Source organism: Streptomyces parvus, assembly GCF_014648875.1.
Lineage (GTDB): Bacteria > Actinomycetota > Actinomycetes > Streptomycetales > Streptomycetaceae > Streptomyces > Streptomyces parvus.
Window position 1 is genome coordinate 1 of the sequence record NZ_BMRY01000002.1, and the last position, 115,343, is coordinate 115,343.

Annotated in this window: 90 protein-coding genes and 4 tRNA genes (1 of these 94 running past the window's edge); 73 read left to right on the forward strand and 21 right to left on the reverse strand. The window is 71.2% G+C overall.

Going from position 1 to position 115,343, the window contains the following annotated elements; genetic code table 11:
- Positions 1 to 317: 317 nt before the first annotated feature.
- Both tkt and IE140_RS06195 read left to right on the forward strand, forming a co-directional pair.
- Positions 318 to 2,552 carry a transketolase gene (tkt, locus tag IE140_RS06190; protein WP_189460173.1) on the forward strand — a complete coding sequence of 745 codons (2,235 nt, stop codon included), beginning with the start codon at positions 318 to 320 and terminating at the stop codon, positions 2,550 to 2,552.
- A 71-nt stretch (positions 2,553 to 2,623) separates the two neighbouring features.
- Positions 2,624 to 3,310 carry a Dps family protein gene (locus IE140_RS06195; protein ID WP_030721185.1) on the forward strand — a complete coding sequence of 229 codons (687 nt, stop codon included), beginning with the start codon at positions 2,624 to 2,626 and terminating at the stop codon, positions 3,308 to 3,310.
- Between the two features lie 62 nt (positions 3,311 to 3,372).
- Here IE140_RS06195 and IE140_RS06200 read toward each other — a convergent pair whose 3' ends face one another.
- The 3 genes from IE140_RS06200 to IE140_RS06210 all read right to left on the reverse strand — a co-directional run bounded on the left by IE140_RS06200 (position 3,373) and on the right by IE140_RS06210 (position 7,805).
- Positions 3,373 to 4,443 (reverse strand): glycerophosphodiester phosphodiesterase family protein, encoded by a 1,071-nt coding sequence (locus tag IE140_RS06200; protein WP_150198368.1) that lies wholly within the window; start codon positions 4,441 to 4,443, stop codon positions 3,373 to 3,375.
- 235 nt (positions 4,444 to 4,678) lie between these two features.
- Positions 4,679 to 6,196 (reverse strand): amino acid permease, encoded by a 1,518-nt coding sequence (locus IE140_RS06205; RefSeq protein WP_167533597.1) that lies wholly within the window; start codon positions 6,194 to 6,196, stop codon positions 4,679 to 4,681.
- A 121-nt stretch (positions 6,197 to 6,317) separates the two neighbouring features.
- Complete coding sequence (locus IE140_RS06210; protein WP_189460175.1) at positions 6,318 to 7,805, reverse strand: amino acid permease; 1,488 nt, start codon at positions 7,803 to 7,805, stop codon at positions 6,318 to 6,320.
- 288 nt (positions 7,806 to 8,093) lie between these two features.
- On the opposite strand from IE140_RS06210, the gene IE140_RS06215 reads away from it, so the two are divergent.
- Entirely contained in the window at positions 8,094 to 8,687 is a 594-nt protein-coding gene (locus IE140_RS06215) for a biotin transporter BioY (RefSeq protein WP_150194946.1), read from the forward strand.
- Between the two features lie 6 nt (positions 8,688 to 8,693).
- On the opposite strand, the gene IE140_RS06220 is transcribed toward IE140_RS06215, so the two are convergent.
- Both IE140_RS06220 and IE140_RS06225 read right to left on the reverse strand, forming a co-directional pair.
- Entirely contained in the window at positions 8,694 to 9,989 is a 1,296-nt protein-coding gene (locus tag IE140_RS06220) for an FAD-binding oxidoreductase (RefSeq protein ID WP_150194948.1), read from the reverse strand.
- Positions 9,990 to 10,074: 85 nt separating this feature from the next.
- Entirely contained in the window at positions 10,075 to 11,508 is a 1,434-nt protein-coding gene (locus tag IE140_RS06225; RefSeq protein WP_093438055.1) for an amino acid permease, read from the reverse strand.
- A 273-nt stretch (positions 11,509 to 11,781) separates the two neighbouring features.
- On the opposite strand from IE140_RS06225, the gene IE140_RS06230 reads away from it, so the two are divergent.
- The 3 genes from IE140_RS06230 (at position 11,782) to IE140_RS06240 (ending at position 14,496) form a co-directional block, all read left to right on the forward strand.
- The gene (locus IE140_RS06230) at positions 11,782 to 12,270 is read left to right on the forward strand and encodes a ribose-5-phosphate isomerase (RefSeq protein ID WP_010062974.1); all 489 of its coding nucleotides are present in this window, start codon (positions 11,782 to 11,784) and stop codon (positions 12,268 to 12,270) included.
- A gap of 138 nt (positions 12,271 to 12,408) precedes the next feature.
- Entirely contained in the window at positions 12,409 to 13,242 is an 834-nt protein-coding gene (locus IE140_RS06235) for an Fpg/Nei family DNA glycosylase (RefSeq protein WP_150194950.1), read from the forward strand.
- A 159-nt stretch (positions 13,243 to 13,401) separates the two neighbouring features.
- Entirely contained in the window at positions 13,402 to 14,496 is a 1,095-nt protein-coding gene (locus tag IE140_RS06240; RefSeq protein ID WP_202468201.1) for a PP2C family protein-serine/threonine phosphatase, read from the forward strand.
- Positions 14,497 to 14,604: 108 nt separating this feature from the next.
- Here the strand turns inward: IE140_RS06240 and IE140_RS06245 are convergent, their stop codons facing one another.
- Positions 14,605 to 15,789, reverse strand: a complete 1,185-nt coding sequence (locus tag IE140_RS06245) for a cation:proton antiporter (protein ID WP_150194952.1) — start codon at positions 15,787 to 15,789, stop codon at positions 14,605 to 14,607.
- 249 nt (positions 15,790 to 16,038) lie between these two features.
- On the opposite strand from IE140_RS06245, the gene IE140_RS06250 reads away from it, so the two are divergent.
- Positions 16,039 to 16,539: an HD domain-containing protein gene (locus IE140_RS06250; protein ID WP_150194954.1), complete on the forward strand. Its 501-nt coding sequence runs from the start codon at positions 16,039 to 16,041 to the stop codon at positions 16,537 to 16,539.
- 78 nt (positions 16,540 to 16,617) lie between these two features.
- On the opposite strand, the gene IE140_RS06255 is transcribed toward IE140_RS06250, so the two are convergent.
- Entirely contained in the window at positions 16,618 to 17,784 is a 1,167-nt protein-coding gene (locus IE140_RS06255) for an acyltransferase family protein (protein ID WP_093438044.1), read from the reverse strand.
- A gap of 518 nt (positions 17,785 to 18,302) precedes the next feature.
- On the opposite strand from IE140_RS06255, the gene IE140_RS06260 reads away from it, so the two are divergent.
- Positions 18,303 to 18,479, forward strand: coding sequence for a hypothetical protein (locus IE140_RS06260; RefSeq protein WP_010070684.1), 177 nt, complete (start codon positions 18,303 to 18,305; stop codon positions 18,477 to 18,479).
- Between the two features lie 75 nt (positions 18,480 to 18,554).
- Here the strand turns inward: IE140_RS06260 and IE140_RS06265 are convergent.
- A tRNA-Gly gene (locus IE140_RS06265) sits at positions 18,555 to 18,628 on the reverse strand.
- A 178-nt stretch (positions 18,629 to 18,806) separates the two neighbouring features.
- Between IE140_RS06265 and IE140_RS06270 the strand changes: the two genes are divergently transcribed.
- The 5 genes from IE140_RS06270 to clpX all read left to right on the forward strand — a co-directional run bounded on the left by IE140_RS06270 (position 18,807) and on the right by clpX (position 23,559).
- A tRNA-Pro gene (locus tag IE140_RS06270) sits at positions 18,807 to 18,883 on the forward strand.
- Positions 18,884 to 19,033: 150 nt separating this feature from the next.
- A complete protein-coding gene (gene tig / locus IE140_RS06275; protein WP_075266466.1) occupies positions 19,034 to 20,434 on the forward strand; it encodes a trigger factor in 1,401 nt (466 codons plus the stop codon).
- 297 nt (positions 20,435 to 20,731) lie between these two features.
- The gene (locus IE140_RS06280) at positions 20,732 to 21,337 is read left to right on the forward strand and encodes an ATP-dependent Clp protease proteolytic subunit (protein WP_030708378.1); all 606 of its coding nucleotides are present in this window, start codon (positions 20,732 to 20,734) and stop codon (positions 21,335 to 21,337) included.
- An 82-nt stretch (positions 21,338 to 21,419) separates the two neighbouring features.
- On the forward strand, positions 21,420 to 22,103 hold the full coding sequence (locus IE140_RS06285) for an ATP-dependent Clp protease proteolytic subunit (RefSeq protein ID WP_006124415.1): 684 nt from the start codon (positions 21,420 to 21,422) through the stop codon (positions 22,101 to 22,103).
- A 157-nt stretch (positions 22,104 to 22,260) separates the two neighbouring features.
- A complete protein-coding gene (gene clpX, locus IE140_RS06290) occupies positions 22,261 to 23,559 on the forward strand; it encodes an ATP-dependent Clp protease ATP-binding subunit ClpX (protein ID WP_006124414.1) in 1,299 nt (432 codons plus the stop codon).
- 74 nt (positions 23,560 to 23,633) lie between these two features.
- On the opposite strand, the gene IE140_RS06295 is transcribed toward clpX, so the two are convergent.
- Positions 23,634 to 24,623: a hypothetical protein gene (locus IE140_RS06295; RefSeq protein WP_109178512.1), complete on the reverse strand. Its 990-nt coding sequence runs from the start codon at positions 24,621 to 24,623 to the stop codon at positions 23,634 to 23,636.
- Positions 24,624 to 24,921: 298 nt separating this feature from the next.
- Here IE140_RS06295 and IE140_RS06300 point away from each other — a divergent pair, with 298 nt between their 5' ends.
- The 19 genes from IE140_RS06300 to IE140_RS06390 all read left to right on the forward strand — a co-directional run bounded on the left by IE140_RS06300 (position 24,922) and on the right by IE140_RS06390 (position 54,012).
- On the forward strand, positions 24,922 to 27,543 hold the full coding sequence (locus tag IE140_RS06300; RefSeq protein WP_150194956.1) for a valine--tRNA ligase: 2,622 nt from the start codon (positions 24,922 to 24,924) through the stop codon (positions 27,541 to 27,543).
- 132 nt (positions 27,544 to 27,675) lie between these two features.
- Positions 27,676 to 29,196 (forward strand): bifunctional tetrahydrofolate synthase/dihydrofolate synthase, encoded by a 1,521-nt coding sequence (gene folC, locus IE140_RS06305; RefSeq protein WP_150194959.1) that lies wholly within the window; start codon positions 27,676 to 27,678, stop codon positions 29,194 to 29,196.
- Positions 29,197 to 29,203: 7 nt separating this feature from the next.
- Positions 29,204 to 29,557 (forward strand): DUF4233 domain-containing protein, encoded by a 354-nt coding sequence (locus tag IE140_RS06310; RefSeq protein ID WP_006124410.1) that lies wholly within the window; start codon positions 29,204 to 29,206, stop codon positions 29,555 to 29,557.
- A gap of 159 nt (positions 29,558 to 29,716) precedes the next feature.
- On the forward strand, positions 29,717 to 30,130 hold the full coding sequence (gene ndk, locus IE140_RS06315; RefSeq protein ID WP_006124409.1) for a nucleoside-diphosphate kinase: 414 nt from the start codon (positions 29,717 to 29,719) through the stop codon (positions 30,128 to 30,130).
- 288 nt (positions 30,131 to 30,418) lie between these two features.
- A complete protein-coding gene (locus IE140_RS06320; RefSeq protein WP_006124407.1) occupies positions 30,419 to 31,438 on the forward strand; it encodes a rod shape-determining protein in 1,020 nt (339 codons plus the stop codon).
- Positions 31,439 to 31,620: 182 nt separating this feature from the next.
- Positions 31,621 to 32,670 carry a rod shape-determining protein MreC gene (gene mreC / locus IE140_RS06325; protein ID WP_093438036.1) on the forward strand — a complete coding sequence of 350 codons (1,050 nt, stop codon included), beginning with the start codon at positions 31,621 to 31,623 and terminating at the stop codon, positions 32,668 to 32,670.
- Between the two features lie 5 nt (positions 32,671 to 32,675).
- Positions 32,676 to 33,341: a rod shape-determining protein MreD gene (gene mreD, locus IE140_RS06330; RefSeq protein WP_032779141.1), complete on the forward strand. Its 666-nt coding sequence runs from the start codon at positions 32,676 to 32,678 to the stop codon at positions 33,339 to 33,341.
- A gap of 99 nt (positions 33,342 to 33,440) precedes the next feature.
- Positions 33,441 to 35,663 carry a penicillin-binding protein 2 gene (mrdA, locus tag IE140_RS06335; protein ID WP_150194961.1) on the forward strand — a complete coding sequence of 741 codons (2,223 nt, stop codon included), beginning with the start codon at positions 33,441 to 33,443 and terminating at the stop codon, positions 35,661 to 35,663.
- Positions 35,663 to 36,856, forward strand: coding sequence for a rod shape-determining protein RodA (gene rodA, locus IE140_RS06340; protein ID WP_150194963.1), 1,194 nt, complete (start codon positions 35,663 to 35,665; stop codon positions 36,854 to 36,856). The genes mrdA and rodA overlap by 1 nt, the downstream gene beginning before the upstream one ends.
- 30 nt (positions 36,857 to 36,886) lie before the next feature.
- Positions 36,887 to 38,413 (forward strand): CYTH and CHAD domain-containing protein, encoded by a 1,527-nt coding sequence (locus tag IE140_RS06345; protein ID WP_150194965.1) that lies wholly within the window; start codon positions 36,887 to 36,889, stop codon positions 38,411 to 38,413.
- Positions 38,414 to 38,465: 52 nt separating this feature from the next.
- Positions 38,466 to 40,394, forward strand: coding sequence for a TIGR03960 family B12-binding radical SAM protein (locus tag IE140_RS06350; RefSeq protein WP_032762087.1), 1,929 nt, complete (start codon positions 38,466 to 38,468; stop codon positions 40,392 to 40,394).
- A 68-nt stretch (positions 40,395 to 40,462) separates the two neighbouring features.
- On the forward strand, positions 40,463 to 41,698 hold the full coding sequence (locus IE140_RS06355; RefSeq protein ID WP_150194967.1) for a hypothetical protein: 1,236 nt from the start codon (positions 40,463 to 40,465) through the stop codon (positions 41,696 to 41,698).
- Positions 41,699 to 41,822: 124 nt separating this feature from the next.
- The gene (locus IE140_RS06360; protein WP_006124399.1) at positions 41,823 to 42,605 is read left to right on the forward strand and encodes a TIGR03936 family radical SAM-associated protein; all 783 of its coding nucleotides are present in this window, start codon (positions 41,823 to 41,825) and stop codon (positions 42,603 to 42,605) included.
- Positions 42,606 to 42,833: 228 nt separating this feature from the next.
- The gene (locus IE140_RS06365) at positions 42,834 to 47,069 is read left to right on the forward strand and encodes an Rne/Rng family ribonuclease (RefSeq protein WP_189460178.1); all 4,236 of its coding nucleotides are present in this window, start codon (positions 42,834 to 42,836) and stop codon (positions 47,067 to 47,069) included.
- 334 nt (positions 47,070 to 47,403) lie between these two features.
- Positions 47,404 to 48,522, forward strand: coding sequence for a DegT/DnrJ/EryC1/StrS family aminotransferase (locus IE140_RS06370; protein ID WP_189460180.1), 1,119 nt, complete (start codon positions 47,404 to 47,406; stop codon positions 48,520 to 48,522).
- Positions 48,519 to 49,538: a Gfo/Idh/MocA family protein gene (locus tag IE140_RS06375; protein ID WP_093441647.1), complete on the forward strand. Its 1,020-nt coding sequence runs from the start codon at positions 48,519 to 48,521 to the stop codon at positions 49,536 to 49,538. The genes IE140_RS06370 and IE140_RS06375 overlap by 4 nt, the downstream gene beginning before the upstream one ends.
- Before the next feature lie 46 nt (positions 49,539 to 49,584).
- Entirely contained in the window at positions 49,585 to 51,108 is a 1,524-nt protein-coding gene (locus IE140_RS06380; RefSeq protein WP_229826713.1) for a glycosyltransferase family 4 protein, read from the forward strand.
- Positions 51,105 to 52,724 carry a glycosyltransferase family 2 protein gene (locus tag IE140_RS06385; protein ID WP_150196542.1) on the forward strand — a complete coding sequence of 540 codons (1,620 nt, stop codon included), beginning with the start codon at positions 51,105 to 51,107 and terminating at the stop codon, positions 52,722 to 52,724. The genes IE140_RS06380 and IE140_RS06385 overlap by 4 nt, the downstream gene beginning before the upstream one ends.
- Positions 52,725 to 52,728: 4 nt before the next feature.
- Positions 52,729 to 54,012 (forward strand): nucleotide sugar dehydrogenase, encoded by a 1,284-nt coding sequence (locus tag IE140_RS06390; protein WP_150196543.1) that lies wholly within the window; start codon positions 52,729 to 52,731, stop codon positions 54,010 to 54,012.
- A gap of 84 nt (positions 54,013 to 54,096) precedes the next feature.
- On the opposite strand, the gene IE140_RS06395 is transcribed toward IE140_RS06390, so the two are convergent.
- A complete protein-coding gene (locus IE140_RS06395) occupies positions 54,097 to 54,693 on the reverse strand; it encodes an acyltransferase (RefSeq protein ID WP_093441656.1) in 597 nt (198 codons plus the stop codon).
- A gap of 301 nt (positions 54,694 to 54,994) precedes the next feature.
- On the opposite strand from IE140_RS06395, the gene rplU reads away from it, so the two are divergent.
- From rplU to IE140_RS06455, 12 genes are all read left to right on the forward strand, one after another.
- Positions 54,995 to 55,315: a 50S ribosomal protein L21 gene (gene rplU, locus IE140_RS06400; RefSeq protein WP_006124389.1), complete on the forward strand. Its 321-nt coding sequence runs from the start codon at positions 54,995 to 54,997 to the stop codon at positions 55,313 to 55,315.
- Between the two features lie 14 nt (positions 55,316 to 55,329).
- On the forward strand, positions 55,330 to 55,587 hold the full coding sequence (gene rpmA, locus IE140_RS06405) for a 50S ribosomal protein L27 (RefSeq protein ID WP_006124388.1): 258 nt from the start codon (positions 55,330 to 55,332) through the stop codon (positions 55,585 to 55,587).
- Positions 55,588 to 55,743: 156 nt separating this feature from the next.
- Positions 55,744 to 57,180 carry a GTPase ObgE gene (gene obgE, locus IE140_RS06410; protein WP_032762077.1) on the forward strand — a complete coding sequence of 479 codons (1,437 nt, stop codon included), beginning with the start codon at positions 55,744 to 55,746 and terminating at the stop codon, positions 57,178 to 57,180.
- Between the two features lie 295 nt (positions 57,181 to 57,475).
- Complete coding sequence (locus IE140_RS06415; protein WP_093441659.1) at positions 57,476 to 58,975, forward strand: bifunctional cytidylyltransferase/SDR family oxidoreductase; 1,500 nt, start codon at positions 57,476 to 57,478, stop codon at positions 58,973 to 58,975.
- A gap of 225 nt (positions 58,976 to 59,200) precedes the next feature.
- A complete protein-coding gene (locus tag IE140_RS06420; protein WP_229826714.1) occupies positions 59,201 to 61,312 on the forward strand; it encodes a hypothetical protein in 2,112 nt (703 codons plus the stop codon).
- 185 nt (positions 61,313 to 61,497) lie between these two features.
- Positions 61,498 to 62,736 (forward strand): glycosyltransferase family 2 protein, encoded by a 1,239-nt coding sequence (locus IE140_RS06425; RefSeq protein ID WP_150196545.1) that lies wholly within the window; start codon positions 61,498 to 61,500, stop codon positions 62,734 to 62,736.
- A gap of 217 nt (positions 62,737 to 62,953) precedes the next feature.
- Positions 62,954 to 65,722, forward strand: coding sequence for a CDP-glycerol glycerophosphotransferase family protein (locus tag IE140_RS06430; protein ID WP_150196546.1), 2,769 nt, complete (start codon positions 62,954 to 62,956; stop codon positions 65,720 to 65,722).
- Between the two features lie 195 nt (positions 65,723 to 65,917).
- Entirely contained in the window at positions 65,918 to 67,072 is a 1,155-nt protein-coding gene (gene proB, locus IE140_RS06435) for a glutamate 5-kinase (RefSeq protein WP_006124382.1), read from the forward strand.
- 128 nt (positions 67,073 to 67,200) lie between these two features.
- Positions 67,201 to 67,692, forward strand: a complete 492-nt coding sequence (locus tag IE140_RS06440; RefSeq protein WP_100560595.1) for a DUF8830 family protein — start codon at positions 67,201 to 67,203, stop codon at positions 67,690 to 67,692.
- 103 nt (positions 67,693 to 67,795) lie between these two features.
- A complete protein-coding gene (locus tag IE140_RS06445) occupies positions 67,796 to 69,079 on the forward strand; it encodes a glutamate-5-semialdehyde dehydrogenase (RefSeq protein WP_150198523.1) in 1,284 nt (427 codons plus the stop codon).
- A gap of 99 nt (positions 69,080 to 69,178) precedes the next feature.
- Entirely contained in the window at positions 69,179 to 69,766 is a 588-nt protein-coding gene (locus tag IE140_RS06450) for an SCO2584 family spore wall biosynthesis protein (RefSeq protein WP_093441674.1), read from the forward strand.
- 249 nt (positions 69,767 to 70,015) lie between these two features.
- On the forward strand, positions 70,016 to 71,152 hold the full coding sequence (locus IE140_RS06455) for an SCO2583 family membrane protein (protein WP_150198531.1): 1,137 nt from the start codon (positions 70,016 to 70,018) through the stop codon (positions 71,150 to 71,152).
- Here IE140_RS06455 and IE140_RS06460 read toward each other — a convergent pair.
- Complete coding sequence (locus tag IE140_RS06460; RefSeq protein WP_150198529.1) at positions 71,079 to 72,191, reverse strand: M48 family metallopeptidase; 1,113 nt, start codon at positions 72,189 to 72,191, stop codon at positions 71,079 to 71,081. The genes IE140_RS06455 and IE140_RS06460 overlap by 74 nt on opposite strands.
- 111 nt (positions 72,192 to 72,302) lie before the next feature.
- Between IE140_RS06460 and IE140_RS06465 the strand changes: the two genes are divergently transcribed.
- From IE140_RS06465 to IE140_RS06505, 10 genes are all read left to right on the forward strand, one after another.
- Entirely contained in the window at positions 72,303 to 72,455 is a 153-nt protein-coding gene (locus IE140_RS06465) for a hypothetical protein (protein WP_006124376.1), read from the forward strand.
- Between the two features lie 84 nt (positions 72,456 to 72,539).
- On the forward strand, positions 72,540 to 72,701 hold the full coding sequence (locus IE140_RS06470) for a hypothetical protein (RefSeq protein ID WP_006124375.1): 162 nt from the start codon (positions 72,540 to 72,542) through the stop codon (positions 72,699 to 72,701).
- Positions 72,702 to 72,739: 38 nt separating this feature from the next.
- Positions 72,740 to 73,357 (forward strand): nicotinate-nucleotide adenylyltransferase, encoded by a 618-nt coding sequence (nadD, locus tag IE140_RS06475; protein ID WP_010070672.1) that lies wholly within the window; start codon positions 72,740 to 72,742, stop codon positions 73,355 to 73,357.
- Positions 73,358 to 73,376: 19 nt separating this feature from the next.
- Positions 73,377 to 75,164 (forward strand): LCP family protein, encoded by a 1,788-nt coding sequence (locus tag IE140_RS06480; RefSeq protein WP_189460181.1) that lies wholly within the window; start codon positions 73,377 to 73,379, stop codon positions 75,162 to 75,164.
- Positions 75,165 to 75,293: 129 nt separating this feature from the next.
- Positions 75,294 to 75,725 (forward strand): ribosome silencing factor, encoded by a 432-nt coding sequence (gene rsfS, locus IE140_RS06485; RefSeq protein WP_006124372.1) that lies wholly within the window; start codon positions 75,294 to 75,296, stop codon positions 75,723 to 75,725.
- Positions 75,722 to 76,375 (forward strand): histidine phosphatase family protein, encoded by a 654-nt coding sequence (locus IE140_RS06490; RefSeq protein WP_006124371.1) that lies wholly within the window; start codon positions 75,722 to 75,724, stop codon positions 76,373 to 76,375. The genes rsfS and IE140_RS06490 overlap by 4 nt, the downstream gene beginning before the upstream one ends.
- Positions 76,376 to 76,524: 149 nt before the next feature.
- Positions 76,525 to 76,597, forward strand: a tRNA-Ala gene (locus tag IE140_RS06495).
- A gap of 142 nt (positions 76,598 to 76,739) precedes the next feature.
- Positions 76,740 to 76,928 carry a hypothetical protein gene (locus IE140_RS35875; RefSeq protein WP_078566424.1) on the forward strand — a complete coding sequence of 63 codons (189 nt, stop codon included), beginning with the start codon at positions 76,740 to 76,742 and terminating at the stop codon, positions 76,926 to 76,928.
- A 3-nt stretch (positions 76,929 to 76,931) separates the two neighbouring features.
- A complete protein-coding gene (locus IE140_RS06500) occupies positions 76,932 to 77,165 on the forward strand; it encodes a hypothetical protein (RefSeq protein WP_003969224.1) in 234 nt (77 codons plus the stop codon).
- Positions 77,166 to 77,312: 147 nt separating this feature from the next.
- Positions 77,313 to 77,385, forward strand: a tRNA-Ala gene (locus tag IE140_RS06505).
- A 74-nt stretch (positions 77,386 to 77,459) separates the two neighbouring features.
- On the opposite strand, the gene IE140_RS06510 is transcribed toward IE140_RS06505, so the two are convergent.
- Together IE140_RS06510 and IE140_RS06515 are read right to left on the reverse strand one after the other, a co-directional pair.
- Entirely contained in the window at positions 77,460 to 79,037 is a 1,578-nt protein-coding gene (locus tag IE140_RS06510) for an NADH-quinone oxidoreductase subunit NuoF family protein (protein WP_150198354.1), read from the reverse strand.
- Positions 79,034 to 80,551 (reverse strand): ferric reductase-like transmembrane domain-containing protein, encoded by a 1,518-nt coding sequence (locus tag IE140_RS06515; RefSeq protein WP_189460184.1) that lies wholly within the window; start codon positions 80,549 to 80,551, stop codon positions 79,034 to 79,036. Before IE140_RS06515 ends, IE140_RS06510 begins: the two co-directional genes overlap by 4 nt.
- A gap of 531 nt (positions 80,552 to 81,082) precedes the next feature.
- On the opposite strand from IE140_RS06515, the gene leuS reads away from it, so the two are divergent.
- From leuS to IE140_RS06540, 5 genes are all read left to right on the forward strand, one after another.
- Complete coding sequence (gene leuS, locus IE140_RS06520) at positions 81,083 to 83,950, forward strand: leucine--tRNA ligase (protein WP_150197691.1); 2,868 nt, start codon at positions 81,083 to 81,085, stop codon at positions 83,948 to 83,950.
- A 136-nt stretch (positions 83,951 to 84,086) separates the two neighbouring features.
- Complete coding sequence (locus IE140_RS06525) at positions 84,087 to 84,875, forward strand: hypothetical protein (RefSeq protein WP_150197692.1); 789 nt, start codon at positions 84,087 to 84,089, stop codon at positions 84,873 to 84,875.
- A gap of 111 nt (positions 84,876 to 84,986) precedes the next feature.
- A complete protein-coding gene (locus tag IE140_RS06530; RefSeq protein ID WP_150197693.1) occupies positions 84,987 to 85,832 on the forward strand; it encodes a DegV family protein in 846 nt (281 codons plus the stop codon).
- Positions 85,833 to 86,442: 610 nt separating this feature from the next.
- On the forward strand, positions 86,443 to 87,141 hold the full coding sequence (locus IE140_RS36580; RefSeq protein WP_150197694.1) for a ComEA family DNA-binding protein: 699 nt from the start codon (positions 86,443 to 86,445) through the stop codon (positions 87,139 to 87,141).
- The gene (locus IE140_RS06540; protein WP_229826716.1) at positions 87,138 to 89,753 is read left to right on the forward strand and encodes a ComEC/Rec2 family competence protein; all 2,616 of its coding nucleotides are present in this window, start codon (positions 87,138 to 87,140) and stop codon (positions 89,751 to 89,753) included. The genes IE140_RS36580 and IE140_RS06540 overlap by 4 nt, the downstream gene beginning before the upstream one ends.
- Positions 89,754 to 89,875: 122 nt before the next feature.
- Here the strand turns inward: IE140_RS06540 and IE140_RS06545 are convergent, their stop codons facing one another.
- Positions 89,876 to 90,337: a pyridoxamine 5'-phosphate oxidase family protein gene (locus IE140_RS06545; protein WP_150198776.1), complete on the reverse strand. Its 462-nt coding sequence runs from the start codon at positions 90,335 to 90,337 to the stop codon at positions 89,876 to 89,878.
- A 244-nt stretch (positions 90,338 to 90,581) separates the two neighbouring features.
- Here IE140_RS06545 and IE140_RS06550 point away from each other — a divergent pair, with 244 nt between their 5' ends.
- On the forward strand, positions 90,582 to 91,463 hold the full coding sequence (locus IE140_RS06550; protein WP_032762058.1) for a YceI family protein: 882 nt from the start codon (positions 90,582 to 90,584) through the stop codon (positions 91,461 to 91,463).
- Between the two features lie 28 nt (positions 91,464 to 91,491).
- Here the strand turns inward: IE140_RS06550 and IE140_RS06555 are convergent, their stop codons facing one another.
- Complete coding sequence (locus IE140_RS06555) at positions 91,492 to 91,737, reverse strand: hypothetical protein (protein WP_189460186.1); 246 nt, start codon at positions 91,735 to 91,737, stop codon at positions 91,492 to 91,494.
- 110 nt (positions 91,738 to 91,847) lie between these two features.
- Here IE140_RS06555 and holA point away from each other — a divergent pair, with 110 nt between their 5' ends.
- Entirely contained in the window at positions 91,848 to 92,834 is a 987-nt protein-coding gene (holA, locus tag IE140_RS06560) for a DNA polymerase III subunit delta (RefSeq protein ID WP_032762057.1), read from the forward strand.
- 431 nt (positions 92,835 to 93,265) lie between these two features.
- Here the strand turns inward: holA and rpsT are convergent, their stop codons facing one another.
- On the reverse strand, positions 93,266 to 93,532 hold the full coding sequence (gene rpsT / locus IE140_RS06565; protein WP_006124350.1) for a 30S ribosomal protein S20: 267 nt from the start codon (positions 93,530 to 93,532) through the stop codon (positions 93,266 to 93,268).
- Positions 93,533 to 93,760: 228 nt separating this feature from the next.
- Between rpsT and lepA the strand changes: the two genes are divergently transcribed.
- Together lepA and IE140_RS06575 are read left to right on the forward strand one after the other, a co-directional pair.
- Positions 93,761 to 95,635, forward strand: a complete 1,875-nt coding sequence (gene lepA, locus IE140_RS06570; RefSeq protein ID WP_078654600.1) for a translation elongation factor 4 — start codon at positions 93,761 to 93,763, stop codon at positions 95,633 to 95,635.
- A 291-nt stretch (positions 95,636 to 95,926) separates the two neighbouring features.
- Positions 95,927 to 97,816, forward strand: a complete 1,890-nt coding sequence (locus IE140_RS06575) for an AMP-dependent synthetase/ligase (RefSeq protein WP_100560584.1) — start codon at positions 95,927 to 95,929, stop codon at positions 97,814 to 97,816.
- A 263-nt stretch (positions 97,817 to 98,079) separates the two neighbouring features.
- On the opposite strand, the gene IE140_RS06580 is transcribed toward IE140_RS06575, so the two are convergent.
- Complete coding sequence (locus tag IE140_RS06580; protein WP_150196756.1) at positions 98,080 to 99,312, reverse strand: MFS transporter; 1,233 nt, start codon at positions 99,310 to 99,312, stop codon at positions 98,080 to 98,082.
- 238 nt (positions 99,313 to 99,550) lie between these two features.
- Between IE140_RS06580 and IE140_RS06585 the strand changes: the two genes are divergently transcribed.
- From IE140_RS06585 to hemW, 3 genes are all read left to right on the forward strand, one after another.
- Entirely contained in the window at positions 99,551 to 100,081 is a 531-nt protein-coding gene (locus IE140_RS06585) for a DedA family protein (protein WP_109178481.1), read from the forward strand.
- Between the two features lie 114 nt (positions 100,082 to 100,195).
- Positions 100,196 to 102,172: an ATP-binding SpoIIE family protein phosphatase gene (locus IE140_RS06590; RefSeq protein ID WP_150196757.1), complete on the forward strand. Its 1,977-nt coding sequence runs from the start codon at positions 100,196 to 100,198 to the stop codon at positions 102,170 to 102,172.
- 66 nt (positions 102,173 to 102,238) lie between these two features.
- Positions 102,239 to 103,480: a radical SAM family heme chaperone HemW gene (gene hemW / locus IE140_RS06595; protein ID WP_093441722.1), complete on the forward strand. Its 1,242-nt coding sequence runs from the start codon at positions 102,239 to 102,241 to the stop codon at positions 103,478 to 103,480.
- A gap of 21 nt (positions 103,481 to 103,501) precedes the next feature.
- Here hemW and IE140_RS06600 read toward each other — a convergent pair whose 3' ends face one another.
- From IE140_RS06600 to IE140_RS06610, 3 genes are all read right to left on the reverse strand, one after another.
- A complete protein-coding gene (locus IE140_RS06600; RefSeq protein ID WP_150196758.1) occupies positions 103,502 to 106,393 on the reverse strand; it encodes an ABC transporter substrate-binding protein in 2,892 nt (963 codons plus the stop codon).
- A gap of 142 nt (positions 106,394 to 106,535) precedes the next feature.
- Complete coding sequence (locus IE140_RS06605; protein ID WP_150196759.1) at positions 106,536 to 107,354, reverse strand: DUF3097 domain-containing protein; 819 nt, start codon at positions 107,352 to 107,354, stop codon at positions 106,536 to 106,538.
- Between the two features lie 138 nt (positions 107,355 to 107,492).
- Positions 107,493 to 108,224, reverse strand: a complete 732-nt coding sequence (locus tag IE140_RS06610; RefSeq protein WP_109178473.1) for an MBL fold metallo-hydrolase — start codon at positions 108,222 to 108,224, stop codon at positions 107,493 to 107,495.
- Between the two features lie 164 nt (positions 108,225 to 108,388).
- On the opposite strand from IE140_RS06610, the gene hrcA reads away from it, so the two are divergent.
- The 7 genes from hrcA to IE140_RS06645 all read left to right on the forward strand — a co-directional run bounded on the left by hrcA (position 108,389) and on the right by IE140_RS06645 (position 114,964).
- On the forward strand, positions 108,389 to 109,405 hold the full coding sequence (hrcA, locus tag IE140_RS06615; RefSeq protein WP_010064157.1) for a heat-inducible transcriptional repressor HrcA: 1,017 nt from the start codon (positions 108,389 to 108,391) through the stop codon (positions 109,403 to 109,405).
- Complete coding sequence (gene dnaJ / locus IE140_RS06620) at positions 109,406 to 110,545, forward strand: molecular chaperone DnaJ (RefSeq protein WP_032775890.1); 1,140 nt, start codon at positions 109,406 to 109,408, stop codon at positions 110,543 to 110,545.
- Between the two features lie 132 nt (positions 110,546 to 110,677).
- Positions 110,678 to 111,751 (forward strand): nitronate monooxygenase, encoded by a 1,074-nt coding sequence (locus IE140_RS06625; RefSeq protein WP_150196760.1) that lies wholly within the window; start codon positions 110,678 to 110,680, stop codon positions 111,749 to 111,751.
- Positions 111,748 to 112,494: a 16S rRNA (uracil(1498)-N(3))-methyltransferase gene (locus IE140_RS06630; protein ID WP_150196761.1), complete on the forward strand. Its 747-nt coding sequence runs from the start codon at positions 111,748 to 111,750 to the stop codon at positions 112,492 to 112,494. Before IE140_RS06625 ends, IE140_RS06630 begins: the two co-directional genes overlap by 4 nt.
- Positions 112,495 to 112,599: 105 nt before the next feature.
- Complete coding sequence (locus tag IE140_RS06635) at positions 112,600 to 112,959, forward strand: histidine triad nucleotide-binding protein (RefSeq protein ID WP_006124336.1); 360 nt, start codon at positions 112,600 to 112,602, stop codon at positions 112,957 to 112,959.
- A gap of 47 nt (positions 112,960 to 113,006) precedes the next feature.
- The gene (locus IE140_RS06640) at positions 113,007 to 113,921 is read left to right on the forward strand and encodes a ribonuclease Z (RefSeq protein WP_032775897.1); all 915 of its coding nucleotides are present in this window, start codon (positions 113,007 to 113,009) and stop codon (positions 113,919 to 113,921) included.
- Between the two features lie 50 nt (positions 113,922 to 113,971).
- The gene (locus IE140_RS06645) at positions 113,972 to 114,964 is read left to right on the forward strand and encodes an adenosine deaminase (protein WP_150198702.1); all 993 of its coding nucleotides are present in this window, start codon (positions 113,972 to 113,974) and stop codon (positions 114,962 to 114,964) included.
- Here the strand turns inward: IE140_RS06645 and IE140_RS06650 are convergent.
- Positions 114,928 to 115,343, reverse strand: partial view of an MFS transporter gene (locus IE140_RS06650; protein ID WP_032762039.1) — the end only. It continues 940 nt past the right edge of the window; only the last 416 of its 1,356 coding nucleotides appear in the window; its start codon lies beyond the right edge, outside the window; its stop codon occupies positions 114,928 to 114,930. The genes IE140_RS06645 and IE140_RS06650 overlap by 37 nt on opposite strands.

The following is a 115,343-nucleotide window of genomic DNA, read 5'->3' on the forward strand; positions in this document are numbered from 1 at the left end:
ACGGCGCGAACACCTCCCCGGCAAACTCCTCCAACCGGCCCCTGCACGAAACGAGTTCATCCACCCTCATACCAGCAGGAAACCACCAGAGCGACTACTTGCCCAGAGACGTAACAAAGCCCTACTAGGACCAGCGACCCCGCCCTTCCGCCGTTTTGTCGCGTAAAGGTGATTTGCTCCTTCTTCAGTGCTGCGTGCGCCGTCGCGCGTTTGGTCCCGTCGTTCCGGGGGACCCGGCCCAGCAGCCGGGCGGCCGGTCCCGGGACCGCGTGCGCGCCGCCCGCAGAGACGCCCACCCCGCTGACCAGGAGGACCCGATGGCACCCCCCAACGCCCCCGAAGCGACGGACGGCCCGGACCGTGGCCGCGATCCACGACTGGCCCCGCCCCTGGCCGAGGCGGCGGGCTGGGGGCCGCTCGACGTCCGCGCCGTCGACACCGTGCGGGCGCTGGCCGCCGACGCCGTGCAGAAGGCGGGCCACGGCCACCCGGGCACCGCGATGAGCCTGGCCCCGCTGGCGTACCTGCTCTTCCAGCAGGTGATGCGGCACGACCCGGCCGACGACCAGTGGATCGGCCGCGACCGCTTCGTGCTCTCCTGCGGCCACTCCAGCCTCACCCTCTACATCCAGCTCTACCTGAGCGGGTACGGGATGGAGCTGGACGACCTGAAGGCGCTGCGCACCTGGGGGTCGATCACCCCCGGCCACCCCGAGTACGGCCACACCCGGGGCGTCGAGATCACCACCGGGCCGCTCGGGCAGGGGCTGGCCTCCGCCGTCGGCATGGCCATGGCGGGCCGCCGGGAGCGCGGGCTCCTCGACCCCGACGCGCCCGCCGGCACGAGCCCCTTCGACCACCACGTGTACGTCGTCGCCTCCGACGGCGACCTGATGGAAGGCGTGACGTCCGAGGCCAGTTCGCTCGCCGGACACCAGGAGCTCGGCAACCTGATCGTCTTCTACGACTCCAACCACATCTCCATCGAGGACGACACGGACATCTCCTTCAGCGAGGACGTCACCGCCCGCTACGCCGCGTACGGCTGGCACGTGCAGACGGTCGACTTCACCCGGACCGGTGATTACGTCGAGGACGTCGACGCCCTGCTCGCCGCCGTCGAGGCGGCGAAGAGCGAGAGCGGCCGGCCCTCCCTGATCCTGCTGCGCACGATCATCGGCTGGCCCGCGCCCACCAAGCAGAACACCGGCAAGGCCCACGGCTCCGCGCTCGGCGACGACGAGGTCGCCGCCACGAAGAGGCTGCTCGGCTTCGACCCGGACGCCGACTTCACCGTCGAGGACGACGTACTGGAGCACGCCCGCGCGGTCGTCGAACGCGGGGCATCCGCCCACCGCGCCTGGGAGCCCCGCTACCAGGTGTGGCGCGCCGCCCACCCCGAGCGCGCCGCACTCCTCGACCGGCTGCGGGAACAGAAACTGCCCGAGGGCTGGACCGACAGCCTGCCCGTCTTCGACGCCGACCCCAAGGGCATCGCCACCCGCAAGGCCTCCGGCGACGTTCTCACCGCGCTGGCGCCCGTACTGCCCGAACTGTGGGGCGGTTCGGCCGACCTCGCCGGGAGCAACAACACCACCATGGAGGGCGAGCCGTCCTTCGTACCGGAGGGGAAACAGACGGGCGAGTTCCCGGGCAACCCGTACGGCCGCACGCTCCACTTCGGCATCCGCGAGCACGCCATGGGCGCGACCCTCAACGGCATCGCGCTCCAGAGCCTCACCCGCCCCTACGGCGGTACGTTCCTGATCTTCAGCGACTACATGCGCCCCGCCGTCCGGCTCGCCGCCCTGATGAAGCTGCCGGTCACCTACGTCTGGACCCATGACTCCATCGGCCTCGGCGAGGACGGCCCCACCCACCAGCCCGTCGAGCAACTGGCCGCGCTCCGCGCGATCCCCGGCCTCGACGTCGTACGCCCCGCCGACGCGAACGAGACCTCCGTCTGCTGGCGCACGGTCCTGGAGCACCACGACCGGCCCGCCGGACTCGCCCTGACCCGGCAGCCGCTGCCGGTCCTGGAGCGGGGCGCCGGCGACGGCGCGTACGCCTCCGCCGAGGGGGCGGCGCGCGGCGGCTACGTCCTCGCCGACAGCCGCGGCGACACCCCGGACGTCATCCTGGTCGGCACCGGCTCCGAGGTCCACATCGCTCTGGAGGCAAGGGAGTTGCTGGCCGCCGACGGGGTTGACGCGCGGGTGGTCTCGATGCCCTGCCGCGAGTGGTTCGCCGACCAGCCGTACGCCTACCAGGACGAGGTGCTGCCGCCGGAGGTCCGGGCCCGGGTGAGCGTCGAGGCGGCCGTCGCCCAGGGCTGGCGGGACGTGGTGGGCGACGCGGGCCGCATGGTCAGCCTGGAGCACTTCGGCGCGTCCGCCGCCTACCAGCGCCTGTACGAGGAGTTCGGCATCACGGCGGACGCGGTCGCCGAGGCCGCCCGGGACAGCATCCGCGCGGCAGCCGGGCCCGTCCGGCCCGGCGGGGAGCGGCCCGGCGCGACCCCGACCGAAGGCGGCACCGGGGACGCCGGTTAGGCCCCGGCCCCGCCCGGCCCGCACCGAAAGACCCATCCCGATCGATCGACGTACACAGGAACAGGAGCCCCATGTCCCCCGCACGTACCCCCCGCTACACCGTGCCCGGCCTCGGCGTCGACGAGGGCCGTCAGGTCATCGACCTCCTGACGCTGCGCCTGCACGCGCTCAACGACCTCGCGCTCACCCTCAAGCACATCCACTGGAACGTGGTCGGACCGCACTTCATCGCCGTCCACGAGATGCTCGACCCGCAGACCGCCGCCGTACGGGACATGGCGGACGCCGCCGCCGAGCGCATCTCCGCCCTCGGCGGCGAGCCGAACGGCACGCCGGGCGCCCTGGTCAGGGAGCGCACCTGGGACGACTACAGCGTCGGCCGCGCCGACGCCATCGCCCACCTCGGCGCCCTGGACCTCGTCTACACCGGGATCATCGAGGACCATCGCGAGGCGGTCGAGAAGGCCGGCGAGATCGACCCCGTCACGGAGGACCTGCTCATCGAGCACCTGCGCGGCCTGGAGCAGTTCCAGTGGTTCGTCCGGGCCCACCTGGAGTCCAGCTCCGGCACCCTGTCGAACGCCGGAGCCGACACCGAGGAGGCGGCGGCCGAAGCCGCGTCCCCGAAGCGGGCCGCCGCCAAGCGCACCCCTGCCAAGAAGACGGCGCTGCCCGCCCCGGCGAAGAAGACCGCGGCGAAGAAGACCGCCAAGAAGGCGGTGAAGAAGACGACGGCGAGCCGGCGCACCACCCGCTGACACCTGCTACGAAGGGGCGGTCGGCCCCGACGCTTCGCCCGAGCTCCGTCGTCGGCCGCCCCCTACCCCCGCAGATCCTCCCTGGCCTGCACCGCGATGTCCGGGAAGTCCGTCACCACCGCGTCCACGCCCCGCCCGTAGTGGAAGGCGTACTCCGCGAACGCGTCGCCGAACGCGTTGGGGTCGGTGCCCCGGCGGTACGCGGCCGGGAGGTACTGGTTCTCCGCCCGGAAGGTGTACGCGCCGACCTTCAGGCCCGCCGCGTGGGCGTCCGCCAGCAGGGTGTTCGGCGGGACCAGCGAGGACTTGTCCGGGCCGATCCAGTCGGCGTACGAGGCGATCTCGCGCAGCCCGGCCGGGGTCATCATGTCCCGGTAGGTGATCCCGTGTCCGTACGGGCCGCCGCTTGTGCCCAGCGCCTGCCACAGCGGGAGGCCCAGGCGGGCGGCGGCCACCCGGCGCAGGCTGCCGGGCTCGAAGGACTGGACGACGCAGTCCCGGGCGGTCAGCCGGTTGCGGCGGATCACCCGGATCAGCTCCTCCTCCAGCGGCAGCCCGATCGAGCGGAAGTACGTCGGGTGCTTCGTCTCCGGGAACACCGCGATCCGCCGGCCCGACTCCCGTGACAGCCGCCGGGCCAGGTCCACGACCTCCTGGAACGTCAGCACCCGGCCCCGCCCGTCGAAGACCGTGTTGCGGTTCCGGACCAGCGGCAGCCGCTCCACCGTGCGCAGCGTCCGCAGCTCGCGCAGCGTGAAGTCCTCGGTGAACCAGCCGGTCACCGCCTTGCCGTCGACCGTCTTCGTGGTGCGGCGGTCCGCGAACTCCGGGCGCTCCGCGACATCCGTCGTTCCGCCGATCTCGTTCTCGTGCCGCACGACCAGGACATGGTCCTTCGTCGGTACGAGGTCCGGCTCGATCCAGTCGGCCCCGGCCCGTACGGCATAGGTGTACGCGTCGGCGGTGTGCTCGGGCCGCCAGCCCGCCGCCCCGCGATGCCCGATGACCAGGGGGCCCGACGGGCGGTGGGGGTGACGGTCGCCGACGGGGGCGGCGAGCGCCGGGGCGGTGGCCGCGGCGGTGACGGCCGCGGTGGCCAGGAGGATCGAACGGCGCCTGGGGGCAACGGACATGACGTCTCCTCGGGTGGGGTGAGCCATCACCGAAGCGAGAACGGGTGACGGCCCGGGGTACGGCGCCCGGCCCTGCGATGTCCTGTCGGCCACGGGTGCGCGCCGCGCCGGGGTCCGGCGCCGGAGCGCGAGAGGCCGGAACGCCGAAACGCCGGGTCCGCCCCGATCGTACGAGGAGGAGCCCGGCGTTCGTAGAGGCCTCGCGCGAGCCGAGCGTGCGGCAGCCTTGCCGTAACTACCGGCGCTGCGCCGGGATTTCAGCCGCGGTGCCGATGTCGGTGCCGGTGCCGGTGCCGGTGTCTGTGTCTGTGTCTGCCCCCGTGCCCGTGCCGTCGTCGGTTCCCTCGTCGCCCCGCCGCCGCTGACGCAGCAGGCCGAGTCCGATCAGTGCCAGCGTCAGCGCCCCCGTGGCCAGCAACTGGTCACGGGTGTCCGGCTGGCGCAGCATCAGCAGGAAGATGCCCGCCATGGCCGCCAGCGCGACGATCGTGCCGACCGGGAAGAACCACATGCGGACGACCAGTGTCTGAGGAGCCTCCCGCTCGGTGCGCCGGCGCAGGATCAGCTGCGAGACCGCGATGAAGATCCACACCACCAGGATCACCGCGCCGATCATGTTCAGCAGCCAGGGGAAGACGTCGTCCGGCCGCCAGTAGCTGAGCAGCACGCACAGGAACCCGAATACCGAGGAGAACATCACCGCGTTGCGCGGTACCCCGGAGGAGATCCTGCCGAGCACCGACGGGCCCTGGCCGCGGGCGACCAGCGAACGGGCCATCCGGGACGCGCCGTAGATGTTGGCGTTCATCGCGGAGAGCAGCGCGATGAGGATGACCACGTTCATGATCTGCGCCGCGCTGCCGACGCCCAGGTGGTCGAGCATCGCGTAGAACGGGCCGACCTCGGCGACCTTCGGGTCGTCCCAGGGGACCAGCGTGACGATGACCGCCATCGAGCCGATGTAGAAGACCGCGATGCGCCACATCGCCGTACGGACCGCCTTCGCGACGCCCTGCACGGGGTTCTCGGACTCGGCCGCCGCGATGGTGACGGTCTCCAGACCGCCGTACGCGAAGACGGAGGCGAGGAGTCCGATGATGAAGCCGTCCATGCCCTTCGGCAGGAAGCCGCCGTCACCCGTGAGGTTGCTGAGGCCGGGCGCGTCCGTGTCCGGCAGGACGCCGAAGATCGCCAGCAGACCGAGCACCAGGAACAGCGTGATCGCGATGACCTTGAGCGCGGCGAACCAGAACTCGAACTCGCCGAAGTTCTTCACCGCGGCCAGGTTGGTCCCGAGGAAGATCACCATGAACAGGGCGACCCAGGCCCACTCCGGGGTCCCCGGCAGCCAGCCGCTGACGATCTGCGCGGCACCGATGCCCTCCAGGCCCACGGCGACGCAGAGCAGGAACCAGAAGGACCAGCCCGCGGTGAACCCGGCCCACGGGCCGATCGCCCGCTCGGCGTGCACGGAGAAGGAGCCGGACGCCGGGTTGGCGGCCGACATCTCGCCGAGCATGCGCATCACCATCATGACGAGCAGCCCGGATATGGCGTACGCGATGATGATCGAGGGTCCGGCGGCGGCGATCCCCGCGCCCGAGCCGACGAAGAGCCCGGCGCCGATCACCCCGCCGAGGGCGATCATCGAGAGGTGGCGCTGCTTGAGGCCGTGAGTGAGCGCGGAGTCCGCCGAGGGCCCTGCGGGGGCCGCGGAGTCTGCGGTGGGGGGAGACGCGGAGGTCCGAGGCATGGACGAGCTCTGTTCGTTAGCTGAGACAAGGGGACGAACCCACAGTCTGAGCATCCGTACCGCTCACACGGAATCACTGTCCGCTATACGGTCACCAGGCTCACACAAGGTGCACACCTGCCTACCGATCGGTCAACGCCGAGGACTCTCGACTGGCTCTGCGGTCCCGCCACTCACGCCCCACCGCCACCAGCAGCACCAGCGCCGTCGCCCCCGCCGACCACAGGACCTGCGGCCGGGCCGCGTCGTCGGTCAGCATCAGCAGCAGCACGCCCAGCAGCCCGGCCAGCGTCACCCAGGTCAGATACGGGAACCACCACATCCGCAGCGCGAGCGCGTCGGGAGCCTCCTGTTCCAGGCGGGCGCGCAGCCGAAGCTGGGAGGCGGCGATCAGCGCCCAGACGAACAGCAGCACCGCGCCGACCGAGTTGAGCATGTAGAGGAACACGGTGTCGGGCCACAGCAGATTGAGCAGGACGGAGACGAAACCGAAGGCCACCGACGCCAGCACCGCCCGCCTCGGCACACCTCCCGTCTGACCGGAGGAGCCTTCGGCGCCACCACCCTCCGCCCCGGCCTTCCGGGACACCTTCAGCAGCCCGCGCGGCGCCTCCCCGCGCTCCGCCAGCGAGAAGATCATGCGGGAGGAGCCGTACAGATTGGCGTTGAGCGCGGAGAGCAGCGCCACGAACACCACGATGTTCATGATCTGCCCGGCCGACGGCACCCCGATCGCGTCCAGCACCTTCACATACGGGCTCAGCCCGGCCTGCTGCGCGGTCCACGGCAGCACGGTCACGATCACCAGCATCGAGCCGACGTAGAAGAAGAGGATCCGCACCACCGCGCTGCGCACCGCCCGCCCCACCGCACGCGCCGGGTCGTCCGTCTCGGCGGCGGCGATGGTGACAACCTCCAGCCCGCCGAAGGCGAACACCACGGTCAGCACCCCGGAGACGACCCCGCTCCAGCCGTTCGGCAGGAAGCCCCCCTGCCCGGTCAGGTTGGTCGTCCCGACCGGGTCGGTGTCCGGGAGCAGGCCGAAGACCGCCAGCCCGCCGAGGACCAGGAAGACCAGGATCGCGCCGACCTTCAAGGAGGCGAACCAGAACTCGAACTCGCCGAAGTTCTTCACCGCCGTCAGGTTCGCCACGGTGAACACCACCATGAACAGCAGCACCCACGCCCAGGGTTCGACGCCCGGCACCCAGCCGTGGGCGATCTGCGCCGCCGCCGTCGCCTCCACGGCGAGGACCACCACCAGCAGGAACCAGTACAGCCAGCCGACGCTGAACCCGGCCCACCGCCCGAGCGCCCGCTCCGCGTGCACGGAGAACGAACCGGAGGCGGGCATCGCGGCCGACATCTCGCCCAGCATCCGCATCACCAGCATCGCGAGCGCCCCCGCGATCAGATACGAGACGACGATCGCGGGCCCCGCCACCGCGATCCCGGCGCCCGAGCCCACGAACAGCCCCGCCCCGATCACCCCGCCGAGCCCCAGCATCGTCAGATGGCGCTGCTTGAGCCCGTGCGACAGCGGCTCGGCGGGGGCGGCGGGCGAGGTGGCGGCAGGGCCGGGGGGAGGGGTGGGGGGAGCCTCGTGCATGGGGTGCGGTTCACTCTCGGATGATTTATGGGGAACCTACAGTCTGAGGCCGTGGTCGCTCTCCCGCCAAAACGGACCCTCACCCGCCCGACCTCCGTGACGAGCGTCACGCGGGAACGTGATTGCGCCGCTGGCTTTGTGTGAATCCCACCAATCCGTCAACCGCCGCTTTGTGGGCGGCTGATGGTGAACGAGCGTTGACCTGTGGACTAACGTCGGCGGGAGCCCGACCCCACCCCGAACGCCGGGGGCCGCCCCGGCCCACCTGCCCTCACCCGCGGAGTCCCGATGAGCACTGCTGCCGCCCCCGTCCGCTCCGGAGCGGTCCTCGCCGACCTGCTGCCCGCAGCCCGGCACCGTTACGCCGTGGACGCGGCCCTCGTCCTCGGCGGCGCGGCCCTGACCGGCATAGCGGCCCAGATCGCCGTCCCGGTCCCCGGCTCCCCGGTCCCGGTCACCGGCCAGACCTTCGCCGCGCTCCTCATCGGCACCGCGCTCGGCGCCCGCCGCGGCTTCCTCTCCCTCGCGCTGTACGCCCTCGTCGGCATGGCCGGCATGCCGTGGTTCGCGGAGGCCGGCTCGGGCTGGAGCATGCCGTCCCTCGGCTATGTCTTCGGCATGCTCCTGGCCGCCACCGTCGTCGGCGCCCTCGCCCGCCGCGGCGGCGACCGCTCGGTGTTGCGCACCGCGGGCACGATGGTCCTCGGTTCCGCCATCATCTACGCCATCGGCGTGCCCTACCTGGCGCTCTCCACCGGGATGTCGATGAGCGCCGCCGTCGCGGCCGGCCTCACTCCGTTCCTGATCGGCGACGCCCTCAAGGCGGCGCTGGCCATGGGCGTCCTGCCGGCCACCTGGAAGCTGCTCGGCCACCGCGGCTGACCGGCCTCAGCCCTCGTAAGACCCCCCGAAGAGGCCCGCCGGATCGTACTGGGAGACCAGTCCGGCGAGCCTCTTCGCCGTTTCCGGCTCATGGAAACCGGCCGTACGGTCCCCGCCGCCGAAGCAGAAGTTCAGCGACCGTCCGAGCACGCGCGGCCCCAGGACCCCGGACACCTCCCCGTACAGCGCGCGCACCGACGCCACGTCCGTACCGTCCAGCGGCGACAGCAGCCGCAGCAGGAAACCCGCGTCCCCGTAGGGCACCGCGCTCGCCGGCTCCGGCCGCCCGGCCAAAGCCCCGCCCAAGTGGTTGAGCTGCACCACGTTCATCATCGGCGCCCCCGGCCCGGTCAGCTCCAGCACCCGCGCGGCCCGCGCCGCGTCCAGCTCCCGGAGCATCAGCCCCTCCCCGTAGTACGCGTGCGGGAACGGCGGGTCGTTGTGGATCGTCGGGCTCTCCGTGTACGGCATCTCCCGGAACGTGTCCTCCAGGGCCGGCCCGATCGCACGCAGCGGGGCCACCAGCCGCTCGCCCTCGGCCGCGTCCCCCGTGAACGCGACCCGCACCGAGACCACGTACCGCCCGCGCACCTCCTCCGGCACCTGCGGCAGGTCCGGGTAGGGCAGCGCGGACAGGGACGACGTCAGGGTCTCCGGAACGGTCCGGGTCCACTCCAAGTAGTGGGCCATCACCTCGGCCGCCCGTTCCCCGTCGAAGGCGATCGCACCCCCGTACAGCCGCTCCACCGTGACGAGGCCGATCTCCAGCGAGGTCACCACTCCCAGCCGGCGCCCGCCGCCGCGCAGCCCCCAGAACAGCTCCGGCTCGCGCTCCGGTGTGACCCGGCGCAGGGCCCCGTCGGCGGTCACCACCTCCAGCGCCCGGACCTGGTCGGCGGCGTACCCGAACTGCCGGGCCAGGATGCCCAGTCCGCCGCCCAGGGTGTACGAGACCGCGCCCACCGAGGGCGAGGAGCCGTTGAGCGGGGCGAGACCGTGCGGGGCCGCCGCAGCGGTCACCGCGCCCCAGGTCGCGCCCGCGCCGATCGTGGCGGTGCGGGCGACCGGGTCGACGGTGACGGAGTCCAGGCCGCTGGTGACCACCAGGACGCCGCCCTCGACCGCCCCGGGCAGCCCGTGCCCGGTGGCGTGCGCGGTCAGACGGAGCCCGCGCCCGGCGGCGTACGCCACGGCCTCCCGTACGTCGTCGGGGGTACGGGCCTCGACCAGCCGGTCGGGGCGGATCGGGAAACCGGTCTGGAAGGTGGCGGGGGTGACGGAGTCCGATGATGCGGAAACCATGAGGGGAGGCTCTCCTTCGCTCGCGTTCTGCGCGGTACGAAGAAGAGCCTCCCCGGGAAACCTGACAACCTCCGTCAGGTATCGATCACTTCTCGACGGCCTTGCGGTCGCGCATCTCCCGGACCAGCGAGATGCCCACCACCAGGGCCGCGACCAGCAGCGACAGCACGACCTGCTCGCGGGCGGTGTCGTCGGTCAGCATGTAGACGAGGATGAAGGAGATCGCCGCGATCGTCGCCCAGGTGAGGTACGGGAAGAGCCACATCCGTACGACCAGCCTGCCCGGGGTCTCGCGGAGGATGATCCCGCGCATCCGCAGCTGGGTGAAGCAGATGACCAGCCACACGAAGAGCGCCACCGCGCCGGAGGAGTTCAGCAGGAACTGGAACACCGTGTCCGGCCACTGGTAGTTGAAGAACACCGCCACGAAGCCGAAGACGACCGAGGACAGGATCGCCGCCTGCGGCACCCCGCGCCGGTTGACCTTCGCGAAGGACTTCGGCGCGTCGCCCCGCTCACCGAGCGAGAACGCCATCCGGGAGGCCGTGTACAGGCCGGAGTTGAGGCAGGACAGCACGGCCGTCAGCACGATGAAGTCCATGACGTTGCCGGCCTGCGGGATCCCGATCGAGTCGAGGGCGGCGACATAGCTGCCCTTCTCCTGGATCGACGGGTCGTTCCACGGCAGCAGCGTCAGCACCACGAAGATCGAGCCGAGGTAGAAGACGGCGATACGCCAGATCACGCTGTTGGTGGCCTTCGACACCGCGCGCTGCGGGTCGGAGGACTCGCCCGCGGCCAGCGTCACGATCTCACTGCCCATGAACGAGAACACGACCATCAGCACACCGGTCAGGATCGCGCCGGGACCCTCGGGGAAGAACCCGCCGTTGTCCGTCAGATGGGCCAGCCCCGACCCCGGGTTGTCCGAACCGGGCAGCAGCCCGAAGACGGCGAGGAAGCCGACGACCACGAACGCGGCGATCGCCACGACCTTGATCCCGGCGAACCAGAACTCGAACTCCCCGTAACTGCCCACCGAGACCAGGTTGGTGGCGGTCAGCACGACCATCACGATCAGCGCCCAGGCCCACTGGGGCACGCCCGGGATCCAGTTCTCCAGGATCGCCGCGCCCGCCGTGGCCTCGACGGCGAGCACCACGACCCAGAAGAACCAGTACAGCCAGCCGATGGAGAAACCGGCCCAACGGCCCAGCGCCTGGTCGGCGTAGGCGGAGAACGAGCCGGAGCTCGGCCGGGCGGCGGCCATCTCGCCGAGCATCCGCATCACGAGGACGACCATCAGGCCGACCATCGCGTACGAGATCAGGATCGCCGGACCGGCGGCCGCGATGCCCGCGCTCGATCCCACGAAGAGCCCGGCGCCGATCACGCCGCCGATCGCGATCATCGAGAGGTGGCGGTTCTTCAGGCCTGCCTGAAGCCCGCCCGACGAGTCCGGCCGGTCCGGCTCACCGGGCTCCTGGCCCGGCTTCGCCAGCGTCGTCTGCGACGTCATGGGGGGATTCCTTACCTTTTCGAGCATGAGGGTGTGCCCTGCTCCGCCGTGGGGTGATGCCGTGGGGTGTGCGAAGACAAGGCCACGCATTCAAGCTCGATCCAAGGCGGAAGGGGAACCCCCTCTTTCGGATCGTTTGCCAATTCATTGCCCGAGTGGTGTTCACCACATGAAATCGGGTCCGGGCCTGCGAATCATCGAATCGGGGCCCGGGCCCGGCCGGTGACCGCCCCGTGACGGTTGCCCCGCCGAGTTCGTGCCACACTTCGCACCATGCGCGTGTATCTCGGATCCGACCATGCCGGCTACGAACTCAAGAACCACCTCGTCGAGTGGCTCGGCGCTCACGGCCACGAGGCCGTCGACTGCGGCCCCCACATCTACGACGCCCAGGACGACTATCCGCCGTTCTGCCTGCGGGCCGCCGAGAAGACGGCCGCCGACCCGGACAGCCTCGGCATCGTGATCGGCGGCTCCGGCAACGGCGAGCAGATCGCCGCCAACAAGGTCAAGGGCGTCCGCGCCGCACTGGCCTGGAGCGAGCAGACCGCCGCGCTGGGCCGCGAGCACAACAACGCCAACGTCGTCGCGATCGGCGGCCGGATGCACACGGTCGAGGAGTCCACGAAGTTCGTCGAGATCTTCCTCTCCACGCCGTACTCGAACGAGGAGCGCCACACGCGCCGCATCGAGATGCTCTCGGCGTACGAGAACACCGGCGAGCTCCCCCCGATCCCGGCCCACCACCCGCAGCAGGGCTGACCCCGCTCCCGCCCCTTCCCGTGCCGCCGGGTCCCGGACCCGGCGGCACGGTCATGTCACCGCCGCCGCCACCGCCGCCGCCACCGGCCACCCGTCGCCGGCACCGTCACCCGCTGTCGCACATCGCAGGAGCCCGCCGTGCCCGAGGGACACACCATCCGCCGCCTCGCCGACGACCACACAGAGCGGTTCGCCGGCGCACCGGTCCGGGTGAGCAGTCCGCAGGGCAAGTTCTCCGACAGCGCGGCCCTCCTCGACGGGCACACCCTCACCGCCACCGACGCCCACGGCAAGCACCTCTTCCTCGGCTTCGGGGACATCGGCTGGGTCCACATCCACCTCGGCCTCTTCGGCAAGCTCGGCTTCGGCGCCGCCCCGCCCCCGCCGCCCACCGACACCGTCCGCCTCCGCCTGGTCAACGCCGGCCACCACGCGGATCTGCGCGGCCCCACCACCTGCGCCCTGATCACCGGGCCCGAGAAGCGCGCGATACACGAGCGCCTGGGGCCGGACCCGCTGCGCGGCGACGAGGACGGGGAGCGGGCCTGGCAGCGGATCTCCCGCAGCCGGACCACCATCGCCGCCCTGCTGATGGACCAGAAGGTGATCGCCGGCGTCGGCAACGTCTACCGCGCCGAGGTCCTCTTCCGCCACGGCATCGACCCGTACCGCACGGGCCGCGACCTCACCCGCGCCGAGTGGGACACGGTCTGGGCGGACCTGGTGGAGCTGATGCGCGTAGGCGTCCGCAACAACCGCATCGACACCGTCCGGCCCGAACACCTCCCCGAGGCCATGGGCCGCCCGCCCCGCAAGGACGACCACGGCGGCGAGGTCTACGTCTACCGGCGCGCCAACCTGCCCTGCCACATCTGCGGTACGGAGATCCGCACCGCGGACCTGGTCTCCCGCAACCTCTTCTGGTGCCCCCGGTGCCAGCCCACCGGCCCCTCCGACGGCGTAAAAGGCTGAAAACCGCCCGAAGAAGACCGGCGGGAACGCGCGGACGACCCCATTTCGAGCGCATTGTCACCGGGGTCCCCCTGCACCGGAGGCGTTCGGGTGGATAGGGTCCCGGAAGTGGCCCGTAGCGGAGGAACAGACGACTTCTGGGCCCGGTGGCGAAGAAAGATGCACCGGGCCCGTATCGGGCTGCGCAAATCCGGGGTCGACTACTTCCGCGGCGACGGCTCCGACTGGATCGCCCTGGCCGGTCTGCTGCTGACGATCCCGGCCATCACCTTCGCCACCGTCGTCAGCCCGGTCTGGATCGACCCGGCCGCCCTCGCCCTGCCCATCGTGGCGGGCGGCCTCCTGCTGCGCCCCTCCAGCCTGCTGGGCCTGTACGCCGCGGCCGCCGGAGCGCTGATCGTCGAGGCGCTCACCCTCGGCCCGTATCTGGACGGCCCCGCCCGGGTCACCCCGGGCACCGTGCTCGTGGTCGCCGCCTGCGGATTCTTCGGGCTGATCCTCGCCCAGTTCCGGGCCCGGGTCGGCGTGCCCTGGCGGCGCGGCGGCACGATGCTCTTCGACCTGCGCGAACGCATCCGGGTCCAGAGCTCCCTGCCCCGGCTGCCCCAGGGCTGGCACCGCGAGATGGCTCTGCGCCCGGCCGGCGGCCAGTCGTTCTCCGGGGACTTCGTCGTCGCGGCCCGCACCCACGGGGGCCGCACCCTGGAAGCCGTCCTCACCGACGTCTCCGGCAAGGGCATGGACGCGGGCTCCCGGGCCCTGCTGCTGTCCGGCGCCTTCGGCGGGCTCCTCGGCTCGCTGCCCCCGCACGCCTTCCTGCCCGCCGCCAACGGCTATCTGCTGCGCCAGGACTGGGACGAGGGGTTCGCCACCTCCATCCACCTGGTGCTGGACCTGGAGTCGGGCGACTACGAGATCTACTCGGCGGGCCATCCGCCCGCCCTCCAACTGCACGCGGGCAGCGGTCAGTGGGAGGAGAAATCGGGGGAGGGGCCGTTGCTCGGCGTCTACGACGGGGCCGAGTTCGACGCGGTGAAGGGCTCGCTCGCGCCCGGCGACGTCCTGATGCTCTTCACCGACGGTCTGGTGGAGGCCTCCGACCGGGACATCGCCGAAGGCATCGACCGGCTGACGGGCGAGGCCGACCGCTATGTCTCCACCGGTTTCGAGGGCGCGGCCTGGCATCTGATCGAGGCCTGCGCCAAGGACGTCAACGACGACCGGGCACTTCTGCTGCTCTCCCGCCGGGCCTGAGCCTCCCAGGGGCCGGACGGACCCCGGACGGCGGAGAGGCGCCCGTCACCCGGTGGGCCGGGTATCGGGGCGCCTCTCCGCCGTTCCGTGGTGCTCAGCAGGTACCGGTCAGACCGACACCGGGACCTGGTCCTGATCCTGGTGGTCGTCCTTCCTGCGGCCGCCCGGCAGGATGCGGGCCAGCCAGTGCGAGCGTCCGGCGGCCAGCGGGGCGAGGACGGCGAGGAGGAGGACGTAGCCGGCGATGAACGGCGAGAGCCGCTCGTCCAGTCCGGCGGCCGCCGCCATCGTGGCCAGGATGAGCGCGAACTCACCGCGGGCGACCAGCGTGGTCGCGATGTTGGACGTGGCCTGCGCGCCGAAGGAGTACACCTTGGCCGCCGCGAGGCCGGCCGCGATGTTCATGGCGAGCGTCAGCACCACGGCCGCCACCACGGGCCACAGCACGCTCGGCAGGTCACCCGGGTCGATGGAGAGGCCGAAGGCGAAGAAGAAGATGGCGCCGAAGGCGTCCCGCAGCGGGTGGACCAGCTTGAGGATGCGGTCGCCCGACGAGGTGGAGCCGAGCATCAGGCCGACCATGAACGCGCCGATCGCGTCGGCGACGCCGAACATCTCGGAGACCCCGGCGACGAAGACGGCCACACCCAGGAACGAGATGACGAGGAGCTCGTCGTCCTTGGTGTTCATGAGCTTGCCGATGAGCTTCGTACCGAACCGGGCCGCCAGCGCGAGCAGCAGCAGGAAGCCGAAGGCCTTGCCGCCGTCGACCAGCGCGGCCGAGAGGCTGTCCGCACCGGACAGGATCGGCTGGAGCGCGGCGAGGTACAGGGCGAGGAAGATGTCCTCGACGACGATGATGCCGAGGATCGGGCGGGTCTCCGGATTACCGATGCGCCCCAGGTCCACCAGGATCTTGGTGACGATCGCGGACGAGGAGATACCGAGGACACCGGCGAGGACCAGCGCCTCCGAGGTGCCCCAGCCCAGCGCGAAGCCGAATATGAGACCGGCGCCGACGTTCAGGACGAGATACGTCCCGCCCGCGATGGCCATCTTCCGGCCACCCGTCCTGAGGTCGTCCATGTGGAACTCGAGCCCCAGGTAGAAGAGCAGGAGGACGAGTCCCAGCGCGGAGAGCATCTCCAGGTCGTGCGGGTTGGAGAGGAGCGTGTACCCGGGGGTGTGCGGGCCGAGGAGGATCCCGGCCAGGATGAACAGGGGGATCGTCGGCAGCCCGATACGGCCGCCGAGGCGGGCGAGGACGGCAGCGGCCAGGAAGGCGCCGCCCATGGCGAGAAGGGTGTCTGCGTGTCCGATGAGCCTGGTCCTTCAGGGTCGGTCAAGAGCTGGTCAAGGGGGCATCAAGAATCCATCAGTAATTAGTTTACCGAACGATTGAGGCTGCAACTATAGATCCGTCGGATTGTCAATATTCGTCTGCTTGGTCCCATCCGGGGATCCCATCCAGGGGTCCCGTCAACACCGTTGTGTGAGCGGCGAGTTCGGATCCGGCCCTGGACACGGCCGTAGAGACGGCCCATGACTGGACGGCATCTGAGCGTCTCCGAGGTGGAGGCCATCGCCCGCGAGGCCCATGCGCGGCAGACCGACAAGGCGGGCCGCCCGTACGTGGAACATCTCGCGGCGGTGGCCGAAGGTGTACGGGTACGCGGTGGCGACGAGGGGCAGATCGCGGCGGCCTGGCTGCACGACGCGGTCGAGGACGACGCGCTCTCCGCCGAGTGGCTGGCGGCCGCCGCCCTGCCGCAGGAGGTGAAGGACATGGTCCTGGCGGTGACCAAGCGGCCGGGGGAGGAGCTGTCCTCGTACACCGCGCGGATCCTGGCCACCCCGGGCGCACTGCTCGTCAAAGAGGCAGATCTCGCCCACAATGCGGATCCCGCCCGCCTGGCGGTCCTGGACGAGCCGACCCGTACCCGGCTGACGGCGAAGTATGCGCAGGTGCGAGGGCTGCTGGGGCTGGTCGGCGGCGAATCACCCTCGGACCGAAAGAATTCGGCCAACCCGGAAACGCACTGATCCACCCGCGACGGGGCCGGCAGGTGGATCAGTGGAGAGCTGCGTGAGGGCCGGCGGAAGCGCCGGCCGTCCAGGGGCTCAGCGCCGCGCGGAGAACTTCCGGAACGCCCAGTTCATGTCCGGCTCGGTGGCCCATTTCAGCGCGCGGCCCACCAGCGGGGTGCACATGAGCGTCACGGCGACCGCCGCCACGAGCGAGACGACGACCAGTCCGACCGGGTCGGAGAGCCAGGTGTAGTGGTCGAACAGGCCCGCGTACTCGGCCCCCTTGATCAGGAAGCCGTGCAGCAGATAGCCGCAGATCGTGCCGGCTCCGAGCACCGTGAACCACCGCGCCCGGCCGGGCACCCAGGCCAGGAAGCCGACCGTCAGCACCAGGGCGCAGCCGAACATCGCGAGCGTCATCACCGCCCCCGACCACCAGGGGGCACCCATCTCCTGGGCGCTGTTGGCGCGGTAGAACCAGCCGAGCTGCATGCGCGGGGCTGCCCAGTAGGCGAAGAGCAGCGCACCGGCGAACAGTGGCACCGACAGCAGCCGCACCTCGCGCCGCCTGACCAGCTGGAAGTGCTCGGGCTTCACCAGCAGGCCGAGCACGAAGAACGGCAGGAACTGCAGCACCCGCTGGAGGTCGAGGTCGTCGCCGATGTCGGGGGAGACGGAGGCGAGCATGGCGATGGCGAGGGCCACCGGCAGCGGATGGCGGATCGCCTGCCAGATCGGTGTGGTCACCCGCCAGATGAACAGGGCGATCAGGAACCAGGTCAGGAAGAACGGGTCCACCAGACTGATCGCCATGTCGGGCGAATCGTCCGCGTACCGTTTGAAGAGCGAATAGGCCGTCTCGAACACCAGGTACGGCACCGCGACCGAGGTGATCAGCCGCTTCACCTTGGGGGCCGTCATGTCGAACGACCGGGAGAAATAGCCGGAGATGATGATGAACGCCGGCATGTGGAACATGTACACGATCATGTACAGCGCCCGGGTGGCCCGGCTGCCGTCCATCACGGGTTCCCAGGCGTGTGCCACCGCGACGAGGACGATGGCCAGATACTTCACGTTGTCGAAGTAGGGATCGCGCTTCTTCGCCGCCGCGGGCGCCGGAGCGGCGGCACCCGGAGCGCTGGTCCCGGGGGCGGGCCGGGGCGCTGTGGCGGTGAGCGTCTGCGCGTGTCTGGGCTCCGACTCCCGGGTCGCCGGGGGGAGCGGGGCCCTCTGAAATACGCTCGGAGCTTGGAACATCTAAGGCACCTTAGACCGGTCGATTGCCTCGCGTAAAACTGCGGGGAGATATCGCGTGTTCCCCTCCGTTCGAATGCGAAACCACCGAACGCAGCCCGTTATGACACCTTTGATCCCCCTTAAACAGGGCATATCGGCAGGGTGTTGACCGGAGTGAATTACGTCGCATCCACGCCGTCAATTGGCTGTGAATGAAGTGTGGGGATGCGGAAACGATCGAGGTTGCGGATATTCGGCCACCGGGTTTTCACAGCCGACGCACAGGGAGTGGCGGGCGGTACGAGGCCGGTGTCCCTTCCGGGCGCGGCACGACCGCGGCCCCGCGCCCGAGCCGGCCGTCCGCGACGCCACCGGCCGGGAAGGATGGCGGGATCCAGTCACTCCGTTCCGTCACCCGGCAGCAACCACGGGGGAGTTGGTGGCACGATGGAGGTGACGGGGCGCGCGGTGGTGCACGCTTCCGGGCCGGCAAGGCGGACCGACCGAGGGTGTGATCAGACGTGGCTATATCACTGTCTATGGTGCTGCTTTTCGCGGTCATCCTGGTGGTAATGATCCGGAGCGGCTCCATCAAGCCCGGACCCGCGATCGTCGCCGTGCTCTTCGGCTTCTTCCTGGCATCGACCGGCATGGCCCCGTCGATCAACAGGTTCATGAACTCGCTGGCCGACACCATCAACCAGATCAGCTTCTGAGGCACGGAGCCGTCTGTCGCGCACAGCGCGAGGGCCGGGCCGGAGGATCATCCTCCGGCCCGGCCCTCGACTGCGTGGAGCGGGCGACGGGAATCGAACCCGCGTAGCTAGTTTGGAAGACTAGGGCTCTACCATTGAGCTACGCCCGCAAGCGTCGCACCGCAGGTCTGTCGACCGCGGCACGAAGAGCATCGTAGCGGGTCGGCGGCGGTGCCCGCACACCCGTTGTGCCGACCGCCGGACCGGACTCGGATCCGACCCCTGACGCCGCTCCGTAAAGCGGCGGATCCCACGGTCGCCGTGCATGTACCCTACGTGTCGCACCGACGGGGTGTGGCGCAGCTTGGTAGCGCGTCCGCTTTGGGAGCGGAAGGTCGTCGGTTCGAATCCGGCCACCCCGACCACCAGCAAGATCGCATTGTGGGAGTCCTCCCCCTTGCCGTTACTATGCAAAATGCGTGCCCGTGTGTCTGATGTACCGGGCTCGGTCCGCGAAGCCGCCACTCGGCGGCCCAGCAGAACCCCAAGAAGTCAGCCACCAAGGAGACCGAACCGTGAAGAGCGCCGTGGAGACCCTGAACCCGACTCGGGTTCGGCTCAGCATCGAGGTGCCCTTCGAGGAGCTCAAGGACAGCCTCGACGCGGCGTACAAGAAGATCAACCAGCAGGTCACGGTGAAGGGCTTCCGCAAGGGCAAGATCCCCGCCCGGGTCATCGACCAGCGGTTCGGCCGCGGTGCGGTGCTGGAGGAGGCCGTCAACGACGCCCTCCCGAAGTTCTACACCGAGGCGGTCAACGAGGGTGAGCTGAACGTCCTCGGCCAGCCCGAGGTCGACATCACCGAGCTGAAGGACGGCGAGCTGCTGGCCTTCACCGCCGAGGTTGACGTACGCCCCGAGATCGAGATCCCGGACTACTCCGGCATCGAGGTCACCGTCGACGCCCTCGAGGTCACCGACGAAGAGGTCGAGAAGGCCGTGGAGCAGCTCCGCGAGCGCTTCGCCTCCACCAACCCGGTCGAGCGCGCCGCCGCCGACGGCGACGTCGTCACGATCGACCTGCAGGCCAAGGTCGACGGCGAGGTCCTCGAGGACGGCGTGGCCGACGGTGTCTCGTACACCATCGGTTCCGGCGAGCTCCTCGACGGCATCGACGAGGCCGTGACCGGTCTGGAGGCCGGCGGCGAGGCCACCTTCACCTCGCAGCTGAAGGGCGGCTCCGCCGAGGGCAAGGACGCGGAGGTCACCGTCAAGGTCACCGCCGTCGCCGCCCGTGAGCTCCCCGAGCTGGACGACGACTTCGCCCAGATGGCCAGCGAGTTCGACACGCTGGAGGAGCTGAAGGCCGACAGCCGCAAGCGCCTGGAGACCACCAAGCAGTACGACCAGGCCACCCAGGCCCAGGAGCGCGTCCTGGAGGAGCTGCTGAAGCTCGCCGAGGTCCCGATCCCGGAGAAGCTGCTCGCGGACGAGGTCCAGACCCGCAAGCACAACCTGGAGCACCACCAGCTCGGTCAGATGGGCCTCGACCTCGAGAAGTACCTCGAGATCCAGGGCAAGACCCTGGAGGAGTTCGAGAACGAGACCTCCGAGCAGGCGATCAAGGGCATCAAGACCCAGTTCATCCTTGACGAGCTCGTCAACAAGGAGAAGCTGAACGTCAACCAGGAGGAGCTCACCGAGCACCTCATGCGGCGTGCCGCCTCCTCCGGCATGAGCCCCGACCAGTTCGCCCAGGCCGTCGTCGAGGGTGGCCAGGTGCCGATGCTCGTCGGCGAGGTCGCCCGCGGCAAGGCGCTCGCCGTCGTCGTCGAGGCCGCCAAGGTCGTCGACACCAACGGTGAGATCGTCGACCTGGAGGACGACGAGGACGAGGCCGCCGAGGCCACGGAGACGGCCGAGGCCGCCACCGAGGACAAGGCGGACGACAAGGCCGAGGAGAAGAACGAGGCCTGAGCCTCGCTCCGCTCCGCGACAGCCTCGCGCTGATCGTCACGACGGGCCCCGAACGCATCGCGTGTTCGGGGCCCGTCGGCGTAGCGCGCCGGACCGCCGCGCGCCCCCGGAACCCTTGTGCCCACTGCGGAGCTTGCGCTCCCAGCGAACAGTTGCGGAAGCGGGATGGCGTTGTCCCACCTGCGCGTTAGGGTCCATGAAGAGGAAGGGTGGAGCAGTGGCTCCACCCGCCCGGTACGAAGACGCTGAGACGGCCGGAGCCGTCAGAGACGAGCAGGTGGATACGTGACGAATCTGATGCCCTACGCCGCCGGTGAGCCGTCCCTCGGTGGTGGCCTCGGTGACCAGGTCTACAGCCGACTGCTCGGCGAGCGCATCATCTTCCTCGGCCAGCAGGTCGACGATGACATCGCCAACAAGATCACCGCACAGCTTCTCCTCCTTGCCGCCGACCCGGACAAGGACATCTACCTCTACATCAACAGCCCCGGTGGTTCGGTGACGGCCGGCATGGCGGTCTACGACACCATGCAGTACATCCCCAACGACGTCGTCACCATCGGCATGGGCATGGCCGCCTCCATGGGCCAGTTCCTGCTCACCGGCGGCGCCTCGGGCAAGCGCTTCGCGCTCCCGAACACCGACATCCTCATGCACCAGGGTTCGGCCGGTATCGGCGGCACGGCCTCGGACATCAAGATCCAGGCCGAGTACCTGCTCCGCACCAAGACGCGGATGGCGGAGATCACCGCCCACCACTCCGGCCAGACCGTCGAGACGATCATCCGCGACGGCGACCGCGACCGCTGGTACACGGCGGAGGAGGCCAAGGACTACGGCCTCATCGACGAGATCATCACGTTCGCGTCGGGCATCCCGGGCGGCGGCGGCACCGGTGCCTGATCCGGTCCCCACCGGACCGTCGGCACCACTCCCGCACCCTCATCTCGTACGCCGAGACCTCCAGCCCCAGAACGCCACCAGGATGGTGAACACCCACATGAACAACTTCTCCGGCGCCTCCGCGAGCGGCCTCTACACCGGCCCGCAGGTGGACAACCGCTACGTCGTCCCGCGCTTCGTGGAGCGCACCTCGCAGGGTGTGCGCGAGTACGACCCGTACGCGAAGCTCTTCGAGGAGCGCGTGATCTTCCTCGGCGTCCAGATCGACGACGCCTCGGCCAACGACGTCATGGCGCAGCTGCTGTGCCTGGAGTCGATGGACCCCGACCGCGACATCTCGATCTACATCAACAGCCCCGGCGGCTCGTTCACCGCGCTCACCGCGATCTACGACACGATGCAGTTCGTGAAGCCGGACATCCAGACGGTCTGCATGGGCCAGGCGGCCTCCGCCGCCGCCGTCCTGCTCGCCGCCGGCACCCCGGGCAAGCGCATGGCGCTCCCGCACGCCCGGGTCCTCATCCACCAGCCGTCCTCGCAGACCGGCCGCGAGCAGCTCTCCGACCTGGAGATCGCGGCCAACGAGATCCTCCGTATGCGTACGCAGCTGGAGGAGATGCTGGCCCGCCACTCGACGACCCCGCTGGAGAAGATCAGCGAGGACATCGAGCGCGACAAGATCCTCACGGCCGAGGACGCCCTGGCCTACGGTCTGGTCGACCAGATCGTTTCCACCCGCAAGACCACCGCGGGCGCATCGCTCTGACGTCGGTCTTTCCCCTTGGCACATTCCGTTTGCACGACCACGGCCGTGTGAACCGTGCCAAGGGGGGCCCGAACGGGGGCCCAGGCAAGGTACCGTCGGATAGAGGCACCAGGAGCCGCTGAACCAGGCGGCGTCCCAGGCGAAGGGGAAGCACCTCGTGGCACGCATCGGTGATGGCGGCGACCTGCTCAAGTGCTCGTTCTGCGGAAAGAGCCAGAAGCAGGTGAAGAAGCTCATCGCGGGACCCGGTGTGTACATCTGCGACGAGTGCATCGATCTCTGCAACGAGATCATCGAGGAGGAGCTCGCGGAGACGAGCGAGGTGCGCTGGGAAGAGCTTCCCAAGCCCCGCGAGATCTACGAGTTCCTGGAGGGGTACGTCGTCGGGCAGGAGCCCGCGAAGAAGGCCCTCTCGGTCGCGGTGTACAACCACTACAAGCGGGTCCAGGCCGGGGAGAACGGCGGCGGCGCCGGTCGCGAGGACGCGATCGAGCTCGCCAAGTCGAACATCCTCCTGCTGGGCCCCACGGGTTCCGGCAAGACGCTTCTCGCCCAGACGCTGGCCCGCATGCTCAACGTCCCGTTCGCGATCGCGGACGCGACGGCGCTGACGGAGGCCGGATATGTCGGCGAGGACGTCGAGAACATCCTGCTCAAGCTGATCCAGGCGGCCGACTACGACGTCAAGAAGGCCGAGACCGGGATCATCTACATCGACGAGATCGACAAGGTCGCCCGCAAGAGCGAGAACCCCTCGATCACCCGCGATGTCTCCGGCGAGGGCGTGCAGCAGGCCCTGCTGAAGATCCTGGAGGGCACCACCGCCTCCGTTCCGCCGCAGGGCGGACGCAAGCACCCCCACCAGGAGTTCATCCAGATCGACACGACGAACGTGCTGTTCATCGTGGGCGGCGCGTTCTCCGGCCTGGAGAAGATCATCGAGTCCCGGGCCGGCGCCAAGGGCATCGGCTTCGGTGCCACGATCCGCTCCAAGCTGGAGATCCAGGCGAGCGACCAGTTCCAGGAGGTCATGCCGGAGGACCTGGTGAAGTTCGGGATGATCCCGGAGTTCATCGGCCGTCTCCCCGTGCTGACCTCGGTCCACAACCTGGACCGCGAGGCCCTGCTCCAGATCCTCATCGAGCCGCGCAACGCCCTGGTCAAGCAGTACCAGCGCCTCTTCGAACTCGACGGTGTGGAGCTGGACTTCGAGCGTGAGGCGCTGGAGGCCATCGCCGACCAGGCGATCCTGCGCCAGACCGGCGCGCGCGGCCTGCGGGCGATCATGGAGGAAGTCCTCCAGTCCGTGATGTACGAGGTCCCGTCCCGCAAGGACGTCGCCCGCGTCGTCATCACGCCCGACGTCGTCCGCGACAACGTCAACCCGACGCTGGTCCCGCGCGAGCCGCGCACGATCGGCAAGAACGACGGCGGCCGCCACGAGAAGTCGGCCTAGCCGCAGAGGACTTGTCCTACGCCGAAGGGGCGCCCACCGGATGAACCGGCGGGCGCCCCTTCGGCGTCGAGCCGTCAGATCTTGGTGCGGGCGGTGTTGTAGAGCTTGGCGGTGAGGGCCGCGGCCTCGTTCTTGGGCACGCCCTGACCGGCGAGTGCCAGCGCCTTGTCCGCGGTCGTCGTGATACCGGCCGTGCTGTAGTCGGCCCAGACGCAGACCGCGAGGATGAAGTGCTGGGGCCCCTTGGCGACCGAGCCGTCGCCGTTCTTGTTGGTCACCTTGAGGTCCTGGCACTTCATCACCGCCCCGTCGAACCCTTCGGGTTCGGCGGTCTCGGCCGAACCGACGAGCTCGATGGAGACCTCGCCGCTGCCCGTCTTGGCGTCCTTCTCGACGTCGTTGAAGGCGTCGTTGACCACCTTGGCCGGATCGGCGATCTCGCCCCAGAAGCCCTCGAAGTTGAGCACCTTGGTGGCGGCGGCCGCGGTGCCCACCGAGTAGTCGGCCTTGGCCGCGCTGGGGTTCTTGATCCCCAGCGCCTCGACGTCCGACTTCTTCGTCCCGGTCAGCGGTGCGCTGAGCACCGGCTTCGTGGTGTCCCGCTTGTAGGCGTCGACCGCGTCCGGGGGCGTGATCTTGTAGCCCTTGGTCGCCTCGGAGACGTCCGAGTTGCTGGCCCTGTCGCCCGTGAGGAAGTACACCCCGCCCGCGATGACCGCCAGCGCCACCACGGCCACGGCGACGATCAGCCCGGTCTTCTTCTTCGGCTGCGGCGGCTGCTGGCCGTACATGGGCTGCCCGCCGTACGGCGGCTGGGGCGGCTGCTGACCGTACGGGCCCGGCTGCTGCGCCTGCGGGTAGCCGTAACCCTGCTGCGGCGCCGACGGCTGCCCGTACGGGTTCGGCTGCTGCGGGGGGACGCCCTGCGGGGCCTGCTGCGGGTAGCCGTAGCCGGGCTGGCCCTGCGGCGGCGGGGCGCCGTACGGGCCCGGCTGCTGTCCGTACGGTCCGGGCTGGCCCTGCGGCGGCTGCCCACCGTACGGGCCCGGCTGGTTGTAGCTCATTGCGGTGTCCCCTCAAGAATCCTTGGACCGACCGGCACGTGGGGGGCGGCGTCGCGGGGCTGGGCACGCGCATCTGCGGCGTTGTCGTCAATCACCAACGCTCCGCGTTGGCTCGATCCTCCGCCTTGCAGCTGCACGCACCCAGCCCCGCTCCTTCCTCCGCCCTCCACATGCCGGTCGGTCCTATGCGTTGCGAACATCCTGACGGAAGCCGCCCTGACACGGGGGATCGGCCCGTACACCGTTACTGAACCAATCCGTTTCAGTGCAGACCTGTGACGGCCCTAAACTGTCTCCCGTGACCGAGAACTCATCGCAGCAGCCAGCCAGCAACCCCGAACTGCCGACCACGTACGCGCCGGCCGATGTAGAGGGGAAGCTGTACGAGCGCTGGGTAGAGCGTGGTTACTTCGAAGCGGACGAGCACAGCGACAAGCCGCCCTACAGCATCGTCATCCCGCCGCCGAACGTCACCGGCTCCCTCCACCTGGGCCACGCCTTCGAGCACACCCTGATCGACGCCCTCGTCCGCCGGAAGCGGATGCAGGGCTTCGAGGCGCTGTACCAGCCGGGCATGGACCACGCCGGTATCGCCACCCAGAACGTCGTCGAGCGCGAGCTCGGCAAGGAGGGCAAGTCCCGCCACGACCTGGGCCGCGAGGCCTTCGTCGAGCGCGTCTGGCAGTGGAAGAACGAGTCCGGCGGCCAGATCTCCGGCCAGATGCGCCGCCTCGGCGAGGGCGTCGCCTGGTCCCGTGAGCGCTTCACCATGGACGAGGGCCTCTCCAAGGCCGTCCAGACCGTCTTCAAGCAGATGTACGACGACGGGCTGATCTACCGCGCCGAACGCATCATCAACTGGTGCCCCCGCTGCCTCACCGCGATCTCCGACATCGAGGTCGAGTACCAGGAGGACGACGGCGAGCTCGTCTCCATGACGTACGGGGAGGGGGACGAGACCATCGTCGTCGCCACCACCCGCGCCGAGACGATGCTCGGCGACACCGCCGTCGCCGTCCACCCCGACGACGAGCGCTACCAGCACCTGATCGGCAAGCAGATCAAGCTGCCGCTGACGGACCGCACCATCCCCGTCGTCGCCGACCACCACGTCGACCCGGAGTTCGGCACCGGCGCGGTCAAGGTGACCCCCGCCCACGACCCGAACGACTTCGAGATCGGCAACCGTCACGACCTGCCGTTCATCACCGTCCTCGACGAGCGCGCGGTCATCACCGTCCCCGGCCCCTTCGAGGGCCTGGACCGGCTGGAGGCCCGCTCCGCGATCGTCGCCGCCCTGCGCGCCGAGGGCCGGATCGTCGCCGAGAAGCGCCCCTACGTCCACTCCGTCGGGCACTGCTCGCGCTGCAAGACCACCATCGAGCCGCGCCTCTCGCTCCAGTGGTGGGTCAAGGTCGCCCCGCTCGCCGAGGCCGCCGGTGACGCGGTCCGCGACGGCAAGGTCAAGATCCACCCGCAGGAGATGGAGAAGCGGTACTTCGACTGGGTCGACAACCTCCACGACTGGTGCATCTCGCGCCAGCTCTGGTGGGGCCACCGCATCCCCGTCTGGTACGGCCCGAACGGCGAGGTCGTCTGCGTCGGACCGGACGACGAGGCGCCCACCGGCGAGGGCTGGACCCAGGACAACGACGTCCTGGACACCTGGTTCTCCTCCGGCCTGTGGCCCTTCTCCACGCTCGGCTGGCCCGAACGCACCGACAGCCTCGCGAAGTTCTACCCGAACTCCGTCCTGGTCACCGGCTACGACATCCTCTTCTTCTGGGTCGCCCGGATGATGATGTTCGGCCTGTACGTCAACGACGGCGTTCCGCCGTTCGGCACCATCGTCCTGCACGGCATGGTCCGCGACGAGCACGGCAAGAAGATGTCGAAGTCCTTCGGGAACGTCGTCAACCCGCTGGACTGGATGGACAAGTACGGCTCCGACGCCCTGCGCTTCACCCTCGCGCGCGGCGCCAACCCGGGCACCGACGTCCCGATCGGCGAGGACTGGGTCCAGGGCTCGGCGAAGTTCTCCAACAAGATCTGGAACGCCACCCGCTTCGCCCTGATGAACGGCGCGACGATCGAGGGCGAGCTGCCCTCGGCCGAGGAGATGTCGGTCACCGACCGCTGGATCCTGTCGCGCCTCAACAAGACGGTCGCGGACGTCGACGCGTTCTACGACGACTTCCAGTTCGCCAAGATCAGCGAGGCGCTGCGCCACTTCGCCTGGGACGAGGTCTTCGACTGGTACGTCGAGCTCTCCAAGACCACGTTCTTCGCGGGCGGCCGCCCGGCCGAGGTCTCGGGCCGGGTCCTCGGCGAGGTCCTCGACGTGATGCTGCGGCTGCTGCACCCGATCGTCCCGTTCGTCACGGAGGCGCTGTGGACCGCGCTCACCGGACGCGAGTCGATCGTCATCGCCGAGTGGCCGGCCGACTCCGGCTTCCGTGACGACGCGGCCGAGAAGGAGATCGAGCTGGTCCAGCAGGTCGTCACCGAGGTCCGCCGCTTCCGCAACGACCAGGGCCTCCAGCCCGGCCAGAAGGTCCCGGCCGAGCTGACCCTGACCGGCACGGGGCTCGCCCCGCACGAGGCGGCCATGCGCCAGCTCCTGCGGCTCCAGCCCGCCGGCGACGGCTTCCACGCCACCTCCTCGCTCCCGGTCGCCGGAGCCACCGTCGCCCTGGACCTGTCCGGCACGATCGACGTGGCGGCCGAGCGCAAGCGCCTCACCAAGGACCTGGAGGCCGCGCAGAAGGAGAAGGCCCAGGCCACCGGCAAGCTCGGCAACGAGGCCTTCCTGGCCAAGGCCCCGGACAACGTGGTCGACAAGATCCGCGGCCGGCTCGCCAAGGCCGAGGCCGACATCGAGCGCATCGGCGCCCAGCTGGCGGCCCTCCCGCAGAGCTGATCTCCTAGGGGGTGTCTGGCCGAAGCCCCCGCGCACCCGACCGACCGGGACGCGGGGGCTTCGCCGCACCGGTCGCCGACAGTTCGCCGGGCGCTGCGCGCGTTGTCGGTGCCCATCCGTAGACTGGGGCCCGTGAGTGAGCCCCGCCCAGACCGGCACGACGCGTCCGATCCCGACGACACCTTCGAGGAGATCGTCGACGAGGCGACCCAGCGCGACCCCGACCTGGCGGTGATCGAGGCCGGGAGCCGCACGCTGCGCGCCCACTCGGGTCAGCCGCAGGGCGAAGCGGTCCCCGCCCGCCCGGCCGACCCCGAGACCGACAAGGCACTGCGCGCCGTGGAGCAGGAGCTCGCCGGACGCTGGGGCGAGACCAAGCTGGAGCCCTCCGTCACGCGCATCGCCGCCCTGATGGACGTCCTCGGCGAGCCGCAGCGCGCCTACCCCTCGATCCACATCACGGGGACCAACGGCAAGACCTCCACGGCCCGCATGATCGAGGCCCTCCTCAACGCCTTCGAACTGCGCACCGGCCGCTACACCTCCCCGCACGTCCAGACGATCACCGAGCGGATCAGCCTCGACGGCTCGCCGATCGCGGCCGAGCGGTTCATCGAGACGTACGAGGACATCAAGCCGTACGTCGAGATGGTCGACGCCCAGCAGCCCTACCGACTCTCCTTCTTCGAGGTCCTCACCGGCATGGCGTACGCGGCCTTCGCCGACGCCCCCGTCGACGTGGCGGTCGTCGAGGTCGGCATGGGCGGCACGTGGGACGCGACGAACGTCATCGACTCCACGGTCGCCGTCGTCACCCCGATCTCGCTGGACCACACGGACCGGCTCGGCACCACGCCCGCCGAGATCGCCGGCGAGAAGTCCGGGATCATCAAGGAGGGCGCCACGGTCATCCTGGCGCAGCAGCCGGTGGACGCCGCGCAGGTGATGCTGAAGAAGGCCGTCGAGGTCGACGCCACCGTGGCCCGCGAGGGCATGGAGTTCGGCGTGACCTCCCGCGAGATCGCGGTCGGCGGCCAGCTCGTCACCCTGCGGGGTCTGGGCGGGGAGTACGAGGAGATCTTCCTTCCGCTCTACGGCGCCCACCAGGCGCACAACGCGGCCGTCGCGCTCGCCGCCGTCGAGGCGTTCTTCGGCATCGGCGCCGAGCAGGCCCGCTCCCTCGACATCGACGCCATCCGCAAGGCGTTCGCCTCGGTGCTCTCGCCGGGCCGCCTGGAGGTCGTGCGCTCCAGCCCGACCGTCGTCCTGGACGCCGCGCACAACCCCGCGGGAGCCAAGGCGACGGCGGACGGCATCTCCGAGGCCTTCAGCTTCTCCCGGCTGATCGGTGTCGTCGGCACGAGCGACGACAAGGACGTCCGCGGGCTCCTGGAGGCCTTCGAGCCGATCTTCGCCGAGATCGTCGTCACGCAGAACTCCACCCCGCGCGCGATGGACGCGGACGCGCTGGCCGCGATCGCCGTCGAGGTCTTCGGCGACGACCGGGTCCAGGTGGAGCCGCGCCTCGACGACGCCCTGGAGGCGGCGATCACGCTGGCCGAGGAGGAGGACGAGTACGCGGGCGCCGGGGTGCTGGTGACCGGATCCGTGATCACGGTCGGCGAAGCCCGGCTGCTGCTGGGAAGGGGCTGAGAGAGGGATGCGGACGCTCTGCGCCTCGACGCTCATCGGCGAGTTCTTCGTCATCGGCTTCGCCGGTCTCGTCGCGATGAAGCTGGACGACGCCTCCATGACCGTGGTCTGGACGGTGTGCGGCATCGGCATGGCCCTCTCCGTGCTGCTGTGCGGAATGATCACCCGGCCCGGCGGCATCCAGCTCGGCTGGGCGCTCCAGGTCGCGCTGGTCCTCAGCGGGTTCGTGGTCCCGATGATGTTCATCCTGGGTCTCGCCTTCGGCGGGCTGTGGTGGGCCTCGATCCACTACGGCCGCAAGATCGACGAGGCGAAGGCGCGCTGGGCCGCCCAGCAGGAGGCCGAAGAGGCCACGGCCTGAGCATCCCCGGCGGTGTCCGACACGCCCGCCTCCGCCCCGGGTTCCGGCGGAATCGGGGCCCGAAGGTGACCCAGGGTGAACCCGGGCGTGGATCCGTTCCCGTACCCCTGTAATGTCGCCTCACCGCACCCGTATGCCTGGCCTTGCAAGGAGCCGTACATGACTCAGCGCACTCTCGTCCTGCTCAAGCCCGACGCGGTCCGCCGTGGCCTGATCGGCGAGATCGTCGGCCGCATCGAGCGCAAGGCGAACTGGCGGATCACCGCGCTGGAGCTGCGCACCCTGGACCACGAGACGCTGGAGCAGCACTACGGCGAGCACAAGGGCCGCCCGTTCTACGAGCCGCTCATGGAGTTCATGGCCTCTGGCCCCGTCGTCGCCCTGGTGGCCGAGGGCGAGCGGGTCATCGAGGGCGTCCGCGCCCTGGCCGGCCCCACCGACCCGATCGCCGCCGCGCCCGGGTCCATCCGTGGTGACTTCGGCACGATCACCCGGGAGAACCTGATCCACGCCTCGGACTCGGAGGAGTCCGCAGAGCGAGAACTGAAGCTTTTCTTTCCGGGACTTTCCTGACTCGATCGGCCAAACAGCGCTGTAGGCGAGGGGCGACCGAAGTAATTCGGTCGCCCCTCCGCATAGGGTTTGGGATCGCGGGAACGCATCCCTCCGACGTAACGTCACCTTGGGTAGAACGGCCACCCGTTCCGCTCACAAAGGCGAAGGACCCTCGCGCTGTGTCCGTGCATACGGCACTACGATGGAAGCTTCCACGCCCGCAGCGCCAACCTCGCCTACCAGAACAAGCCATCTTCGCTACCTGGGAAGGCCCGACGCATCCTCATGGGGAACAAGGGGAACTCAATGTCGTTCATCGGCCGTGACATGGCTATCGACCTCGGGACTGCCAACACGCTGGTGTACGTCAGGGGGCGCGGCATCGTTCTGAACGAGCCGTCCGTCGTGGCCATCAACACCAACACCGGCGGAATTCTGGCGGTCGGCTCCGAGGCCAAGAAGATGATCGGGCGCACGCCGGGCAACATCGTTGCCGTGCGGCCCCTGAAGGACGGCGTGATCGCCGACTTCGAGATCACCGAGCGGATGCTCCGCTACTTCATCCTCAAGATCCACAAGCGTCGCTATCTCGCCCGCCCCCGGGTCGTCGTCTGTGTGCCCTCCGGTATCACCGGGGTCGAGCGCCGCGCCGTCATCGAGGCGTCCACGCAGGCCGGCGCGCGCCAGGTGCACATCATCGAGGAGCCCATGGCCGCGGCCATCGGCTCCGGTCTGCCGGTCCACGAGGCCACCGGCAACATGGTCGTGGACATCGGCGGCGGCACCACCGAGGTCGCCGTGATCTCGCTCGGCGGAATCGTCACTGCCCAGTCGATCCGGACCGCCGGTGACGAACTGGACAACGCGATCATCCAGCACATCAAGAAGGAGTACTCGCTCCTCCTCGGTGAGCGGACCGCCGAACAGATCAAGATCACCATCGGTTCGGCGTACGACCTGGACAAGGACGAGCACACCGAGATCCGCGGCCGCGACCTGGTCTCCGGGCTGCCGAAGACGGTCGTCATCTCGGCCGCCGAGGTCCGCAAGGCCATCGAGGAGCCGGTCAACGCGATCGTCGACGCCGTGAAGACGACGCTCGACAAGTGCCCGCCCGAGCTGTCCGGCGACGTCATGGACCGCGGCATCGTCCTCACCGGCGGCGGCGCGCTGCTGCGCGGTCTGGACGAACGGCTGCGCCACGAGACGGGCATGCCGATCCACATCGCCGAGGACCCGCTGGACTCGGTGGCGCTCGGCTCCGGCAAGTGCGTCGAGGAGTTCGAGGCGCTCCAGCAGGTGCTGGACGCCCAGCCCCGCCGCTAGAGGTGCGCGGTTTCCGCGGGACACACCCGATCCGGCGAGCGGACGCACCCGCTCCGGTCGCCGGATCGTTGATATAGATCGTTGCTGTACACGTACTGGAGCGGGGACACCTCCGACCGGTACCCCGTACGGAGACGTACACAGGCACGAATATTCCGACGAGGAAGGCACGGCCGCCGCACGTGAGGGACACACGAGAGAGCCGGCTGCTCCTGGTGCTCTTGATCGCCATCGCATTCGCCCTGATCACGGTGGATATCCGAGGCGGCGAGGGGTCACCGGTCGACGGCGCGCGGCAGGCCGCGGCCACCGTCTTCGGACCGGTCGAGAACGGCGTCGCGGCAGCGGTCGACCCGGTGGGCAACGCCATAGGGGCGGTCAGGGACTCCGGCAACCGGCACGACCGGATCGCCACCCTGGAGAAGGAGAACGCGGCGCTGAAGGCCAAGCTCGGCAGCGACGACCGCACCAACAGCCGGGTCCGCCAGCTCGACGCCATGCTGAAGAAGGCGGGCGCCGGACAGTACGGCATCAAGGGCGCCGAGGTCATCGCCATAGGAGCGGCCCAGGGCTTCTCCTGGACGGTCACCATCGACGCCGGCTCCGACGACGGCATCCGGCGCGACATGACCGTGCTCAACGGGGAAGGGCTGGTCGGCCGGGTCACCACCGTCGGCCCGAGCACCGCGACGGTCCTGCTCGCCAACGACCCCGACTTCACCGTCGGCACCCGCATGGAGAAGACCGACGAGCTCGGCTTCGCCACCGGCCAGGGCTCGCGCCCGCTGTCGGTGCAGTTCCTCAACGGCAAGGCCAAGGTGAAGGCCGGCGACCGGCTGGTGACCTTCGGCTCCAGCAAGGACAAGCCGTTCGTGCCCGGCGTCCCGGTCGGCGAGGTCGTCCGCGTCGACCCGTCCGGCGGCGCACTGACCCGCACGGTCTATGTGAAGCCGTACGTCGGGTTCACCAAGCTCGACATCGTCGGCGTCGTCGTCCAGGCCCCCCGCCAGGACCCGCGCGACACGGTCCTGCCCAAGCAGCCCGCCAAGACGAAGCCGAAGCCGACCCCCACGGTCACCGTCACGGTCCAGCCCAACGGCGACCTGGTGGACGGCTCCGGCAAGGTCGTCGGCAACATCAACGAACAGCCGGGCGGCGGCGACGCCGCCGGTGACGCGGCAGGCAACCAGCAGGGCAACGCCCAGCAACCCGACGACCAGGGGCAGGGCTGATCCCCATGCGCATCAACCGGACTCTGCTCTCCACCGCCCTGGTCGTGGTCGCCCTGGTCATCCAGGTCTCCGTCCTCGCCCGCCTCCAGCTCCCCGGCGCGGTCCCGGACCTGTTGCTGCTCACGGTCCTCGGACTCGCCTTCGTATACGGGCCGGTCAGCGGCTCCCTCATCGGCTTCGGCGCGGGCCTCCTCGCGGACCTCGCGCCGCCCGCCGACCACGCCGCCGGACGCTACGCCCTGGTGCTCTGCGTCATCGGCTACCTCGCGGGCATGATCCGGCCGGAGAACGGGCAGCTGAAGTCGGCCTTCGCCCCGATGGCCGTGGTCGTCGCCGCCGCGATCGGCTCGACCCTGCTGTACGCGGGCGTCGGCGCGCTCGTCGGCGACACCGCCGCCCGCCATGTGGGCCTGGGCAGCCTGCTGTTCACGGCCGCGGTCTACGACCTGCTGCTGGCGCCCTTCACCGTGCCGCTCATCATGGCGCTCGCCAGACGCACCGAGAACGACCCGCTCGCCGAGGCCTCCTCCGGTTCCAACGACGTCGCCGCCGGCTGGCTCGCCTCGGGCACCGGTCTGCGGATCGGCAACCAGCGCGGCGGCCTGCGGGCCAAGGCGGCCCGCAACCGGGCCGCCCGCGCGGGCCGGATCAAGGGGGTCAAGCGACTGTGAAGCCGTACGTGACCGAGGGGGCCGGGGGCACCGCGTGAGGCTGTATCTCCCGGGGGACGACCCCCGTACCCCCAGCCGGACCACCACCGGGGGCACCCAGTGAGCAACATTCCCGAGACCGGGCGGACCCAGCGGGTCCAGATCCGGCTCATCGTCATCCAGGTCCTCGTCTTCTCCCTGCTGCTCACCCTCGGCGGACGCCTCTGGTACCTCCAGATCCGCAACGGCGACGAGTACACCGCCGAAGCCGCGGGCAACGGCGTCCAGCAGGTCGTCCAGCCTGCCGTGCGTGGCTCGATCCTCGACGCCCGCGGCGTACCGCTCGCCGACAACGAGACCCGCCTCGTCGTCTCCGCCAGCCGTACCGAGCTGCTGAAGATGAAGGACGACGGTGTCGGCGTCCTCACCCGGCTCGCCGAGGTCCTGGACATGAAGGCCGAGGACGTCCGCGACAAGGTCCGCCTCTGCGACTCCGAGACCCCCCAGCCCTGCTGGAACGGCTCGCCCTACCAGCCGATCCCGGTCACCGACGAGGCCACCACCCAGCAGGCCCTCCAGATCCGCGAGCGCGCCGAGGACTTCCCCGGCATCACCGCCGAACCCACCGCCGTACGCCGCTACGCCGCCCCCGGCAAGGCGAAGACCGCGCAGGTGCTCGGCTATCTGTCGCCCGTCACCGACGACGAGATCAAGCAGGCGCAGGACGGCCCGTCGCCCTACCTCCGTTCCGACCAGGTCGGCCGGTCCGGGATCGAGCGCACCTACGACAAGGAGCTGCGCGGCAAGGCGGGCGTCACCCGCTACGAGGTCGACAACCTCGGCCGCGTCATGGGCGAGGCGGAGAACGACCCGGCGGTGGCCGGCTCCACCCTCGTCACCAGCCTCGACGCCCGCGTCCAGGCGGTCGCCGAATACGAGCTCGCCGCCGCGATGAAGCAGGTCCGGGGCGAGACCGACAAGATCACCGGCCGCAAGTACGAGGCCGACTCCGGGGCGGTCGTCGTCATGGAGTCGAAGACCGGCCGGGTCGTGGCGATGGCCTCCCAGCCCGACTACGACCCCAACGACTGGGTCGGCGGCATCTCCGGCAAGCAGTACGCCAAGCTCACCAGCAAGAAGTCCAACTACCCGCTGCTCAACCGGGCCATCCAGGGCCAGGCCCCGGCCGGCTCGATCTTCAAGGTCGTCTCGGCGAGCGCCGCCGTGCGCGGCGGGCACGCCTTCAACGACCTCTACGAGTGCAGCAGCTCCTACAGCCTGGGCAACCAGACCTTCGCGAACTTCGAGTCCCAGGGCCACGGCCCCATCACCCTCGGAGACGCGCTCAAGTACTCCTGCAACACCGTCTTCTACCGCCTCGGCCACGAGGAGTGGGTGAAGGACGGCGGCATAAAGCCCAAGAAGGACGCCAAGAACTGGTTCTACACGACCGCCCGTGACTTCGGGCTCGGCGCCGAGACGGGCATCGACCTGCCCAACGAGGTCAAGGGCCGCATCCCGGACCGCAAGTGGAAGCAGGACTTCTGGGAGGCCAACAAGGACGCCTGGTGCAAGGAGGGCAAGAAGGGCGGCACCTACGTCCAGCAGATCGCGTACGAGAGCTGCCTCGAAGGCAACCAGCTCAAGGCCTACGACAGCATCAACTACTCGATCGGCCAGGGTGACGTACTCGTCACGCCCATCCAGATGGCCACCGCCTACGCCGCCATCAGCAACGGCGGCACCCTCCACGAGCCCACCGTCGGCAAGGCCGTGATCAGCCCCGACGGCAAGACCGTCCAGGAGATCAAGCCCAAGGTCAGCGGGAAGCTCCCGGTCGACGCCCAGACCATCAAGGACCTCGACAAGGGGCTGCGCTCCGTGGTCGAGCCGGGCGGCACCGCCGCCTGGCGGTTCGGCGGCTGGCCGCAGGACAAGATCCCGATGCGAGCCAAGACCGGCACCGCCCAGGTGTACGGCAAGCAGACCACCGGCTGGTTCGCGACCTACACCGACGACTACACCATCGTCATGACGATCTCCCAGGGCGGTACCGGCTCCGGCTCCTCCGGGCCCGCCGTCCGCAAGATCTACGACGCGCTCTACGGCCTCGACTCCGCCGGCAACCAGGACCTGAAGCGGGCCCTGCTGCCCGAGCCCCAGAAGGCGCTGCCGAAGGTCCAGCCCGACGGCTCGATCCACGCGCCGAAGATCAAGCCCTACGACCCCACTCCGGTCACGCCCGAGGAGCAGCCGGGAGGACAGGAACCCCAGTTGCCCCTGCCGCCCGGAGGCCAGCCCGGACTCACCGGATCACCCGCGTCCACGGGGAGGCAGCCGTAATGGCAGGTGGATTCTCCGTCTCCGGGTACGGCCCCGACGAGGGCCCCTGGGCCAAGCTGACGGCCCGCGACTCGCTCGCGCGGCGGCTGGACTGGCCGCTGCTCGGGGCCGCGCTCGTGCTCTCGTTCGTCGGCTCGCTCCTCGTGTGGTCCGCGACCCGCAACCGCGACCACCTCACCCAGGGCGACCCGTACTTCTTCCTCCTGCGGCACGCCCTCAACACCGGCATCGGCCTCGCCCTGATGATCGGCACGATCTGGCTCGGCCACCGCACCCTGCGCGGAGCCGTCCCGGTCCTCTACGGCATCTCCGTGCTGCTGGTCCTCGCGGTCCTCACCCCGCTCGGCACCACGGTCAACGGCGCCCACGCCTGGATCAAGCTGCCTGCGGGCTTCTCGATCCAGCCCTCCGAGTTCACCAAGATCACCATCATTCTGGTGATGGCGATGCTGCTGGCCGCCCGCGTCGACGCGGGCGACCAGGCCCACCCCGACCACCGCACCGTCGCCAAGGCGCTGGGCCTCGCGGCGATCCCGATGGCCATCGTCATGCTGATGCCGGACCTCGGCTCGGTGATGGTCATGGCCGTCATCGTCCTCGGCGTCCTGCTGGCCTCCGGCGCCTCCAACCGCTGGGTCTTCGGACTCATCGGCGCGGGCGCGGGCGGGGCCGTCGCCGTCTGGCAGCTCGGTCTGCTCGACGACTACCAGATCGCCCGGTTCGCCGCCTTCGCCAACCCCGCGCTCGATCCGGCGGGCGTCGGCTACAACACCAACCAGGCCCGCATCGCGATCGGCTCCGGCGGACTCACCGGCACCGGACTCTTCGAAGGAACCCAGACCACCGGCCAGTTCGTGCCCGAACAGCAGACCGACTTCGTCTTCACCGTCGCCGGCGAGGAGCTGGGCTTCCTGGGCGCGGGGCTGATCATCGTGCTCCTGGGCGTCGTCCTGTGGCGCGCCTGCCGGATCGCCCGCGAGACCACCGAGCTGTACGGCACGGTCGTCGCCGCCGGGATCATCGCCTGGTTCGCCTTCCAGTCCTTCGAGAACATCGGCATGACGCTCGGCATCATGCCGGTCGCCGGACTGCCGCTGCCCTTCGTCTCCTACGGAGGGTCCTCGATGTTCGCCGTCTGGGTGGCGGTCGGCCTGCTCCAGTCCATCAGGGTGCAACGGCCACTGTCCGCCTGAACCCGGGCGGTCGCGGGTAGGTGTCCGTACATGGCGGACACCAAACGCGAGATCGAGCGGAAGTACGAGGCCACCGACGACACCCGGCTGCCCGACCTGACCCGGGCGGCCGGGGTCGACCGGGTCGTCCCGCGCGGCCGGACAGAGCTGGACGCCGTCTACTGGGACACCGCCGACCTCCGCCTGGCGGCCGGCTCCCTCACCCTGCGCCGCAGGACCGGTGGGGACGACGAGGGGTGGCACCTGAAGTTCCCCGTCGCGGTCGGCATCCGGGACGAGATCCACGAACCGCTCTCCGACACCCTGCCGCCCTCGCTGGCCGCCCTCCTGCGCTCCCGGGTCCGGCAGGCGGAGATCGCCCCCATCGTCCGGCTGCTCTCCTCGCGGGACGTCCACCACCTGCTGGCCGACGACGGCACACTCCTCGCCGAGGTCAGTGTCGACACGGTGCTCGCGGAGCGGCTCGCGGGGGAGGGGAGCGGCACCAGCGCCGCCTGGACCGAGATCGAGGTCGAGCTCGCCGACGACGGCGACCCGGCCGTGCTGGACGCGGTCGAGAAGCGGCTCCGCAAGGCCGGGGTGCGCCCCGCGGCATCCTCCTCGAAGCTCGCCAGGGCGCTGGCGGAGACGACCCCCCGACGGGACGGAGAGAAGCAGGAGGAGGACGCGCCGCGGACCGCGGGCGACCACGTCCTCGCCTACGTACGCAAGCAGATCGCCACGATCGTCCGCCTCGACCCCGCCGTCCGCCGCGACCTTCCCGACTCCGTGCACAAGATGCGCGTCGCCACCCGCCGGCTGCGCAGCACCTTCAAGACCCACCGCAGGATCCTCGACCGCGAGGTCACCGACCCGCTCGGCGCGGAGCTCAAGTGGCTCGCCGCCGAACTGGGCCTCGACCGCGACCAGGAAGTCCTGGACGAGCGCATCGGCTCCCGCGTCGAGGCCCTGCCCGCGACCCTGACCCTCGGTCCCGTGCGCGGCCGGCTCCGCGCCTGGTCGGCCGCCCGCCGCACCGGATCGCGCCGCAGGATCATCGACGTACTCGACGGGCAGCGGTATCTCGACCTCCTGGAGGCCCTCGACGCCCTGGTCGCCGACCCGCCCCTGCGCCCCGCCGCCGGCAAGGCACCGGGCAGGGCCCTGCCCCGGGCCGTCCTCAAGGACTACGAGAAGCTCGCGCGCCGGATGGACCACGCCCTGGAGCACCCGCCGGGCCCCGAGCGGGACACCGCGATGCACGAGGCCCGCAAGGCCGCCAAGCGCGCCCGGTACGCGGGCGAGTCGGCCCGGCCCGCGCTCGGCAAGCCCGCCAAGCGGTTCGCCAAGAGGGTGAAGGCCGTGCAGTCCGTCCTCGGCGACCACCAGGACAGCGTCGTCGCCCGCGAGGCCCTGCGCGCGCTCGCGATCGAGGCGCACGCGGCGGGGGAGACCGCGTTCACCTGGGGACTTCTGTACGGGCAGGATGAGGCCGCCGCCGAGGCGCGGGAGCGCGAGCTCCCCGAGGTCTGGGCGCGCGCCTCGGACCCCGGACTGCGGGCGGATCTGAAGCACTGAGACGCGGGGTACGCTTGATGGTCACCCCTGCCGGCTCACGAAGGTTCGCGAGATGTCTGCCGCATCGGTCTTCCCACAGCTCGAAGCTCTGCTCCCGCATGTGCAGAAGCCCATCCAGTACGTCGGCGGTGAGCTGAACTCCACCGTCAAGGACTGGGACAGCTGTGACGTCCGCTGGACCCTGATGTACCCCGACGCCTACGAGGTCGGGCTCCCCAACCAGGGCGTCATGATCCTCTACGAGGTACTGAACGAGCGCGAGGGCGTCCTCGCCGAGCGCACGTACAGCGTCTGGCCGGACCTCGAAGAGCTGATGCGCGAGCACGACGTGCCGCAGTTCACCGTGGACAGCCACCGCCCCGTCGGCGCGTTCGACGTCTTCGGCCTCAGCTTCTCCACCGAACTCGGCTACACCAACATGCTCACCGCCCTGGACCTGGCGGGCATCCCGCTGGAGTCCAAGGACCGCACGGTGGACCACCCGATCGTCCTCGCGGGCGGCCACGCGGCCTTCAACCCCGAGCCGATCGCGGACTTCATCGACTGCGCGGTCGTCGGCGACGGCGAGCAGGCGGTCCTGGAGATCACCGAGATCATCCGCGCCTGGAAGGCCGAGGGCCGCCCCGGCGGCCGTGACGAGGTGCTCTTCCGGCTCTCGAAGACCGGCGGCGTCTACGTCCCGCGCTTCTACGACGTCGAGTACCTCCCCGACGGCCGCATCGGCCGCGTCGTGCCCAACCGGTCCGGCGTGCCGTGGCGGGTCTCCAAGCACACGGTGATGGACCTCGACGAGTGGCCCTACCCCAAGCAGCCCCTCGTCCCGCTCGCGGAGACCGTGCACGAGCGGATGTCCGTGGAGATCTTCCGCGGCTGCACCCGCGGCTGCCGTTTCTGCCAGGCCGGCATGATCACGCGCCCCGTGCGGGAGCGAAGCATCACCGGCATCGGCGAAATGGTCGACAAGGGTCTCAAGGCGACCGGCTTCGAGGAGGTCGGCCTCCTCTCGCTCTCCTCCGCCGACCACAGCGAGATCGGTGACATCGCCAAGGGCCTCGCCGACCGCTACACCGACGACAAGATCGGCCTGTCGCTGCCCTCCACCCGCGTCGACGCGTTCAACGTCGACCTGGCCAACGAGCTGACCCGCAACGGGCGCCGCTCCGGTCTCACCTTCGCCCCCGAGGGCGGCTCCGAGCGGATGCGCAAGGTCATCAACAAGATGGTCTCGGAGGAGGACCTGATCCGCACGGTCGCCACCGCGTACGGCAACGGCTGGCGTCAGGTGAAGCTGTACTTCATGTGCGGCCTGCCCACCGAGACCGACGAGGACGTCCTGCAGATCGGCGACATGGCGGTCAACGTCATCGCCAAGGGCCGCGAGGTCTCCGGTCAGAACGACATCCGCTGCACCGTCTCCATCGGCGGGTTCGTCCCCAAGCCGCACACCCCCTTCCAGTGGGCCCCGCAGCTCTCCGCCGAGGACACCGACGCCCGGCTGAAGAAGCTCCGGGACAAGATCCGCGGCGACAAGAAGTACGGCCGCTCCATCGGCTTCCGCTACCACGACGGCAAGCCCGGCATCGTCGAGGGCCTCCTCTCGCGCGGCGACCGCCGTGTCGGCTCCGTCATCCGCGCGGTCTACGAGTCCGGCGGCCGCTTCGACGGCTGGCGCGAGCACTTCAGCTACGACCTCTGGATGAACTGCGCCGAGAAGACGCTCCCCGAGTTCGGCGTCGACGTCGCCTGGTACACCACCCGCGAGCGCACCTACGAGGAGGTCCTGCCCTGGGACCACCTCGACTCCGGCCTGGACAAGGACTGGCTCTGGGAGGACTGGCAGGACGCGCTCGACGAGACCGAGGTCGAGGACTGCCGCTGGACCCCCTGCTTCGACTGCGGCGTCTGCCCGCAGCTCGACCTGGACATCCAGATCGGCCCCACCGGCAAGAAGCTCCTGCCGCTGAGCGTCGTGAACAAGTAGCGCGTTTCCGAACGATCGTCAGGCCCGGTCCGGCAACCCCGGACCGGGCCTGACGCGTCCTTGACGACATGGACTACGGCAAGCACCAGGCGCCCCAGGGATACGAGCCCGGCGAAGGGATCCTGACCACTCTGATCAGGATCCCGGTCCGGATCGTCGTCCTGGTGCTCGTCCTGCCCGCGCGCATGGTCTGGGACGCGCTCACCGCGCTCTGGCACGCCGCCGACCGCGTCCTGCTGCGCCCGCTGGGCCGGGCCCTGGCATGGCTCCTCGACACACTCGTACTCGCCCCGCTGACCTGGCTGTACACCTGGGTCATCGCGCCCCTCGGCAAGGCCGCCGCCTGGCTGGCCGTCGCCCTGTTCATCTGGCCCTGGATCGGGCTGTGGCGGTACGTGATCGTCCCCGTCGCCCGGTACGGGATCGCCGCGCCGGCAGTGTGGCTGTACGCCCACGTCCTCACCCCGCTGGGACACGGCCTGCGGTGGATCGGGACCGCGCTGCTCCTTCCGGCGCTGTACGGCCTCGGCAACGGCATCGGGTGGCTGATCACCGTGCTGCTGATCGTGCCGCTGCGGTTCCTGTGGCGGTACGTGGCCGTTCCTGTGGTGCGATACGGCCTGGTCGTCCCGGTGGTGTGGCTGTACGCCAACGTGCTCACGCCGATCGGCCTGGGCACGGCCTGGCTCCTGAGCAGGCTGTGGCAGGGCACCGCCTGGACCCTGGGCACGCTGTGGCAGGGCACCGCCTGGGTCCTGGCACAGCTCTGGCGGGGGATCGCGGCCACCGGACGCGGGCTCGGCCTGGCGGTCGCCTGGCTGGTCATGACCCTGCTGGTCGCGCCCATCGGCTGGGCGTACCGCCGGATCCTCACCCCGGTCGGCCGGGAGATCGCCGCCGCGTTCGATGTCGCCTGGCGGATCGCCGGGTACGTCTCCCGCGCCGTCGGCCGGGCCCTCGCATGGCTCGCGTGGCATCTGATCGGCGCACCGGTCTCCTGGGCGTACCGCACGGTGTGCACCCCCGTCGGCCACTTCCTGCGCGACGCGGTCTGGGCCCCGGCCCGGCGCGCCGCCGCCGAAGCGGGCCGGGCCGCCCGGGCGGCCCTGACCACCGCCCGGGAAACCGTGCGTCAGGCGCGTCGCGACGCGTGGCGGGCCCTCGTCGGCGCCCCCGCCGCCGAACGGCCTGGGGAACCGCGAGGGATCCCTGCGCGTACTCTGGGTAGTACAACGACTGTCCCCAGCGCGGCGCAGGCGTCCGAGAGCCCTCTGGGCGGCGATCCGTTCGCCAAACAGGGGTGAGCCGGAGCGGCACCCCGGGGGGCCACCCGTATTTCGTGGGCGGCGCGCCACCGCGCCCGCCCCGCACCGAGGAGAAGAACCACTGGGCAAGCGACAGCCCGAAGGCCCGCCGCCCGCACCGGCAGTGCAGCGCATCCGACTGCGCTACACCAAGCGCGGCCGCCTCCGGTTCACCAGCCACCGAGACTTCCAGCGGGCCTTCGAGCGGGCACTGCGCCGCTCCGAGGTGCCGATGGCGTATTCGGCGGGCTTCACGCCCCACCCCAAGGTCTCCTACGCCAATGCCGCACCCACCGGCACGGGCAGCGAGGCGGAGTTCCTGGAGATCGCCCTTACCGAGGCCCGGGACCCCGAGGTCCTGCGCGGACTGCTCGACGCGTCCATGCCGGCCGGCCTCGACATCGTCGACGCGGTCGAGGCCCGCACCTCGGGCCTGGCCGAACGGCTCACCGCCTCCGTCTGGGAGATGCGCCTGGACGGCGTCGACCCCGAGGACGTCCGCACGGCCGTTGCCGCGTTCAACGACGCCGAGACCGTCGAGGTCCAGCGCAAGGCCAAGAACGGCATCCGGACGTTCGACGCCCGCGCCGCCGTCGCCGACCTGCGGGTCGTCGACGCTCCGGCCGATAGGCCGGGTGAGCGGCCCTGTGCGATACTGCGCCTGGTTGTTCGGCACGTGACACCTGCCGTGCGACCCGACGACGTCCTGTCCGGTCTCCGAGCTGTGGCCGACCTGGCGCCGCCCGTTCCCGCTGCGGTGACGAGGCTGGCGCAGGGGCTCTTCGACGAGGAGTCCGGCACGGTGACCGACCCGCTCGCGCCCGACCGCGAGGCCGCCCCGACCGCACATCCCGCGGTCGCCGGGGCAGCCGTCGCGACGGCGCCGGAAGGTGCAGGTTCCGCGTAGGGCGGTCGTTGTAGCGCAGCCCTGTGACCCGGGAGCCACCTGGGTCGGGCCGCGCACTGACCCACAAGACTTTCGCCAGGCCGTACGCACACCGCGTACGGAACCGGCGAGCCAGACATCAGTTCCCGTGCGGCGCCCGCGCCCCGGACGGCGGTATCGCACCACAGCGGACCGAGCCGGACCGGAATCAGACGCGGCGCCCGGGAGCACGACGGGAGAACCGCCCGCATGCCTCAGCCCAACGAACCCGGCACGACCGGGAACAACGAAGAGAACACCCCCGGGGACAAGCTGCCGCCGCGCCGCAGGCGCCGCGCCGCCTCCCGCCCCGCCGGCCCGCCCGGCGGAGCCGTGAGCGCCGCCGAGGACGTCACGCCGGCCATACCGGCCGACGAGTCCGCCGCCCCGGCCGTGGACGACACACCCGACGCCCCGGTCGCCGAGACCGCCCCGCCCGCCCGCACGCGCCGCCGCGCCGTGCGCAAGGCCACCGCGCCCGCGGGCGCCCCCGCGCCGGTGGAGGCGGAGGCCGCCGAGCCCGCCCCGGCCGCCGAGCCCCCCGCGCCGCCCGCCGCCGAGGAGGAGCCCGCCGCACCCGCGCCGCGCACCCGCCGTCGCGCGGTCCGCAAGGCGACGTCACCGGCCGGTGCGCCGCAGGCCGCCGAGACCCTCGCCCCGGTGGTCGAGACCCCGGCCGAGCCCGCTGCGGAATCCGCCGCCGAGGACTCCGAGGAAGAGACCGAGGTCGCCGTGGAGATCCCCGAAGAGGCCCCGGCGCCCCGCCGCCGTCGCGCCTCCCGCAAGGCCACCTCGCCCGCCGGCGCCCCGCAGTCCGCCGAGGCCGCCGTGGTCGTCGAGCCCGCTGCCACCCCCGCTGCCGCGGAGCCCGCACCGGCCGCCGAGCCCGTCGCCCAGCCCGCGGAGGCCGCCGCCCCGCGCGGTCGTACCCGCCGCCGTGCCTCCGCCCCGGCCGGTGCGCCGCAGTCCGCCGAGCCCGTCGCCGAGCCGGTGACCGCGCCGGAGCCGGCCGCCGCCGAATCCGCCGAGACCGAGGCCGCGGAGGAGGCGCCCGCCCCGCGCACCCGCCGCCGCGCGTCCCGCAAGGCGTCCGCGCCCGCCGGAGCGCCGCAGGTCACCGAGGCCGCCGAGAGTGTCGAGGAGCCCGCCGACACCGGCGAGAGCCTGCCCGCCGCCGTCGCCGAGGAGCTCGCCGCCGAGGCGGACGAGGTCGAGGAGGCCGCCCCGCGCGGACGCCAGCGCCGCCGCGCCACCGCTGCCGCCGGCCGCCCCGAGTTCACCGCGAAGACCGAGGAGCCGACCCGCAAGGGCCGCCGTGCGACGCGCCCCGCCGTCGCCGTCTTCCAGGCCCCGGTCTTCGCCGAGCCGATGTTCCAGACCCCCGAGACGGCGGCCGCCGCCGCTGCCGCGGCCGGTTCCTCCGCCGCGTACGACGAGGTGGACGAGTCCGAGGAGCAGACCGCCGAGCAGAGCGCCGCGCCCGCCGAGGCCGCGCCGCAGGGTGGTTCGCGCCGCCGTCGCCGCCGCCGTGGCGAGGCCGAGGTGACCGAGCAGGCCGCCGAGACCACCGCCCCGGCCGAGGCGCCCGCCGAGCAGACCGCCGACGAGGCCCCCGAGGCCGAGGCGGAGGAGCACGAGGGCGAGGACACCGACGAGTACGGTGACCGCCCTTCGCGCCGCCGCCGTCGTGGTGGCCGCCGTCGCCGTCGTGGCGAGGCCAACGACACGGACGACGAGCAGACCACCGAGGACGCGTCCGCGCCCGCCCGTGCCGAGGAGTCCCGCTCCGAGGACGAGCAGGACGGCGGCCGTGACCAGGCCCAGGACTCCGCCGAGGAGAGCGACGAGGACGACGACTCCTCGGCGTCCTCCTCCAGCAGCAGCTCCCGTCGCCGCCGCCGTCGCCGTCGCCGCAGTGGTGACGCCGCCGTCGACACCGACAACGGTTCCGACGATCCGGAACGTACGGTCGTCAAGGTCCGTGAGCCGCGCAAGAAGGAGGAGCGCGAGCCGGGCACCGGCTTCGACGAGGTCCAGTCCATCAAGGGCTCGACCCGGATGGAGGCCAAGAAGCAGCGCCGCCGCGAGGGCCGCGAGCAGGGCCGCCGCCGGGTCCCGATCATCACCGAGGCGGAGTTCCTCGCCCGCCGCGAGGCCGTCGAGCGCGTGATGGTCGTCCGCCAGAACGGCGAGCGCACCCAGATCGGCGTCCTCGAGGACAACGTGCTCGTCGAGCACTACGTCAACAAGGAGCAGGCCACCAGCTACGTCGGCAACGTCTACCTGGGCAAGGTCCAGAACGTGCTGCCGTCCATGGAGGCCGCCTTCGTCGACATCGGCAAGGGCCGCAACGCCGTCCTGTACGCCGGTGAGGTCAACTTCGAGGCGCTCGGCATGGCCCACGGGCCGCGCCGCATCGAGACCGCGCTCAAGTCCGGCCAGTCGGTCCTGGTCCAGGTGACCAAGGACCCGATCGGCCACAAGGGCGCGCGTCTCACCAGCCAGGTCTCCCTGCCCGGCCGCTACCTGGTCTACGTGCCCGAGGGCTCGATGACCGGGATCAGCCGCAAGCTGCCCGACACCGAGCGCTCCCGCCTCAAGACCATCCTCAAGAAGATCGTCCCCGAGGACGCGGGCGTCATCGTGCGCACCGCCGCCGAGGGCGCGAGCGAGGACGAGCTGCGCCGTGACGTCGAGCGGCTCCAGCAGCAGTGGGAGGACATCCAGAAGAAGGCGAAGGGCACCAGCGGCTCCAACGCGCCGACGCTGCTCTACGGCGAGCCGGACATGACCGTCCGGGTTGTCCGCGACATCTTCAACGAGGACTTCTCCAAGGTCATCGTCAGCGGCGACGACGCGTGGGAGACCATCCACGGGTACGTCTCGCACGTCGCGCCGGACCTCACCGAGCGGCTCTCCCGCTGGACCTCCGAGGTCGACGTCTTCGCGACGTACCGCATCGACGAGCAGCTGATGAAGGCGCTGGACCGCAAGGTCTACCTGCCCAGCGGTGGTTCGCTGGTGATCGACAAGACCGAGGCGATGGTCGTCGTCGACGTCAACACCGGCAAGTTCACCGGCCAGGGCGGCAACCTGGAGGAGACCGTCACCAGGAACAACCTGGAGGCGGCCGAGGAGATCGTGCGCCAGCTGCGGCTGCGTGACCTCGGCGGCATCGTCGTCGTCGACTTCATCGACATGGTGCTGGAGTCCAACCGGGACCTCGTGCTGCGGCGCCTCCTGGAGTGCCTGGGCCGCGACCGCACCAAGCACCAGGTCGCCGAGGTCACCTCGCTGGGCCTGGTCCAGATGACCCGCAAGCGGGTGGGCCAGGGTCTGCTGGAGTCCTTCTCCGAGACCTGCGTCCACTGCAACGGCCGCGGTGTCATCGTCCACATGGAGCAGCCGGCGTCCGTCGGCGGCGGTGGCGGCGGCAAGAAGTCCAAGAAGCGCCGTGGCGGCGCGGGCCAGGACCACGAGCACACCCACGACCACGAGCACGGCTCCGACGCCCACGCGTCCGCCGAGCCCGTGGAGACGGAGACCGAGGCCGAACTGGCCGCCGAGGTCGCCGCCCCGGTGGCCGTGGAGCCCGCGGTCAGGGAGGACGACGAGTTCTACGGCAGCCCCGCCGAGGCCGAGGCGGCAGCCTCGCGCCGTGGCCGCCGCCGGGCCTCCCGCAAGGCGTCCGCCCCGGCCGGCGCCCCGAAGGCCGAGGCGCCCGCCCCGGTCGTGGAGGCTCCCGCTGCCGAGGTCGCCGAGGCCCCCGCCGCGGAGGTCGCGGAGACCCCCGAGACCGCCGACACCCCCGAGGCTCCGGCCGAGGCCGCGCCCCAGGGCCGTACGCGCCGTCGGGCCACCCGTAAGGCCACCGCCCCGGCGGGTTCGCCGAAGCAGGCCGAAGCGGCGGAGCCGGTGCAGCCGGCCGAGCCCAGCGCGGACCCGGTCGCGGTCGAGGACCCGGTCGTCGAGGCGCCCGCCGCCGAGACCCCCGCCGCCGAGGCCCCGGCGGAGCAGGCCCCCGAGGCCGAGGCCCCCGTGGCCGCCCCGCCGCGTGCCCGCCGCCGTGTGACCCGCAAGGTCACCGCTCCGGCGGGCTCGCCCACCGGGTCGGACGACGCGGAGATCGTCGTGGTCGCTCCGGCGCCCGAGGCGAAGGAGTCCGAGGAATCCGCGGAGTCCGGAGCAACGGACGCCGCAACGGCTGATTCCGAGGCGGCGGAGCCGGCCCCGGCGAAGAAGACGGCCCGCAAGACCGCCGCCAAGAAGGCCCCGGCGAAGAAGGCGGCGGCCAAGAAGACCGCAGCGAAGAAGACCGCCGCAAAGAAGACGACGGCGAAGACGGCCGCGAAGAAGGCGACGAAGAAGACCGTCGCCGCCGAGCAGTCGTCGCCGTCCGTGACGGTCAACGCGCCCTCGGCGGGGGGCGAGTCGTCGGCGAGCTGACGAAGCCGTAACCGGTTGTTCACTTCAGGTGTCCCGCTCCGAGCACACGGGGGCGGGACACCTGCTTTGTTTCAGAACTGATGCAAGCACCGGTTAACGAGCCCGAAATGGGTCGAGAAATCCCTGATAATGTGACGACGGTTGCCATACTTGTGAGGTTTCTTTGCGAAACTCACAGACGGTGACGAGGCCCGGCGGTGATTTCGGCCGGGCCGGATTCCTCGGCAGGGCGTCGGCATGGTGCCGGTGGGGTTACGCGCGACCTCGTAGGGCGTCCCGCACCTCAAGAGCTCTGCCTGGTAACGAGCTCTTGCGGTGTTCAAGGAGGACGTTCATGTCGAGCATCAACGAGCAGCCGATCCCTGCTGCCCGCCCCGTCATCGGGGAAGACGAGATCGAGGCCGCGGTACGCGTACTGCGCAGCGGTCGCGTCGTGCAGGGCCCGGAGGTCGCGGCCTTCGAGGAAGGCTTCTCGCGGCTGGTCGACGACCGCCACTGCGTCGCCGTCAACTCGGGCACCTCGGCCCTGCACCTGCTGTTGCTGGCCCTCGGCATCGGCCCCGGCGACGAGGTGATCGTCCCTTCCTTCTCCTTCGCCGCCTCCGCCAACGCCGTCCGCCTGGTCGGTGCCGACGTGGTGTTCGCCGACATCGAGCCCGGCAGCTTCGGCCTCGACCCGGCCGCCGTCGAAGCCGCGATCACCCCGCGCACCGCCGCGATCATGCCGGTGCACCTCTACGGCCACCCCGCCGCGATGGACAGGCTCATGCCCATCGCCGAGAAGCACGGGCTCGCCGTGGTCGAGGACGCCTGCCAGGCCCACGCGGCGGCGCTGAACGGCACCCCGGTCGGCGCGTTCGGCGCGGGCGGCACCTTCAGCTTCTACCCGACCAAGAACATGCACTCCCTCGAAGGCGGCATGGTCTCCACGGCCGACGCCGAACTGGCCCGCACCCTGCGCCTGCTGCGCAACCAGGGCATGGAGCAGCGCTACGCCAACGAGATCGTCGGCGCCAACATGCGGATGACCGACGTGTCCGCGGCCGTCGGCCGCGTACAGCTGGGCAAGCTGGAGGGCTGGACCGAGCAGCGCCGCGCCAACGCCGCGTACCTCGACGCCCACATCACGGCCCCGGCCGTCACCACGCCGCCGGTCGCCGAGGGCGCGCGGCACATCTACCACCAGTACACCGTGCGCATCCGGGGCGACCGGGACGCCGCGATGGCGAAGCTCACCGAGGCGGGCGTCGGCAACGCGGTCTACTACCCGACGCCGATCCACCGCCTGAAGCCCTACTGGGAGCCGGACCAGAAGGCGGGCCGCACCTGGGACCTGCCCGAGACCGAGAAGGCCGCCGCCGAAGTCGTCTCGCTGCCCGTCCACCCCTCGCTCACCCAGGGCGACCTGGAACGCGTCGTCGCCGCCGTGAACGACCTCGGGGAGAACCTGTGACCGCCGTACTCAAGGCCGGGCTCGTCGGCCTCGGCTCCATGGGCCGCCACCACGCCCGCGTCCTCGCGAGCCTGGAGGGCGTCGAACTGGTCGGCGTCGTCGACCCGATGGGCGACAAGAACGGCTGGGCCCAGGGCGCACCCGTGCTCTCCACCGTCGAGGAGCTCATCGCCCTCGGCATCGACTACGCCGTCGTGGCCTGCCCGACCGCGCTGCACGAGGAGGTCGGCCTCCAGCTCGCCGACGCCGGTGTCGGCGCCCTGATCGAGAAGCCGCTCGCCGACACCGTCGAGGGCGCCCGTCGCCTCGTCGACGCCTTCGAGTCGCGCGGCCTGGTCGCAGGCGTCGGCCACATCGAACGCTGCAACCCCGCCCTGCTCTCGCTCCGCGCCCGCCTGGAGGCCGGCGAGCTGGGCGACGTCTACCAGGTCGTCACCCGCCGCCAGGGCCCCTTCCCGCACCGGATCGCCGACGTCGGCGTGGTCAAGGACCTGGCCACCCACGACATCGATCTGACGGGCTGGGTCACCGGCCAGACATACACGTCGATCGCCGCGCACACCGTCTCCAAGTCGGGCCGCCCGCACGAGGACATGGTCTCCGCGGTGGGCCAGCTGTCGGACGGCACGATGGTCAACCACCTGGTCAACTGGCTCAGCCCGCTCAAGGAACGGTTCACCTCGGTCACCGGCGAGCGCGGCTGCTTCATCGCCGACACCCTCACCGCCGACCTCACGTTCCACTCGAACGCCGCGGTCGCCACCGAGTGGGAGGCACTGCGCGCCTTCCGCGGGGTCGCCGAGGGCGACATGATCCGCTACGCCATCCCCAAGCGCGAGCCGCTGCTTGTCGAGCACGAGCTGTTCCGCGACGCTGTGCAGGGCAAGCCCGCCGACATCTGCACGCTGCGGCAGGGGCTGCGTACCGTCGAGGTGGCGACATCGCTGCTCGACTCGGCCAACCGTGGCCAGACCGTCGTATTCGAGACAGGAGAGCCTGCCCGCCATGGCGAATGACAGCTCGGCCGCGAGGCCGGAGCGTAGTCCCCGGGGAAAGATCGTCATGCTCGTCGACAACGGCGTCAACGGCGATTCCCGGGTGCAGAAGGAAGCCCGCTCGGCGGCGGAGGCCGGGTGGGACGTGGTGCTTCTGGGTAAGTCGCCCACCAAGAAGTCCCAGAAGTGGTGGCTCGGCGATGCCGAGGTCCGCCTGCTGCATGTGCCCACGCCCATGCACCGGCGCCGTCACGAGTACCGCAGGGCCGTTCTGCGTTCGCCTCTCGCGTATCCGCCCGGTCCGCTCGCGGAATACCGCAAGCAGCGGATGAAGGCGTGGCGCGCCGAGCTGAACGTCCGAAGCGTGGAGGCCAAGCGCAACGGTTCCTCGCTCGGTGTCGCGCGTCTGGTGCCGCCGCGTCTGCTGGCGAAGGCGCTGAGCAAGTGGGTCCGCGTCCGGGCCGGCCGCACGGAGGCGCTCGCGCACCGCCGCAAGAGCATGGACTCCCCGCTGGACCGCTTCACCACGGCCTTCTGGGTCCGCACCATGGGCGACCGGGCATGGCGGCGTCTCGACCCGGCCCTGTGGGACTTCGAGCTGGCGTACGGGAAGGTCATCGACCGGCTCGAACCCGACGTGATTCACGCGAACGACTTCCGGATGCTCGGCGTGGGCGCGCGGGCGAAGCTGCGCGCCGAGGCCAAGGGCCGCAAGGTCAAGCTCCTCTGGGACGTGCACGAGTTCCTGCCTGGCATCAAGCCGTGGAACCCCCACCCACGTTGGCACATCGCGCAGTGCGGGCACGAGCGGGAGTACGCCAAGTACGCCGACGCCGTTACCACGGTCTCCGGCACCCTGGCGGAGATGCTGGTCGAGCGCCACGGTCTGAAGACCCTGCCGGAGGTCGTGCTGAACGCCCCGGACGCCGAGGTCTCCGCGGAGCAGGCCGCGGAGCCGGTGCCCGACCTGCGCGAACTGTGCGGTATCGGCCCGGACGTTCCGCTGGCGGTCTACAGCGGTGCCGCGGCCCCGCAGCGGGGTCTCGACATCATGGTCGAGGGGCTGCCCCAGCTCCCCGGTACGCACGTGGCCTTCGTCGTCCTGCGGCCGAACTCGGCCTACATGCAGGAACTCAAGGAACGAGCCGCCGAACTCGGCGTCTCGGACCGGCTGCACATCCTCCCGTACGTGCCGCACTACCAGGTGGTCCCGTTCCTGTCCGCGGCCAGCGTGGGCGTCATCCCGATCCACCACTGGCCGAACCACGAGATCGCCCTGATCACCAAGTTCTTCGAGTACTCCCATGCTTGTCTGCCGTTCGTCGTGAGTGACGTCAAGACGATGGGGGAGATGGTCGCCCGGACCGGTCAGGGCGAGGTGTTCACCGCCGAGGACGTCTCCGACTACGTAGGGGCGGTCAAGTCGGTGCTCGCCGACCCCGCTAAGTATCGTGCCGCCTACGCCCGCGAAGGCCTGCTGGAAAACTGGACCTGGGAGGCGCAGGCCGAGGTCCTGGACGGCGTGTACGCGCGACTCACCGGTGCCGAGCCGGTGAAGGCGCAACAGTCGGACTCCCAGGTGATGGCATGAGACGAGAGCCTGACGTCACCGTCGTCGTCGCCGTCTACAACACCATGCCGTACCTCACGGAGTGCCTGGACTCGCTGATCCGGCAGAGCATCGGCCTGGAGCGGCTGGAGGTCGTGGCCGTCGACGACGGGTCGACCGACGGGAGCGGCACCGAGCTCGACCGGTACGCCGAGCGGTACCCCGACGTGGTGAAGGTGCTCCACCAGCCGAACTCGGGAGGCCCCGCCGCGCCCAGCAACCGGGCGCTGGACGTGGCCACCGGCCGTTTCGTCTACTTCATAGGGGCGGACGACCACCTCGGCGAAGAGGCGCTGGAGCGGATGGTCTCCGCCGCCGACGCCAACGGGTCCGACGTGGTCGTCGGGAAGATGGTCGGCACGAACGGCCGGTACGTCCACCAGAAGCTGTACGACGGGAACCACCCCGACGTCAGCCTCTACGACTCGGCGCTGCCCTTCACCCTGGCCAACACCAAGCTCTTCCGCCGCGAGCTGGTGGAGAAGCACAGCCTCCGCTTCCCCGAGGACATGCCGGTCGGCAGCGACCAGCCATTCACCATCGAGGCATGCGTACGGGCCCGGAGGATCTCCGTCGTCTCCGACTACACCTGCTACTACGCGGTCAAGCGCGGCGACGCCAGCAACATCACCTACCGGGCGAACCACCTGGCCCGGCTCCGCTGTGTCCAGCGGATCATGGAGCACACGGCCGCGCTGATCCCCGCAGGTCCCCGGCGCGACGCCGTGTTCAAGCGGCACTTCGACTGGGAGCTGACCAAGCTCCTGCAGAAGGACTTTCCCGCGCTCGACGCCGACACCCGCCGCCAGTTGTGCGAGGGCGTCGGCGCACTGGTGGACGCCTACTTCACCGACGGCCTGCGCGACGGCACCGGGGTCAAGCGCCGGGCACGCTTCGGTCTCGCCCGCAGCGGGGCCGTCGAGGAGCTCACCCGCGCCATCGCGGAGGAGACGGAGCACGGAGCGCCGCCCTTCCTGCTGGAGGGTGACCGCGCCTTCGCCACCTACCCCGGATTCAGGGACCCGGCCGTCGGCCTCGACGACCGTTACTACGAGGTGCTCGGCGAGACGGTGACCGGCCGCCTCTCCGCCGGTACGCGCCTGGAGTCGACCGACTGGGACCAGCACGGCACGGAGCTGTCCTGCGTCGTGAAGCTGCGGGCCGTCATCACCGGGGACACCTCCTCCGCCGTCGTCGCCCTGGCCCAGAGGGCTATGCCCCAGAGCGCCGACAAGACCGGTGCACGCAAGCTGCCGGCGGACGCCCCGAGCCCCCGGCGCGCCGGCACACTCACCGCCGACGCCGCCCAGGACGGCGGCACTCTGCTGACCGCCCGCATCCCGCTGGCGGCCGCCCGGTCGAAGAGGGGTGTTCGCCTCTACGTGGACGTGGCGGGCTCGACGTACGAGATTCCCGTCCGCACCGATGGGCAGCCGATGCCGCTGGCACGCCGCTGGGGGAGCGACGAGCCCCACCGCGTGGCAGCGAGTACCAACAGCAAAGGCCGTCTCGTGATCACGACGGCGCCCCTGCGGGAACCGAAGTCCGGCGTCGGCGCACGGCTGCGCCGAACGCTGTCCAGGTCGAAGAGGAAGTAACCCGATGAACATCTGTGTAGTCGCGCTCGGCAAGATCGGGCTTCCGCTCGCCGTGCAGTTCGCCGCCAAGGGTCACAAGGTCATCGGCGCCGACGTCAACGAGAAGGTCGTCGAACTCGTCAACGCGGCCACCGAGCCGTTCCCCGGCGAGCACGACCTGGACGTCAAGCTGAAGGAGACGGTCGGCGCGGGCCTGCTCTCCGCGACGACGGACACCACGGCCGCGGTCGCCGCGTCCGACGCCGTAGTGGTCGTCGTCCCGCTCTTCGTGGACGCCGAGGGCACCCCGGACTTCGGCTGGATGGACGCCGCCACCAAGGCCATCGCGGCCGGCCTCAAGCCCGGCACCCTGGTCAGCTACGAGACCACGCTCCCGGTCGGCACCACCCGTACCCGCTGGGCGCCGATGCTGGCCGAGGGCTCGGGCCTGACCCCCGGCGAGGACTTCCACCTGGTCTTCTCGCCGGAGCGGGTGCTCACCGGCCGGGTCTTCGCCGACCTGCGCCGCTACCCCAAGCTCGTCGGCGGCATCGACGAGGCGTCCTCCGCCGCGGGCGTCGCCTTCTACGAGGCCGTCCTCGACTTCGACGAGCGCGAGGACCTGCCCCGCCCGAACGGCGTCTGGGACCTCGGCACGGCGGAGGCCTCCGAGCTGGCGAAGCTCGCCGAGACCACCTACCGCGACGTCAACATCGGTCTGGCCAACCAGTTCGCCCGGTTCGCCGACCAGAACGACATCGACGTCAAGAAGGTCATCGAGGCCTGCAACAGCCAGCCGTACAGCCACATCCACCAGCCCGGCATCGCCGTGGGCGGCCACTGCATCCCGATCTACCCGCGGATGTACCTGTGGAACGACCCGGAGGCGACCGTCGTGCGTTCGGCCCGTGAGGCCAACGCCGCGATGCCCGCCTACGCCGTGGATCTACTGGCCGCCGCCTACGGCGACCTGGACGGCGCCGGGGTCCTGGTGCTGGGCGCGGCCTACCGCGGCGGCGTCAAGGAGACCGCGTTCTCCGGTGTCTTCGGCGTCGTCGAGGCCCTGAAGGCGCGCGGCGCGGTGCCGTTCGTCTCGGACCCGATGTACACCCCCGAGGAGTTGACCGCTCTGGGTCTCGTCCCGCACGAGGGCCAGGCCGTCACCGCCGCGGTCCTCCAAGCCGACCATGCCGAGTACCGCGAGCTTGCTGCCGCGGACCTCCCGGACGTCCGCGTCCTGGTCGACGGCCGCCGCTCGACGGACCCGGCCAACTGGGCCGGCGTGCGCCGCGTCGTCATCGGCGGCTGAGCCGTCCGAAGACACGGTGAGGGCGGGCGTCCGACCGGACGCCCGCCCTCACCGTGTGCTCCGCGATGTCGTCGGAGGCGTATCTCAACGCTCGGACAGCACGCCGTCTTTCTCCTCGTACACCGCCCCGCTCTGCGGGCACTCCCAGACTCCCGGCTCGCCCTCGCGTGCGGCGAGGCGGACCCCGCTCCGGCCGACCCAGCCGATCTGCCGTGCGGGCACACCGACGACCAGGGCGAAGTCCGGCACGTCCTTGGTGACCACGGCACCGGCCGCGACCATCGCCCACCGGCCGATACGGACCGGCGCGACGCAGACCGAGCGGGCGCCGAGCGACGCGCCCTCGGCGACCTTCACGCCGACGGCCTCCCAGTCGCCGCCACGCTTCTGCTTGCCGTCCGGGTCGACCGATCGCGGGTTGTGGTCGTTCGTGAGGACGACGGCGGGTCCGACGAAGACGCCGTCACCGAGCTCTGCGGGCTCGTACACCAGGGCGTAGTTCTGCAGCTTCACGTTGTCACCGATGCGCACCCCGGTGCCGACGTAGGCACCCCGGCCGACGACGCAGCCCTCGCCGAGCCTGGCTCCCTCGCGGATCTGCGCCAGCTCCCAGACGCTGGAGCCGTCCCCGATCTCGGCGGTCTCGTCGACCTGGGCGGTGGGCTGGACCCTGTAGTTCACGGCATGCCTTTCGGAGAGCTGATGCGCCCGGAAAGCATAAGGCGGGCGGCTCGCCGGCCCCGGCCCGCGGGCCCTGCCTCCGGTCCCTCGACCCGGTTTGACCCCCACACCCCGGCCCCGTAACCTTGACCCTCGGTGTGTTTCCTTAACGCGCCTACCCCTGAGCACATCCCTCCCGGTAACGGTCGGTGTTCGCGCCGTCCGCCAGGAGAGGCCGCTCATCCTTCCGGATCGACACGGGCCCCGGCCCGTGCGGGCGGCTGGCATCAGGGGTTCCGTTCCGAGCGAGAGAGAGATCCGCGTGTACGCCATCGTGCGCAGCGGTGGTCGCCAGCACAAGGTTGCTGTCGGCGACATCGTTGAGGTTGACAAGATTTCCACTGCCAAGGTTGGCGACACGGTCGAGCTCTCGACCCTGCTCGTTGTCGACGGTGACTCGGTCACCAGCGACCCGTGGGTGCTGGACGGCATCAAGGTCACGGCCGAGATCGTGGACCACCACAAGGGCGCGAAGATCGACATCCTTCGCTACAAGAACAAGACCGGCTACCGCCGCCGCCAGGGTCACCGCCAGCAGTACACGGCGATCAAGGTCACCGGTATCCCCACGGCTGCGAAGTAAGGGACTGAGAACACATGGCACACAAGAAGGGCGCATCGTCCACTCGGAACGGGCGCGATTCCAATGCTCAGCGGCTCGGCGTGAAGCGCTTCGGCGGTCAGGCCGTCAACGCCGGTGAGATCCTGGTCCGCCAGCGCGGCACCCACTTCCACCCCGGCGCGGGCGTCGGCCGTGGCGGCGACGACACGCTGTTCGCGCTGACCGCCGGTGCGGTGGAGTTCGGCACGCACCGCGGCCGCAAGGTCGTGAACATCGTTCCGCTCGCCGTCTGAGTCTCTCGACGCGCGCAGAACGACACACAGCACCTTCCGAGGGCGGATCTCAGCTTTCCCGGCGAACGGGGAAGCGGGTCCGCCCTCGGCGTGTTACGACAGAGACAATTCCGCTTTTTCCGCTGTACCTGCACCTGTTATCTGGAGGCACCCACCATGACCACCTTCGTGGACCGCGTCGAGCTGCATGCCGCCGCGGGTAACGGAGGCCACGGCTGCGCCTCCGTACACCGTGAGAAGTTCAAGCCGCTGGGCGGCCCCGACGGGGGCAACGGCGGACGCGGCGGCGACGTGATCCTCGTCGTCGAGCAGTCCGTGACCACGCTGCTCGACTACCACCACCACCCCCACCGCAAGGCCACCAACGGCCAGCCCGGCGCCGGCGACAACCGCTCCGGCAAGGACGGCCAGGACCTGGTCCTGCCCGTTCCCGACGGCACCGTCGTCCTCGACAAGGCCGGGAACGTCCTCGCCGACCTCATCGGTCAGGGCACCACCTTCGTGGCCGGTCAGGGCGGCCGTGGCGGCCTCGGCAACGCCGCGCTGGCCTCGGCCCGCCGCAAGGCCCCCGGCTTCGCGCTGCTCGGCGAGCCGGGCGAGAGCCGGGACATCGTCCTGGAGCTCAAGACCGTCGCCGACGTGGCCCTCGTGGGTTACCCGAGCGCGGGCAAGTCCTCGCTGATCTCGGTGCTCTCCGCGGCCAAGCCGAAGATCGCGGACTACCCGTTCACCACCCTCGTACCGAACCTGGGCGTCGTCACCGCCGGTTCGACGGTCTACACGATCGCCGACGTCCCGGGCCTCATCCCCGGCGCCAGCCAGGGCAAGGGCCTCGGCCTGGAGTTCCTGCGCCACGTCGAGCGCTGCTCGGTGCTCGTGCACGTCCTGGACACCGCGACCCTGGAGTCCGACCGCGACCCCGTCTCCGACCTCGACATCATCGAGGAGGAGCTGCGCCAGTACGGCGGGCTGGAGGACCGGCCCCGCATCGTCGCGCTCAACAAGGTCGACATCCCCGACGGCCAGGACCTCGCCGACATGATCCGCCCCGACCTGGAGGCCCGCGGCTACCGCGTCTTCGAGGTCTCCGCGATCGCCCACAAGGGCCTCAACGAGCTGAGCTACGCGCTCGCCGGGATCATCGCCGAGGCGCGTGCCACCAAGCCGAAGGAGGAGGCGACCCGCATCGTCATCCGCCCCAAGGCCGTCGACGACGCGGGCTTCACGGTCACCGCCGAGGGCGAGGACCTCTACCGGGTGCGTGGCGAGAAGCCCGAGCGCTGGGTGCGCCAGACCGACTTCAACAACGACGAGGCCGTCGGCTACCTCGCCGACCGGCTCAACCGCCTCGGGGTCGAGGACGAACTCGTCAAGGCGGGCGCCCGGGCCGGCGACGGCGTCGCGATCGGCCCCGAGGACAACGCGGTCGTCTTCGACTGGGAGCCGACCATGCAGGCCGGCGCGGAGATGCTCGGCCGCCGGGGCGAGGACCACCGCATGGAGGCCCCGCGACCCGCCGCGCAGCGCCGCAAGGACCGCGACGCCGAACGCGACGACGCGCAGAAGGAATACGACGAGTTCGACCCCTTCTAAACGCACCGAACCCCGGCCCGTCTCTGCGGAGGCGGGCCGTCCGGTAGCCTCGGGGCCGGGCGTCGGCGGTTTCCGCCGGTCACACCGGGTGAACGTGCTGCTCATGTGCTGATTACGCAACACATCTGTGGGGTCGGTCACCCCGCGCAACACCCCCGGAGCGCCCAACCTCCCTGGCCAGAGGGTGAACTGCGGGTATCCGCGGGGCGAGCGACGGACGACGTCCACCTTGCGAGACGGTCACGGAGAGTGCGACCATCACACTGTTCCCCCGTCATAGCAAGGTAGGTCGTCTGTGTCTGTGCCGCATGAAGCCAAGCCCCGGACCACAGCGGTCGTGCTCGCCGGTGGGACCGGTCAGCGCGTCGGCCTCTCGATCCCCAAGCAGCTGCTGAAGATCGCCGGTAAGGCCGTCATCGAGCACACGCTGACCATCTTCGAGAACGCCGAGGGCATCGACGACGTCATCGTGCTGATGGCGCCCGGTTTCGTCCCCGACGTCGAGAAGATCGTCGCGAAGGCCGGACTGCGCAAGGTCACCCGGATCATCGAGGGCGGCAACACCCGCAACGAGACCACCGAGCGCGCCATCGCGGCACTCGGCGAGGGTCTCGCCGAGGGCGAGGACCGCAACGTCCTCTTCCATGACGCGGTCCGCCCCCTGCTGTCACAGCGTGTGATCAAGGACTGCGTCGACGCGCTGGAGCGCTACCAGGCCGTCGACGTCGCCATCCCGTCCGCGGACACGATCATCGTGACGCGTACGCACGGTGAGGACGGCGAGTTCATCACCGACGTGCCCGACCGCTCCCGGCTGCGCCGCGGCCAGACGCCGCAGGCCTTCAAGCTCTCCACGATCCGCAAGGCGTACGAGGTCGCGGCGGGAGACCCCAACTTCCAGGCCACCGACGACTGTTCGGTGGTCCTCAAGTACCTCCCCGACGTGCCGATCTTCGTGGTCGCGGGCGACGAGTACAACATGAAGGTGACCCAGCCGGTCGACGTCTTCATCACCGACAAGCTCTTCCAGCTGGCCTCCACCGCCGCCCCGCGCCAGGCCGACGAGGCCGCCTACCGGGAGCTGCTCACCGGCAAGACCCTCGTCGTCTTCGGTGGTTCGTACGGCATCGGCGCCGACATCGCCGCCCTCGCCGAGAGCTACGGCGCGAAGGTCTACGCGCTCGGCCGCTCCACCACCGGGACGCACGTCGAGAACCCGGAGCACGTGGACGACGCGCTCTCCAAGGCGTACGGCGAGACCGGCCGCATCGACTACGTCATCAACACCGCGGGCGTGCTGCGGATCGGCAAGCTGGCCGAGACCGACAACACGACGATCCAGGAAGCGCTGAACGTCAACTACCTGGCCCCCGTCCAGATCGCCCGCGCCTCGTACAAGTACCTGGCGGAGACCCAGGGCCAGCTGCTGCTCTACACCTCCAGCAGCTACACCCGGGGCCGCGCCGAGTACAGCCTCTACTCCTCCACCAAGGCCGCCATGGTCAACCTCACCCAGGCGCTCGCCGACGAGTGGGCGGGCGAGGGCATCCGGGTCAACTGCGTCAACCCCGAGCGCACCGCGACCCCGATGCGGACCAAGGCGTTCGGCCAGGAGCCCGAGGGCTCGCTGCTCTCCTCGGAGGCCGTGGCGCGCACCTCGCTGGACGTCCTGCTCTCCGAGCTGACCGGCCACGTCATCGACGTACGGCAGCAGGACCCGACGGCGGGTGCCGCCGAGTCCTCGGGCTTCGAGCAGGCCCTGGCCTCCGTGCTGGACCGTCAAGCAGATGTGTAATAATTCTTGACAAATGTGATTTTCCGGGCCTCTGTTGTCGCTTTGCGCGATGACAGAGGCCCGAATGCGTGAAGCCGCACCTTCACATTTCCGCCAATACGTGAATCAACCGGCACCCCCTGGAGCAGGTTCTTCGTGATCTCGACAGCCATTCGCCTGGCCCGTGTGGGCAGCAGGTCAGAACTGGCGGCAGCAGTGTTGATGGGGCTGGGATATCCCTGCGTCATGCTCGCCGCGCTCATTCCGAACGTCTGGTTCTTCGCGGCGGCCACAGCTGTCACGTACGTCGCGGACTGGTATCTGCACCAGCGGGGGAGCTATCTGATCAACCGGCTCGGCAAGGTGCGGGCCGGGCTGTCGATCCGCTTCCTGCTCCGGCAGCTGATGGTCATCCTGCTGCTGGCCCGCCTGGACCTCGCCGAGTCGCCGCTGTTCTACGCGGCGGTGGCCTGCTTCCTGCTCTTCTACGGGCTCCAGGCGCCGCACGGGGCCATGACGACCCTGATCCGGCTCCGCCGCACCATGCCGGTCGTCACCCGCAACGTGGACCTGCACGCGGTCCGCATCCCCGACGCCCCGCCCGGCGCGCTGCTGCGGCGCTCCGCGGAGAAGATGCTGCACCTCGATGTTCCGGCCGTGGTGGGCGTGCTGATCGCCGCCGGGACCGGTGAGGACGTCATCGGCTATGCGGGCATCGGCCTGACGCTGCTGCTGGCCCTGCTCTACCTCGCGCTGCTCGTCCCGTACGTGCGCCGCGGCCGACTGGCTCCTCCGGCCCCCGCCGTCCTCAAGGCCGTCGACAGCTGGCTGCGTGAGTACCAGCCGACGGTCGTGCTCTACTTCTCCGGCTCCAACGAGTCCGCCTACCAGGGCAACATGTGGCTGGAGACCATGAGCCGGGTCGAGGGCCGCCCGTTGATCATCATGCGGGAGCGCGGTCTCGTCCCGCAGCTCGCCGAGACCTCGGTCCCGGTGATCTGCGTCCCGGCGGGGACCCACCTGATGAACCTGGACCTCTCCACGGTGCGGGTCTGCCTCTACCCCGCGAACGTGGGCAAGAACATCCACATCCTGCGCGTCCCGACCATGAAGCACGTCTTCATCGGCCACGGCGACAGCGACAAGCTCGCCAGCGTGAACCCCTACTCCAAGGTGTACGACGAGGTGTGGACGGCGGGCCGGGCCGGCCGCGACCGCTACGCGCTGGCCGATGTGGGGATCCGCGACGAGGACATCGTCGAGGTCGGGCGCCCGCAGCTGGAGCCCATCAAGAGCTGGACGGGCACGGTCAAGAACCCCATCCCGACCGTGCTGTACGCGCCCACCTGGGAGGGCTGGGACGACAACCCGGGCAACACCTCCCTGCTGCTGGCGGGCGAGAACATCGTGCGCCGGCTGCTGAACGCCGCCGACCCGGTCCGGATCATCTACAAGCCGCACCCGTTCACCGGCATCCGCAGCGCCAAGGCCAAGGCCGTCAATGCCCGGATCCGGGCCATGCTGGCGAAGGCCGCAGCCGAGCGCGCGGCGGAGCCCCGCTGGGCGAAGGAGGCATCGTCGGCCGCCGCCGGGCAGAGCGCCGCCAAGGCCGAGCTGGCCCGGATCGAGGCGCGGCTCGCGCAGCTCGCGGCCACCGGCCGCGCGGGCGGCGACGACGCGGAGGAGTCGCGGCTCTCGCTCGCCGACCCGGTCCGGGAGGCGGAGACCGTACGCCTGAGGGCCGAGTGGAACGACGCCTACTGGCGCTCCTTCGGCTGGTGGGAGCACCGTACGGTGGCCGGCGCGCAGCCCAAGCTGTACGACTGCTTCAACGAGTCCGACGCCATGGTTTCGGACATCTCCAGTGTGGTCTCCGACTTCATCGCGAGCGGCAAGCCGTATGCGGTCACCGACTCGGCCGCGCTCGGGACCGAGGAGTTCAAGCGACAGAACACCGCGGTGCGCGCCGCGGTCATCCTGTCCAACGGCGCCGAGGAGCTGGACGCGCTGCTGGCCGCGGTGGCCGACCCGGCGGCGGACACGCTGGCGGATGCCCGGCGTGAGCTGAAGACCTACCTCCTGGGCCCGGACGAGCCGACCTCCATGGAGCAGTTCAACGCCGCCGTACGGGCTCTGGCTGCCAAGGCCGAGGCCCGTAACCTGGCCGTCGCCCAGCGGATCGGTGAGCAGGCCGTGGCGGTGCCGGACGCGGAGGCCGTCATCAGCGGCGTCGGCACCGGCGATCCGCAGGCGGCCGTCGAGGCCGACGCTGCGGCGGACCCGGACGCTCCGGAGGCCGACGCGGCTGGGGGCGAGGCGAAGGCCGCGCTCCGCGAGGGGACCCCGTCCGTGCGCTGAGCGCCGTGCAATCGCACGGTCGCACGCCGTACGTCTGATCGAACTGGCTGAAAAGCAGGCAACCCCGACCGCGACCCGTACGTCTCTCCTGAGGGAGGGGCGTACGGGTCGTTCGGCATGTTGATGCATGAAAGTTGCACAGCCGGGCAATCTGCCTCCTTTCGTGATCAAATCGACAGGTGCACATGGCCGACATGCCCAGGAAGAACCACGAGCCCGATGTCAGTGTGATCATCGGGGCGTATGACGCGATGCCCTACCTGGTCCGGTGCCTGGAGTCCGTCGAGGCGCAGACCATCGGCGCGGACCGCATGGAGATCGTCGCCATCGACGACGGCTCCACCGACGGCACTGGCGCCTTCCTGGAGGAGTTCGCCGCCCGGACCGCGATCCCCATGAGAGTCGTCCGGCAGCCGAATTCCGGCGGGCCCAGCGGCCCGCGCAACCGGGGTCTCGACCTCGCCCGCGGCCGGTACGTCTTCTTCCTCGACGCGGACGACTACTTCGGCGAGGAAGCCCTGGAGCGCATGGTCGCCATGGGGGACCGGGCGGGCACGGACGTGGTCCTCGGGAAGATCGTCGGCGTCAATCGCGGTGCCGCGAAGTCGATGTGGAAAGAGACCGTCGAGCGTGCCGACCTGTACTCCTCCAACATCAAGTTCACCCTGAGCGCGCAGAAACTGTTCCGGCGGGACCTGCTCGTACGCCTCGGCATGGCCTTCGACGAGAAGCTCAAGACGGGCGAGGACGCCCTGTTCACGATGGAGGCGTATCTGCGCGGCAACGGGATCTCCGTCGTCGCCGACTACACCTGCTACTACCTGGTGGGCCGCGAGGACCGCAACCAGATGACCAAGAAGGGCGGCTTCCAGCGCCGCTTCGACTCGGCCCGCGCCCTCATGGGACTCATCGCCGAGTACGTGCCCCCGGGCCCTCGGCGCGACACCCTGATGGTGCGCCCCTTCGTCATCACCCTGCTGCCGCAGTTCGGCCCCGGACTGGTGAAGCAGAAGGCCAAGGTCCGCGAGCGGAAGATGGCGCTCGCGGCCCCCCTGATGAAGGCTTACTGGACGCCGGGGCTCGGCCGCAACCTCAAGGTGAACGAACGGCTGCGGCTGATGTGCCTCGCCGCGGGCCGGCTCGACCTGCTCCTGGAGATCGCCGCCTTCCTGCGCGACAAGAAGGAGCCCGAGATCGTCCGCCGGGGAAACCCGCCCCGTCCGCACCTCGCCTACCCGCACTTCGGCGAGAGTTCCGTGCTCCCCGACAGCGCTTACGAGGTGACCGTCACGGAATGGGTCGGCGGACGGCGGATCGAGGCGCCGCAGCGGGGGCCCCGCCCGTCCTTCGCCCGGCGAGTGGTCCGCAAGGCCCGCCGGACCGTGCTCAGCGCCCTGCGCACCCCCCGCGCACACCGCGTCTGACCGGCAGTTCGAGGGCTGGCCGGGAGCCCTCGCCGGGGCTCCCGGCCAGCCCTCGGACGCGCCTTCCCGTCCTGGGCGCCGACCAGGGCGAGTTCGTCCTGTGAGAGGTGTCACGTCATACTGTGGGGCAACCATGAGACCGTTGAACACGTCTCATTAACGCCCCGTCTCCCTGGGGTTCATGATCTGCACGTCCCCCCGGAAAGGCCTTCCCCCCGTGGCGTCCCTCGAAGCGATCCCCGACGAGCTCAGTCGGCTCATGAAGTATTTCCCGGAGACTCCGGTCGAGGAGCGCCCCGAATTCCACCGGGCGGCCAAGGACTTCCTGGCCCAAGCCGCCCCGAAGGTCGTCCGGCAGTTCTCTCCGATGGCCCGGGTCAAATGGCACCTGGCCGCCAGCGGGCGCGGCGACGAACTGGTCGACCTGCTGCACTACGAGCGCGAGAACCCGGGAGCCTTCTCCGTCCGCGGCCTGAGGCGCGCCCGCATCGAGCTGCCCGGCGTCGAGAGCTCCTCGCTCCCCTCCTCCGTGCGCAACTTCAACCGCAGCGAGCTCCCCGTGCGCGGCAAGCTCCTCGGCCTTGCCTGGGAGGACGGCAAGCTCCAGATCAAGGGCTACGCCTACATCCCCAACGTTCCCTCGGCCACCGGCAAGCGCTCGCTGCGCGTCGCCGTGCTCCGCCGCCAGGGCAGCCGCTCCACCCTCCCGCTGCGGCTGCGCACGGTCGAGGAGCCCCGCGCCACCGCCGAGGCCAAGGGCGCACTGCACAACTACGACTGGTCCGGCTTCGAGATCGCCGTCGATCCGTCCCGCCTCCGGGTGCGCGGCCAGTGGCAGCCCGGCACCTGGCGCCTGGGCATCGGTATCCCGCGCCCCGGCGGTATGTCCGTCGGCAGCATCACCAAGAACAACGCGGGAGCGGCCGGACACAGCCTCACCCGGACCCTCGACGACGGCGTCCGCCTCGTTGCCGGCTTCGACCGCAACCGGCTGAGGCTCTCCGTCGATGTCGTCCCGGCCGAGATCATCGCCCAGGAAGCCGACGGCGATACCCTCACCGTCACCCTGCGCTCCCGCGTCACCACCCCGGCGGGCAAGTACCCCACCGCCCTGCGCATCGACCACGAGCCCAGCGGCTTCGCCACCGACCTGCCGCTCCAGCAGGGCGAGACCGGCGCCGACGGCTGGCTCCGCCACACCGCGCGGCTGCCCTTGGCCGATCTGCCCGCCGACGGCGTACGGCCCGGCAAGGCCGTCAAGTACCGCACGCTCATCGTCTTCGCCGACGGCACCACCCGCCGCGCCACCAACGGCACCGGCCCCGTCACCGGCGTCCACCCGCTGCCCGCCGGCCGCGAGCTGGCGATCCTCACCGACGGCGCGGGTAACTTCACCCCGCAGGTGCGCACGGTCCAGCCGGTCGTCGACGGCGTCGAGTGGAGCGCCGACGGCGAACTGGTCCTGACCGGCGTCTACACCGGCCCCGCCGAGCAGATGAAGATGGTCCTGCGCCACACCGGCCGCAACGAGGACCGTCCGCTGCCCGTCGAGTTCGCCGACGGCCGCTTCACCGCCCGGCTGCGCCCGGACACCATGCCCACCTACGAGGGCACCGTCTCGCTGCGTGCCGGCCGCTGGATGCCGCGGCTGCGCCGCACCACCGAGTGGGACCACACGCGCGACCTGCCCGTCACCGTCCGCCCCGACCTCGTCGGCACGCTCCCGCTGGCCCACCGGGGCGAGCACCGCACGTACACCGTCGAGCGGGTCGACTTCGACCGTATCTTCGTGGAGTCCGGCCCGGTCCTCGGCCCGGAGCTGCGTGGCGCCTACCGCCAGCGCCTGATGCGCGACGTCTACACCCCCGAGCAGCGCAAGCTGCCCCTGCGCGAGGCCGTGCTCTACAACAGCTTCGGCGGCAAGCAGTTCTCCGACTCGCCCCGCGCGGTCTACGAGGAGCTCAAGCGCCGCGGCACCGAGGTCGAGCACATCGCCATGGTCCACGACCAGCAGGTCGTGCTGCCGCCCGGCGTCCGGGGCGTCGAGTGGGGCAGCGAGGAGTGGTACGAGGCACTGGCCCGCAGCCGGTACGTCGTCACCAACGGCGGCATCCGCGAGTGGTTCGTCCGCCGCGAGGGCCAGGTCGTCGTCCAGACCTGGCACGGCACCCCGCTCAAGCGCATCGGCGCCGACCTCCTCGGCACCCCGAAGGCGAACCTGGCCTACATCGCGAGCCTCCCGCAGCGCTCGCGCCAGTACAGCCTGTTCATCACGCCGAACGCCTTCACCACCCCGATCATGACCAACTCCTTCCGCCTCCAGTGCGAGGTCCTGGAGGCGGGCTACCCGCGCAACGACGTCTTCCACGCCCCCGACCGCGTCAAGCGCGCCGCGGCCGTACGGGAGAAGCTCGGCATCCCCGCGGACAAGAAGGTCGTCCTGTACGCACCCACCTGGCGCGACGACCAGCGCTACGGCGGCCGCCGCTTCAAGCTCGACAACAAGATCGACGTCGAGGCCGCCCAGCGCGAGCTCGGCGAGGACCACGTGCTGCTCTACCGCAAGCACCACAAGGTCCTCGACTCCATCCCCGGCGCCGGACAGGGTTTCGTCTACGACGTCACGTACTACCCGGACATCGCCGACCTCTACCTGATCGCCGACGTGATGATCACGGACTACTCCTCGGTGCTGTTCGACTTCGCGCACTCCGGGCGTCCGATGCTCTTCTTCACGTACGACCTGGAGCACTACCGCGACACCCTGCGCGGCTTCTACTTCGACTTCACCTCCCGCGCCCCCGGCCCGCTGATCAAGACCTCCGAGGACCTGGTCTCGGCGATCCGGAACATCGACGCGGTCAGCGAGGAGTACAAGGAGAAGTACGCCCAGTTCCGGGTCGACTTCTGCGAGCCCTCCGACGGCCGCGCCGCCGCCCGGGTCGTCGACCGGATGCTCGCCGTCAAGGACGAGCAGCAGAGCTGAGCCCACCGGCCGCCCCCGCCGCCCGCCCGAACCCCGCCCACCGGACGTCCCCGGCCCCGCGCCGGACGTCCACCGAGCGGAACGGGCAGGCGGCGGGGGCGGCCGCTCGCGTACTGTGACGTGCCGGGGGCGGCACCGGCCGACAGGTTCCGACGCCCTCATCGGACACCGGGGCGATCCAGAGCGAGGAAGCACGTGGCAGAGCAGAGGCCGTCGCACCGAGAGGCGGCGGTGACCGGCGCCCGCAGAGTCGTCGTCAAGGTCGGCTCCTCCTCGCTCACCACCGCCTCCGGCGGCCTCGACGCCGACCGGGTCGACGCCCTCGTCGACGTCCTGGCCAAGGTCAGGGACGGCGGCGAACGCGAGGTCGTCCTCGTCTCCAGCGGAGCCATCGCCGCCGGACTCGCCCCGCTCGGCCTCGTCCGCCGGCCCAAGGACCTGGCCCGCCAGCAGGCCGCCGCCAGCGTCGGACAGGGCCTCCTCGTCGCCCGCTACACCGCCTCCTTCGCCCGCTACGGCGTCCGCGTCGGCCAGGTACTCCTCACCGCCGACGACACCAGCCGCCGCGGCCACTACCGCAACGCCTACAGCACCCTGGACAAGCTCCTGGAGATGGGCGCCGTCCCCGTCGTCAACGAGAACGACACCGTCGCCACCGACGAGATCCGCTTCGGCGACAACGACCGGCTCGCCGCCCTCGTCGCCCACCTCGTCCACGCCGACCTCCTCGTCCTGCTCTCCGACGTGGACGGCCTCTACGACGGACCGCCCGGCACCCCCGGCGCCTCCCGGATCGCCGAGGTCACCGGCCCCGACGACCTGGCCGGCGTCACCATCGGCAGCGCCGGGAAGGCGGGCGTGGGCACCGGCGGCATGGTCACCAAGGTCGAGGCCGCCAACATCGCCACCGCCGCCGGCGTCCCCGTCGTCCTCACCTCCGCCAGCCGCGCCGCCGACGCCCTCGCCGGCCGCGACACCGGCACGTACTTCCACCGCACCGGCCGCCGCTCCGCCGACCGGCTCCTGTGGCTCGCCCACGCCTCCACCCCGCAGGGCGCGCTCACCCTCGACGACGGCGCCGTACGGGCCGTGGTGGAGCGGCGCACCTCGCTGCTGCCCGCCGGAATCTCCGCCGTCGAGGGCGAGTTCAGCGCCGGCGACCCGGTCGAACTGCGCGACCCGCACGGCACCCCGGTCGCCCGCGGACTCGTCAACTTCGACGCCAAGGAGATCCCCCAACTGCTCGGCCGCTCCACCCGGGACCTGGCCCGTGAACTGGGGCCGGCCTACGAGCGCGAGGTCGTACACAGGGACGATCTGGTCCTTCTCACGCCGCGCCTCACCCCCTGAATCGGCTGAAAGTCCGGCTCTTCGGCGGGGACCTTCACCAAAACCACCCCACGCCCGGCTGTGGACTGGTCCACTTTGTAGTGGGGAAACAGGGGAACCGCACAGCAACACATCACAGGAGGCCGCCGGTGAGACGAGCGCGCCCGGGGGCGCCGCCCCGAGGCACGGCCAACCGCGCCCTGACGAGTGTCGGAGCGAGGGCGGATTTCGACCGGAATCCCCTCCCGTCGGACACCGCCGAACGGGAGCCTGTCACGACGGCGAAGGAGGAACATCCGCAGTCGAGACTCTGGCACATCACCCTCAGCGTGTCGGGCGCGGAGACTCCGCTCGCGGAGATCAGACGCGGACTGGAACAGCTCGCGCACGACCATCCCTTCCTGCTGACCAGCCGCTACGCAGGCGACCACGCGGAGATCCGCTACTGGGAAGAGGCCCGCGACCTGCACGACGCGGCCGCCGTCGCACTGCGGCTGTGGGGCGAGCACCGCTCCAGCGCCCAGCTCCCGCCCTGGGAGATCGTCGGCCTCGAAGTCATCGACCGGGAGACCTACCACCTGCGGGTCGCCGAGGGCTACGGGCCGCCGCCCGCCGCCCCCGTGGGCGTCCACCCGTACTGACGGCCGCGCCGGTGGTCCCGGGGAGGCGTCCGGCTGGCGGTCGGCCGTCTCGCATCACGGGATACGTGACGGATGCCCGCAGAGCGCGCATTACTCTGCGGGCATGACCACGCTCTCGCCCTACGACAACCTCTCCCCGGTCACGCAGGCCGCCTACCGGGCCCGCGCCGCCTCCGCCGACATCGCGCCCCTGCCGCGCGCGGCCAAGGACGACGCGCTGCTGGCCATCGCCGACGCCCTGGAAGTGCGGACCGCCGAGATCGTCGAGGCCAACGCGGAGGACGTCGAGCGCGCCCGCGAGGCCGGGACGAGCGAAGGCATCATCGACCGCCTCACCCTCACCCCGGACCGCATCCGCGCCATCGCCGCCGACGTACGGGACGTCGCCGCCCTCCCCGACCCGGTCGGCGAAGTGGTGCGCGGCTCGACCCTGCCCAACGGCATCGACCTCCGCCAGGTCCGGGTCCCGCTCGGCGTGGTCGGCATCATCTACGAGGCCCGGCCCAACGTCACCGTCGACGCCGCCGCCCTCTGCCTGAAGTCCGGCAACGCGGTCCTGCTGCGCGGCTCCTCCTCCGCCTACGCCTCCAACACCGCGCTCGTCCGCGTCCTGCGCGACGCGGTCGGCGGCTCCGGCCTCCCCGCCGACGCGGTGCAGCTCGTCCCGGGCGAGAGCCGTGACTCCGTGACGGAGCTGATGCGGGCCCGCGGCCTCGTCGACGTCCTCATCCCGCGCGGCGGCGCCTCCCTGATCCGCACGGTCGTCGAGGAGTCCACCGTCCCCGTCATCGAGACGGGCACCGGCAACTGCCACGTCTACGTCGACGCGCAGACGGACCTGGCCATGGCCGTCGACATCCTGATCAACTCCAAGGCCCAACGCCCCAGCGTCTGCAACGCGGCCGAGACCCTGCTCGTCCACAAGGACGTGGCGGACGACTTCCTGCCGATCGCCCTGGACGCGCTGGCCGAGGCCGGGGTCACCGTCCACGGCGACGAACACGTCCTGGAGCGCGCCGAGGGCTCCAAGGCCACCGTGGTCCCGGCGACGACCGAGGACTGGGAGACCGAATACCTCTCCTACGACATCGCCGCGGCGGTCGTCGACTCCCTGGACGCGGCGGTCGCCCACATCCGGCTCTGGTCCTCCGGCCACACCGAGGCGATCGTCACCACCTCGCAGGCCGCCGCCCGCCGCTTCACCCAGTTGGTCGACTCGACCACGGTCGCCGTGAACGCCTCCACCCGCTTCACGGACGGCGGGCAGTTCGGCTTCGGCGCCGAGATCGGCATCTCCACCCAGAAGCTGCACGCCCGCGGCCCGATGGGCCTGCCCGAGCTGACCTCGACGAAGTACATCGTCACGGGCGACGGACACACTCGTTAGCCGGCGCCGCCGCCCGCCCGCGGTCGCCCCCTCCGTATCGATCCGGGGGAGTTTGCGGGGTCCCTGCCCAAAAGGTCCCGGCCCGGCTACGCTGAAACCGTGCCGGACGACGTGGGGGGCAAGCCGTTTCCTGACGGCTGGGAGCCCGACGACGACCGCGGGGGCGCGGACGAGGACTTCGCCTCCGTGGTGTTCGACGAGGACTTCGTCCGGTCGGCGCCCGTCCACGAACCCACCGCAGTGGAGCGCCTCCTCGCCGCCGCCGAGGCCCGTGCCGAGGCCGAAGCGGCCCGCGCCCGCCGCAGCCGGCGCACGGACGACGACGAGTACGGCCGCTACGGCGGCTCCCGGGGCTACCACGACCCCCAGGACCTCGACTACGACCCGGACGACGGCTCCGGGGACCACGGCGACGGCTCCGGGCCCTACGGCCGCCACGGCGGCTCCCTGCGCCCCTACCGCAACTCCGCCCGCTGGCACCGGCCGGTCGCCTGGCTGCTCGCCGTGGTGATGGGCGTCGGCATGGTCTCCCTCGCCTTCAGCGCGGTCTACCGGGGCGCGTCGAACAACCGCCAGGACCAGCTGCCTCCCCCCGCCAGCAGCGGTGTGGACAAGCCCGGAGCCGCCCCGTCGGCCTCCGCGGACTACTCCCGCCCCGTGGTCTCCGCCGAGCCCCGGGTGCCCTGAGGCGGGCGCCGGGCGGCCGGCCCCCGAGGACCCTGGCTCCCCGCCCCCTGCCGTCACCCGTTCGCCGACGGCGGCCCCCGCCGCCCCCGCACTTCCCGGCGGTCTCCGCGTTTACACGGACCGCAATCGACCTACCCTGAAGATGTGACCCCTCGTTCCCAGGGGGGCTTCTCGCTGCCGCACGCCCCGCTCGGCCGAAGCAGACCGTTGCGCACCGAACCGACCGGTGTGGAGATCGGGAGAGAAGTCATGACAGGCCGCTCAGAACCGCCGGACGGCCCGCCCGAGAACCCCGCGGGCGGCGAGGACGAATACCGCTCGCTCGTCTTCGACGAATCGTTCATCCAGGCTGCCCGGATGCGGGAGTACTCGGCGCAGGAACGGATGGGCGACCACGCCCGCGCCGTCCGCACCGTCCCCGAGGAGCAGCCGCCCGTCCGCGGCGGAGGCGGCTCCCGGGCCGCCATAGCCCTCGTCGTCCTCATCGCCCTGGCCTTCGCCGTGGCCGTCTACATCGGGTTCCGCAGCCCGTATCCCCAGCCGGCCCCCCGCCGCGCCGAACCCCTGCGGACCACCGTCATCCCCCTGGCCCCCCGTGGTGCCGTCCCGGGCGGATCACCCGAGCAGCTGTACCGGGCCGAGCCGGTCTCCGGATTCCGCACGGGCGCGGAGGGCATCAACTTCCCCGCCGTGAAGCGCACCCGGAACTTCTCCGACAGCCAGATCACCGCCGCGCTCGCCACGGTCAAGGACTACCTGGTGGAGTCGTCCCTCAACCCCGACGTCCTCACCGGCTCCGTACGCCGGCCCGTCGAGCACCTCCTCGACCCGGACCAGCGCCCCCAGTTCGAACGGAGCCTGAGCGACCCGGCCGACGACGGGAGCCAAGCCGCCACCGGCTGGCTCGTCCGCTTCGACCCGGAGCGGGTGGAGCTCGCGGACCCGCAGATCCGGGTCCAGGGCACCCTCCGCTACGAGGAGGAGGCGGCGGGCGTCCTCGGCGTCGTCTCGGACCACACCTTCACCTACGTCCTGCGCCCGGCGGACGGCCCCCCGCGCAAGGACGGCGCGTCCCTGTTCACCGTGCGGCGCGAGCTGCACTTCCGCCTCGACCGGGAGGACCTGCGGCTGCACCGCCTGGAGGTGCGCACCGCCCAGGTCCAGGCCGGGCCGCAGTCCTGCTCGGCCGACGCGACCGGGATGCTCCGCCCTCTCCTGGCCGGGGAGAAGGCGGACGCCCGCGGCCCGGCCGCCACCGACCCGTACGCCTCGGGCCCGCCCACGGCGGCCCTGTGCGGGACCCTGGCGGCCGTCAGCCCTTCGACGGCCCCGAGCTCCCCTCCTCCGGGTCCTGAGAACGACCGGACGCCCCGTCCCCGCCCGTAGCGGAGGAGGAGCCGGAGCCGCCTCCGGTGAACTTGTCCCGCAGCTTGCCGCCCAGGTCGCCCGCGCCCCCGGCGATGTCGCCCACCAGCTTCATCAGCGGGTCCTTGCTGGTGCGCACCGTGTCCGCGTAGTGCGACGCGGACTGCCGGAACGAGTCGGTCACCGAGGTGTCCTTGTCCTCGTCGCGCCGGGGGTAGTGGCCGTCCATGATCCGCTGGAACTCGCGGGTCTCCGACCACTTCTTCAGCTCGGCGGCCCGCACGGCGGTGAACGGATGCGTCCTGGGCAGCACATTGAGGATCTTGAGGACGGAGTCGCGGAGGTCGCCGCTCTTCTCGTACTCGTCGGCCTGGGCGAGGAAGGCGTCCACATTCATCTCGTGGAGGTGGTTGCCGCCCGCGATCTTCATCAGACCGCGCATCGAGGCCCGGGTGTCCTGGCCCACCAGCAGCCCCGCCCGGTCCGCCGACAGCTCCGACTTGCGGAACCACTCGCGCAGCGCCGTAACGATCGCCATGATCGCCACATTGCCCAGCGGGATCCACGCGACCTTCACGGCGAGGTTGGTCAGGAAGAGCAGAATCGTCCGGTACACCGAGTGACCGGAGAGTGCGTGGCCCACCTCGTGGCCCACCACCGCCCGCATCTCCTCCTCGTCGAGCAGCTCGACCAGGCCCGTGGTGACCACGATGATCGGCTCGTCCATCCCGATGCACATGGCGTTGGGCTGCGGGTCCTGCTTCACGTACATCGGCGGGACCTTCTCCAGGTCCAGGATGTAACACGCGTCGCGCAGCATGTCGTTGAGATGGGCGAACTGCGCGTCGCTCACCCGGACGGAATCGGAGAGGAAGAGCAGCCGCAGGCTCCGCTCCGGGAGCAGCCCGCTGAGCGCCTTGAACACGGTGTCGAACCCGGTCAGCTTGCGCAGGGCGACCAGGGCCGAGCGGTCGGCGGGGTGCTCATAGGCCCGGGAGGAGATCCCGGGGAATCGCCGGCGCTGCCTGCTCGGCACGTTCTCGTGACTGTCTTCGGTCATGGATGGCCCCCTGTTCGTACGAGACGTTGCTCGTCCCCCGGACAAAACCCAGCGTATGTGCTGGCGCTACGGTGTGCGGGGGGCTGTGGATAACTTTGAGGAGCGCCCGAAATGCCGCACACCGCCGTACTGCTCGCCGCCGCGTCCCAGGAGCAGGGACCGGGAGACACTCTCCGGATCGCGCTGCTCGTCTCGATCCTCGGAGCGGTGCTGCTCGCCTGGTTCCTGCTGCGTGGATACCGCAACGACGACAACAACGACTGAGTCGCCGTGAGCGTGCCCGAGGGTCCCGCATACGATGGCCCCGACGTCTTCCTTCCGACTCACGATCGATAGGTCCTGCCGAAGATGAGCCTCACGAGCACCACACACCAGCTGGTCACTCTCGCCTCCGGGGGCGAGGGCGGCGGCAACCACGAAAGCCTCAACCCCTACCTCGTCGGCGCCGGGGCCTTCGTCGCGCTGATGCTGCTTCTGTTCATCACCATCAGCTTCAACCGCGACCGCTGAGCCAGGGGCGCACAGCTGTGCCAGTAGGCTCTGCACGCATGGGAGAGCAGGAAGTGCCTACCGGCCCCGACAAGCGCCGTATCGGCGTGATGGGCGGGACATTCGACCCGATCCACCATGGACACCTGGTGGCGGCCAGTGAAGTGGCCGCCCAGTTCCATCTGGACGAGGTCGTCTTCGTCCCGACCGGGCAGCCGTGGCAGAAGAGCCACAAGAAGGTCTCCCCGGCCGAGGACCGTTATCTGATGACGGTCATCGCCACCGCGTCCAACCCGCAGTTCTCCGTCAGCCGCAGTGACATCGACCGTGGCGGACCGACGTACACCATCGATACGCTGCGGGACCTGCGCGAGGTCCACGGCGACGCGGACCTCTTCTTCATCACCGGCGCCGACGCGTTGTCCCAGATCCTCACCTGGCGCGACGCGGAGGAGCTGTTCTCGCTCTCGCACTTCATCGGTGTGACCCGCCCGGGTCACGTGCTCACGGACGACGGACTGCCCGAGGGCGGTGTCTCCCTCGTGGAGGTGCCCGCGCTGGCGATCTCGTCCACGGACTGCCGTGAGAGGGTCGCGCAGGGGGAGCCGGTCTGGTACCTGGTGCCGGACGGCGTGGTCCGCTACATCGACAAGCGCCAGCTGTACCGCGGCGAATGAGCCACGGAGAGGGGCACCGGTGAACGACCGACAGAACCCGTACGACCCGTACTACCAGGAGCCGCAGATCGTCGGCTACGACGCGTACGGGCAGCCGGTCTACCAGCAGCAGGGGCAGCAGGGTCACGACCAGCAGGGCCAGGGCTACGACCCGTACGCCGCCCAGCAGGGCCATGGTCAGGGCCACCAGACCCAGGACACCACCGGTTACGGCTACGGCTACGACGCGTACGGCAACCCCCAGCAGCAGCCGGCCTACGACCCCTACGCCACCGGTCAGCAGGGCCAGACACAGCAGGGCCACGGCCAGGCGCAGCAGGGCCAGGGCGGCGATCAGGGGTACGGATACGGCTCCTACACCGACTACGGCTACGCCACAGGGCAGCAGCCCTCCGCGGTCGACACCGGCGAGCACTGGAGCATCCCCCAGCAGGGTGCCGCCCCCGCGCCGGAGCAGGCCCCGCCGCAGCCCCCCGTCCAGCCCTCCCCGCAGGAGGCCGGGACGGAGGCGGAGGCCGATGCCGCGCTTCCCGGGCAGCGCAAGCCCGCCCCCGACTACCGCACCGAGCAGTTCTCGTTCATCGAGGAGCCCGACGAGGACTCCGAAGACGTCATCGACTGGCTGAAGTTCACCGAGAGCCGCAGCGAGCGGCGCGAGGAGGCCCGGCGCAAGGGCCGCAACCGCATGGTCGCGCTGATAGTCGTCGCCGCTCTCGTCGTCGTCGGCGGGGTCGGCTATCTGTGGTCCGCCGACATGATCCCGGGCCTGTCCGGACCGGACGAGAAGAAGACCGTGGCCGCCGGGGCCCAGCAGCGCGACATGATCGTGGTGCACCTGCACGACACGAAGAAGGGCGGCACCTCCACGGCGCTGCTCGTCGACAACACCACCACCAAGCAGGGCACCACCGTCCTGCTGCCCAACTCCCTCGCCGTCGCGGGCGACGACGGGACCACCACCACGCTCGGCAAGTCCGTCGAGGACGACGGCAGGACCGGCACCCGCGAGGCGATCGACACCCTCCTGGGGACCCGGATCACCGGCACCTGGCGGCTGGACACCCCGTACCTGGAGAACCTCGTCGAGCTGGTCGGCAACATCGAGGTCGACACCGACACCGAGGTGCCCGCCGCGAAGAAGGGCGAATCGCCCCTGGTGAACAAGGGCGAGGCCCAGACACTCAGCGGCCCGATGGCCGTCGCGTACGCCACCTACCGCGCCGAGGGCGAGCCCGAGGCCAAGCAGCTGACCCGCTTCGGCGAGGTCATGCGGGCCACCCTGCGCAAGATCTCCGAGGACCCCAAGGCCGCCACCGTCACCATCGAGACCCTGCTCCAGGTGCTCGACCCGTCGCTGCCCGAGAAGGACCTCGGGGCCTCGCTCGCCAAGCTGGCCTCGCGGGCCAAGGTCGGCGACTACAAGACGGCCCTGCTGCCGGTCCAGGCGGACGGCACGCTCACCGAGGCGGACACCCGCGGCGTCGTCAAGGACATCCTCGGCGGCACGGTGAAGGCCCCCGAGGACGGAGCCCCGCTCCGGGTCGCCGTCCGCAACGCCACCGGGAACCAGAAGGCCGCGGAGGCCGCCCGGGTCCAGCTGGTCAACGGCGGTTACGCCTTCGTGGACAGCGGCAAGGCCGGGGCCGAGGCGTCGTCCGTGGTGCTCTACCGGTCCGCCGAGGACAAGGAGAAGGCCGTCGAGGTGGCCAAGACCCTGGGCCTCGCCGCGGACGACGTGAAGAAGGGCGAGCCGGCCGCCAACGCCGACGTGTCCGCGGTACTCGGCCAGGACTACAAGGTCCAGTAGCCCGCTCGGGGCCGTCGGCCGCTGCTTCGGCGGCGGCCGGCGGAGCCCCGCCGGTGAAACGCAGTAAGGCTCTGTCGGCGGTCCGTGAGACCCTAGGGGTTGCATCCGACCGCCGACGAAAGCCTGCATGTGACCGCCACGGACCGCTCCATCGAGCTCATCAACGCCGCCGCCCAGGCGGCCGCCGACCGGCTCGCGCACGACATCATCGCCTACGACGTCAGCGATGTGCTGTCGATCACCGACGCCTTCCTGCTGGCCTCGGCCCCCAACGACCGCCAGGTCAAGTCGATCGTCGACGAGATCGAGGAGCGGCTCCAGAAGGAGCTCGGCGCCAAGCCGGTGCGCCGCGAGGGCGACCGCGACGCCCGCTGGATCCTCCTCGACTACGTCGACATCGTCATCCACGTCCAGCACAGCGAGGAGCGCGTGTTCTACGCGCTGGAGCGCCTGTGGAAGGACTGCCCGGAGATCGCCCTCCCCGAGGACGCGGTCAAGACCCGTGGCAAGGCCGAGGAGCACGCACAGCTCAACGGCGGCACGGAAGGTGACCAGAGCTGAACGGCAGCAAGAGCGGCAAGGGCCGCAGGATCGTCCTCTGGCGGCACGGCCAGACGGCATGGAACCTGGAGCGCCGCTTCCAGGGTTCCACGGACATCGAGCTGACCGAGGCCGGTATCGGCCAGGCCCGCCGCGCCGCCCGGCTGCTCGCCTCGCTGAAGCCGGACGCCATCGTGGCCTCCGACCTCCGGCGGGCGGCGGCCACGGCCGCCGAGCTCTCCGCGGTCAGCGGCCTGACCGTCGCCCACGACGCCGCACTCCGTGAGACGTACGCGGGCGAGTGGCAGGGGCTGACCCACCAGGAGATCGTCGAGCGCTACGGCGAGCAGTACGCCGCGTGGAAGCGCGGAGAGCCGGTGCGCCGGGGCGGTGGCGAGCTGGAGACCGAGGTCGCCGACCGCGCGGCACCGGTCGTTCTGGAGCACGCCGAGAAGCTTCCGGAGGACGGCACGCTCGTCGTGGTCAGCCACGGCGGCACGATCAGGACGACGATCGGCCGGCTGCTGGGCCTGGAGGCACACCACTGGGAAGGGCTCGGCGGTCTTTCCAACTGCTGCTGGTCCGTCCTCGGGGAGGGCGCGCGCGGCTGGCGCCTGCTGGAGCACAACGCCGGCACGCTCCCGGAGCCGGTGCTCGGCGACGACGACTAGCGCCTTCCGGGCGGCCGTCCGGCCGTCGTCGGGAGGCCGTTCGCGGGCCGTCCTCGGGCGGCCCGGGCCGGATTTCACTTTCCGGCCGGTCGCAGGCTAAAGTTCATCTTGTTCGCAGCGCGGAAACGCAGGGAAACACAGCGAACAGCGGGGCTATAGCTCAGTTGGTAGAGCGCCTGCATGGCATGCAGGAGGTCAGGAGTTCAATTCTCCTTAGCTCCACAATCAGGATCCCGTCCCCATCAGGGGGCGGGATCTTCTGCATGGAGGGGCACTGAGGGCGCCGAGCGGGCTGCCCCTCTTGCGGGGCCATGGCAGAATCGGAACGCCGGAGGGGGCGACGTACCGATCGGGAGGGAGCGCGATGCCTGCGAGTCGCGAACACGTCCCCGATCAGCCTCTTGTCGCCGCCCCGCTCCCCGGTTCCGTACCGTCCGAAGATCGATCCCGTCTCGGCTGTCCGTCCTGCGGTTCGTCCCATGTGGCCCAGGTTCTGGGTGACAACGGAGGGGTCTCCTACGTGTGCACGGCCTGCGGCCACAGCTGGAGCTGACTGATGGGTGCACACAGGCGTAAATGCGACTGGTGCGGCAGCGGTACGCCCATCGTCAGGGACATGGACCCGGTCAACGCGGAATATCAGTACTGGTGCGAGGAATGCGCACGGGCGCTGATCATAAAAGGCGACCCCATCGAGACCTATCGGGAGCTGGAGGGGGAGCCGATCTACGGGCGGCTCCTGGAGGAGCACTGCACCCTCAAGCGTTTCTACTCCTTCGCGACCGCCTGACCTGTGGCCGTCTGACCTGCGGCTGAGGGGCGAACGCCTTGGATAATTCGGGCATATCGGTGCAGACCGGAAACGATTTGGTGAAGCACCGGGGGGACCGTGTAATGTTCTCGATGTCGCCAGGGGAAACCGGGCGGCAAGCAGCAAGGGGCTATAGCTCAGTTGGTAGAGCGCCTGCATGGCATGCAGGAGGTCAGGAGTTCAATTCTCCTTAGCTCCACAGGATCGACAGTAGAGAAGCGGGCCACCCGGATCGGGTGGCCCGCTTCTCTGTGTCCGGATCGGCGTGCCCGGTCAGCCGCGCCCACTGCCCAGTGCGCGCCGATTGGCGGCCGGCAGGGCGGGACGCTGTTCGGCCGGCGGCTGCTCGATACGGAGCGCCAGGGCGGGGCAGCGCCGTACGGCCCGCTGGGCACGCCCGCGCAGATGCACCGGAACAGCGGCGTCCGCCAGTGCCGGATAGCCGTCCGCGCCCAGCCGGATGAGCTCGGGGACGAGGTCCGCGCACAGACCGTGGCCCTGGCAGAGGGTCCAGTCGACCGCGAGCTTCTCGCCGCTCGGAATCGACTCCTCCAGATCCTGGTAACCGGGTGCGGGCAACGGCAGCACCCCGACCGTTTCGCGGCCGCAGCCGCCGTCCAGGACGTGTGCGGCGAGGTCGTCCGTGAACGCCGACAGGGTCGAGAGCAGGAACCGGGCGGAACCGTCCGGGTGTTTGCACGCCCCGCGGCCCTTCACGGCCTGGGTGACCTGGCGCAGGGCCTCCAGAGCGGCGGGCCCGCCGCCGTTCAGTACATCGGAGAGCCCGCCCGCGGCGGCGGGGAGCCCCAGCTTGCACGGGCCGCACTGTCCGGCGGTCTCGGCCGCCAGCCAGTTGGCTATCCGGAGGGATTCGCCGAGCGGGCAGGTGTCCGGGCCGATCGGCAGGATGGCCCCCGCACCGAGCGCGCCCCCCACGGTGGCCAGGGACTCGCGGGAGACCACGGCGTTGTGCGAGGAGACCGCGTCGATCCAGTTGCCGTGATAGCCGCCGGTCAGCACTCCCTGGGGGAGCGGCGGGGCCCCGGCCATCTCCAGGACGTACCGCAGAGGCACCCCGGTCGGCACCTCGACGACCATGGGCCTCGCCACGGCGCCCGAGACGGTGAGCAGGACGGTGCCCGGTTCGTTCGGCAGCCCGGTGTGCCCGTAGCGGCGGGGGCCGATCCGGGCGGCGACGGCGAGCTGGGCGTACGTCTCCGCGTTCGACAGCAGCGTCGGCGCGCCGCCCACCCCGGTCTCCGCCGCCCGCTCGCGCCGGCCCGGCGGCAGGGCGGGCCCGCCGTTCGCCGCCCGGATCACCGAGGACGCCTCGCCCGAGACCATGCGCTCCGGGGTGCGGACCACGCGGGCGCGCAACTGCTGGCCGCGCCGGTCGGAGAGGCCGCGTTCGGCGAGGGCGGCCCGTACGGAGATCTCCGTGGAGTTGCGGGTGACCGCGACGACCAGAGTGCGCGCGCCGAGCGCCTCCGCGGCCAGCAGCGCACCGTCCAGGATCAGGTGCGGGGCACGGTTGAGCAGGACGGTGTCCTTGCGGCAGGCGGGTTCGCCCTCACTGCCGTTGATCACCACGACGGGCCGCACCCCGCGCCGGATGGACGCCTTCGCCACCGCTCGCAGCTTTTTGCCGAACGGGAAACCGGCGCCTCCTCTTCCGCGCAGGGAGATCGTTTCGGCCAGTTCGGCCAGCCGCTCACCGGTCATCGGCTCCAGCGGCCCGTGCACCTTGAGGTGCATGGCGAGGTCGAGCCGCTCCACCAGGTCGAATCCGGTGGTCAGTTGCGGCAGTCCGACGACGCGGACCTCGGGCACATCGGGGAGGGGGACGTTCACTGTCGGTCTCCTGCGGGTGCGTGCCAGGGTTCGCCGGCCGGGGGCGCGGTGAACGGCCCGGGCTCCGGTTCGGCCCGGGGCGCGGCGAAGGGGGAGGGAGCGGGGGCGGTGGTGTCGTACGTGCTCGGTGCGCCGGAGTACGCCGAGGTCTCGTACGTCGGCGTCCCGGGCCCGGACGCGCTGGTTCCGGGCGTGCCGGATTCCGGAGCGGCGTGTTTCGGCTCGGCGGGTTCCGTGGTCCCGTACCTCGGCGTGCCGTGCTCCGGTGTTTCGTAGGGGGACGTCGCGTAGGAGTGCTCCTGCGCGGTGTACGCCGGTGGGTCCTGCGGGGGCGGACCGTGGTGCGCCTGTCCGGGCGGGGCAGGGGACGGCGAGGGCCAGCGCGGCTCCGGTGGGGCCGGCGCGCCCGGCATGCCGCCGCCGAGCGAGACCGCGCGGTACCCGGCTGTTATGCCCGTTCCGGGTCCAGGCCCCCTCTTCCGCCGCCCCGGGTCGGGCAGCTCCTCCGGCGGGCCGAAGGCGAGGCGGTCGGCGCTGCGGGGCGGAGGTTCGTACAGCGGGGGCTCGTACGGCGGAGGCGCGTCCAGCGGCGACAGGCCGCCGTACAGCGTTTCTGTCGGCGCTTCGTGCAGCGCGCCGGGGACCGCCGTGGGAGGGGGCGCGACCGGGGGTATCGGCGCCGAGAGCGTGCGCGGGCGCACCGGCGTGCCCCGTACATCCCGGCCCGTCTCGCTCCAGGCGGCAGGATCGGACCAGGGCTCGCCGGGAGACGAGGAGGACTCCCGCAGGACCGGGTCGGGGGCGGCCGGGGGCCCCTGGCCCAGCAGTTCGGCGACCCGGTCGGCGATCCGCCGCTTCGTCGGGCGCGGCAGCAGCCGCAGGCACAGCGCCCCGGCGACTCCGGCGAGGCAGAGCCCGTACATCACGACCACCCAGGTGGCAGGCGCGCGCCCCGCGTACAGGCCGTGGATCAGCGCGGCGCACCACGCCGGATACGCCAGCGCGTGCAGGACGCGCCACCGGCCCGCGATCCCGCCCGTGTCCCGGGGCGACCCCAGCGACTGCCCGAGCCGGGCGGCCTTGGGGGAGGGCTGGGCGAAGGCGCTGCGCAGAGCGCCGGTCGCGGCCGTGACGACCATCAGCAGCCCGGCCAGCGAGCCGAAGCCGATCAGCCCCGCCGCGCCGGTCACGCCGAGGCTGAAGGGTATGAGGGCGCCGATCAGAGCCACATGACCGAGGGCGACCTTCACGGTGCCGTGCAGCAGCAGAAAGCCGAGCGCGGCTATGGCGGTGGCCCGGTGGATGCCCTGGCAGACGATCCGCTGACGGGTGGAGAGGAACAGCCGGTCCGTGGCCAGCAGGCCCCAGGCGACGGCCGCGCTGAGGGACACCAGCGACAGGACGCCTGTGGTGAAATCGAGGGTGGCGCGCAGCTCGTCGCTTCCCGCGACGGCGAACAGAGGGACGAAGACCAACGCGGCGACAGTCAGGCCGCCCTGTACCGGCCGGCTCATTGCGGGGCTCATGCCGGTGGATACGCGGATCTTGCGATGAGGGTTCATGGGGGCGACTCCGAATAGTTCGGCAAAGCGGTCCCGTTGCCGCATGCTAGGACGCCCCGTACCAACCAGTACGAGGTTTGCTCGGTTGCCCCGATAGAGGTCGGTACGCGGAGTAACCCTGCTTCCCGGGCGTTCTTCCTGCCCCCGAGGTCGTCCCAGTGCTTCGCGAAAACCTCACGGGAAGCGCGCGGGATGTACGCGCGACAGCCACGGGAACCCCACGTTCCGGCTACGGAGAGTGATGTGTGGGTGCTGGGGGTCCGGGCTCGTGCTGGTGATGTCCGCCCTCCGGTTACTCCCCGCTCCCTTCCGGGTCCGTGCGGTACCCTGACGCCATGCGTGCCGTACGCCTTCTGCTTAGCGAGCCGCGCTGAAGAGTCCCGACCGGTGAGAACGCCTGGTCGGAGTCAGCGCGGCGTCCCCTCCTGTGCGAGGGGATTTTTCGTTTCCCGGCAGATGACGATCGATGGAGCTTTGAGGATCATGAGCGAGACGAATTCCGCTGCCGAGACGGCCGCGCCGCACCGCTACACGGCGGCGATGGCCGCCGACATCGAGGCACGCTGGCAGGACTTCTGGGACGCCGAGGGGACGTACGAGGCGCCGAACCCCACCGGTGACCTGGCGGGCGACCCGGAGCTGGCCGCCAAGCCGAAGAAGTTCATCATGGACATGTTCCCGTACCCCTCGGGCGCGGGTCTGCACGTCGGACACCCGCTGGGCTACATCGCCACCGACGTCTACGCCCGCCACCAGCGGATGACCGGCCACAACGTGCTGCACACCCTGGGCTTCGACGCGTTCGGCCTGCCCGCCGAGCAGTACGCGGTGCAGACGGGCACCCACCCCCGGGTCTCCACCGAGGCCAACATGGAGAACATGAAGGTCCAGCTGCGCCGGCTGGGACTGGGCCACGACAACCGCCGCTCCTTCGCGACGATCGACGCCGAGTACTACAAGTGGACGCAGTGGATCTTCCTGCAGATCTTCAACTCCTGGTACGACACCGAGGCCGACCGGGCCCGCCCGATCGCCGAGCTGGTCGAGCAGTTCGAGAGCGGCACCCGCGCGACCCCCGACGGCCGTGAGTGGAGCGCGCTGAGCGCCACCGAGCGCGCCGACCTGCTGAGCCAGTACCGACTGGCGTACGCCTCCGACGCCCCGGTGAACTGGTCGCCCGGCCTGGGCACCGTGCTGGCCAACGAGGAGGTCACCGCCGACGGCCGTTCCGAGCGCGGCAACTTCCCCGTCTTCAAGGCCAAGCTGCGCCAGTGGAACATGCGCATCACCGCCTACGCCGACCGGCTGCTGAACGACCTGGACGGGCTGGACTGGCCCGAGGCCATCAAGCTGCAGCAGCGCAACTGGATCGGCCGCTCCGAGGGCGCCCGGGTCGAGTTCCCGGTGGACACCGCGGGCGGCATCACCGTCTTCACCACCCGCCAGGACACCCTGTTCGGCGCGACGTACATGGTGCTGGCGCCCGAGCACGACATGGTCGAGCGGATCATTCCGGCCGCCTGGCCCGAGGGCACCCACCCGGTGTGGACCGGCGGCCACACGAGCCCGGCCGAGGCCGTCACCGCGTACCGCAAGCAGGCCGCCGCCAAGTCCGACGTCGAGCGGCAGGCCGAGGCCAAGGACAAGACCGGTGTCTTCACCGGTGCGTACGCCACCAACCCCGTCAGCGGCGAGAAGGTCCCCGTCTTCATCGCCGACTACGTCCTGATGGGCTACGGCACCGGCGCGATCATGGCCGTACCGGCGCACGACGCGCGCGACTTCGCCTTCGCGCGCGCCTTCGAGCTGCCGATGCGCTGTGTCGTCCAGCCCTCCGACGACCGCGGCACCGACCCCGCCACGTGGGACGACGCCTTCGGCTCGTACGACGCGAAGCTGGTCAACTCCGCGAACGACGAGATCTCGCTGGACGGCCTGGGCGTCGTCGAGGCCAAGGCGAAGATCACCGAGTGGCTGCAGGAGCACGGCGTCGGCGAGGGCACCGTCAACTTCCGTCTGCGCGACTGGCTGTTCAGCCGGCAGCGGTACTGGGGCGAGCCCTTCCCGATCGTGTACGACGAGGACGGCATCGCCCACCCGCTGCCCGAGTCGATGCTGCCGCTGGAGCTGCCCGAGGTCGAGGACTACTCCCCGCGTACCTTCGACCCGGAGGACGCGTCCGCCCAGCCCGAGACCCCGCTGTCGCGCAACGCCGACTGGGTCAACGTCACGCTGGACCTGGGCGACGGCCCCAGGAAATACCGCCGCGAGACCAACACCATGCCCAACTGGGCCGGTTCCTGCTGGTACGAGCTGCGCTACCTGGACCCGAACAACGACCGGCAGCTGGTCGACCCGTCGATCGAGCAGTACTGGATGGGCCCGCGCGAGGGTCAGCCCACCGGCGGCGTCGACCTGTACGTCGGCGGCGCCGAGCACGCCGTGCTGCACCTGCTGTACGCGCGTTTCTGGTCCAAGGTGCTGCACGACCTGGGCCACATCTCCTCCGCGGAGCCGTTCCACAAGCTGTACAACCAGGGCATGATCCAGGCCTTCGTCTACCGCGACAGCCGGGGCATCGCCGTCCCCGCAGCCGAGGTGGAGGAGCGCGACGGCGCGTTCTACTACGCGGGCGAGAAGGTCAGCCGCGTCCTGGGCAAGATGGGCAAGTCCCTGAAGAACGCGGTCACGCCGGACGAGATCTGCGCGGAGTACGGCGCGGACACCCTGCGCCTGTACGAGATGGCGATGGGCCCCCTGGACGTGTCGCGCCCCTGGGACACGCGTGCCGTGGTCGGCCAGTACCGCCTGCTGCAGCGGCTGTGGCGCAACGTCGTCGACGAGGAGACCGGTGAGGTCACCGTCGTCGACACGGAGCCCGGCGAGGACACCCTGCGCGCCCTCCACAAGGCGATCGACGGAGTCGGCCAGGACATGGCGGGGATGCGGTTCAACACCGCCATCGCCAAGGTCACCGAGCTGAACAACCACCTGACGAAGGCCGGCGGCCCGCTGTCGCGCTCGGTCGCCGAGCGGCTGGTCCTGCTGATCGCCCCGCTGGCACCGCACATCGCGGAGGAGCTGTGGCGCCGGCTGGGCCACACCGACTCCGTCGTCCACCAGGACTTCCCGGTGGCCGACCCGGCGTACGTGGTCGACGAGACCGTCACCTGCGTCGTCCAGATCAAGGGCAAGGTCCGGGCCCGCCTGGAGATCTCGCCCTCCATCACGGACGAGGAGCTGGAGGCGCTGGCCCTGGCCGACGACGCGGTCGTCGCCGCGCTGGGCGAAGCCGGCATCCGCAAGGTGATCGTGCGGGCGCCGAAGCTGGTGAACATCGTCCCCGCGTGACCCCTCTCGTACGTGGTTAGGGCCATCCCCTACGGGCAGGTTGGGGGTTCCGAAGGAACCCTCGGCCTGCCCGTTCCGTTTACGGTGGAGGGGGCGACCGGTACCGGCGGCCGCATCGAGACACCGAGGGGCATTCATGGAAGCCGCGCTCACGATCCTGGCGTTGCTCCTGGTCGCGTTCGTCGCGCTGGGTGTCTACGCGACCGTGAAGGCCGTCGGCGCGGCCAAGCGGGGCGTGGACCGCACGATCACCCAGGCCCGTCGCACGGTGGAGGACACCACGCTCCGGGCCAAGAGCTTCGGGCAGGTGGGTGTCGCGGGCGAGCTCGCCGAGCTCCGGCTCTCCCTGCGCACCTCGATGCGGGCCACGCAGGACGCCCTGCACGCCGGTGTCGCCGAGGACGCCTCGCTGGCGGAGTCGGTGGACCTGTTCCGGCGGCTGAGCGCCCATGGTCTGGAGCTGGACGGCGAGCTGAAGAGGCTGGAGCGCGAGCCGGACCGGGCGACGGTCGCGGGCCTGCTGCCCAAGCTCCGGGAACGCACGCAGCGGATCACGCACTCCGCGGAGTCGCTGCGCTGGGCGGCGCGGGACCGGGCGCGGCAGTTCGCCGACGACGACCTGGACGCGCTGAACGCACAGATCGACATCGAGGCCGGTGCGCTGCGGCACTGGTCCGGGGACGAGCCGTCGTCGGCGCAGACGTCCGGCGCGGGCGCCTCCACCGCGGCACCGGGCCGCGGCCCCGGGACGGACTGGCCGGAGCCGGAGGCCCCTGCGGACCCCTCGGCAGGCAGCAGCACGGCCGACGATGCGTGGTCCGGGCCGGCCCGCGAGGAGAGCCCGCAGGCGATCACCGCACCGGACCCGCGGCTCCGCACGACCTACCCCTGGCAGAAGTCCACCCGGCCGGAAACGACGAACTGACGCACGCGGGTCGGTTCAGGCCCGAACGGATGTGTTCCGAAGCGGCCAGGAATGATCAGAGGGCCGGGGCCGGGCTGCCGCACTCCCACGACGCCAGGTAACCTCCGGCTCATGTCCCGCCATGTCGCTATCGTCACCGATTCCACGGCCTACCTGCCGCGCCCGACGATGGAACGGCACGGCATCACCGCGGTGCCGCTGACCGTCGTCCTGGGCGACCGGGCGCTGGAGGAGGGCACGGAGATCTCCGCCCGCTCGCTCGCCCTGGCTCTGCAGAAACGCCACTCCGTGACGACGTCCCGCCCCAGCCCCGAGGTCTTCGCCGCGGCCTACCGGGCGGCGGCCGAGGACGGGGCTGACGCGGTGGTGTCGCTGCATCTGTCGTCGGAGTTCTCGGGCACGTACGACGCCGCGCAGCTCGCGGCGAAGGACGCCCCCGTTCCCGTACGTGTGGTGGACACCGGCATGGTCGCCATGGCCCTGGGGTTCTGCGCCCTCGCGGCGGCGGAGGCCGCCGAGGCGGGCGGCGGCCTGGACGAGGCGGTGTCGGCGGCGCAGAAGCGGGCCGCAGGTACCTCGGCGTATTTCTATGTCGACACGCTCGACTATCTCCGCCGGGGCGGCCGCATCGGCACGGCCCAGGCCCTGCTGGGATCCGCGCTGGCGGTGAAGCCGATCCTGGAGCTCGACGGGGGGCGGATCGAGATGCTGGAGAAGGTGCGGACGGCGTCCAAGGCCATCGCCCGCCTGGAGGAGATCGTCGCCGAGCGGGCGGGTGCGGCTCCGGTGGACATCGCCGTCCACCACCTCGCCGCCCAGGAACGCGCGGATCGCCTGGCCGAGCGACTGCGCGAACGTGTCCCCGGCCTCGTCGATCTCCACGTCAGCGAGGTCGGCGCGGTGATCGGGGCGCACACGGGGCCGGGGCTGCTCGGTGCGGTGATCTCCTTGCGGTGATCGCGTGCGCTGATCCGCGTGCGCTGATCACGTCGGGGAGATTCACTCCGTGGAGTGGCCGAGTTGTCCACAACTGCCGGGCTGTCCACAGGAATCGGCGCTGCTCAGCGGGTTTCGGCGGATGTGCCTAACGTCGTGAGGCATGGCCCTTCGATCTTCTCGGGCGTCGGCTCCCGACGCTCCGTTCACCTCTGCGTCCTCGTCCGACCCTTCTTCAGACTCCTCCTCTTCTTTCGACTCCTCCGATTCCTCGTCCACGCCCGCTCGGGCGCGGTACGGATCCGGTACTCGCCCGAGCGGGCGGGCGGGTGTGCGTCCCGGGGCCCGTCCCGGCGGGCGGCGGTCAGCCCGGGGGCGGTCCGCCCTCGTGTCGGCGGCCGCGCGTCGCCGGGCGGATGCGCTGATGGCGGGCGACTCCGGGCTCGGGGCCGATGTCGCGCCCGCAGTGGTCCCCGCGCCGGCCGAGCCGCCTGCGCCCGCATCGACACCATCCGTGCCCGAGCCCCGGACCGAAACGGTGGGGGAGGCGCCCGGCGACCCGTCGAGGGCGCGTCGTCTCGTGTCGGCCGTCCGGGAGCGGTTGCCGTTGTGGGTGCGGCTCCGGTGCGGGATGGCGCCGCGTACACCGATGGTGCTCGGCCTGGTGCTGCTCGCCGCCGTGGCCGTCGCCACCGTGCACTTCTGGTCCGTACGTCCCCAGCCCGTGCGTGCGCCGGAACCGGTCGCGGACGAAGCGGCGGCGCCCGCGCTGCCACCGGATCCGTTACGGTCCGGCGCCCCCGGCCCGGTTCCCCGTCCGGCCGCCGGGCAGCCGCCGAGCGCGGGCGGCGGCAACGGGAGCGGTCAGATCGTCGTCGATGTGAGCGGCAAGGTGCACCGGCCGGGCGTCCGCAGGCTTCCGGCGGGTTCACGGGTGGAGGACGCGCTCGAAGCGGCGGGCGGTGTGCGCGCCGGCACGGATGTCACCGGCCTCAACCGGGCGCGGGTCCTGGTGGACGGTGAGCAGGTCGCCGTGGGCCTTCCGCCCGGTCTGCCGGTCGCCGGGGCGACCGGAGTGACCGGGGGCGGCGGGATCAGGTCCGGTCCGGCCGGTGCGCCGGGTGGGGCAGGGCCCGCGGTGCCGCTGAGCCTGAACTCGGCGACAGCGGAGCAGCTCGAAACCCTTCCGGGGGTCGGGCCCGTGCTGGCCCAGCACATGATCGACTACCGCACGGAGAACAACGGGTTCCGATCCGTCGACGAACTCCGGCAGGTCAACGGCATCGGCGACCGCCGCTTCGCCGACCTCCGGCCGCTCGTACGGCCATGAGCAGCCGAGAAGCCCGGATCGACCCCCGGCCCGACTCCCCGGATGTGGGCAGGGGCAGCACCGGAAACGCGGGCGCGACGGGGGAGGGTTCGCGGCGGGAAGGGCCCACGGATCTGCGGCTCGTTCCGCCGGCCCTGGCGGTCTGGGCGGCAGCGGCGGCGACGCTGGGCCTTTCGGGGTGGTGGGCGGCCGTCATGGCCGTCACCTGCTCGGCCCTGGCGCTCGTTCTGCTGGCGGCAGCCGCGCGCGCCACTCGGCGGGGGAGGGCCGACGGAGGGCCTCGGGCCGGGAGTGACGGCGGAGGGCCTCGGGCCGGGAGTGACGGCGGGCGGATTCACGGCGGAAGGGCTGCCGGGCGGTCGCGGGTGCTCGTCGCCGGGGGAGCCGTGCTGCTCTGCGCGGCGGCGGGCGCGGCCGTGGCCGGACTGCATGGGGCCGATGTGCGGCGCGGGCCCGTGCCCGGGCTGGCCCGGGAGTACGCACGGGTCGACGCCGAGGTACGGGTGACCTCGGATCCCCGGCCGACCCGCCCGGCGGTACGCGGCAACCACAGTGCCCCGGTCCTTCTCCTGATCAACGCCGAGGTCATGGAGGTGCGGACGCCGGACGGGCCGAGCACCCGGGTCCGTACCCCGGTCCTGCTCATGGTCGCGGCGGGCGACCGGCGGGCGGACTGGCAGAAGCTGCTGCCTTCCACCCGGCTGCGGCTCGACGGCCGGCTCTCGCCTCCCGCACACGACGGTGAACGCCTCGCCGCGACCCTGCGGGTGGACGGTACGGAGGAGCCACGGATCACCGGGCCCCCGACGGGGATCCAGCGCGCGGCGGGAGGCCTGCGGGCCGGGCTGCGGGAGGCGACGGACGGTCTGGACGCGGATGCGCGTGCGTTGTTGCCGGGGCTGGTGGTCGGCGACACCTCCAGGGTCCCGCCCGAACTCCACGACGCCTTCAAGGCGACCGACCTGACGCACTTGCTCAGCGTCTCCGGAGCAAACCTGTCCATTCTTCTCTTTCTCCTCATCGGGCCGCCGGGATCGGCGTCGAGCGCGGAACGGCGAGGCCTGGCACCCCTGTTGGGGCTCTCCCTGCGGGGGACCGCGGTGATCGGCGGTGTGCTGACCCTCGGGTTCATCGTGGTGTGCCGCCCGGAACCGAGCGTGCTCCGTGCGGCGGCCTGCGGGCTGATCACCCTCCTCGCGATCGGGACGGGCCGCCGGAGATCACTGATCCCCGCCCTGGCGGCCGCTGTCGTTCTCCTGGTGCTCCTCGACCCCTGGCTCGCCCGGAGCTACGGATTCCTGCTGTCGGTCCTGGCCACCGGAGCGCTGCTGACGCTCGCGCCGCGGTGGAGCGCCGCACTGCGGGCACGGCGGGTGCCGGGCAGGCTCGCCGAGGTTCTGGCCGCGGCGGCGGCCGCGCAGGCCGTGTGCGCGCCCGTGGTGGTGGTTCTCGCCTCGCGGGTCAGCCTGGTGGCGGTCCCGTGCAATCTGCTGGCGGAGTTCGCGGTGGCACCGGCGACGGTCCTCGGGTTCGCGGCCCTCGCCGTCGCCCCGGTCGCCCCGCCGGTGGCCGAGCTGCTGGCCGGGATCGCGAGCTGGCCGGTCGGGTGGATCGCCACGGTCGCCCGGACGGGGGCGGGCCTTCCCGGTGCCGAGGCCCAGTGGCCCGGAGGGTGGTCCGGCGCCGCGCTGCTGGCCGGCCTCACGGTCCTGGCCGTGCTTCTGGCCCCGAGGCTGGCCCGTCACCCCTGGATCTGCGCCGCTGCCGGACTGCTTCTGGTGCTGGCGGTGCTCCGGCCGGTTCCGCTGACCCGGATGGTGACCGGGTGGCCGCCGCCCGACTGGTCGTTCGCGCTCTGCGACGTGGGGCAGGGCGATGCGATGGTCCTCGCGGCGGGGGAGGGCACGGGGGTGGTCGTCGACGCCGGACCCGATCCCCGCGCGGTTGACCGGTGCCTGCGCGAGCTGGCGGTGACCCGGGTCCCGCTCCTGGTCCTCACCCATTTCCACGCCGACCATGTGCGCGGGCTGCCGGGAGTGCTCCGGGGCAGGTCAGTGGGCGCGATCCAGACGACGAGCCTCGAAGAGCCGCCCGGGCAGGCCGCGTTCGTACGGCGGACGGCGGCCGCGGCACGGGTCCCGACGGTGCGGGCCGTGGCCGGTGAGCGGCGCCGGTCGGGCCCGGTCGAGTGGCGGGTCCTCTGGCCCCGCCCCGGGCCCGGGGGAGCGGGGGAGGCGGCGGTGCGGGAGCCGAACGACTCCAGCGTCACCCTGCGGGTACGGGCGGCCGGGGGGCTGACGCTGCTGCTCCTCGGTGACCTCGAACCCCCGGCCCAGCGGGAGCTGCTGCGCGGGCGGGAGGCTCCGGGCCCGGTGGACGTCCTCAAGGTGGCCCACCACGGTTCGGCTTTCCAGGACGCCGGGCTGCTCCACAGCGTACGGCCGAGGCTGGCTTTGATCTCCTGCGGCGCGGACAACCCGTACGGTCATCCGTCGCCCCGCACGGTGGCCGCTCTCGGGGCGGCGGGGGCGCGGGTCCTGCGCACCGACACCGACGGCCCGATCGCGGTGGCGGGCGCGGGGAAGGAACTGCGGGCGGTGGGCCGGTCGTGACGTCGCGGGAGCCGGTCCCGCGCGCCCTGTCGTTCTCCCTGCCCGCCCTGCCCGCCCTGCCCGCCCTGCTCCTGCCCGCCCGGGCCCGTCGTGCCTTCCGCTCCGAGGCCGGAGTCCGTGGGTCAGACCAGCCAGGTGCCGGTGTGCATCAGGTCGCGGTCGGCGAGTTCGTTCTCCTCGCGCCAGGCGCGCAGGGTGCGGGGGGTGATGCGCAGAAACACCCAGCGGGGGCCGCGCGGGCTCCACCCCCGGAGTTTGGCGGCGAAGGCATCCCTCGTCGCGGTGGGGAGGTCCGCCGCCTCCACGACCCTCGCCTCGCCCTCGATCAGCACCACGTCGCGGGTGTGGCCGACGGTGACCCGGATCAGCCCGTGGGGAGTCACATTGACGGCCGTCGGGTTGGTCCGCCGGGTGGCCATCACCAGTGTGCCGGTCTCGTCCTCCCAGAGGAACGACAGCGGCACCAGGGTGGGAACACCGTCCGGGGACGCCGTCGCCACCCACGCGTCCTCGTCCTGCCGCAGGCGGTCCAGGACGTCCTGCTTGCGCTGTTCCCGGCTGCGCGGGGGCTCGTACTCGGTCATGATCGACACGCTAGGGGGTGGTCACGCCTTCGCGCCTCGGGCCAGGGGCCTCGGGCAGGAGTCCTAGGACTTATCGAAATCGGACCTTCGATACCACCTGCGTACAACTCATTCCGAGGCGCTCCGTTTGCCACGAACGTCGCATCGGTGATCGAATGCATGCTCGTCGGCGGGCCGCTGATCCGACAACGACGTCCAGCTGTCAGGGCCCCGAAGTGCGAAGCGCCCCTGGGGGTACGTAAAGATGTTCGGCCGTTGGCTGGGAAGCAGAGGCCAGGCAGGTGGGCGCGGGGGTGCCCTCGCCGGAGTCCAGGTACCCCGCACCGCGGGCGTGCTCAGTTGCCGGGTGCTGGACCCGGTCAGCGAACCGGTGCGGCAGGCCGAGTTCGTCGTGACCGACAGTGTCGGCCGCAAGGTGACCGCCGGGGAGACGGACCCCTTCGGGAGTCTTCTCGCCACGGTCCCGGCCGGGGACTACCGGCTGGCGGTCAAGGCCGAGGGTTTCACCCCGTTCCACGGGGCGGCGACCGTGACCGAGGGGGCGCACGCCACCCTGGGCGATGTGACCCTCCAGGTGGCGCAGCCCCCGCAGCTGCCCGACCCCGGCGACTGGGACATCGAGCCGAACCACTCGCAGATCGGCTTCACCGCCCGGCACATCGGGCTGGCCCGCATCCACGGCAGGTTCAACACCTTCGCCGGGGCGGTCCGGATCGCCGACCGCATGGAGGACTCCGCCATGCACGTGATCATCGACGCGGCGTCGATCGACACCAATGTGCAGATGCGCGACGACCATCTGCGCTCCGGCGACTTCCTCGACGTCGGCCGCTACCCGACGCTGGAGTTCTACAGCGAGCGCTTCGTTCACCGGGGCGGTAACCGCTGGGGCGTCACCGGTGCGCTGACCCTGCACGGCGTCAGCCGTACCGTGACGCTGGACGCCCAGTACCTCGGTCTCGGCAACGGCCTGGAGGGCGAGACGCGAGCCGCCTGCCGGGCCACCACCGAACTGCACCGCGAGGACTTCACCCTGACCTGGCAGACCATGCTGGCGCGCGGGATCGCGGTGGTGGGGCCCAGCATCAGCATCGACCTGGACATCCAGATCGTTCCCCGGGGCTGAGCAGGCCCCGGCGGGGTCGCCGGACCGGTTACGGCTTCTCCAGCCAGCCTTCGTACTCGGCGGCGAACTCGTCGAGCGCGGCCTGGTCCAGCCGTCCGGCCGCGTCCTCCACGACGACCAGCCACTGGGCGTCCTCGGCGTCGTCCTCACCGGCCAGCGCGTCCCGTACGAGCTGGGGCTCCTCGGCGACCCCGAAGCGGTCCGCCAGCTCTTCGGCCACCTCCTCGGCGGCGTCGCGGTCGGGCAGCACCAGCACATGTCTCACATCGCTCACCCGGACATTCTCCGGTACGGGGGGCGGGGTCCGGGCCCCGGGCTGCCCGGGCCGCCCGGACCGCCCGGGCCGTCCTTCGCTGTCAGTGGGGCGTGGGATGCTGGATCGCGATGGCCACCAGGAAGAACTCCACCGACGATCCGCTCGCCCCCGTCACCCTCGCCGTGGGCCAGGAGGACCTCCTCCTGGACCGTGCGGTGCAGCAGGTGGTGGCGGCCGCGCGTGCTGCCGACGCCGACACCGACGTACGCGATCTGACGCCCGACCAGTTGCAGCCGGGCACGCTCGCCGAGCTCACCAGCCCTTCGCTCTTCGCCGAGCGCAAGGTCGTGATCGTGCGCAACGCGCAGGACCTCTCGGCCGACACGGTCAAGGACGTCAAGGCGTATCTCGGCGCACCCGTCGAGGAGATCACGCTCGTCCTGCTGCACGCGGGCGGGGCCAAGGGCAAGGGGCTGCTGGACGCGGCGCGCAAGGCCGGGGCCCGGGAGGTCGCCTGCCCGAAGACGACCAAGCCCGCGGAGCGGCTCTCGTTCGTACGGTCGGAGTTCCGGACCCACGGGCGGTCCGCGACGCCGGAGGCCTGCCAGGCGCTGGTCGACTCCATCGGCAGCGATCTGCGGGAGCTGGCCAGTGCGGTGTCCCAGCTGATCGCGGACGTCGAGGGCACGATCGACGAGGCGGTCGTCGGGCGCTATTACACCGGGCGGGCCGAAGCCTCGTCGTTCACCGTCGCCGACCGGGCGGTCGAGGGGCGCGCGGCGGAGGCGCTGGAGGCGCTGCGGTGGTCGTTGTCGACCGGGGTCCCGCCCGTCCTGATCACCAGTGCGCTGGCGCAGGGGGTGCGGGCGATCGGGAAGCTGTCCTCGGCCCGGGGCGGGCGGCCGGCCGATCTCGCCCGGGAGCTGGGGATGCCGCCGTGGAAGATCGACCGGGTGCGGCAGCAGATGCGGGGATGGACGCCGGACGGGGTCGCGGTGGCCCTGCGGGCCGTGGCGGCGGCGGACGCGGGGGTGAAGGGCGGCGGGGATGACCCGGAGTACGCCCTGGAGAAGGCCGTCGTCGTTGTCGCCCGGGCCGCGAGGTCGGGACGGTAGCCGTTCCGTCCGGGTTCGCCGCGGGGCGCGGGGCCCTGTCGTGACCCGGTTCCGTCCTCAAGCGCCGGACGGGCTGGAGCGTGCTGCCGTGTCGCGCTGGGAGGGTGCTGGCTCTCGTGCGATCACCGGTTCCGTCCTCAAATGCCGGACGGGCTGAGGGTGCGCCGGGTGGGCTGGAACGGGTCGCAGGACGGGCTGAGGATGCGCCGGGTGGGCCGGGTGGGCCGGAGAGTGGCCCCCTGTACGCACGGAAGCCCCGGTGCGCTGATCCGGGGAGATCGGCGGCCGGGGCTTCCGGGTCACGCTTTGGTGCGCCGCACCCGCGTGGCGAACGCAGGTTCGGTGTGCGGCGCGGGGTGCCGGTCAGGGGCGGGAGAGAGGGCCCGCTGGTCCGTCCCGGCGCATCACATCAGTGAGCTTCGGGAAGAAGCTCAGGCCGACAGGGCGGCAACCTTGGACGCCAGCGCCGACTTCTTGTTGGCGGCGGCGTTCTTGTGGATGACACCCTTCGAGACAGCCTTGTCGAGCTGACGGGAGGCGTCGCGAGCGGCCGTGGTGGCCTTCTCGACGTCACCGGCAGCGGCGGCCTCGCGGGCCTTGCGGATCGCGGTCTTGAGCGACGACTTGACGGCCTTGTTGCGCAGGCGCGCCTTCTCGTTGGTCTTGTTCCGCTTGATCTGGGACTTGATGTTCGCCACGAAAGAGCCTTTTCAGGTTCGTTGGATCTTCTTTGTGAGCCCCGCCGCTCGTGAGAGCACACGAGGCACAGCTGTCCACGGTAGCAGTCACTCTCCGACCGGCCCAAACCGGTCGCTGCCCCGCAGGCGTGGGACGATGGAGTCTACGTATCGATCCGACCGACGATCCGACCGACCCGACATCGACCCGAGACACGGCGTTCGGCGTCTCAAGAATCAGGACCCTGCGTGCCCGCGACTCCTTCCAACGTGCCCGAGCCGAGCCGTACCGACCCGGCGCTGATCCGCAATTTCTGCATCATCGCGCACATCGACCACGGCAAGTCGACCCTTGCCGACCGGATGCTCCAGCTGACCGGTGTGGTCGACCAGCGGCAGATGCGTGCTCAGTACCTCGACCGGATGGACATCGAGCGCGAGCGCGGCATCACCATCAAGTCCCAGGCGGTCCGGCTGCCCTGGGCGCCCACCGAGGGCGAGGACAAGGGGCTGACCCATGTCCTCAACATGATCGACACCCCGGGCCACGTGGACTTCACCTACGAGGTCTCCCGTTCGCTCGCCGCCTGCGAGGGCACGATCCTGCTGGTCGACGCCGCGCAGGGCATCGAGGCCCAGACGCTGGCCAACCTCTACCTCGCGATGGAGAACGACCTCACCATCGTCCCGGTGCTCAACAAGATCGACCTCCCGGCCGCCCAGCCGGAGAAGTTCTCCGAGGAGCTGGCCAACCTCATCGGCTGCCAGCCCGAGGACGTGCTCAAGGTCTCCGCCAAGACCGGCGTCGGCGTGGACGCGCTGCTCGACCGGGTCGTGCGGGACGTGCCGGCCCCGGTCGGTGTCGCGGACGCCCCCGCCCGCGCGATGATCTTCGACTCGGTCTACGACTCGTACCGCGGTGTCGTCACCTACGTCCGTGTCGTCGACGGCCAGCTCAACAAGCGCGAGCGCATCCGGATGATGTCCACCGGCGCCACCCACGAGCTGCTGGAGATCGGGGTGTCCTCCCCGGAGATGACCCCGGCCGACGGCATCGGCGTGGGCGAGGTCGGCTACATCATCACGGGTGTGAAGGACGTCCGGCAGTCCAAGGTCGGTGACACGATCACCTCCCTGCAGAACGGGGCGACCGAGGCGCTGGGCGGGTACAAGGACCCCAAGCCCATGGTCTTCTCGGGGCTGTATCCGCTGGACGGCTCCGACTACCCGGACCTGCGCGAGGCGCTGGACAAGCTCCAGCTCAACGACGCGGCCCTGGTCTACGAGCCGGAGACCTCCGCCGCGCTCGGCTTCGGTTTCCGTGTCGGCTTCCTCGGCCTGCTCCACCTGGACGTGGTCCGCGAGCGGCTGGAGCGCGAGTTCGGGCTCGACCTGATCGCCACCGCCCCCAACGTGGTCTACCGCGTCGAGATGGAGGACGGCACCGAGCACGTCGTCACCAACCCGAGCGAGTTCCCCGAGGGCAAGATCGACAAGGTGCACGAGCCGGTCGTCCGCGCCACGGTGCTGGCCCCGAGCGAGTTCATCGGCGCGATCATGGAGCTGTGCCAGGGCCGGCGCGGCACCCTGCTCGGCATGGACTACCTCTCCGAGGACCGGGTCGAGATCCGCTACACCCTGCCGCTCGCGGAGATCGTCTTCGACTTCTTCGACCAGCTGAAGTCCAAGACCCGCGGGTACGCCTCCCTCGACTACGAGCCCACCGGCGAGCAGACGGCCAACCTCGTCAAGGTCGACATCCTGCTGCACGGCGACAAGGTGGACGCGTTCTCCGCGGTCACGCACAAGGACAAGGCGTACGCGTACGGCGTGCGGCTCGTCGCCAAGCTGCAGAAGCTCATCCCCCGGCAGAACTTCGAGGTGCCGATCCAGGCGGCCATCGGCGCCCGGGTCATCGCCCGTGAGACCGTCCGCGCCATCCGCAAGGACGTCCTCGCCAAGTGCTACGGCGGTGACATCTCCCGTAAGCGGAAGCTGCTGGAGAAGCAGAAGGAAGGCAAGAAGCGGATGAAGATGGTCGGCAATGTGGAGGTTCCGCAGGACGCCTTCATCTCCGTCCTGTCGACCGACGAGTCCGCGGGGGAGGGCAAGGGCAAGAAGTAGCCCCGCCCCGCTGCTCCCTGCCCCGCTCCGCCCGCCCTCCCGGTCCCGGGCCGGTGAACGGCGCCAAGGGCCCTCACGCCGCAGTACCGCGCGACGTGAGGGCCCTTTCGTTATGAAAGCGGCGGCCCGTTGCCTCTTACGTGGGGCGCGCGTGCGCTCTACTCTGATCACGCATCATTGGTTACTCGCCAGTTAAACAAGTCGAACAAGCAGGTTGCGCAGCAGGACAGCAGCAGTAGTCGCAGTATCAAAGAAGCCGGTCGTAGCAATGCCGCAGGCCCGGAGGACGTCGTGAGCGACACACAGACCTTGATCGATAATCGGCCGCCCTCCGTGGCGTCCCTCTTCATCGACCGCGTGGCGGCGACCCCGGACGGGGAGGCGTACCGCTATCCGGTGCCGTCGGCCTCGGGCGAGGGCCCCGACGACTGGAAGTCGCTGAGCTGGGGCCAGGCCTCGGAGCGGGTCTACGCGATCGCCGCCGGGCTGATCGCGCTCGGCGTGCAGCCGGAGGAGCGGGTCGCCCTCTCCTCGGCCACCCGGGTGGAGTGGATCCTCATCGACCTCGGGGTGATGTGCGCGGGCGCCGCGACCACGACGATCTACCCCTCCACGAACGCCGAGGAGTCCGCGTTCATCCTGGCCGACTCCGAGAGCCGGATCCTCATCGCGGAGGACGCCGAGCAGCTGGCCAAGGCCCGCGAGCGCCGCACCGAGCTGCCGGACCTCGCCCATGTCGTCGTCATCGACCCGGCCGGCGCCGAGCCCGCCGAGGGCGACCCCGAGGGGTGGATCATCACCCTCGCGGACCTGGAGGCCCGGGGCGACGAGCTGCTCGCCAAGACCCCGGACGCGGTCACCGAGCGGGTCGCCGCCATCACCGCCGACCAGCTGGCCACCCTCATCTACACCTCCGGCACGACCGGCCGGCCCAAGGGCGTACGGCTGCCGCACGACAACTGGTCGTACATGGCCAAGGCCACCGTCTCGACCGGCCTCATCAACGCCGACGACGTGCAGTACCTGTGGCTGCCGCTCGCCCACGTCTTCGGCAAGGTCCTGACCTCGGGCCAGATCGAGGTCGGTCACGTCACCGCGATCGACGGCCGCATCGACAAGATCATCGAGAATCTGCCGGTCGTCCAGCCGACCTACATGGCGGCCGTCCCCCGCATCTTCGAGAAGGTCTACAACGGGGTCGCGTCCAAGGCCCGTGCCGGTGGCGGCGCGAAGTACAAGATCTTCCAGTGGGCCGCCGGCGTGGGCCGCGAGTACGCCAAGGTCTCCCAGGACAACTTCCGGCGTACCGGCAAGGCGTCCGTCCCCTTCGCGCTCGGCGCCAAGCACAAGGTCGCCGACGCGCTCGTCTTCTCCAAGATCCGGGAGGCCTTCGGCGGCCGGCTGCGCGCCTGCGTCTCCGGTTCCGCCGCCCTCGCCCCGGACATCGGCTACTTCTTCGCGGGCGCCGGGGTGCACATCCTGGAGGGCTACGGCCTCACCGAGAGCAGCGCCGCCTCCTTCGTCAACCCGGGCGAGGCCTACCGCACCGGCACCGTCGGCAAGCCGCTCCCCGGCACCGAGGTGCGCATCGCGGACGACGGCGAGATCCTGCTGCGCGGCCCCGGCATCATGCAGGGCTACCACAAGCTGCCCGACAAGACCGACGAGGTCCTGGAGTCGGACGGCTGGTTCCACACCGGGGACATCGGCGAGCTGTCGGCCGACGGGTACCTGCGCATCACCGACCGCAAGAAGGACCTGATCAAGACGTCGGGCGGCAAGTACGTCGCCCCGGCGGAGGTCGAGGGCCAGTTCAAGGCGGTCTGCCCGTTCGTCTCCAACATCCTGGTGCACGGCGCGGACCGTAACTTCTGCACCGCGCTCATCGCCCTCGACGAGCCCACCATCCTCGGCTGGGCCGCCGAGAACGGCCTGGCGGGCAAGTCGTACGCGGAGGTCGTCGCCGCCCCGCAGACCGTCGAGCTGATCGACGGGTACGTCACGCGCCTCAACGAGGGCCTGCAGCGCTGGCAGACCATCAAGAAGTTCCGCCTTCTGCCGCGCGACCTGGACGTCGAGCACGGCGAGCTGACCCCCAGCCTCAAGCTGAAGCGGCCGGTCGTCGAGCGCGAGTACCAGGGGCTCATCGACGAGATGTACGCAGGCTCGCGCGAGGCCTGATGTACGGAGGCTCGCGCGGGGCTCAGCGGCTGCGCGCGTGAACCCGTCCGGGGGCTCGGCCCCGGGCGGGCACGGGCGGGGAGTACGGACCCTCACAGGCCCGGGCTCCCCGCCCGTTCGCTTTTCCCTGTGCCGGGGCCGCAAGCCGGGTCGCCGCCCCTGTGCCGGGGCCGCAAGCCGTGTCGCCGCCCCTGTGCCGGGGCCGCAAGCCGGGTCGCCGCCCCTGTGCCGGGGCCGCGAGCCGTGTCGCCGCCCCCGCCGGTTCAGTCGCGGCGAGGGCGGGCTTGCAGGACCCCGGCGAGCAGCACCACCAGCACTCCGGCGGCGGGGATCACCAGCAGGCCGGTGCGCAGGCCGGCCGCGTCGGCGACCTGGCCGACGATCGGCGGCGACAGCAGGAAGCCCAGGCGCATGAGCCAGGAGACGATCGTCAGGCCCGACCCCGGTTTGAGGCCGGGCAGCGCGTCGGCCTCGTGCATCGCCGCGGGCACCAGGGTCGCCACCCCGAAGCCGGCCAGGGCGAAGCCCAGAATGGTGCCGGGCAGCGTCGGCACCGCCAGGGCGAGACCCATGCCGACCGCCGTGATCAGCCCGCCGGCCCGGGCCACCGCCCGTTGGCCGAAGCGGTCGACGAGGCGGTCCCCGATGAGGCGCCCGATGAACTGGGCGCCCACCAGAGCGATGAAGCCCGAGGCTGCGAGTGCCGCGGAGGCGTGCAGGGCGTCGCTCAGATAGAGGGCGGCCCAGGAGTTCCCCGCGTCCTCCACGAGCGTCCCGGCGGTGGCGATCAGGACGAGCGCCGCCAGTACGACCCCGACGCGCGAGGTTCCGCGCGCCCCTTCTGCGGTGAGCCGCTCCCGGCCGGTCTCCTCCCGGCCGGTCTCCTCCGGTCCGGTCTCCTCCGGTCCGTTGTCCGGTCCTGGGAGGCAGAAGCGCAGGGCGGCCACGGCGGCGGCGACGAGGACGGCGGCCGAGACCGCGAGGTGGACGCCGAGCGACAGACCCAGCGACATCGCCCCCGCCGCCATCAGCCCACCGGTGACCGCGCCGATGGACCAGACGGCGTGGAAGGAGTTGAGGATGGACCGCCCGTAGAGCCGCTGCACCCGGAGCCCGTGCGCGTTCTGCGCGACGTCCGTGAGCGCGTCCATGGCTCCGGCCAGGAACAGGGCGGTCGCGAACAGGGCGACCGACGGGGCCAGACCGGCGGCCAGGATCCCCGCACCCGTCAGCAGGGTCCCGAGCACCGCGACCCGTGCCGAGCCCATGCGGCGGATGAGCAGCCCGGCCGCGAGGCCGGCCGTGATGGCCCCCGCCGGGAACGCGGCGACCGCGAGACCGTAGGCGCCGTTGCCGATCGCCAGATCCTCCTTGATCTGCGGATACCTCGGCAGCAGGTTGGCGAACAGGGCCCCGTTCGTGAAGAACAGGACGGCTACGGCGGCCCGCGCGTGGCGCGCGGCGGGGAGGGGCCGTGTCTCGGTGTCGACGGTCATGCGGACGACCCTAGCTCCAGAGCGTACGAACGTACACTCGCCGGGGCGATGAATTCCGACCGAGTGGTAGGTAAACCCTTCTCGAAGGATGGCCAGGGGGCCGGTATCCGCCGTATGACCGTCCGGTTAGGCTGGCCTTGCCTGGTGTGGTACCCGGCGGACTGAACAGGCAGAGGCGGGGCGCAGGTGAGAGACGGTGACCGGGCTCGTGCCCGGCGTGCGCCCGGGGTGAGGCGCCGTGGATGAGATCGCCCTCGCGGCCGGAGCCCTCTACGTCATCGTCCTGCTGCGCGCCGGAGGGACCTTCGCCGTCGGGTGGCTCGCCGGGGCCGGTGCCCGGCGCAGCAGGTTCGCCGAGCGGACCTCCTCGGCGAAGTTCCGGCGGGCCGAGCGGGCGATCCAGCGGTGGGGCGCGCCGGTGGTGGCCGTCTCCTTCCTGACGGTCGGGTTCCAGACCGCCGCCAACTTCCTCGCGGGCAGCATGCGCATGCCCCTGTCGCGCTACCTCCCGGCCCTGTTCGTGGGCGGAGCCGCCTGGGCGCTGATCTACGCGACCGCCGGCTTCGGCATCCTCAAGGGGCTGGGGCGGCTCTTCGCCGAGCAGACGGCCCTCGGGGTGGCCGGCGTGGTCGTTCTCCTGCTCGCGGTGGGTGGCGCGCTGGTGTACCGCAGGCGGCGCGCGGTCAGGATGGGCGAGACCCCGGACGCCGTGGTGATCGACGAGGCGGCCGTTCCGTCCTCCGGTGACGCCGCTTCCGACAAGTCGTAACCCGTCCCACGCGTTCGAATCCGCTCGATTTTCTGCTCACTTCCGTAACTCGGTGCTTATGGATGCGGCCGGTCTGTCACTCTGTCGGTGTCGTCCGACCGTAGGAGCCGCACCGTGGCGCCCATTCCCTTGCAGCGGGACACCGTGCAGCGTCCCGGCACCACCCGTGCCGGGGGCGCGCACGGCCCGCGCCTGGCCAGTCGCACCAGCCTGCCCGGGATACCGCTCGCCCCGTCCGCCGCCCGGCGGTTCGTGCGGGCCGCGCTCGCGGAGTGGACCGGGCTCGGGGTGCCCGCCGCCGTGGGCTTCAGCGACCGGCTGGCCGACGACGCCGTGACCGTCACCAACGAGCTGGTCACCAACGCCGTCGTGCACGCCGGCACCACCGTCGACCTGGTCCTCAGGCTGGAGGACGAGGGCGGCGACGAGCCGTCCGCCGCCCTCGTCCTGGAGGTCACCGACCACCACCCCGCCCGCCCGGTCAGCGGCGACGAGCCGGAGCCCGGGCCGGAACCGGACGCGGCGGTCGCGGGGGAGCTGCCGGACCCCGCGGAGTACGGGCGCGGCCTCCAGCTCGTCGCCACCCTCGCCGACTCCTGGGGCATCACCTACCGCACCGGCCTCAAGACCGTCTGGGCCCGCCTCCCCGTCGACGACTGGAGCGCCCCGCCGACCCCGCCCGACGGGGAGGCCCTCCGGCGCGGCCTGCGCGCCGCCGCGATCCTCGCCCCCGCCGCCCGGCGTACCGAGCGCGACGACGCGGTCTGGGACAGCCGGGGCGCCCCGGCCTTCCTCGCCGAGGCGTCCGACCTCCTCGCCGGGCAGCTCGACGAGGACCTGGTGGCCGCCATAGCGGGCCAGCTGCTGGTGCCCCGGCTCGCGGACTGGTGCGCGATCTGGCTGGAGACCGAGGGCGGGGGACCGGCCGCCGAACCCCGGCTCGCCCGGGTCTGGCACAGCGACGAGACCGGCAGCGAGCCCCTGCGCACCGCCCTGGAGCGGGCCCCGCTCTCCCTTCCCGCCGGGGCGGGCTCCGGCCCCGTCGCCGTCCCCTGGCCCGCGCACCCCGGCGCCCCCGCCGGCCGGCCCGGGGAGGCCGAGGGCACCGCGCGGCCGCATCCCGGTGGCCGGGACGGGGCCGCGCTCGCGTTCCGGATCACCGCGGGCGGCCGGGCGCTCGGGACCGTCCTCGTCGGCCGCGAGGGCGTCACCCGGGTGCCCGAGACCGTCGCCTCGCTGATCGAGGACTTCGTCCGCCGCCTCGGCCTCGCCGTCGGCGCCGCCCGCGCCTACACCCGCCAGGCCACCATCAGCCGGATCCTCCAGCGCGGCCTGCTCCCCAGCAAGGTCGCCGACATCCCCGGCGTCACCAGCTCCCTCGTCTACGAACCGAGCGACGACGGCGTGGTCGGCGGTGACTTCTACGACATCTTCCCGTGCCCCGGCGACCGCTGGTGCTTCGTCCTCGGCGACGTCCAGGGCTCCGGCCCCGAGGCCGCCGTCGTCACCGGCCTCGCCCGCCCCTGGCTCCGGCTCCTCTCCCGGGAGGGCTTCGGCGTCGGGGAGGTCCTGGACCGGCTGAACCGCCTCCTCCTCGACGACGCCATGGAGGCCGCCGAGGCCGCCGCCCTGATGGTCGCCGCGGCCGGGGGCCAGCAGCTCCACGACGGCACCCAGTCACGGTTCCTCTCCCTGCTGTACGGGGAGGTCGTGCCGCTCCCCGACGGCGGGGTCCGCTGCACGGTGGCCAGCGCGGGGCACCCGCTGCCGCTGCTGCTGCGCCCCGACGGCTCCGTACGCCCGGCCGCCGAGCCCCAGGTGCTGCTGGGGGTCGTGGAGGACGTGGCGTACGAGAGCCAGGTCTTCGACCTCGTGCCCGGGGACACCCTGCTCTGCGTCACCGACGGGGTGACCGAGCGGCGGTCGGGCCCGCTGATGTTCGACGACGGGGACGGGCTGGCCCGGGTGCTCGCCGGATGCGCCGGGCTGCCCGCCGAGGCCACCGCCGAGAAGATCCGGCGGGCCGTGCACGAGTTCGCCGAGCAGCCCCCGGACGACGACGTGGCCCTGCTGGTCCTGCACGCGGACTGACGCGGACCGGGCGGACCGGCGGGCCCCGAGCCCGCCCGGTCCGGGAAGCTCCGGCGGCGAGCGACAATGGTCGGTATGCCTTCCGTACTGCCCGATGGTGAGCCCGTGCCCGACGACGGGGCGCTGCCCCGCCATGCCCTGGAAGGCGCAGCCGACCGCCCGCTCGGCTTCTACCTGCACGTTCCGTACTGCGCCACCCGCTGCGGCTACTGCGACTTCAACACCTACACCGCTACCGAGCTGCGCGGCTCCGGCGGTGCGCTGGCCTCCCGCGACAACTACGCCGTCCACTTGATCGAGGAGGTCCGCCAGGCCCGCAAGGTCCTCGGCGACGACCCGCGCCCGGTCCGTACGGTCTTCGTCGGCGGGGGTACGCCCACCCTGCTGCCCGCCGCCGACCTCGTCCGGATGCTCGCCGCGATCCGGGACGAGTTCGGGCTCGCGGACGACGCCGAGATCACCACCGAGGCCAACCCCGAGTCCGTCGACCCGGCGTACCTCGAAGCCCTGCGCGAGGGCGGGTTCAACCGGGTCTCCTTCGGGATGCAGAGCGCCAAGCAGCACGTCCTGAAGATCCTCGACCGCACGCACACCCCCGGCCGCCCCGAGGCCTGCGTCGCCGAGGCGCGCGCGGCGGGCTTCGACCACGTCAACCTCGACCTGATCTACGGCACCCCCGGCGAGTCCGACGACGACTGGCGGGCCACCCTGGACGCGGCGATCGGCGCGGGCCCCGACCACGTGTCCGCGTACGCGCTCATCGTCGAGGAGGGCACCCAGCTCGCCCGCCGCATCCGGCGCGGCGAGATCCCGATGACCGACGACGACGCCCACGCCGACCGCTACCTCATCGCGGACGAGGCCTTCGCCGCCGCCGGGTTCCACTGGTACGAGGTCTCCAACTGGGCCACCACCGAAGCCGGCCGCTGCCTGCACAACGAGCTGTACTGGCGCGGCGCCGACTGGTGGGGCGCCGGTCCCGGCGCCCACAGCCACGTCGGCGGCGTGCGCTGGTGGAACGTGAAGCACCCCGGCGCGTACGCCCAGGCGCTCGCCGAAGGCCGCTCGCCCGGCGCGGGCCGCGAGATCCTCGCCGACGAGGACCGCCGGGTCGAACGCATCCTGCTGGAGCTGCGGCTCCGCGAGGGCTGCCCGCTGGACCTTCTGAAACCCGACGGCCTCGCCGCCTCCCGCCGGGCCCTCGCCGACGGGCTGCTGGAGCCGGAACCGTACGACAAGGGCCGCGCGGTCCTCACGCTGCGCGGGCGGCTCCTCGCCGACGCCGTCGTCCGCGACCTGGTCGACTGAGCCGGACCGGGGGCCACGGCCTCACGGCTTGCAGTCCTTCGCCGTCAGCGGCGGGGCCACCCCGGCCGGCTTGCCGCACACCAGGGTCCGCTCCGCGCTCGGCCCCGGCCGGACCACCTTGACGATGTTCAGGCCGTGCACATTGTCCGCGACCGAGGACCGGGCCCGGCTGAACGAGATCGTCCCCGTCGGCATGTTGTTCAGATCCACCGTGTGCAGCGTCGCCCACGTCTCCGCCGCGCTCCGCCGCTTGTCGCCGCGCGCCGCCGCGTCGTACAGGGCGGCCGTGGCGCTGTACGAGATCACGGTCTGCCCGCTGGCGAACAGGTCGTCCTCGTACGCGGGACGCCCCGAGACCAGCGCGGTCACCTCGCCCTCGGGGTGCAGCCGCCGCAGCGTGCGGTACGCGTCCCCGTAGAAACCGAGGTTCTTCCCCCGGTCCAGCGGGGCGAGCGAGGAGTGGTAGAGCGTGACGTTGGCCGCGATGGACGTCGAGTCGTCGAACGTCCCCTTCGTCAGATCGTCCCCGGTGAACACCGTCATCCGCCGGTCCGAGCACCCGGTGGTCTCCGACAGGCCCCGCATCAGCGTCGGCACGTCCTCGACCCGCCCCGCGAAGTACAGCGCGTCGGGCACCCGCTCGGCCTGGCAGATGGTCGTCAGCGGAGTGTTCAGGCTCGCCCCGCCCGCCAGGTCGTACGTCACGTCCTTCCCCGGTTCGAAACCCGCGTCCTGAAGCATCTTGCGGCCCGCGTCCCGCTGCTCGGCGGTGTACCGGTCCAGGTCCCCGTTGCGGTCCTCGCGCGACAGCACGATCGCGTGCGGGCGGTCGAGGCCCTTCGCGATCTGCCGGGCTACCAGACCGAGCGCATGCGTCTGCTCCTCGTCCGTCGCCGCGAGACCGAAGTAGTTCGGGTACTCGCGCGGCAGGTCGCTGCTGGAGTTCGTCGTGTTCACCACCGCCAGCCCGGCCTCCCGGAGCAGCTTCGTCGCCCTCTCGCTCTCCTGGGTGTTCCGGCCGAGACCGACCACCCCGACCACCGTCGGATCCCGCCGCGCCACCTCGATGATCTTCCGTACGGCGGTGAGCTGCCGCAGCATGTCCTCGCCGCCGTTGGCGGTCAGCACCCGCAGCTTCACCGACCGGCGCACCGTCTTGTTCACCGCCCGCTGCTGGAGATAGACCCCCGTCAGCTCCTCCAGCCCCTTGCGGGTCGCCTCCCGGTCCTTGCCCGTGGCGGTGAGCGGACCGGCGTACACGACCGTCACATAGGCGTCGCCCGCCTCGATGTCGTCGTTCTCCTGCCGGATCGCCTGCTCGATCCGCTCGAACGTGATGCCCTTGCCCGCCCCGTTCAGCTCCAGGTCGTTGCCCCGCGCGAAGAGCACCTCGGGCGCGGTCGCCACCCCCACGCACTCCCGGTCGCCGTCCGGCCCCTGCCAGATCGCGTCCGTGTTCCGGTCGGTCAGCGGCCCGTGGCAGTACGTGTCACGCCAGTGCCCCGCCCACAGGAACGCCCCCAGCAGCGAACCCACGACGGCCACGGCGATCGTCGCCCGCGACATCACCCACCACGCCCAGGTCCGCCGCACCCGGTGGGTGACGAGCTGGGCGTGCGCGTGCTCATGGGTCAGCTTCTCGGTGGACAGCGGCAGCCGCAGCACCCACGCCAGGGTCGCCGCCGCCACCGGCGACTGGCCGAGACTCAGATCGTCCACCCAGCGCTCGTAACGGGCCCGCGCCCCGGACGAACCGGTCGGCGCCCCCGGACCCGGCCGCTCCGGCGGCAGCGGCGGGGTGTGCCGCATGATCTCGGAGGCCGGCAGCGAGGCGAGCAGCAGCAGCGGATCGACCTCACTGCGCCGCGACCGTACGTTGTTGATCGCGTTGATCAGCAGAATGCCGCCGTTGTCCTGCGTGGCCCGGGGCAGGAACACCACCGGCGGGACCGTGCGCTTGCTGCGCCGCCAGTCCAGGGAGTGCGGACGGTAGTTGTGCCGCAGATCCTCCAGCAGCGCCTGCACCCGCAGCTCCAGATGGAACTGGCGCGCGTGCTCGTCGCCCGCCCCCGCGTCCGCCACCCGCTCCGCGACCGCCGCCGCCCGCGCCCGGATCACCCGCCACGAACCGCTCGGCGAGAACCACGACCAGCCGTCCGACGGATAGCCCGTGCTGGACGCGGCCAGCGAGGAGGTGGTGGCGAACCAGCGGCTGGCCCGGCGCAGCCACAGCAGCGGCGGCGCGGCCCGGCTCGCCACGCCCACCACGGCGAGCCCGATCAGCGCGGCCGCCGCCACCAGGGCCGTCAGCAGCCAGTCGATCTCCCCGAGCAACACGCTGAGCAGCGCGATGAAGAGCGCCCCGACGAACGTCTCGGGCCGCACCGACTGCCGCAGCGCGTCCCACCGGGTCGCCCCGTGCGGCCGCCCCCCGCGCGGGCGGCCGGACCGCCAGCGCAACCGGCTCAGCTGCTCCAGGATCCTTTCCTCGCGGACCTCGGAGGGGTTCCCGCCGGACTGCTCGACCACCGTCGCGGTGGCCTGCTCGATCGCCCCGAGCAGCCGCGAGCGCGGAAAGGCGAAGTTCTTGTACTGGGTGTTCTCGCGGGTCTCCCACGGCTTCTCGGACAGCGTCCGCACCATGTCGAGCGCCGCCTCGTAGGGGGTCGCCCCCGCGCCGTCCAGCAGCCGCACCGGCACCCGGCGCAGCGCGTTCGCCTCGTGCACCTGGCGCACGAGCTGCTCCACCCGCGTGTCGATCTCCGGCCCGGCCCCGGCGTCCGCCGCCTGGGCCACCACGAGCGGCATCACCGGGCGGTTGACCCGGTACCGGTCGATCAGCTGCTGCATCAGGTGGAAGACGGCCGAAGCCGCCTCGTTGTGGGCACTTTCCTGCCAGACCTCGCGCGCCATCGTCCCGTGCCCTTCCCCCGTGAACCGTCGACCCGTCCGCACCCTCGGTAACCCTCAATAACCGATGGTGCGTGTGGGACGCAGGCATTCATAGAGATCGGTACGTGATCGTCCGGCGCGGACCGGCGTCAGCCGCCGGACATCAGTCCGGAAGGGTGACGAAGTCGATCAATTCCTCCACCCTGCCCAGCAGTTGGGGTTCCAGATCCTTGTAGCTGCGGATCTTCGACAGAATGTGCTGCCAGGCCGCCCCGGTGTTCTCCGGCCACCCCAGCGCCCGGCACACGCCCGTCTTCCAGTCCTGGCCCCTCGGCACCACCGGCCAGGCGTCGATCCCCACCGAGGACGGCTTCACCGCCTCCCACACGTCGATGTAGGGGTGCCCCACCACCAGCACATGGTCACCGGTCACCTGCGCCGCGATCCGGGACTCCTTGGAGCCGGGCACCAGATGGTCCACCAGCACCCCGAGCCGCGCGTCCGGTCCCGGCCCGAACTCACCCACGATCGCCGGAAGGTCGTCGACGCCCTCCAGGTACTCCACGACGACGCCCTCGATGCGCAGGTCGTCGCCCCACACCCGCTCCACCAACTCGGCGTCGTGCCTGCCCTCCACATAGATCCGCCCGGCCCGCGCCACCCGGGCCCGCGCACCGGGCACCGCCACCGAACCGGAGGCCGTACGCGTGGGACGCGCGGGACCGCCGGGGCCCGGGCGCACCAGCGTGACGACCTTGCCCTCCAGCAGGAAGCCGCGCGGCTCCATCGGGAACACCCGGTGCTTGCCGAACCGGTCCTCCAGGGTCACCGTCGGCCCCTGGGCCGTCTTCTCGCAGCGGATCACCGCCCCGCAGAATCCGGTGGCGACCTCCTCCACGACCAGATCGGGTTCGGCGGGCACCTCGGGCACGGGGGCGGACCGCTTCCACGGCGGGGTCAGGTCCGGCTGGTAACTGCGCATGGCCCGACGATAATCGGCCCGCCGCCGTGAAGAACCTCACGCCGCCGGGAAGGTCCTCATGCCGCCCCGAAGGTCTTCGACACCGCCGCGGAGATCCTCATACCGCCGCGAAAGTCCTCGACGCCGCCCCGAAGATCCTCACGCCGTCGCGAACCGCTCCGCCAGCGCCGCCCGTTGCTTCCGGACGAACGCCGCGTCCACCACCGCCCCGTGCCCCGGCACGTACACCGCGTCCTCGCCGCCCAGCTCCAGCAGCCGGTCCAGCGCGGCCGGCCAGCGCCCGGGCACCGCGTCCGGGCCCGCCTGCGGCTCGCCCGACTCCTCTACCAGATCGCCGCAGAGCACCACCGGAGGCGCACCGTCCGACCCCGGCACCACCACCGCGAGGTCATGGCTGCTGTGGGCGGGGCCCAGATCGGCCAGCAGCACCCGGCGGCCGCCGCCCAGGTCGAGCGCCTGCTCCCCGTGCACCTCGTGCTGCGGGACCACCAGCGTGTCCGCCGACCGGGCCGCCTCGTCCTCGGTGACGCCCTGCCGCACCGCGTCCCCGTACAGCGCCTGCTCCCCGTCCCGCAGCAGGGCGGTCAGCCCCGCCGAGCCGTACACCCGCACCCCGGCGAACGCCGCCGTCCCCAGCACATGATCGAAATGGGGGTGGCTCAGTGCGATATGCGTCACCCTGCGGCCGAGCAGCGCCTCCGCCTGCCGCCGCAGCTCGACGCCCTCGCGCAACGTCGAGCCGGTGTCGTACAGCAGCACCCCGTCCGTACCGGCGACCAGCGCGACGGTGGCGTCCCAGCCCGGGAGCCGCCGCCGGCCGACACCGTTGCCCAACCGCTCCCACCCGAAGTCTTCCCAAGCGATGTCCATACCGGGACGCTATCGGCAACGACCTGCGCGGTCCCGTGGTGGGGCGGCCGGTCGCCCTTGCCCAGGCCCCACCCCACCCCCGTACACTGACGACGGGATTGCTGGCACTCGTACGCACCGAGTGCCAGTCGGAGACCGGAGACATACAGCTGGAGGTGTGCGCGATGCTCAGCGAACGCAGACTCGAAGTGCTGCGCGCCATCGTCCAGGACTACGTCGGCACCGAGGAGCCCGTCGGCTCCAAGGCGCTGACCGAGCGGCACCGGCTGGGCGTCTCCCCGGCCACCGTCCGCAACGACATGGCGGTGCTGGAGGACGAGGGCTTCATCGCCCAGCCGCACACGAGCGCGGGGCGCATCCCCACCGACAAGGGGTACCGCCTCTTCGTCGACAAGCTCGCGGGCGTCAAGCCGCTGTCCTCGCCCGAGCGCCGGGCCATCCAGAACTTCCTCGACGGCGCGGTCGACCTCGACGACGTGGTCGGCCGGACGGTGCGGCTGCTCGCGCAGCTCACCCGGCAGGTCGCCGTCGTGCAGTACCCCTCGCTGACCCGCTCGACGGTGCGGCACGTGGAGCTGCTCTCGCTCGCCCCCGCCCGGCTGATGCTCGTCCTGATCACGGACACCGGCCGGGTCGAACAGCGTATGATCGACTGCCCTGCGCCGTTCGGTGAGACATCGCTCGCGGATCTGCGGGCCCGGCTCAACAGCCGGGTCGTCGGACGCCGCTTCGCGGATGTCCCGCGCCTGGTGCAGGAGCTGCCGGAATCCTTCGACAGCGAGGACCGGGGGACGGTTTCCACGGTTCTCTCCACCCTCCTCGAAACCCTGGTCGAGGAGACGGAGGAGCGGCTGATGATCGGCGGCACCTCCAACCTCACCCGCTTCGGACACGACTTCCCGGTGATGATCCGGCCGGTGCTGGAAGCACTGGAGGAGCAGGTCGTCCTGCTGAAGCTGCTCGGTGAGGCCACGGACTCCGGCATGACCGTACGGATCGGGCACGAGAACGCCCACGAGGGGCTCAACTCCACGTCCGTCGTCGCGGTCGGCTACGGTTCGGGCGACGAGGCAGTCGCCAAACTCGGCGTGGTCGGACCGACCCGCATGGACTACCCCGGAACGATGGGAGCGGTACGCGCAGTGGCACGTTACGTCGGACAGATCCTGGCGGAGTCGTAAGTGGCCACGGACTACTACGCCGTACTCGGCGTGCGCCGCGACGCATCTCAGGACGAGATCAAGAAGGCATTCCGTCGGCTCGCCCGCGAGCTGCACCCGGATGTCAACCCGGACCCGAAGACCCAGGAGCGGTTCAAGGAGATCAACGCCGCTTACGAGGTGCTCTCGGACCCGCAGAAGAAGCAGGTCTACGACCTCGGCGGCGACCCGCTCTCCGGGAACGGCGGAGGCGGCGGTGCGGGCGGTTTCGGAGCCGGCGGCTTCGGCAACTTCTCCGACATCATGGACGCCTTCTTCGGCAACGCCGCGCAGCGCGGGCCCCGTTCGCGGACCCGGCGCGGCCAGGACGCCATGATCCGGCTGGAGATCGACCTCAACGAGGCGGCCTTCGGCACCACCAAGGACATCCAGGTCGACACGGCCGTCGTCTGCAACACGTGCAGCGGCGAGGGAGCGGCCCCCGGCACCTCCGCCCAGACCTGTGACATGTGCCGCGGCCGCGGCGAGGTCTCGCAGGTCACCCGGTCCTTCCTGGGCCAGGTCATGACCTCGCGGCCCTGCCCGCAGTGCCAGGGCTTCGGCACCGTCGTGCCCACCCCGTGCCCGGAGTGCGCCGGTGACGGCCGCATCCGCTCGCGGCGCACGCTCACGGTCAAGATCCCGGCGGGCGTCGACAACGGCACCCGTATCCAGCTCGCCGGAGAGGGCGAGGTCGGCCCCGGCGGCGGCCCGCCCGGCGACCTGTACGTCGAGATCCACGAGCTGCCGCACTCCGTCTTCCAGCGGCGCGGCGACGATCTGCACTGCACGGTCACCATCCCCATGACGGCCGCGGCCCTCGGCACCAAGTGCCCGCTGGAGACGCTGGACGGCCTGGAGGAGATCGACATCCGGCCCGGTACCCAGTCCGGCCAGTCCGTGCCCCTGCACGGACGCGGGATCACGCATCTGCGCGGCGGCGGCCGGGGCGACCTGATCGTCCACGTCGAGGTGATCACCCCGTCCAAGCTCGACCCCGAGCAGGAGCGGCTGCTGCGGGAGCTGGCCAAGCTGCGCGGCGAGGAACGACCCCTGGGTCAGTTCCAGCCAGGTCAGCAGGGCCTCTTCTCCCGTCTGAAGGATGCGTTCAACGGCCGCTGAACCGCTTTCCGCCTTTCACCGCACCGCCCGCCGGTTCTCCACCGGCGGGCGGTGCGGCATTCGGCGGGAGAACCGGTCAGACCGTCGGCTGGCTGATTCGGCCCCGTGCACGGGACGTGGCACGATGCGCTCATGTCCTCCGAGTTGACCGATCTCTGCCGGTATCCGATCGTGCAGGCCCCTATGGCGGGCGGCGCGTCCGGACCCCAGCTCGCCGCGGCCGTCGTCGAAGCCGGCGGGCTCGGATTCCTGGCCGCCGGGTACAAAACGGCGGACGGGATGTACAACGAGATCAAACAGCTCCGCCGGCTCACCTCCGGCCCGTTCGGCGTCAACCTCTTCATGCCGCAGCCCGCACTCGCCGACCCCAGCGCCGTCGACGTCTACCGGCACCAGCTCGCCGGCGAGGCCGCCTGGTACGAGACCCCGCTCGGTGACCCGGACAGCAGCGGCGACGACGGCTACGAGGCGAAGGTCGCGATCCTCCTGGACGATCCGGTCCCGGTCGTCTCCTTCACCTTCGGCTGCCCCACCCGCGACACCCTGGACGCCTTCGCCCGCGCGGGCACGCACACCATCGTCACGGTCACCTCCGCCGAAGAGGCCCAGAGCGCCCAGTGGGCGGGCGCCGACACCGTCTGCGTCCAGGGCGTCGAGGCGGGCGGCCACCAGTCCACCCACCGCGACGACCCGCAGCTCGACCAGACCGGCACCGGGCTGCTCTCCCTCCTCGCCCAGGTCCGCGAGACCGTGCAGATCCCGATCGTCGCCACCGGCGGCCTGATGCGCGGCTCCCAGATCGCCGCCGTCCTCGCGGCGGGCGCGGACGCCGCCCAGCTCGGCACCGCCTTCCTGGTCTGCCCCGAGTCCGGCGCACACCTGCTGCACAAGCAGGCCCTGACCAACCCCCTGTTCGTCCGCACCGAACTGACCCGCGCCTTCTCCGGACGGCCCGCCCGCGGCCTGGTCAACCGCTTCATCCGCGAACACGGCCCCTACGCCCCCGCCGCCTACCCCCAGGTCCACTACGTCACCAGTGGGCTGCGTCAGGCCGCCGCCAAGGCCGGGGACGCCCAGGGCATGGCCCTGTGGGCCGGACAGGGCCACCGGATGGCCCGCGAACTGCCCGCCGCCGAGCTGATCGAACTGCTCGCCGCCGAACTGGAGGCCGCCCGGGCGGCCCTGAGCATGAGGAGCCCCCGGTGACCGCACCGGTCTTCGTCGTCGAACGGATGCCCACCGGGCCGGAGTTCGTCCTGGAAGGACCCGAGGGACGGCACGCCGTCTCCGTCAAGCGGCTCCAGCCCGGGGAGGACGTCGTCCTCACCGACGGACTCGGCCACTGGGCCGAGGCCGTGGTCCACTCCGCCGAGGGCAAGGACCGCCTCACCGTCACCCTCCACGCGGGCGTCCAGGAGGAGCCGGAGCCCAGGCCCCGGATCACCGTCGTCCAGGCACTCCCCAAGGGCGACCGGGGCGAACTGGCCGTCGAGACGATGACCGAGACCGGCGTCGACGCGATCGTCCCCTGGCAGGCCGCCCGCTGCATCACCCAGTGGAAGGGCGACCGGGGCGCGAAGGCCCTGACGAAGTGGCGCAGCACGGCACGCGAGGCGGGCAAGCAGTCCCGCCGGGTGCGCTTCCCCGAGGTGGCCGGCGCCATGACGACCAAGCAGGTCGCGGCCCTGCTCGCCGCAGCCGACTTCGCGGGCGTCCTCCACGAGGACCGCGACCACGACAGCACCCCGCTCGCCACCGCCGAACTCCCGGCCGAGGGCACGATCGTGCTCGTCGTCGGCCCCGAGGGCGGCGTCTCCCCGCAGGAGCTGACCGCCTTCGCCGAGGCGGGCGCCCGCCCCTACCGGCTCGGCCGCAGCGTGCTGCGTACGTCAACGGCGGGGACGGCGGCGACGGCACTGCTGCTGGGACGCACGGGCCGCTGGGGATGAGCCGATCCGGGGGAGGGGCCGTCGGGGGCAACAGGGCCCGGCGGCCCGGCAGGAGGCTCTAGCATGAGCCGTACTGATCATCAGCGAATGAGGAGGCCCGGCGCCATGGCGGGAGAGCCGCAGACCGACTGCCTGTTCTGCAAGATCGTCTCGGGGGACATCCCGGCGACCATCGTCCGCGAGAGCGCGACCACCGTCGCCTTCCGCGACATCAACCCGCAGGCCCCGACCCACGTCCTGGTCATCCCCAAGGTCCACTACCCGGACGCCGCCTCCCTCGCCGCCGCCGAACCGCAGATCGCCGCCGACGTGCTGACCGAGGCCGGAGCGGTCGCCGCCGACGAGAAGATCGACTCCACCGGCTACCGGATCATCTTCAACACCGGCTCCGGCGCGGGCCAGACCGTCTTCCACGCGCACGCCCACGTCCTGGGCGGCCGCGGCCTCCAGTGGCCCCCCGGATAACCCTTCCCGTACAGCAGCAGCGAGCAGTAGCGCAGGAGCGTTTCCCCATGTCCGTACGCGAGCTGGTGGTGCTCGGCACCGCCAGCCAGGTCCCCACCCGCCACCGCAACCACAACGGCTATCTGCTGCGCTGGGACGGCGAGGGCATCCTCTTCGACCCCGGCGAGGGCACCCAGCGCCAGATGCTGCGGGCCGGGGTCGCCGCGCACGACATCCACCGGATCTGCGTCACCCACTTCCACGGCGACCACTCCCTCGGGCTCGCCGGGGTGATCCAGCGGATCAACCTCGACCAGGTGCCGCACCCGGTGACCGCCCACTACCCGGCGAGCGGGCAGCACTTCTTCGACCGGCTGCGGTACGCCACCGCCTACCGCGAGACCGTCGAGCTCACCCGGGCCCCGGTCGCCGGGGACGGCGGAATCCTCGCCACCACCCCCGCGTACACCCTGGACAGCAGGAAGCTCTCGCACCCCGTCGAGTCGTACGGCTACCGCCTCACCGAGCCCGACACCCGCCGCATGCTGCCCGCCCTGCTCAAGGAGCACGGCATCGCCGGACCCGACGTTGGCCGCCTCCAGCGCGAGGGCTCCCTCGGCGGCGTCACCCTGGAGCAGGTCTCCGAGCACCGGCGCGGGCAGCGGTTCGCGTTCGTCATGGACACCCGCCTCTGCGACGGGGTGTACGCGCTCGCCGAGGGCTGCGACATGCTCGTCATCGAGTCGACCTTCCTCGACGAGGACGAGAGACTCGCCGTCGACCACGGCCACCTGACCGCCGGGCAGGCCGCCCGCGTCGCGACGGAGGCGGGCGTCCGCCACCTCGTGCTGACCCACTTCTCCCAGCGCTACAACGACCCGGAACTCTTCGAGACCCAGGCCCGCGCCGCCGGGTTCGACGGCGAACTCACCGTCGCCCAGGACCTCATCCGCGTCCCGGTCCCCACCCGGCACCACCCCTGACCCCACCAGCACCACCGCTGAGAACCCCCACCCCCCGTTTGCGAGACACCGTGCACCTCCCCAAGGCCGAACTCCACCTCCACATCGAAGGCACCCTCGAACCCGAGCTGGCCTTCGCCCTCGCGGAACGCAACGGCGTGACCCTGCCGTACGCCACCACCGAAGAACTGCGCGCCGCCTACGAGTTCGACGACCTCCAGTCCTTCCTGGACCTCTACTACGCGCTGATGGCCGTCCTGCGCACCGAGGACGACTTCGCCGAACTCGCCGACGCCTACCTCGCCCGCGCCGCCGCCCAGGGCGTCCGGCACGCCGAGATCTTCTTCGACCCGCAGGCCCACACCGCCCGGGGCGTCCCCATCGGCACGGTCATCGAAGGGCTCGGCCGCGCACTGGAGCGCAGCGAGGAGACCCACGGCGTCTCCACCCAGCTCATCCTGTGCTTCCTGCGCGACCTGTCCGCCGAATCGGCCCTCGGCACCCTCGACGCGGCCAAGCCGTACCTCCACCGGATCAGCGCCATCGGCCTGGACTCCGCCGAGGTCGGCCACCCGCCCGCCAAGTTCCGCGAGGTGTACGAGGCGGCCACCGCGCTCGGCCTGCGCAAGGTGGCCCACGCGGGGGAGGAGGGCCCGCCGGAGTACATCCGGGAGGCCCTGGACATCCTCGGTGTCGAGCGCGTGGACCACGGGCTGCGCTGCATGGAGGACCCGGAGCTGGTGGCGCGCCTGGTCGCGGACCGGGTGCCGCTCACGCTCTGCCCGCTCTCCAATGTACGGCTGCGGACGGTCGACACGCTGACCGACCACCCGCTGCCCGCGATGCTGGCCGCCGGACTCCACTGCACCGTCAACTCCGACGACCCCGCCTACTTCGGCGGGTACGCCGGAGACAACTTCGACGCCGTCCGCGACGCGCTCGCCCTGGACCCGGAACAGCTGCGCACGCTGGCCCGCAACTCCTTCGAGGCGGCCTTCCTCGACCACGACGAGGAGCGCAGGGCGCGCTATCTGTCCGAGGTCGAGGCGTACGCGTTCGACTGACCGGAACCGCCGTCCGGACCGGCCGTCCGGATCGCGCTGCGCACCAGCCGCCTGCGCCGTACGCGCAGCTCCGTGACGGGCTGCTCCGGCGAACCGAGTTTCGGCACCGCGCCGGACAGGCCGCCGCCGGTGGTGGCGGCGAGCAGCGCGGCCGGGGCGCCACCGCGACGCCGTACCGAACCGGGCACCAGCGGACGGCCACCGGTGTGCAGCGCCACGGCGGTCACCGGGGCGGCGACCAGCAGGGTGGCCGCCCCCAGGATCAGCCCCATCGCCGGATATCCGGCCTCCTCGGAGAGCACGCTCCCCAGCAGCGGGCCGCAGGCCACCCCCACCGAGGAGGCCGAGCCCGCCAGCACCGCCCACCGGCCGCGTACGT

Excerpts from the sequence above, each read along its gene's own strand:
- IE140_RS06225 (WP_093438055.1), bottom strand. The coding sequence starts at position 11,508 with ATGACGTCGCAGACGACGCTGGCGAAGCCGGGCCAGGAGCCCGGTGAG.
- IE140_RS06365 (WP_189460178.1), top strand. The coding sequence starts at position 42,834 with ATGCCTCAGCCCAACGAACCCGGCACGACCGGGAACAACGAAGAGAAC.
- mreD (WP_032779141.1), top strand. The coding sequence starts at position 32,676 with ATGCGCATCAACCGGACTCTGCTCTCCACCGCCCTGGTCGTGGTCGCC.
- ndk (WP_006124409.1), top strand. The coding sequence starts at position 29,717 with ATGACTCAGCGCACTCTCGTCCTGCTCAAGCCCGACGCGGTCCGCCGT.
- IE140_RS06540 (WP_229826716.1), top strand. The coding sequence starts at position 87,138 with ATGAGCAGCCGAGAAGCCCGGATCGACCCCCGGCCCGACTCCCCGGAT.
- IE140_RS06425 (WP_150196545.1), top strand. The coding sequence starts at position 61,498 with ATGGCCGACATGCCCAGGAAGAACCACGAGCCCGATGTCAGTGTGATC.
- IE140_RS06295 (WP_109178512.1), bottom strand. The coding sequence starts at position 24,623 with ATGAGCTACAACCAGCCGGGCCCGTACGGTGGGCAGCCGCCGCAGGGC.
- IE140_RS06285 (WP_006124415.1), top strand. The coding sequence starts at position 21,420 with ATGGTGAACACCCACATGAACAACTTCTCCGGCGCCTCCGCGAGCGGC.
- IE140_RS06210 (WP_189460175.1), bottom strand. The coding sequence starts at position 7,805 with ATGCACGAGGCTCCCCCCACCCCTCCCCCCGGCCCTGCCGCCACCTCG.
- IE140_RS06200 (WP_150198368.1), bottom strand. The coding sequence starts at position 4,443 with ATGTCCGTTGCCCCCAGGCGCCGTTCGATCCTCCTGGCCACCGCGGCC.
- IE140_RS06370 (WP_189460180.1), top strand. The coding sequence starts at position 47,404 with ATGTCGAGCATCAACGAGCAGCCGATCCCTGCTGCCCGCCCCGTCATC.
- IE140_RS06515 (WP_189460184.1), bottom strand. The coding sequence starts at position 80,551 with ATGAGCCGGCCGGTACAGGGCGGCCTGACTGTCGCCGCGTTGGTCTTC.
- IE140_RS06345 (WP_150194965.1), top strand. The coding sequence starts at position 36,887 with ATGGCGGACACCAAACGCGAGATCGAGCGGAAGTACGAGGCCACCGAC.
- IE140_RS06385 (WP_150196542.1), top strand. The coding sequence starts at position 51,105 with ATGAGACGAGAGCCTGACGTCACCGTCGTCGTCGCCGTCTACAACACC.
- IE140_RS06420 (WP_229826714.1), top strand. The coding sequence starts at position 59,201 with ATGCTCGCCGCGCTCATTCCGAACGTCTGGTTCTTCGCGGCGGCCACA.
- hemW (WP_093441722.1), top strand. The coding sequence starts at position 102,239 with ATGGTCGGTATGCCTTCCGTACTGCCCGATGGTGAGCCCGTGCCCGAC.
- IE140_RS06195 (WP_030721185.1), top strand. The coding sequence starts at position 2,624 with ATGTCCCCCGCACGTACCCCCCGCTACACCGTGCCCGGCCTCGGCGTC.
- IE140_RS06320 (WP_006124407.1), top strand. The coding sequence starts at position 30,419 with ATGTCGTTCATCGGCCGTGACATGGCTATCGACCTCGGGACTGCCAAC.
- IE140_RS06600 (WP_150196758.1), bottom strand. The coding sequence starts at position 106,393 with ATGGCGCGCGAGGTCTGGCAGGAAAGTGCCCACAACGAGGCGGCTTCG.
- IE140_RS06355 (WP_150194967.1), top strand. The coding sequence starts at position 40,463 with ATGGACTACGGCAAGCACCAGGCGCCCCAGGGATACGAGCCCGGCGAA.
- hrcA (WP_010064157.1), top strand. The coding sequence starts at position 108,389 with ATGCTCAGCGAACGCAGACTCGAAGTGCTGCGCGCCATCGTCCAGGAC.
- IE140_RS06640 (WP_032775897.1), top strand. The coding sequence starts at position 113,007 with ATGTCCGTACGCGAGCTGGTGGTGCTCGGCACCGCCAGCCAGGTCCCC.
- IE140_RS06530 (WP_150197693.1), top strand. The coding sequence starts at position 84,987 with ATGTCCCGCCATGTCGCTATCGTCACCGATTCCACGGCCTACCTGCCG.
- IE140_RS06215 (WP_150194946.1), top strand. The coding sequence starts at position 8,094 with ATGAGCACTGCTGCCGCCCCCGTCCGCTCCGGAGCGGTCCTCGCCGAC.
- IE140_RS35875 (WP_078566424.1), top strand. The coding sequence starts at position 76,740 with ATGCCTGCGAGTCGCGAACACGTCCCCGATCAGCCTCTTGTCGCCGCC.
- IE140_RS36580 (WP_150197694.1), top strand. The coding sequence starts at position 86,443 with ATGGCGCCGCGTACACCGATGGTGCTCGGCCTGGTGCTGCTCGCCGCC.
- IE140_RS06255 (WP_093438044.1), bottom strand. The coding sequence starts at position 17,784 with ATGTTCCAAGCTCCGAGCGTATTTCAGAGGGCCCCGCTCCCCCCGGCG.
- tkt (WP_189460173.1), top strand. The coding sequence starts at position 318 with ATGGCACCCCCCAACGCCCCCGAAGCGACGGACGGCCCGGACCGTGGC.
- holA (WP_032762057.1), top strand. The coding sequence starts at position 91,848 with ATGGCCACCAGGAAGAACTCCACCGACGATCCGCTCGCCCCCGTCACC.
- rpmA (WP_006124388.1), top strand. The coding sequence starts at position 55,330 with ATGGCACACAAGAAGGGCGCATCGTCCACTCGGAACGGGCGCGATTCC.
- IE140_RS06580 (WP_150196756.1), bottom strand. The coding sequence starts at position 99,312 with ATGACCGTCGACACCGAGACACGGCCCCTCCCCGCCGCGCGCCACGCG.
- IE140_RS06380 (WP_229826713.1), top strand. The coding sequence starts at position 49,585 with ATGCTCGTCGACAACGGCGTCAACGGCGATTCCCGGGTGCAGAAGGAA.
- IE140_RS06240 (WP_202468201.1), top strand. The coding sequence starts at position 13,402 with ATGCACCGGGCCCGTATCGGGCTGCGCAAATCCGGGGTCGACTACTTC.
- IE140_RS06455 (WP_150198531.1), top strand. The coding sequence starts at position 70,016 with ATGACAGGCCGCTCAGAACCGCCGGACGGCCCGCCCGAGAACCCCGCG.
- IE140_RS06470 (WP_006124375.1), top strand. The coding sequence starts at position 72,540 with ATGAGCCTCACGAGCACCACACACCAGCTGGTCACTCTCGCCTCCGGG.
- IE140_RS06545 (WP_150198776.1), bottom strand. The coding sequence starts at position 90,337 with ATGACCGAGTACGAGCCCCCGCGCAGCCGGGAACAGCGCAAGCAGGAC.
- IE140_RS06465 (WP_006124376.1), top strand. The coding sequence starts at position 72,303 with ATGCCGCACACCGCCGTACTGCTCGCCGCCGCGTCCCAGGAGCAGGGA.
- obgE (WP_032762077.1), top strand. The coding sequence starts at position 55,744 with ATGACCACCTTCGTGGACCGCGTCGAGCTGCATGCCGCCGCGGGTAAC.
- IE140_RS06635 (WP_006124336.1), top strand. The coding sequence starts at position 112,600 with ATGGCGGGAGAGCCGCAGACCGACTGCCTGTTCTGCAAGATCGTCTCG.
- IE140_RS06445 (WP_150198523.1), top strand. The coding sequence starts at position 67,796 with ATGACCACGCTCTCGCCCTACGACAACCTCTCCCCGGTCACGCAGGCC.
- IE140_RS06280 (WP_030708378.1), top strand. The coding sequence starts at position 20,732 with ATGCCCTACGCCGCCGGTGAGCCGTCCCTCGGTGGTGGCCTCGGTGAC.
- IE140_RS06245 (WP_150194952.1), bottom strand. The coding sequence starts at position 15,789 with ATGGGCGGCGCCTTCCTGGCCGCTGCCGTCCTCGCCCGCCTCGGCGGC.
- IE140_RS06220 (WP_150194948.1), bottom strand. The coding sequence starts at position 9,989 with ATGGTTTCCGCATCATCGGACTCCGTCACCCCCGCCACCTTCCAGACC.
- IE140_RS06625 (WP_150196760.1), top strand. The coding sequence starts at position 110,678 with ATGTCCTCCGAGTTGACCGATCTCTGCCGGTATCCGATCGTGCAGGCC.
- rodA (WP_150194963.1), top strand. The coding sequence starts at position 35,663 with ATGGCAGGTGGATTCTCCGTCTCCGGGTACGGCCCCGACGAGGGCCCC.
- IE140_RS06230 (WP_010062974.1), top strand. The coding sequence starts at position 11,782 with ATGCGCGTGTATCTCGGATCCGACCATGCCGGCTACGAACTCAAGAAC.
- nadD (WP_010070672.1), top strand. The coding sequence starts at position 72,740 with ATGGGAGAGCAGGAAGTGCCTACCGGCCCCGACAAGCGCCGTATCGGC.
- IE140_RS06205 (WP_167533597.1), bottom strand. The coding sequence starts at position 6,196 with ATGCCTCGGACCTCCGCGTCTCCCCCCACCGCAGACTCCGCGGCCCCC.
- IE140_RS06610 (WP_109178473.1), bottom strand. The coding sequence starts at position 108,224 with ATGGACATCGCTTGGGAAGACTTCGGGTGGGAGCGGTTGGGCAACGGT.
- IE140_RS06605 (WP_150196759.1), bottom strand. The coding sequence starts at position 107,354 with ATGCGCAGTTACCAGCCGGACCTGACCCCGCCGTGGAAGCGGTCCGCC.
- IE140_RS06525 (WP_150197692.1), top strand. The coding sequence starts at position 84,087 with ATGGAAGCCGCGCTCACGATCCTGGCGTTGCTCCTGGTCGCGTTCGTC.
- IE140_RS06390 (WP_150196543.1), top strand. The coding sequence starts at position 52,729 with ATGAACATCTGTGTAGTCGCGCTCGGCAAGATCGGGCTTCCGCTCGCC.
- leuS (WP_150197691.1), top strand. The coding sequence starts at position 81,083 with ATGAGCGAGACGAATTCCGCTGCCGAGACGGCCGCGCCGCACCGCTAC.
- IE140_RS06350 (WP_032762087.1), top strand. The coding sequence starts at position 38,466 with ATGTCTGCCGCATCGGTCTTCCCACAGCTCGAAGCTCTGCTCCCGCAT.
- IE140_RS06550 (WP_032762058.1), top strand. The coding sequence starts at position 90,582 with ATGTTCGGCCGTTGGCTGGGAAGCAGAGGCCAGGCAGGTGGGCGCGGG.
- IE140_RS06250 (WP_150194954.1), top strand. The coding sequence starts at position 16,039 with ATGACTGGACGGCATCTGAGCGTCTCCGAGGTGGAGGCCATCGCCCGC.
- IE140_RS06260 (WP_010070684.1), top strand. The coding sequence starts at position 18,303 with ATGGTGCTGCTTTTCGCGGTCATCCTGGTGGTAATGATCCGGAGCGGC.
- IE140_RS06460 (WP_150198529.1), bottom strand. The coding sequence starts at position 72,191 with ATGACCGAAGACAGTCACGAGAACGTGCCGAGCAGGCAGCGCCGGCGA.
- IE140_RS06500 (WP_003969224.1), top strand. The coding sequence starts at position 76,932 with ATGGGTGCACACAGGCGTAAATGCGACTGGTGCGGCAGCGGTACGCCC.
- IE140_RS06310 (WP_006124410.1), top strand. The coding sequence starts at position 29,204 with ATGCGGACGCTCTGCGCCTCGACGCTCATCGGCGAGTTCTTCGTCATC.